129 protein-coding genes (1 of these 129 running past the window's edge) are annotated in these 106,424 nt (G+C 64.8%); 44 read left to right on the forward strand and 85 right to left on the reverse strand.

Translation table 11 applies throughout. The features are described from left to right. Positions 1–77: 77 nt before the first annotated feature. The gene (locus QW868_RS05240) at positions 78–1,133 is read right to left on the reverse strand and encodes a hypothetical protein (protein ID WP_316230078.1); all 1,056 of its coding nucleotides are present in this window, start codon (positions 1,131–1,133) and stop codon (positions 78–80) included. 231 nt (positions 1,134–1,364) lie between these two features. Here QW868_RS05240 and bamA point away from each other — a divergent pair, with 231 nt between their 5' ends. Next, positions 1,365–3,689: an outer membrane protein assembly factor BamA gene (gene bamA, locus QW868_RS05245; RefSeq protein ID WP_316230079.1), complete on the forward strand. Its 2,325-nt coding sequence runs from the start codon at positions 1,365–1,367 to the stop codon at positions 3,687–3,689. Positions 3,690–3,725: 36 nt separating this feature from the next. On the opposite strand, the gene QW868_RS05250 is transcribed toward bamA, so the two are convergent. Next, complete coding sequence (locus QW868_RS05250; RefSeq protein WP_316230080.1) at positions 3,726–4,142, reverse strand: hypothetical protein; 417 nt, start codon at positions 4,140–4,142, stop codon at positions 3,726–3,728. 249 nt (positions 4,143–4,391) lie between these two features. Here QW868_RS05250 and QW868_RS05255 point away from each other — a divergent pair, with 249 nt between their 5' ends. Beyond that, a complete protein-coding gene (locus QW868_RS05255) occupies positions 4,392–4,748 on the forward strand; it encodes a hypothetical protein (RefSeq protein ID WP_315739114.1) in 357 nt (118 codons plus the stop codon). Between the two features lie 68 nt (positions 4,749–4,816). On the opposite strand, the gene QW868_RS05260 is transcribed toward QW868_RS05255, so the two are convergent. Beyond that, positions 4,817–5,416 carry a DUF6456 domain-containing protein gene (locus QW868_RS05260; protein ID WP_316230081.1) on the reverse strand — a complete coding sequence of 200 codons (600 nt, stop codon included), beginning with the start codon at positions 5,414–5,416 and terminating at the stop codon, positions 4,817–4,819. Between the two features lie 52 nt (positions 5,417–5,468). Continuing rightward, on the reverse strand, positions 5,469–5,999 hold the full coding sequence (locus QW868_RS05265; protein WP_316230082.1) for a GcrA family cell cycle regulator: 531 nt from the start codon (positions 5,997–5,999) through the stop codon (positions 5,469–5,471). A 150-nt stretch (positions 6,000–6,149) separates the two neighbouring features. Here QW868_RS05265 and QW868_RS05270 point away from each other — a divergent pair, with 150 nt between their 5' ends. From QW868_RS05270 to QW868_RS05280, 3 genes are all read left to right on the forward strand, one after another. Next, positions 6,150–6,767, forward strand: coding sequence for a helix-turn-helix transcriptional regulator (locus QW868_RS05270; protein WP_315739119.1), 618 nt, complete (start codon positions 6,150–6,152; stop codon positions 6,765–6,767). Positions 6,768–7,845: 1,078 nt separating this feature from the next. Continuing rightward, a complete protein-coding gene (locus QW868_RS05275) occupies positions 7,846–8,712 on the forward strand; it encodes a hypothetical protein (RefSeq protein ID WP_315713006.1) in 867 nt (288 codons plus the stop codon). A 218-nt stretch (positions 8,713–8,930) separates the two neighbouring features. Then, the gene (locus QW868_RS05280; RefSeq protein WP_315741022.1) at positions 8,931–9,206 is read left to right on the forward strand and encodes a hypothetical protein; all 276 of its coding nucleotides are present in this window, start codon (positions 8,931–8,933) and stop codon (positions 9,204–9,206) included. Positions 9,207–9,299: 93 nt separating this feature from the next. Here the strand turns inward: QW868_RS05280 and QW868_RS05285 are convergent, their stop codons facing one another. After that, positions 9,300–10,274, reverse strand: a complete 975-nt coding sequence (locus tag QW868_RS05285) for a quinone oxidoreductase (RefSeq protein ID WP_315741021.1) — start codon at positions 10,272–10,274, stop codon at positions 9,300–9,302. 212 nt (positions 10,275–10,486) lie between these two features. On the opposite strand from QW868_RS05285, the gene QW868_RS05290 reads away from it, so the two are divergent. From QW868_RS05290 to QW868_RS05300, 3 genes are all read left to right on the forward strand, one after another. Beyond that, positions 10,487–10,747, forward strand: coding sequence for a hypothetical protein (locus tag QW868_RS05290; RefSeq protein ID WP_315741020.1), 261 nt, complete (start codon positions 10,487–10,489; stop codon positions 10,745–10,747). A 195-nt stretch (positions 10,748–10,942) separates the two neighbouring features. Next, entirely contained in the window at positions 10,943–11,266 is a 324-nt protein-coding gene (locus tag QW868_RS05295) for a multidrug efflux SMR transporter (RefSeq protein WP_315741019.1), read from the forward strand. Between the two features lie 1,291 nt (positions 11,267–12,557). Beyond that, complete coding sequence (locus tag QW868_RS05300) at positions 12,558–12,779, forward strand: hypothetical protein (protein WP_315741029.1); 222 nt, start codon at positions 12,558–12,560, stop codon at positions 12,777–12,779. Positions 12,780–12,825: 46 nt separating this feature from the next. Here QW868_RS05300 and QW868_RS05305 read toward each other — a convergent pair whose 3' ends face one another. Genes QW868_RS05305 through phnG form a run of 9 tightly spaced genes read right to left on the reverse strand, consistent with a single transcriptional unit; the run spans position 12,826 to position 19,784 of the window. Next, positions 12,826–13,437 (reverse strand): pyridoxamine 5'-phosphate oxidase family protein, encoded by a 612-nt coding sequence (locus QW868_RS05305; protein WP_315785889.1) that lies wholly within the window; start codon positions 13,435–13,437, stop codon positions 12,826–12,828. Further along, positions 13,415–14,056, reverse strand: coding sequence for a phosphonate metabolism protein/1,5-bisphosphokinase (PRPP-forming) PhnN (phnN, locus tag QW868_RS05310; protein WP_316182320.1), 642 nt, complete (start codon positions 14,054–14,056; stop codon positions 13,415–13,417). Before phnN ends, QW868_RS05305 begins: the two co-directional genes overlap by 23 nt. Continuing rightward, positions 14,053–15,210 (reverse strand): alpha-D-ribose 1-methylphosphonate 5-triphosphate diphosphatase, encoded by a 1,158-nt coding sequence (locus QW868_RS05315; RefSeq protein WP_316230083.1) that lies wholly within the window; start codon positions 15,208–15,210, stop codon positions 14,053–14,055. The genes phnN and QW868_RS05315 overlap by 4 nt, the downstream gene beginning before the upstream one ends. A 15-nt stretch (positions 15,211–15,225) precedes the next feature. After that, positions 15,226–15,924 (reverse strand): phosphonate C-P lyase system protein PhnL, encoded by a 699-nt coding sequence (phnL, locus tag QW868_RS05320; RefSeq protein WP_316230084.1) that lies wholly within the window; start codon positions 15,922–15,924, stop codon positions 15,226–15,228. Between the two features lie 18 nt (positions 15,925–15,942). Then, a complete protein-coding gene (phnK, locus tag QW868_RS05325; protein ID WP_315756180.1) occupies positions 15,943–16,737 on the reverse strand; it encodes a phosphonate C-P lyase system protein PhnK in 795 nt (264 codons plus the stop codon). Beyond that, a complete protein-coding gene (locus QW868_RS05330; protein ID WP_316230085.1) occupies positions 16,730–17,614 on the reverse strand; it encodes an alpha-D-ribose 1-methylphosphonate 5-phosphate C-P-lyase PhnJ in 885 nt (294 codons plus the stop codon). Before QW868_RS05330 ends, phnK begins: the two co-directional genes overlap by 8 nt. Further along, complete coding sequence (locus tag QW868_RS05335) at positions 17,611–18,714, reverse strand: carbon-phosphorus lyase complex subunit PhnI (protein ID WP_316230086.1); 1,104 nt, start codon at positions 18,712–18,714, stop codon at positions 17,611–17,613. The genes QW868_RS05330 and QW868_RS05335 overlap by 4 nt, the downstream gene beginning before the upstream one ends. A 3-nt stretch (positions 18,715–18,717) precedes the next feature. Beyond that, positions 18,718–19,329 carry a phosphonate C-P lyase system protein PhnH gene (gene phnH / locus QW868_RS05340; RefSeq protein WP_315796510.1) on the reverse strand — a complete coding sequence of 204 codons (612 nt, stop codon included), beginning with the start codon at positions 19,327–19,329 and terminating at the stop codon, positions 18,718–18,720. Next, on the reverse strand, positions 19,329–19,784 hold the full coding sequence (phnG, locus tag QW868_RS05345) for a phosphonate C-P lyase system protein PhnG (protein WP_316230204.1): 456 nt from the start codon (positions 19,782–19,784) through the stop codon (positions 19,329–19,331). The genes phnH and phnG overlap by 1 nt, the downstream gene beginning before the upstream one ends. 118 nt (positions 19,785–19,902) lie before the next feature. Between phnG and phnF the strand changes: the two genes are divergently transcribed. Beyond that, the gene (phnF, locus tag QW868_RS05350) at positions 19,903–20,628 is read left to right on the forward strand and encodes a phosphonate metabolism transcriptional regulator PhnF (RefSeq protein WP_316230087.1); all 726 of its coding nucleotides are present in this window, start codon (positions 19,903–19,905) and stop codon (positions 20,626–20,628) included. Positions 20,629–20,663: 35 nt separating this feature from the next. Here the strand turns inward: phnF and QW868_RS05355 are convergent, their stop codons facing one another. The 9 genes from QW868_RS05355 to phnC all read right to left on the reverse strand — a co-directional run bounded on the left by QW868_RS05355 (position 20,664) and on the right by phnC (position 29,041). After that, the gene (locus QW868_RS05355; RefSeq protein ID WP_316230088.1) at positions 20,664–21,506 is read right to left on the reverse strand and encodes a phosphodiesterase; all 843 of its coding nucleotides are present in this window, start codon (positions 21,504–21,506) and stop codon (positions 20,664–20,666) included. Continuing rightward, positions 21,503–22,564 (reverse strand): ABC transporter ATP-binding protein, encoded by a 1,062-nt coding sequence (locus tag QW868_RS05360; RefSeq protein WP_316230205.1) that lies wholly within the window; start codon positions 22,562–22,564, stop codon positions 21,503–21,505. Before QW868_RS05360 ends, QW868_RS05355 begins: the two co-directional genes overlap by 4 nt. Before the next feature lie 5 nt (positions 22,565–22,569). Next, positions 22,570–23,355, reverse strand: a complete 786-nt coding sequence (locus tag QW868_RS05365) for an ABC transporter permease (protein ID WP_316230089.1) — start codon at positions 23,353–23,355, stop codon at positions 22,570–22,572. A gap of 4 nt (positions 23,356–23,359) precedes the next feature. Continuing rightward, on the reverse strand, positions 23,360–24,175 hold the full coding sequence (locus QW868_RS05370; protein ID WP_315796507.1) for an ABC transporter permease: 816 nt from the start codon (positions 24,173–24,175) through the stop codon (positions 23,360–23,362). A gap of 52 nt (positions 24,176–24,227) precedes the next feature. Further along, positions 24,228–25,235 carry an ABC transporter substrate-binding protein gene (locus QW868_RS05375; RefSeq protein ID WP_315796505.1) on the reverse strand — a complete coding sequence of 336 codons (1,008 nt, stop codon included), beginning with the start codon at positions 25,233–25,235 and terminating at the stop codon, positions 24,228–24,230. Between the two features lie 159 nt (positions 25,236–25,394). Next, positions 25,395–26,243 (reverse strand): phosphonate ABC transporter, permease protein PhnE, encoded by an 849-nt coding sequence (phnE, locus tag QW868_RS05380; RefSeq protein ID WP_315756190.1) that lies wholly within the window; start codon positions 26,241–26,243, stop codon positions 25,395–25,397. Beyond that, the gene (gene phnE, locus QW868_RS05385; protein WP_315741003.1) at positions 26,240–27,124 is read right to left on the reverse strand and encodes a phosphonate ABC transporter, permease protein PhnE; all 885 of its coding nucleotides are present in this window, start codon (positions 27,122–27,124) and stop codon (positions 26,240–26,242) included. The genes phnE (QW868_RS05380) and phnE (QW868_RS05385) overlap by 4 nt, the downstream gene beginning before the upstream one ends. Before the next feature lie 95 nt (positions 27,125–27,219). Next, entirely contained in the window at positions 27,220–28,152 is a 933-nt protein-coding gene (phnD, locus tag QW868_RS05390) for a phosphonate ABC transporter substrate-binding protein (protein WP_315741002.1), read from the reverse strand. A 79-nt stretch (positions 28,153–28,231) separates the two neighbouring features. Next, positions 28,232–29,041, reverse strand: coding sequence for a phosphonate ABC transporter ATP-binding protein (gene phnC, locus QW868_RS05395; protein ID WP_315741001.1), 810 nt, complete (start codon positions 29,039–29,041; stop codon positions 28,232–28,234). 181 nt (positions 29,042–29,222) lie between these two features. Here phnC and QW868_RS05400 point away from each other — a divergent pair, with 181 nt between their 5' ends. Genes QW868_RS05400 through QW868_RS05410 form a run of 3 tightly spaced genes read left to right on the forward strand, consistent with a single transcriptional unit; the run spans position 29,223 to position 31,783 of the window. Continuing rightward, positions 29,223–29,885 (forward strand): chloramphenicol acetyltransferase, encoded by a 663-nt coding sequence (locus QW868_RS05400; RefSeq protein WP_315741000.1) that lies wholly within the window; start codon positions 29,223–29,225, stop codon positions 29,883–29,885. Further along, positions 29,882–31,066 carry an alpha-D-ribose 1-methylphosphonate 5-triphosphate diphosphatase gene (locus QW868_RS05405; protein WP_316230090.1) on the forward strand — a complete coding sequence of 395 codons (1,185 nt, stop codon included), beginning with the start codon at positions 29,882–29,884 and terminating at the stop codon, positions 31,064–31,066. Before QW868_RS05400 ends, QW868_RS05405 begins: the two co-directional genes overlap by 4 nt. Before the next feature lie 6 nt (positions 31,067–31,072). Then, on the forward strand, positions 31,073–31,783 hold the full coding sequence (locus QW868_RS05410) for a DUF1045 domain-containing protein (RefSeq protein ID WP_315811399.1): 711 nt from the start codon (positions 31,073–31,075) through the stop codon (positions 31,781–31,783). A 5-nt stretch (positions 31,784–31,788) separates the two neighbouring features. Here QW868_RS05410 and QW868_RS05415 read toward each other — a convergent pair whose 3' ends face one another. Beyond that, entirely contained in the window at positions 31,789–31,923 is a 135-nt protein-coding gene (locus QW868_RS05415; RefSeq protein WP_409999314.1) for a hypothetical protein, read from the reverse strand. A 551-nt stretch (positions 31,924–32,474) separates the two neighbouring features. Between QW868_RS05415 and QW868_RS05420 the strand changes: the two genes are divergently transcribed. The 4 genes from QW868_RS05420 to QW868_RS05435 all read left to right on the forward strand — a co-directional run bounded on the left by QW868_RS05420 (position 32,475) and on the right by QW868_RS05435 (position 37,447). Further along, positions 32,475–33,029, forward strand: a complete 555-nt coding sequence (locus tag QW868_RS05420; RefSeq protein WP_315713058.1) for a peroxiredoxin — start codon at positions 32,475–32,477, stop codon at positions 33,027–33,029. 2 nt (positions 33,030–33,031) lie between these two features. Next, positions 33,032–33,577 (forward strand): carboxymuconolactone decarboxylase family protein, encoded by a 546-nt coding sequence (locus QW868_RS05425; protein WP_316230091.1) that lies wholly within the window; start codon positions 33,032–33,034, stop codon positions 33,575–33,577. 503 nt (positions 33,578–34,080) lie between these two features. Continuing rightward, positions 34,081–34,998 carry a sel1 repeat family protein gene (locus QW868_RS05430; protein ID WP_315740996.1) on the forward strand — a complete coding sequence of 306 codons (918 nt, stop codon included), beginning with the start codon at positions 34,081–34,083 and terminating at the stop codon, positions 34,996–34,998. Positions 34,999–35,101: 103 nt separating this feature from the next. Further along, on the forward strand, positions 35,102–37,447 hold the full coding sequence (locus tag QW868_RS05435; RefSeq protein WP_316230092.1) for an ABC transporter substrate-binding protein: 2,346 nt from the start codon (positions 35,102–35,104) through the stop codon (positions 37,445–37,447). 13 nt (positions 37,448–37,460) lie between these two features. Here the strand turns inward: QW868_RS05435 and modD are convergent, their stop codons facing one another. Further along, positions 37,461–38,336 carry a ModD protein gene (modD, locus tag QW868_RS05440; protein ID WP_316230093.1) on the reverse strand — a complete coding sequence of 292 codons (876 nt, stop codon included), beginning with the start codon at positions 38,334–38,336 and terminating at the stop codon, positions 37,461–37,463. Between the two features lie 73 nt (positions 38,337–38,409). Here modD and QW868_RS05445 point away from each other — a divergent pair, with 73 nt between their 5' ends. Beyond that, on the forward strand, positions 38,410–38,973 hold the full coding sequence (locus tag QW868_RS05445; protein ID WP_315756197.1) for a DUF2478 domain-containing protein: 564 nt from the start codon (positions 38,410–38,412) through the stop codon (positions 38,971–38,973). A gap of 27 nt (positions 38,974–39,000) precedes the next feature. On the opposite strand, the gene QW868_RS05450 is transcribed toward QW868_RS05445, so the two are convergent. The 11 genes from QW868_RS05450 to nifH (QW868_RS05500) all read right to left on the reverse strand — a co-directional run bounded on the left by QW868_RS05450 (position 39,001) and on the right by nifH (QW868_RS05500) (position 48,096). Beyond that, positions 39,001–39,207 (reverse strand): molybdopterin-binding protein, encoded by a 207-nt coding sequence (locus QW868_RS05450; RefSeq protein WP_315741026.1) that lies wholly within the window; start codon positions 39,205–39,207, stop codon positions 39,001–39,003. A gap of 169 nt (positions 39,208–39,376) precedes the next feature. Continuing rightward, positions 39,377–39,673: a ferredoxin family protein gene (locus QW868_RS05455; protein ID WP_172112536.1), complete on the reverse strand. Its 297-nt coding sequence runs from the start codon at positions 39,671–39,673 to the stop codon at positions 39,377–39,379. Positions 39,674–39,714: 41 nt separating this feature from the next. Next, entirely contained in the window at positions 39,715–41,022 is a 1,308-nt protein-coding gene (locus QW868_RS05460) for an FAD-dependent monooxygenase (protein ID WP_315740993.1), read from the reverse strand. Positions 41,023–41,044: 22 nt separating this feature from the next. Next, positions 41,045–42,151: an electron transfer flavoprotein subunit alpha/FixB family protein gene (locus tag QW868_RS05465; protein WP_315756198.1), complete on the reverse strand. Its 1,107-nt coding sequence runs from the start codon at positions 42,149–42,151 to the stop codon at positions 41,045–41,047. 36 nt (positions 42,152–42,187) lie between these two features. Next, on the reverse strand, positions 42,188–43,033 hold the full coding sequence (locus QW868_RS05470; protein WP_315740991.1) for an electron transfer flavoprotein subunit beta/FixA family protein: 846 nt from the start codon (positions 43,031–43,033) through the stop codon (positions 42,188–42,190). 260 nt (positions 43,034–43,293) lie between these two features. Continuing rightward, the gene (gene nifW / locus QW868_RS05475; protein WP_315740990.1) at positions 43,294–43,632 is read right to left on the reverse strand and encodes a nitrogenase stabilizing/protective protein NifW; all 339 of its coding nucleotides are present in this window, start codon (positions 43,630–43,632) and stop codon (positions 43,294–43,296) included. Next, positions 43,629–44,420 (reverse strand): serine O-acetyltransferase, encoded by a 792-nt coding sequence (cysE, locus tag QW868_RS05480; RefSeq protein WP_316182346.1) that lies wholly within the window; start codon positions 44,418–44,420, stop codon positions 43,629–43,631. The genes nifW and cysE overlap by 4 nt, the downstream gene beginning before the upstream one ends. A gap of 2 nt (positions 44,421–44,422) precedes the next feature. Then, positions 44,423–45,562: a homocitrate synthase gene (nifV, locus tag QW868_RS05485; protein WP_315740988.1), complete on the reverse strand. Its 1,140-nt coding sequence runs from the start codon at positions 45,560–45,562 to the stop codon at positions 44,423–44,425. A 316-nt stretch (positions 45,563–45,878) separates the two neighbouring features. Then, positions 45,879–46,373 carry a Fur family transcriptional regulator Irr gene (irr, locus tag QW868_RS05490; RefSeq protein WP_315756201.1) on the reverse strand — a complete coding sequence of 165 codons (495 nt, stop codon included), beginning with the start codon at positions 46,371–46,373 and terminating at the stop codon, positions 45,879–45,881. A 17-nt stretch (positions 46,374–46,390) separates the two neighbouring features. Further along, the gene (locus QW868_RS05495) at positions 46,391–47,125 is read right to left on the reverse strand and encodes a nitrogen fixation protein NifQ (RefSeq protein ID WP_316230094.1); all 735 of its coding nucleotides are present in this window, start codon (positions 47,123–47,125) and stop codon (positions 46,391–46,393) included. Positions 47,126–47,208: 83 nt separating this feature from the next. Further along, on the reverse strand, positions 47,209–48,096 hold the full coding sequence (nifH, locus tag QW868_RS05500; protein ID WP_315756203.1) for a nitrogenase iron protein: 888 nt from the start codon (positions 48,094–48,096) through the stop codon (positions 47,209–47,211). 417 nt (positions 48,097–48,513) lie between these two features. Between nifH (QW868_RS05500) and QW868_RS05505 the strand changes: the two genes are divergently transcribed. Beyond that, positions 48,514–48,945, forward strand: coding sequence for a response regulator transcription factor (locus tag QW868_RS05505; RefSeq protein WP_315741025.1), 432 nt, complete (start codon positions 48,514–48,516; stop codon positions 48,943–48,945). Continuing rightward, positions 48,839–49,366, forward strand: a complete 528-nt coding sequence (locus tag QW868_RS05510; protein ID WP_409997657.1) for an ArsC/Spx/MgsR family protein — start codon at positions 48,839–48,841, stop codon at positions 49,364–49,366. Before QW868_RS05505 ends, QW868_RS05510 begins: the two co-directional genes overlap by 107 nt. A gap of 19 nt (positions 49,367–49,385) precedes the next feature. Here QW868_RS05510 and QW868_RS05515 read toward each other — a convergent pair whose 3' ends face one another. Genes QW868_RS05515 through QW868_RS05525 form a run of 3 tightly spaced genes read right to left on the reverse strand, consistent with a single transcriptional unit; the run spans position 49,386 to position 50,356 of the window. Further along, positions 49,386–49,748: a (2Fe-2S) ferredoxin domain-containing protein gene (locus tag QW868_RS05515; protein WP_315785926.1), complete on the reverse strand. Its 363-nt coding sequence runs from the start codon at positions 49,746–49,748 to the stop codon at positions 49,386–49,388. Further along, positions 49,745–50,074: a Grx4 family monothiol glutaredoxin gene (grxD, locus tag QW868_RS05520; protein WP_315756206.1), complete on the reverse strand. Its 330-nt coding sequence runs from the start codon at positions 50,072–50,074 to the stop codon at positions 49,745–49,747. Before grxD ends, QW868_RS05515 begins: the two co-directional genes overlap by 4 nt. A gap of 48 nt (positions 50,075–50,122) precedes the next feature. Further along, positions 50,123–50,356, reverse strand: a complete 234-nt coding sequence (locus QW868_RS05525) for a BolA family transcriptional regulator (RefSeq protein ID WP_315740981.1) — start codon at positions 50,354–50,356, stop codon at positions 50,123–50,125. A gap of 271 nt (positions 50,357–50,627) precedes the next feature. Here QW868_RS05525 and QW868_RS05530 point away from each other — a divergent pair, with 271 nt between their 5' ends. From QW868_RS05530 to QW868_RS05545, 4 genes are all read left to right on the forward strand, one after another. Further along, the gene (locus QW868_RS05530) at positions 50,628–51,119 is read left to right on the forward strand and encodes a hypothetical protein (RefSeq protein ID WP_315740980.1); all 492 of its coding nucleotides are present in this window, start codon (positions 50,628–50,630) and stop codon (positions 51,117–51,119) included. A 92-nt stretch (positions 51,120–51,211) separates the two neighbouring features. Beyond that, on the forward strand, positions 51,212–51,574 hold the full coding sequence (locus tag QW868_RS05535; RefSeq protein ID WP_315796622.1) for an iron-sulfur cluster assembly protein: 363 nt from the start codon (positions 51,212–51,214) through the stop codon (positions 51,572–51,574). Between the two features lie 37 nt (positions 51,575–51,611). Continuing rightward, complete coding sequence (locus QW868_RS05540) at positions 51,612–52,370, forward strand: dienelactone hydrolase family protein (protein WP_315796485.1); 759 nt, start codon at positions 51,612–51,614, stop codon at positions 52,368–52,370. A 26-nt stretch (positions 52,371–52,396) separates the two neighbouring features. Continuing rightward, a complete protein-coding gene (locus QW868_RS05545; RefSeq protein ID WP_315752858.1) occupies positions 52,397–52,639 on the forward strand; it encodes a hypothetical protein in 243 nt (80 codons plus the stop codon). A gap of 253 nt (positions 52,640–52,892) precedes the next feature. Here QW868_RS05545 and QW868_RS05550 read toward each other — a convergent pair whose 3' ends face one another. From QW868_RS05550 to QW868_RS05645, 20 genes are all read right to left on the reverse strand, one after another. After that, positions 52,893–53,351 (reverse strand): group II truncated hemoglobin, encoded by a 459-nt coding sequence (locus tag QW868_RS05550; RefSeq protein ID WP_315796484.1) that lies wholly within the window; start codon positions 53,349–53,351, stop codon positions 52,893–52,895. A 16-nt stretch (positions 53,352–53,367) separates the two neighbouring features. Further along, a complete protein-coding gene (locus tag QW868_RS05555; RefSeq protein ID WP_315796482.1) occupies positions 53,368–53,535 on the reverse strand; it encodes a hypothetical protein in 168 nt (55 codons plus the stop codon). A 12-nt stretch (positions 53,536–53,547) separates the two neighbouring features. Further along, on the reverse strand, positions 53,548–53,862 hold the full coding sequence (locus tag QW868_RS05560) for a DUF6156 family protein (protein WP_315796480.1): 315 nt from the start codon (positions 53,860–53,862) through the stop codon (positions 53,548–53,550). A gap of 38 nt (positions 53,863–53,900) precedes the next feature. Further along, positions 53,901–54,113, reverse strand: a complete 213-nt coding sequence (locus QW868_RS05565; RefSeq protein WP_284423618.1) for a hypothetical protein — start codon at positions 54,111–54,113, stop codon at positions 53,901–53,903. Between the two features lie 12 nt (positions 54,114–54,125). Further along, a complete protein-coding gene (locus tag QW868_RS05570) occupies positions 54,126–54,434 on the reverse strand; it encodes a 2Fe-2S iron-sulfur cluster-binding protein (RefSeq protein WP_315740974.1) in 309 nt (102 codons plus the stop codon). Positions 54,435–54,470: 36 nt separating this feature from the next. Next, complete coding sequence (locus QW868_RS05575) at positions 54,471–55,685, reverse strand: DegT/DnrJ/EryC1/StrS family aminotransferase (protein ID WP_316227256.1); 1,215 nt, start codon at positions 55,683–55,685, stop codon at positions 54,471–54,473. Positions 55,686–55,687: 2 nt separating this feature from the next. After that, positions 55,688–55,948 carry a hypothetical protein gene (locus tag QW868_RS05580; RefSeq protein ID WP_315740972.1) on the reverse strand — a complete coding sequence of 87 codons (261 nt, stop codon included), beginning with the start codon at positions 55,946–55,948 and terminating at the stop codon, positions 55,688–55,690. A gap of 19 nt (positions 55,949–55,967) precedes the next feature. Next, a complete protein-coding gene (locus tag QW868_RS05585) occupies positions 55,968–56,324 on the reverse strand; it encodes a DUF3024 domain-containing protein (RefSeq protein WP_315740971.1) in 357 nt (118 codons plus the stop codon). Positions 56,325–56,339: 15 nt separating this feature from the next. Continuing rightward, positions 56,340–56,579 (reverse strand): nitrogen fixation protein NifZ, encoded by a 240-nt coding sequence (locus QW868_RS05590; protein WP_315740970.1) that lies wholly within the window; start codon positions 56,577–56,579, stop codon positions 56,340–56,342. Further along, the gene (locus QW868_RS05595) at positions 56,576–56,899 is read right to left on the reverse strand and encodes a nitrogen fixation protein NifZ (protein ID WP_315740969.1); all 324 of its coding nucleotides are present in this window, start codon (positions 56,897–56,899) and stop codon (positions 56,576–56,578) included. The genes QW868_RS05590 and QW868_RS05595 overlap by 4 nt, the downstream gene beginning before the upstream one ends. Continuing rightward, on the reverse strand, positions 56,896–57,669 hold the full coding sequence (locus tag QW868_RS05600; RefSeq protein ID WP_315740968.1) for a 4Fe4S-binding leucine-rich repeat protein: 774 nt from the start codon (positions 57,667–57,669) through the stop codon (positions 56,896–56,898). Before QW868_RS05600 ends, QW868_RS05595 begins: the two co-directional genes overlap by 4 nt. Further along, the gene (locus QW868_RS05605) at positions 57,662–58,195 is read right to left on the reverse strand and encodes a hypothetical protein (RefSeq protein ID WP_315771545.1); all 534 of its coding nucleotides are present in this window, start codon (positions 58,193–58,195) and stop codon (positions 57,662–57,664) included. The genes QW868_RS05600 and QW868_RS05605 overlap by 8 nt, the downstream gene beginning before the upstream one ends. An 11-nt stretch (positions 58,196–58,206) precedes the next feature. Continuing rightward, positions 58,207–58,536, reverse strand: coding sequence for an iron-sulfur cluster assembly accessory protein (locus tag QW868_RS05610; protein ID WP_315740966.1), 330 nt, complete (start codon positions 58,534–58,536; stop codon positions 58,207–58,209). An 11-nt stretch (positions 58,537–58,547) separates the two neighbouring features. Beyond that, the gene (locus QW868_RS05615) at positions 58,548–58,772 is read right to left on the reverse strand and encodes a YfhL family 4Fe-4S dicluster ferredoxin (protein ID WP_006609676.1); all 225 of its coding nucleotides are present in this window, start codon (positions 58,770–58,772) and stop codon (positions 58,548–58,550) included. A 55-nt stretch (positions 58,773–58,827) separates the two neighbouring features. Further along, positions 58,828–60,390 (reverse strand): nitrogenase cofactor biosynthesis protein NifB, encoded by a 1,563-nt coding sequence (nifB, locus tag QW868_RS05620; RefSeq protein WP_315756221.1) that lies wholly within the window; start codon positions 60,388–60,390, stop codon positions 58,828–58,830. Positions 60,391–60,654: 264 nt separating this feature from the next. After that, positions 60,655–61,521 (reverse strand): SIR2 family protein, encoded by an 867-nt coding sequence (locus tag QW868_RS05625; protein WP_315740964.1) that lies wholly within the window; start codon positions 61,519–61,521, stop codon positions 60,655–60,657. After that, the gene (gene nifT / locus QW868_RS05630; protein ID WP_315713133.1) at positions 61,521–61,742 is read right to left on the reverse strand and encodes a putative nitrogen fixation protein NifT; all 222 of its coding nucleotides are present in this window, start codon (positions 61,740–61,742) and stop codon (positions 61,521–61,523) included. The genes QW868_RS05625 and nifT overlap by 1 nt, the downstream gene beginning before the upstream one ends. Then, complete coding sequence (gene nifS, locus QW868_RS05635) at positions 61,742–62,953, reverse strand: cysteine desulfurase NifS (RefSeq protein WP_316230095.1); 1,212 nt, start codon at positions 62,951–62,953, stop codon at positions 61,742–61,744. Before nifS ends, nifT begins: the two co-directional genes overlap by 1 nt. A gap of 9 nt (positions 62,954–62,962) precedes the next feature. Further along, a complete protein-coding gene (locus QW868_RS05640; RefSeq protein ID WP_315713137.1) occupies positions 62,963–63,253 on the reverse strand; it encodes a NifU family protein in 291 nt (96 codons plus the stop codon). A gap of 38 nt (positions 63,254–63,291) precedes the next feature. Next, positions 63,292–63,612: a HesB/IscA family protein gene (locus tag QW868_RS05645; protein ID WP_257170758.1), complete on the reverse strand. Its 321-nt coding sequence runs from the start codon at positions 63,610–63,612 to the stop codon at positions 63,292–63,294. Positions 63,613–63,936: 324 nt separating this feature from the next. Between QW868_RS05645 and QW868_RS05650 the strand changes: the two genes are divergently transcribed. After that, positions 63,937–64,545 (forward strand): hypothetical protein, encoded by a 609-nt coding sequence (locus QW868_RS05650; protein WP_315740961.1) that lies wholly within the window; start codon positions 63,937–63,939, stop codon positions 64,543–64,545. A gap of 71 nt (positions 64,546–64,616) precedes the next feature. Here the strand turns inward: QW868_RS05650 and QW868_RS05655 are convergent, their stop codons facing one another. After that, positions 64,617–65,036, reverse strand: coding sequence for a Rieske (2Fe-2S) protein (locus tag QW868_RS05655; protein WP_315756225.1), 420 nt, complete (start codon positions 65,034–65,036; stop codon positions 64,617–64,619). A gap of 197 nt (positions 65,037–65,233) precedes the next feature. On the opposite strand from QW868_RS05655, the gene QW868_RS05660 reads away from it, so the two are divergent. From QW868_RS05660 to QW868_RS05670, 3 genes are all read left to right on the forward strand, one after another. Next, on the forward strand, positions 65,234–65,692 hold the full coding sequence (locus QW868_RS05660; protein ID WP_316227259.1) for a hypothetical protein: 459 nt from the start codon (positions 65,234–65,236) through the stop codon (positions 65,690–65,692). A 66-nt stretch (positions 65,693–65,758) separates the two neighbouring features. After that, the gene (locus QW868_RS05665; RefSeq protein ID WP_316227260.1) at positions 65,759–66,601 is read left to right on the forward strand and encodes a sulfurtransferase; all 843 of its coding nucleotides are present in this window, start codon (positions 65,759–65,761) and stop codon (positions 66,599–66,601) included. 30 nt (positions 66,602–66,631) lie between these two features. Beyond that, entirely contained in the window at positions 66,632–66,949 is a 318-nt protein-coding gene (locus QW868_RS05670; RefSeq protein ID WP_315740957.1) for a hypothetical protein, read from the forward strand. A gap of 273 nt (positions 66,950–67,222) precedes the next feature. Here QW868_RS05670 and hspQ read toward each other — a convergent pair whose 3' ends face one another. From hspQ to nifH (QW868_RS05720), 10 genes are all read right to left on the reverse strand, one after another. Then, positions 67,223–67,549 (reverse strand): heat shock protein HspQ, encoded by a 327-nt coding sequence (gene hspQ, locus QW868_RS05675; RefSeq protein ID WP_315785954.1) that lies wholly within the window; start codon positions 67,547–67,549, stop codon positions 67,223–67,225. 19 nt (positions 67,550–67,568) lie between these two features. Beyond that, positions 67,569–67,856: a ferredoxin III, nif-specific gene (gene fdxB / locus QW868_RS05680; RefSeq protein WP_015665404.1), complete on the reverse strand. Its 288-nt coding sequence runs from the start codon at positions 67,854–67,856 to the stop codon at positions 67,569–67,571. A 23-nt stretch (positions 67,857–67,879) separates the two neighbouring features. Next, entirely contained in the window at positions 67,880–68,080 is a 201-nt protein-coding gene (locus tag QW868_RS05685; protein ID WP_012045814.1) for a CCE_0567 family metalloprotein, read from the reverse strand. Between the two features lie 17 nt (positions 68,081–68,097). Then, complete coding sequence (locus QW868_RS05690; protein ID WP_315756229.1) at positions 68,098–68,568, reverse strand: NifX-associated nitrogen fixation protein; 471 nt, start codon at positions 68,566–68,568, stop codon at positions 68,098–68,100. A 10-nt stretch (positions 68,569–68,578) separates the two neighbouring features. Beyond that, positions 68,579–68,974 carry a nitrogen fixation protein NifX gene (nifX, locus tag QW868_RS05695; RefSeq protein ID WP_315756230.1) on the reverse strand — a complete coding sequence of 132 codons (396 nt, stop codon included), beginning with the start codon at positions 68,972–68,974 and terminating at the stop codon, positions 68,579–68,581. Between the two features lie 25 nt (positions 68,975–68,999). Next, positions 69,000–70,397, reverse strand: coding sequence for a nitrogenase iron-molybdenum cofactor biosynthesis protein NifN (gene nifN / locus QW868_RS05700; protein ID WP_316230096.1), 1,398 nt, complete (start codon positions 70,395–70,397; stop codon positions 69,000–69,002). 9 nt (positions 70,398–70,406) lie between these two features. Beyond that, a complete protein-coding gene (nifE, locus tag QW868_RS05705) occupies positions 70,407–72,080 on the reverse strand; it encodes a nitrogenase iron-molybdenum cofactor biosynthesis protein NifE (protein WP_316230097.1) in 1,674 nt (557 codons plus the stop codon). Between the two features lie 127 nt (positions 72,081–72,207). Beyond that, on the reverse strand, positions 72,208–73,767 hold the full coding sequence (gene nifK, locus QW868_RS05710) for a nitrogenase molybdenum-iron protein subunit beta (protein WP_315740951.1): 1,560 nt from the start codon (positions 73,765–73,767) through the stop codon (positions 72,208–72,210). Positions 73,768–73,849: 82 nt separating this feature from the next. Further along, complete coding sequence (gene nifD / locus QW868_RS05715) at positions 73,850–75,352, reverse strand: nitrogenase molybdenum-iron protein alpha chain (RefSeq protein WP_315740950.1); 1,503 nt, start codon at positions 75,350–75,352, stop codon at positions 73,850–73,852. Between the two features lie 74 nt (positions 75,353–75,426). Next, a complete protein-coding gene (gene nifH / locus QW868_RS05720) occupies positions 75,427–76,314 on the reverse strand; it encodes a nitrogenase iron protein (protein ID WP_315740949.1) in 888 nt (295 codons plus the stop codon). Between the two features lie 449 nt (positions 76,315–76,763). Between nifH (QW868_RS05720) and QW868_RS05725 the strand changes: the two genes are divergently transcribed. Together QW868_RS05725 and QW868_RS05730 are read left to right on the forward strand one after the other, a co-directional pair. After that, a complete protein-coding gene (locus tag QW868_RS05725) occupies positions 76,764–77,156 on the forward strand; it encodes a response regulator (RefSeq protein ID WP_315740948.1) in 393 nt (130 codons plus the stop codon). A 46-nt stretch (positions 77,157–77,202) separates the two neighbouring features. Next, positions 77,203–77,664, forward strand: a complete 462-nt coding sequence (locus QW868_RS05730; RefSeq protein ID WP_315771562.1) for a SufE family protein — start codon at positions 77,203–77,205, stop codon at positions 77,662–77,664. 265 nt (positions 77,665–77,929) lie between these two features. On the opposite strand, the gene QW868_RS05735 is transcribed toward QW868_RS05730, so the two are convergent. The 5 genes from QW868_RS05735 to QW868_RS05755 are packed head-to-tail and all read right to left on the reverse strand — an operon-like array spanning position 77,930 to position 83,069. After that, positions 77,930–79,171: a cysteine desulfurase gene (locus QW868_RS05735; RefSeq protein ID WP_315771564.1), complete on the reverse strand. Its 1,242-nt coding sequence runs from the start codon at positions 79,169–79,171 to the stop codon at positions 77,930–77,932. Between the two features lie 3 nt (positions 79,172–79,174). Then, entirely contained in the window at positions 79,175–80,500 is a 1,326-nt protein-coding gene (gene sufD, locus QW868_RS05740; protein ID WP_315811379.1) for a Fe-S cluster assembly protein SufD, read from the reverse strand. A 19-nt stretch (positions 80,501–80,519) separates the two neighbouring features. Next, a complete protein-coding gene (sufC, locus tag QW868_RS05745; RefSeq protein ID WP_315740944.1) occupies positions 80,520–81,281 on the reverse strand; it encodes a Fe-S cluster assembly ATPase SufC in 762 nt (253 codons plus the stop codon). A 37-nt stretch (positions 81,282–81,318) separates the two neighbouring features. Next, positions 81,319–82,836 (reverse strand): Fe-S cluster assembly protein SufB, encoded by a 1,518-nt coding sequence (gene sufB, locus QW868_RS05750; protein ID WP_316230098.1) that lies wholly within the window; start codon positions 82,834–82,836, stop codon positions 81,319–81,321. 38 nt (positions 82,837–82,874) lie between these two features. Next, positions 82,875–83,069, reverse strand: coding sequence for a 4Fe-4S dicluster domain-containing protein (locus tag QW868_RS05755; RefSeq protein ID WP_006609648.1), 195 nt, complete (start codon positions 83,067–83,069; stop codon positions 82,875–82,877). A gap of 348 nt (positions 83,070–83,417) precedes the next feature. Between QW868_RS05755 and QW868_RS05760 the strand changes: the two genes are divergently transcribed. Further along, positions 83,418–84,620: an integrase core domain-containing protein gene (locus QW868_RS05760; protein WP_315774330.1), complete on the forward strand. Its 1,203-nt coding sequence runs from the start codon at positions 83,418–83,420 to the stop codon at positions 84,618–84,620. Positions 84,621–84,954: 334 nt separating this feature from the next. On the opposite strand, the gene nifA is transcribed toward QW868_RS05760, so the two are convergent. Both nifA and QW868_RS05770 read right to left on the reverse strand, forming a co-directional pair. After that, a complete protein-coding gene (gene nifA / locus QW868_RS05765) occupies positions 84,955–86,694 on the reverse strand; it encodes a nif-specific transcriptional activator NifA (protein ID WP_316230099.1) in 1,740 nt (579 codons plus the stop codon). Between the two features lie 425 nt (positions 86,695–87,119). After that, positions 87,120–87,968, reverse strand: coding sequence for an SDR family oxidoreductase (locus QW868_RS05770; RefSeq protein WP_315771573.1), 849 nt, complete (start codon positions 87,966–87,968; stop codon positions 87,120–87,122). A gap of 396 nt (positions 87,969–88,364) precedes the next feature. On the opposite strand from QW868_RS05770, the gene QW868_RS05775 reads away from it, so the two are divergent. After that, complete coding sequence (locus tag QW868_RS05775; protein ID WP_315811376.1) at positions 88,365–89,219, forward strand: xanthine dehydrogenase; 855 nt, start codon at positions 88,365–88,367, stop codon at positions 89,217–89,219. Positions 89,220–89,284: 65 nt separating this feature from the next. After that, positions 89,285–89,527: a bacterioferritin-associated ferredoxin gene (locus tag QW868_RS05780; RefSeq protein ID WP_315740939.1), complete on the forward strand. Its 243-nt coding sequence runs from the start codon at positions 89,285–89,287 to the stop codon at positions 89,525–89,527. Positions 89,528–89,609: 82 nt separating this feature from the next. On the opposite strand, the gene QW868_RS05785 is transcribed toward QW868_RS05780, so the two are convergent. The 4 genes from QW868_RS05785 to QW868_RS05800 all read right to left on the reverse strand — a co-directional run bounded on the left by QW868_RS05785 (position 89,610) and on the right by QW868_RS05800 (position 92,697). Continuing rightward, entirely contained in the window at positions 89,610–90,470 is an 861-nt protein-coding gene (locus tag QW868_RS05785; RefSeq protein WP_316230100.1) for an SDR family oxidoreductase, read from the reverse strand. Positions 90,471–90,741: 271 nt separating this feature from the next. Then, positions 90,742–90,897 (reverse strand): hypothetical protein, encoded by a 156-nt coding sequence (locus QW868_RS05790; protein WP_315740937.1) that lies wholly within the window; start codon positions 90,895–90,897, stop codon positions 90,742–90,744. A 59-nt stretch (positions 90,898–90,956) separates the two neighbouring features. Beyond that, the gene (locus QW868_RS05795) at positions 90,957–91,145 is read right to left on the reverse strand and encodes a DUF2934 domain-containing protein (protein ID WP_316230101.1); all 189 of its coding nucleotides are present in this window, start codon (positions 91,143–91,145) and stop codon (positions 90,957–90,959) included. 205 nt (positions 91,146–91,350) lie between these two features. Then, the gene (locus tag QW868_RS05800; protein ID WP_316230102.1) at positions 91,351–92,697 is read right to left on the reverse strand and encodes an ATP-binding protein; all 1,347 of its coding nucleotides are present in this window, start codon (positions 92,695–92,697) and stop codon (positions 91,351–91,353) included. Positions 92,698–92,851: 154 nt separating this feature from the next. Between QW868_RS05800 and QW868_RS05805 the strand changes: the two genes are divergently transcribed. Next, positions 92,852–93,472, forward strand: coding sequence for a response regulator transcription factor (locus QW868_RS05805; RefSeq protein ID WP_315713180.1), 621 nt, complete (start codon positions 92,852–92,854; stop codon positions 93,470–93,472). An 85-nt stretch (positions 93,473–93,557) separates the two neighbouring features. Continuing rightward, a complete protein-coding gene (fghA, locus tag QW868_RS05810) occupies positions 93,558–94,403 on the forward strand; it encodes an S-formylglutathione hydrolase (protein ID WP_315811373.1) in 846 nt (281 codons plus the stop codon). Between the two features lie 648 nt (positions 94,404–95,051). On the opposite strand, the gene QW868_RS05815 is transcribed toward fghA, so the two are convergent. Further along, on the reverse strand, positions 95,052–95,531 hold the full coding sequence (locus QW868_RS05815; RefSeq protein ID WP_315741287.1) for a DUF3280 domain-containing protein: 480 nt from the start codon (positions 95,529–95,531) through the stop codon (positions 95,052–95,054). A 142-nt stretch (positions 95,532–95,673) separates the two neighbouring features. Here QW868_RS05815 and QW868_RS05820 point away from each other — a divergent pair, with 142 nt between their 5' ends. The 5 genes from QW868_RS05820 (at position 95,674) to QW868_RS05840 (ending at position 100,244) form a co-directional block, all read left to right on the forward strand. Beyond that, on the forward strand, positions 95,674–96,882 hold the full coding sequence (locus QW868_RS05820; RefSeq protein WP_315811372.1) for an ABC transporter substrate-binding protein: 1,209 nt from the start codon (positions 95,674–95,676) through the stop codon (positions 96,880–96,882). Positions 96,883–97,040: 158 nt separating this feature from the next. After that, entirely contained in the window at positions 97,041–97,973 is a 933-nt protein-coding gene (locus QW868_RS05825) for a YVTN family beta-propeller repeat protein (RefSeq protein WP_315811371.1), read from the forward strand. Next, positions 97,970–98,785 (forward strand): ABC transporter ATP-binding protein, encoded by an 816-nt coding sequence (locus QW868_RS05830; protein WP_315811370.1) that lies wholly within the window; start codon positions 97,970–97,972, stop codon positions 98,783–98,785. The genes QW868_RS05825 and QW868_RS05830 overlap by 4 nt, the downstream gene beginning before the upstream one ends. Continuing rightward, positions 98,782–99,636, forward strand: coding sequence for an ABC transporter permease (locus QW868_RS05835; protein ID WP_316230103.1), 855 nt, complete (start codon positions 98,782–98,784; stop codon positions 99,634–99,636). The genes QW868_RS05830 and QW868_RS05835 overlap by 4 nt, the downstream gene beginning before the upstream one ends. Beyond that, positions 99,633–100,244 (forward strand): hypothetical protein, encoded by a 612-nt coding sequence (locus tag QW868_RS05840; RefSeq protein WP_315778567.1) that lies wholly within the window; start codon positions 99,633–99,635, stop codon positions 100,242–100,244. The genes QW868_RS05835 and QW868_RS05840 overlap by 4 nt, the downstream gene beginning before the upstream one ends. 23 nt (positions 100,245–100,267) lie before the next feature. Here the strand turns inward: QW868_RS05840 and QW868_RS05845 are convergent, their stop codons facing one another. Then, positions 100,268–100,828: a PQQ-dependent catabolism-associated CXXCW motif protein gene (locus QW868_RS05845; protein ID WP_316230104.1), complete on the reverse strand. Its 561-nt coding sequence runs from the start codon at positions 100,826–100,828 to the stop codon at positions 100,268–100,270. Then, complete coding sequence (locus QW868_RS05850; protein ID WP_316230105.1) at positions 100,825–101,706, reverse strand: substrate-binding domain-containing protein; 882 nt, start codon at positions 101,704–101,706, stop codon at positions 100,825–100,827. Before QW868_RS05850 ends, QW868_RS05845 begins: the two co-directional genes overlap by 4 nt. Before the next feature lie 161 nt (positions 101,707–101,867). Here QW868_RS05850 and QW868_RS05855 point away from each other — a divergent pair, with 161 nt between their 5' ends. Both QW868_RS05855 and QW868_RS05860 read left to right on the forward strand, forming a co-directional pair. Beyond that, positions 101,868–102,794 (forward strand): quinoprotein relay system zinc metallohydrolase 2, encoded by a 927-nt coding sequence (locus tag QW868_RS05855; RefSeq protein ID WP_316230106.1) that lies wholly within the window; start codon positions 101,868–101,870, stop codon positions 102,792–102,794. A 56-nt stretch (positions 102,795–102,850) separates the two neighbouring features. After that, positions 102,851–103,672 (forward strand): quinoprotein dehydrogenase-associated SoxYZ-like carrier, encoded by an 822-nt coding sequence (locus tag QW868_RS05860; protein ID WP_316230107.1) that lies wholly within the window; start codon positions 102,851–102,853, stop codon positions 103,670–103,672. A gap of 20 nt (positions 103,673–103,692) precedes the next feature. Here QW868_RS05860 and QW868_RS05865 read toward each other — a convergent pair whose 3' ends face one another. Further along, positions 103,693–104,052: a hypothetical protein gene (locus tag QW868_RS05865; RefSeq protein WP_315771594.1), complete on the reverse strand. Its 360-nt coding sequence runs from the start codon at positions 104,050–104,052 to the stop codon at positions 103,693–103,695. 86 nt (positions 104,053–104,138) lie between these two features. Between QW868_RS05865 and QW868_RS05870 the strand changes: the two genes are divergently transcribed. The 3 genes in view from QW868_RS05870 to QW868_RS05880 are tightly spaced (each overlapping or abutting the next) and all read left to right on the forward strand, a layout consistent with a single transcriptional unit that may run on beyond the window. Beyond that, complete coding sequence (locus QW868_RS05870) at positions 104,139–105,119, forward strand: ABC transporter substrate-binding protein (RefSeq protein ID WP_316163580.1); 981 nt, start codon at positions 104,139–104,141, stop codon at positions 105,117–105,119. Beyond that, positions 105,119–105,856, forward strand: a complete 738-nt coding sequence (locus QW868_RS05875) for an ABC transporter permease (protein ID WP_315811363.1) — start codon at positions 105,119–105,121, stop codon at positions 105,854–105,856. Before QW868_RS05870 ends, QW868_RS05875 begins: the two co-directional genes overlap by 1 nt. Beyond that, positions 105,846–106,424 carry the 5' portion of an ABC transporter ATP-binding protein gene (locus QW868_RS05880; protein ID WP_315741272.1) on the forward strand. Its footprint extends 132 nt past the window's final position, so 579 of the gene's 711 nt are visible here — the first part of the coding sequence; the start codon lies at positions 105,846–105,848; the stop codon falls past the right edge of the window. The genes QW868_RS05875 and QW868_RS05880 overlap by 11 nt, the downstream gene beginning before the upstream one ends.

Below are 106,424 nucleotides of genomic sequence, written 5' to 3' on the forward strand. Positions count from 1 at the left end.
GATTGCTACCGGCTGGAACGACATTTGCCGGAAGGGACTTTCACCCTCTCAAGAACCGCGCCTTTCCACGGCGCACCCTATTGCTGCTTCTCCCAGAACGAGAGCAGGCCCTGCGAGGCCGAGCCGCCGATCACGCAGGGGATGCCGACGGCGACCTGCCCCAGCGCCGCAGCCGAGACGCAGCCGAGCGCAAGGGCACCGACGCCGAGCTGTCCCCAGAAATCCATGTTGCGCCGGGCGTCAGAGCCCTTGGTCTTCAGCTCCTCGACCGCGGCGACGGCATCCTTGCGGACGGCGCCGAGCTGCACCGTATCGGCGGCCTCAACCACCTCCCTGAGCGGCTCCTTGACCGGTCCCGACTGCCGCGCCAGCTCCTCCCGGAGATAGTCGCGCAGGCTGGCATCGCGCACCGAGTAGCTGGCAAGCGTATAGCGCGCCATGCTACCGACGGTCAGCTTGTCGACCGTGTCGCGGCTCTTCGACCATGGCAGCATCTGCACGATGCGCTGGATCGGCACGCGCGAGCCGGTCGCGAAGTAATAACCCCAGAGGATGTCGAGCAGATCCTGGTGGGTCGCGTAGCTGAGCCGCGTGTCGAGCTTGCGCTCCTCCTTCTTGAACGGATTCTGCGTCAATGCGCCACGCAGCTTGTCCATCACGCCAGGCTTCGATTCCTCCAATGGGATGTCCATCAAGGTCGGCTGTGCGCCGCTGAGATAACCGTCGATCATCACGCGGCGGCCCGGCATCTTCGGCGCGACCTTGCGCATGAGATTGCGCCAGTCCGGCAGACCCGAATAGGCGATGGCCCGCACGACCACCCACTCCTCCTCGGGAGGCACGGGAAAGAAGCTGTTGACGAGCTGTTCGGCCTTGGCGGGATTGGAGCCGATCGCCCCCGCAATGAAGCCGAGATAGATGCCCGCGTTCTCCGGCTCCTTGAACGTCTGCGAGTGAAACAGCACCCGCACCGCCGCCGGCACATGGGCGTAGTCGGGTTTGGTGCGATAGTTGTAGATCCAATTCTGGACGACACCGAGCGACGCGCGTGGGTCGATCTCTGGGACGACCGCAGCAGCAAGGGCTGATTGAACGAAAGTGCAAGCGATGAGGGCCAAGGCGATCGCGCGCATGGTCTGCTCCCGACAAACGTTCGCCGCATCAGCATCTGCTGGCGCGTACGGATGAGGACGATGCTGCACGCCGTTTGAATCGACTCTGCGTCAATTCTGCGGCCGCGCTCGATTCCCCGCCGGTCACCCTTCGCAGGCGTGATCGCAGACCGCCAAGTCTCCACGGCTTCGACATGATTTGGCCGCCCACCGGCTCTTGCATCCCGGCATGACGAGCAGGCAGATGCGCGCATGTTGACCGCCCGAGACAGCCGTCACCGTGGAGACAGCAGATCGCGACATGTCGCATTGATCGTTGCGACGCTGTTGGTGGTGACGTCCGCGCCGCCGGCAGTGGCGGCCGAAGCCCTTGCAGTACAGGGCAATCGGCGCGTCGATGCCGACACCGTGCGATCCTATTTCCACACTGACGCCAACGGGCGCTACGACGCCGCCGCGCTCGACGCCGGCCTGAAGGCGCTGGTTGCGACCGGGCTGTTCGACGACGTGAAGATCAGCCGCGCCGACGGACGGACGGTGGTCCGCGTCTCCGAAGCAAAAGTGCTCGATCGCGTCGCCTTCGAAGGTAACAAGAAGGTGAAGGATGCGGAGCTCACGGGCGCGGTGCTATCAAAGCCGCGAGCCGGCCTGCAGCGCGCAACCGTCCAGGGCGACGTCGCCCGCATCATCCAGGCGTACCATCGCGCTGGACGCGACGACATCCGCGTCGTCCCGGAGATCATCGATCGCGGCAACGACCGCGTCGATCTCGTCTTCACCATCACCGAAGGCAAGAAGACGCCGGTCAGGGCGATCAACTTCACAGGCAATCGCGCCTATGGCGCCCGACAATTGCACGCGGTGATCAAGACCTCGGCCACCAACGTGCTGAGCTTCGTGACCGGCGGCAACGTCTACGACGCAGATCGCGTCAACGAGGACCGCGAGCTGCTGCGACAATATTATCGTAACCACGGCTACGCCGATGCCGAGGTTTCCAATGTGAGCGTCGACTATGACGCGACAAATAGCGGCTACAACCTCATCTTTGCGATCGAGGAAGGCGGACTTTATGAATTCGCTGCAGTCGACGTCTCCTGCAACGTGCAGGGGCTGGCGTGCGACCGCCTGCGCACATCCTTGCTGGTGCAGCAGGGCGACACGTTCGACCAGAGCAAGATCGACAAGACCTCCGAAGTCCTGGCGGCTGAACTTGGCAAGCTCGGCTTTCCGTTTGCGCAGGTCGAGCCCAGGATCAATCGGCATGCGCAGGATCGGCTGGCCGACGTCACCTTCCAGATCGAGCAGGGACGACGCAGCTATGTCGAGCGCATCGAGATCCACGGCAACACGCGCACGCGCGACGACGTGATCCGGCGCGAGTTCGACGTCAGCGAAGGCGACGCCTACAACAGGACGCTGATCGACCGCGCCGAACGTCGCCTGCGCAACCTCAACTACTTCAAGACCGTCAAGATCTCGACGCGGCCGGGCTCGGCCAGGGATCGCGTGGTGCTGGATGTCGAGGCAGTCGATCAGGCGACCGGCGACTTCAACGTCTCGGGCGGCTATTCGTCCACGGACGGATTGCTCGCCGAGGTGAAGATCGGTGACCGCAACGTGCTCGGCACCGGCAACACTGCGCAGGCCACCTTCACCTACGGCCAGTTCGCGCGCGGCGCCAGCCTGTCCTTCACCTCGCCCTACGCCCTCGGTCGAACGACACCTGGCATGGAGCTGTTCGCGCGACAGAGCATGGTCAGCACGTTCCAATCCTTCGGCAGCAATACCTATGGCGGTGCCCTCACCCTGGGCATGCCGGTCAGCGAGCAGACTGCCATGCTGTGGCGCTATTCGCTCTACGACCAAAGGGTGGTGCTCGCGCCGGGGATCTCGCCGGCGGCGGTGTCCCTCCCGGTCCGCCAGGCGGTCGCGGCCGGACGGCAGACGGTGTCCTCGCTCGGCAATACCGTCACCTACAGCACCCTCGACAACAACAAGACGCCGACCAGCGGCATTCGCTCACAGTTGACGCAGGATCTCGCCGGCCTCGGCGGCGACGTTCGCTTTTTGCGGACCACGGGCGACGTCCGCTACTATCGGTCCATCAACAGCGACCTGACCGGCATGGTGCGCGCGCAAGGCGGCTATATCACCGGATGGGGCGGCCAGCAGGCGCCGCTGCTCAACAGCTTCTTCGGCGGTCCCACCATGGTGCGCGGCTTCGCGCCGGGCGGCTTTGGGCCGCGCGATCTGACGCCGGGATCGACGATGGACAATGTCGGCGGCAGCCTGTTTTGGGCGACCACGGCGGAGCTGCAGGGCAACATTCCTGGATTGCCGCAGGAATACGGCCTGCGTGCATCGGCCTTCGTCGACGCAGGAACCGTGTTCGGCTATCGCGGCCCGACCCAGAATGTCCAGGTGGCAAACAGGAACGTGCTGCGCTCCTCGGTCGGCGTCGGCATGACCTGGGCATCGCCATTCGGACCGCTCACGGTCGACTATGCGGTCCCGATCAGCAAGGCGGCGTACGACGTCGTGCAGCCGCTCCGTTTCAGCGCCGGCGGCTTCTGAGCCGACACCGCAACATGGACGGAGCGCCGCGTCACGTCAGTACGGACTGTAGTAGTAACCGGGCGGGCCGTAATACGGGCGAACATAATATGGCCGCGGTGCGTAGTACACCCGCGGCGGCCCGTAATAGCCGGGTCCGGGATAATAGCCGGGCCCATAGTAATAGTAGTCGTCGTGCTGATGCGCGGCGATTGCGCCGATGGTGCCGATCATTGCCCCCATGATGGCCAAGCCGGCGGCTGGATTGCCCCTGTAGACGCGGCGATAGCGCCGGCGAGCGCTGAGATCGGTCAAATCGCCGGTTGTCGCCGTCGCGACCGCCGACTTGTTGGCCGGACCCGCCGGCCGCGCATGGGCTGGCGCCGGCGCGCTCGCCACCACGGCGATGGCCGCGACGGCCGCAATCGCGATTTTTCCACCGGCCGAAGGAGATCGATATTTCCCGCTGAACATGGCATCACCCTTCACTTCACTCGTTCCCAGATACAACATGCCCGGGCGTGCAGCTTGACCTGTGTCAACTCAGGACCAACCCGGCCATCAGGCGGCACGTACGCATCCCGCAATCGCGCTTAGACGCGACGTCACGCCCCCTGGTTCAACCCACCGCCGCATCGATTTCTGCGAACCGATGGCCGCCCGTCGGGAACCAATGGCTGCACACCGACGCCGTCCATCATGCCATCGGCAACAGGAGTCCTCATGCCTTCCAGACTGACACGCCCGATCTTCATCGCCGTCGCCACACTGTCGCTCGCTGCCTCGATGGCGAAGGCCGGCGACAGCGCGACCTCGCTGTTCAAGGTGGTGACCGTCAAGGACGAGATCGTCATCGGTCTCAATAGCGACGAGTTGGCGACGATCGGCGGCAGCGATGCCAGCGCCGTTGCGCGCGCACTGGCGCAGAAAGGCGACCTCGCGGCCTGGCAGTACAACGTTCATCGCGGCCCGAACGGCGAGCTGCAGATGACGCCTTCGGCCAAGATCGGTTTGCTGTCGCATGCCTCGCTGCGCGTCGAGCCCTACAGCACCACTTATGTCGTGACGCCGCATCCCTGAGGGAAAACGATTGTCCGACCGGCGCTCGTACCCGTCGACGACGGCACGAGCGCCGGTCGTGCCGGCCGTTAGCTCTCGCCCCGACGGTCCGATCGCACGGCCCCATCGCATTTCCTGGCGATCCTGTCGGTGGAAAACCCGTAGACCACGGCCAGCCGGTCCAGGCACTCCTTGAAGCGCCGGGCGAAATAATCATTCCAGCGCTGGCTGGCGAGCCCCCGCTTGTGTCCGATCTGCTCCATGGTCAGGCCGTGCACCAGGACGTCATGGGTGATCGCCGCCCCGTCGGCGCCGAGCTCGCGCTCGGCGCGGTTGAGCCGCAGCACCGCCTGCCTCTGGCCTTCGGTGACCGGCTCGCGCCCACGGGCGCCGTCGACGTGCTCGCGCGAGGGATCGATCGCCTGCGGGCCCCGCTCGGCCCGCTCCCAATCATTCTGGAACGCCCGTCCGGCCCGGTATTGGGCGTCATCCAGCTGCTTGTGCGCGTGCAGCCGGCCGAGCGGGTCGCTGCGGACCGATCGCAACGCGACGATCTTTTCGCCGGGCTCGAGCGCCAGCGGATCGTCGATCTCTACGGGAATCACGTCTGCATTTCGCGGCAGGTCGTGAGCTCTCCGGTCGTGGGTCTTGGACATGCGATGGGGCTTGCTGCGTCTGGGGCGCGCCATGTCTCGTCTCCGGAAAATGGATGGGGTCAGTTCGGGTCGGGTTTGCCGCGCTCTACGCGGCGGCGACCAGCCGCAGGATCAAAGGGCCGGCGGAGCGCACGGCGGTCTCCTCGGGCGGAAGCCGCGTGAGATGGTAATGCGGCGTGCAGTAGCAGGAGCCGGGCTGGCGCGGATGACCGCAGAAGGTGATGGGATCGTCGTCCCGGTCGCCTCCATAGGGGTAGCGGCAATCGTTGCGTTCGAGCTGGTCGAGGGACAGCAGGCGCGGGCTGAGGCCGACGCAGCGCAGCCTGACCGGCGCGGCAGGCTTCGGCGGGGACGGCATCGGCCACGCCGCCGCGTCCGGGCTTCGCCGCCGGGTTCGGGTCGCCGCGGACATCGGCCGGGGCTCGGATCGAGCGGCTTTCGGCCTGCCCGGCGCCACCAGCCCGATCCGCTTGCCGCGGCCAAGCGTCGCGTTCCGCGTATAGGCGGTTCCGAACTGCGCATTGAGGGCGCGCGCGATCTCGGCATAGGACCGCCCCTGGGCATGAAGCTCGCACAGCATTTTGGAATGTTGGTCTGGCCAATCGGTGGATTGCATTCTCGCCTCTTCCTTCTGGGTCGGGGCCGCCGGACCCGCCGGCTCACCCGACGGCCAAATCTTCCGATATTCCGAACAAAAAGTCAAGCTTGAGTTCTGATTATTCGAAACATATAATCCCTTCCGAGATTCGCAAAAGAGGTCAAAGCCATGTTGGACGTCGCCATGATCGAGCGTGCACTCGAGAAGCCAGGAAAGACGAAAGGAGGGTTGGCCCGCGCCATGGGCGTGCGGCCGGGCGCGGTCTCCGAGATCCTCGGCGGCCAGCGCCTGATCAAGGCGGCCGAGATTCCGCTCATTACGGAGTATCTCGAGCTCAATTCGGTCCCCGTCATGGGACGGGTCGGCGCCGGCTCGGTGATCGAGCCGGATTACGAGCAGGTGCCGGTCGAGGGCCTCGGCGAGGTCGCCCTGCCCTTCCCGATCTCCGAGGAGACCATCGCCTTCGAGGTCTCCGGTGATTCGATGCTGCCGAAATATGAGAATGGCGACGTGATCGTGGTCTACCGCGAGCAGCGCCACCCGCTGTCGAGCTTCTACGGCGAGGAGGCGGTGGTACGCCTCAAGTCCGGCGAGCGTTACCTGAAGACGATCGAACGCGGCAAATCGCCGTCCGTGGTCAATCTGAAGAGCTTCAACGCCAAGCCGATCGTGGGGGTCAAGCTGGACTGGATCGGCGAGATCTTCGTCACCCTGCCACGCGGCCAGATCTCGCGGATCCGCGCCAAGGCGGCCGCCAAGTCGCGCGCCCGCGCGGCGAACAAGTAAGACTCGAGACCGGATGCGGGGGACGCCGAGGCGCTCCCCCTGCATCCCCCCTCCAGGCCCCCTCCAGGGAAGGGTGGGCACCGCGCCTGTGGCGCCGTCGTGATCAACAATTCTGAGCGACATATGGGGATGTGCGTCCTTAGCCTCGCGGCGCCCAGGCGTCCGAGTGATACAGTGGTCTCACCCTCTTCAAACGAGAGGGTGCAGGGAAGGCCGGACCTCGACTGAGGCCCGTGGCCCGCCTGCTCAAAAAACGCAGGCGGCAGGTACCACAGGTCCAGCCGGAACGATCCGGCCCTCCCTGCGCGATGGTTTTCACGGCTGCTTCGCGTTCTCCCCGGTGCGCCGGGCTTGTTGGTCACCGTCACCCACGCGGCGCTGTCAGCGCCGGCGCAGGCTTGATACCGGCATCGGAGTATCAGGACCACGCGACTTGACCGTACGAGCCGGTGTTGTTCGTCGGCGCGAATGACCACGCTGCAAACCGGCTCGCCCATCACTCCCCGCCTCCACGTGTCGTGACGACCGCGATACGCCCCTCTCCATGAGGCGGGATGCGCGTAGACAATCATGAATTCTGAAAAAGAGAAAGAAGAATTTTTCGGCCCGGCGGGCCAGACCGGGGCAATGCGTTGAAGCCTCGCCCAAAACAAGCGTTTCCGCACACATCGTCTGCAGGCGATCGAATGCCATGAACGGACCATCGTGCGGGCGCATCGACCCTGATTTGCCCGACGGGCATGACGCCTTGCCACCAGCCGCGCCCGGCGCCCGGATCAGTCCTCGACCCGCAGCTCATCGCCATGGACGTAGCAGTCGGCATTCGGAGGCGGCGGTGGGACAGGCTGGTCTTCCGCTATCTCGGCTCCAAGCGGGGACCCGCCCCGACGATACACGCGCCCGCCAGCGAGCCGGACCTGCTGCGCCGTCGCCTCATCGCCGATATCCGGCCGACGTTGCCGACGTCGCGCAAGCGGATTGATCCCGATCAAGGACCAGGCGCCGCGCCGGAGCAAACTCATCGTCAACCTGTGGCTGCACAGGCGGGACATGGGGAAACGCCATCATGGGAAACGCCATGCGGAGATATCTTCTTGCCTTTACCTTGGTGATCGCCGCACTCGGCTTTACGTCGTCGGCGCGTGCGGGATGCTGGCCGAACGAAAACTTCCACCTCGTGTGCTGGCTGGATACCTATGGAACGGCGTGCGAAGCGCACCACGCGCTGACCAGCGTCAGAGCCGTGCTGTATCCAGAGCCGCGCTACTCGTACTATGAATTCGAGGTTTCGCACTGGTGGACGGCCCACAAGACCGTGGCCTGTCCGCCGAATCAAAAGACGACGTTCAGCGGTGTCTGGGACCGGGAAACCGGAAAGGCGGAGGAAACGGCGACCACCGGCATTTCGTCGGTGACGAGGCGAGTCTATTGCAGCAACAATCCCTGGACGGGCCAGGGGCCGCCGACGGTGCCGATCTGCTCATATCCGGCCGATGATCCGAACGTGGGACTGCCCGTCACCTCGGCGATGCTCACGCAAAGCCAGCGAGACGATCTGCTTCGCGTTCAGGAGCCGTTGCATACCCGTTGCCAGCAGATCAAGCCACTCGAGGACGAGGTGTCGTGGCTGAACGGCCGCCCCATCGTCGAGGTGGTCGCGTCCCATCATGAATATCAGAAGCTCGAATGGCATCTGTGGTTCATGGACTTCGGCGAGTTCGGACCGTGGCATGAGGTCGCGGCACCGAAGCCGAAGGGCCCCTTGATCTGGAAGGGCACGACCTATACCGAGCGCCGCATTGCGACATCGAGGCACAGATATTGGCTGAACAAGCCCGGCCGCTGGAAGGTGGTTGCGAAGCCGAAGCCGACCGCGGCGGCGGCGCAGGGGATCCCCATCAGCGTGACCACCGAATGTCCCGGCGCGACGTTCAACGTGCAGTGATGGGCGATCACGCGGTCCTCATGGCGTGCGGGAACATGCTTCCGCACGCCACGTCACATCGCCTGGACTATTTCTGCGGCCGATGCCGGTGTGGTCATGGCCGCGCAGGCGGAGGATGGAGTCGGCTGAGGCGAGGGTGGACCGAATCAGCCTTGACAAAATTCTGATTTAAAGAAATAATGGAGCATCACAGTCAGCCGAAGGCGAACCGGCGCTCCATGCAGTATTTCGTCGTGATGATCGACTACGGCCGGCGCGGACGCGAGGCCGTGGTCGATCCTGAAATGACCCGGCGCGACGTCGTTGCGCGTATCGCGTCGGGGGAATATTCGAACGTCAGCTTCATCCACGAGATCGTCGACCGGTCGGTTGCGGACGTCACGGCCGATATCATGTCCGAAGCCGCCCTGCCCGAGATCGATGGGCGGGACGCCGACCTGCAGGCGGTCCAGTTCGATCACCTTCGCGATCTGCGCAAGCACGAGCAGGTTTGACCGGACTGCGCCGGCCCGTGCCACATGGTGCGGCGACGACGAAACAGGTGAGCCGGCACCTGCAGCAGGCCCCCCCCGGAAGGGCACGTCGGATCAGACCAGAAAGACGGTCGAGCCGGTCGTCTTGCGCGCCGCGAGATCGGCGTGTGCCCGGGCCGCGTCCTTGAGCGGATAGGTCTGATTGACCTCGATCTTCACCGCGCCCGACTTGACCACGTCGAACAGCTCGTTGGCCATCGCGACCAGGCTCTCACGCTTGGCCGCGTAGGTGAACAGCGTCGGCCGGGTCACGAACAGCGAGCCCTTTTGCGCGAGCAGCCCGAGATTGAGCGGATCGACGGCGCCCGAGGACTGGCCAAACAGCACGGCGTAGCCGAGGGGCGCGAGGCAATCGAGCGACTTCAGGAAGGTGTCCTTGCCGACGGAGTCATAGACGACAGGCACCTTCTTGCCGCCGGTGATCTCGCCGACGCGCGCGACGAAGTCCTCGCGCGTATAGATGATGGTATGCTCGCAGCCATGCGCCCTGGCCAGCTGCGCCTTGTCATCGCTGGATACGGTGCCGATGACGTGAACGCCGAGATGCTTGGCCCACTGGCCGAGGATGAGGCCCACACCGCCGGCGGCGGCATGCAGCAGGATGGTCTCGCCCGCCTTGACGCGGTAGGTCTGCCGGATCAGGTACTGGGCGGTCAGGCCCTTGAGCATCATCGCCGCGGCGGTCTTGTCATCGATGTCATCGGGCAGCTTCAGCAGCAGCGCGGCCGGCATCAGCCGCGCCTCTGAATAGGCGCCGAGCGGCGACGAGCCGTAGGCGACGCGGTCGCCCACCTTCAGGTCCGTCACCCCTTCGCCCAGCTCCTCGATCACACCGGCGCCCTCGCTGCCCAGTCCGCTCGGAAGCTGGACCGGATAGAGCCCGGAGCGATTGTAGATGTCGATGAAGTTGAGCCCGACCGCCGTATGGCGGATGCGCGCCTCGCCGGGGCCGGGCTTGCCGACCTCGATCTGCTCCCAAGCGAGGACCTCGGGACCGCCGGTCTTGTGGAAACGAATGGCGTTCGTCATGGGTTGTCATCCTCCCTGTCGGATTGCGCGACGCCGCGCCGCCCGGCCGCGCCGGCGCCGTTGCGGGCCGTTCGAGCCCTTGTTCTTCCGCGGCCGAACCTCGGTCATCCGTAGCCGCTGTCGGCTCGGTTTGGCAATCGGCTTTGCCAGCCGGCACAGGAACAACGTTTGCCGTTCCAGCGTTCATGGCCATAGGCATGGAGTCCGAGCCCATGGCGCCCAAACGACGCAGCGCAGCGGTCAATCTGGCCATGCTGATCGAGCTGGCCTCCCACACCTTCATGGGCATCGCCATGGGGCTCGGCTTCGCCTTCGCGCTGATCCAACTGGATGCGTTCGGCGTCTCGACCCTGATCGCCCACAGTCTCGATCCGCATGTGACGTTCGTGATCTTCGTCGGTGTGTTGACGCTGTCCTTTGCTGTCGGCGCAACGCTGACGGGATTCGTATTCACGATGATGGAGGAGAGATAGACCCGACGCACGCCGATGACTGCGTGGCGCTCGCAGCTGTCATATGCGCGTCGCGCAAACCATGCAGATGGACGGCAGGTTCGACCGGCGCGGAGATGACGAAATGGCCGGACTGCTGGATGCAGGCGATCCGCGGCTTCGCGAGGTCGGCCTCGGATCCGTGGGTGATGCCACGCCATTGGGTGCGCGGCCCTCATGAACGGCTGGCTTGCTCTGTTCGCGGCGGGAGCTCTCGAGATCATCTGGGCGCTCGGCCTGAAGCATTCCGACGGCCTGACGCGCTTCTGGCCCAGCGTCGCCACCGTGATCGCCATTCTGCTCAGCTTCGCGATGATGTCGCTCGCGCTGCGCTCACTGCCGTTTGGCACCGCCTATGCGGTATGGACCGGGATCGGCGCGGCCGGGAGCATTCTCGCCGGCATGATCCTCTACAGCGAGCCGGCGGATCCGACGCGGCTGTTCTGCCTCACGCTGATCATCACCGGCATGATCGGGCTGAAGCTGAACTCGCCGGTCTGACACGGGCGACGATCTCCGGCAGGATCGCGAGAGTTCGACGCTGCCGAACACGGCGAGGGCGAGCACGAACGGCAGCAGATGATAGAGCGCACGGAAGATCAGCAGCGCCGCCAGCAGGCGCTCCTGGTCAACGCCGCCCAGGCCGAGCAGGATCGTCGCATCGAACAGGCCGATGCCCGCCGGGGCATGGCTGGCAAATCCAAGCAAGGTCGCGGCAATGAAGACCGCCATCAGCCGCGCGAGGTCGATGCCGAGTTCCGCCGGCATGAGGACGTACATTGCCAGCGCCGCGGCGCCGAGCTCGAACAGGCCGACCACGATCTGCAGCAGTACAGCGGGCCCGGACGGCAGTCGAACGGGCCAGCGCGCACTTCGCCGCCCGGGCCAGCTCCACACGACGAAGGCGGCAACGGCGCAAAGCAGTGCCGCGGCAACGAGACGGTTGATCGCCGGCGGCCAATACTGCACCCAGCCGAAGGCGTCCGGATCGATCATCAAGCTAAGGCCGAGCGCGGTGAGATTTCCGAGCCAGAAGGTCAGCCCGGTGAGGAAGCTGATATTGGCGATGTCGATCGCACCGAGCCGGTACGGCGCGTAGATCCGATATCGAACCAGCGGTGAGATCAACGCGACCGCGCCGATGCCGTGCGCAATCGGGTAGCTCGTGAAGCTGCCGAGCGCGGCCGCGCGATAGGGAATGTCCCGCCGGCCAATCGTCCGCAACGCGAACACGTCGTAGAGCGTGAGGCTGGCGTAGGAGAGGACGATGAACGCCAGCGCCATCGCGATCAGATGAAGGTCCGTGGCCTCGACGATCGACAGAACATGAGCGAAGTCGAGCTTCTTGACGGCGCGTGCCAGGACATACACGGCCACAGCCGCAATCGAGAGGCTCAGGGCCAGTCCGCCCAGGCTGCGCAACCAGATTCTGCGGTTCGACTGCAGCGGCGAAACGTCGGTCAGGTCAGCCATTCAACGTGTTTCGTTTCAAACATGCGCCGGCCGATTCGAGCAGGACGATGGCGCCGTTTGACACACCGATGTGACAGAGGCGTTACCGTTGTGCGCCGCCCACACACCTTAATTATCTGTTAACGCCGGACGATCGTTCACCGCTACCAACACGGCGAGCTGCAATGCAGCACCACATTCGCGATCATTCAAATTTGAATTAATCGCCGGCGGGTTCGAGCGTAATGACGTGAACCGTATCAGTACGGATGCATGAAGGTCGCATCTTCGTCACGCGGACTTTCTAAGACGGGTGCGGGACGTCAACATTCGAGGCAGCATGAACGCGGAAATCGAACACGAGCTCACGCCGGACCAATGGGAAACGCTGAAGGCGCTTCGCATTCCCGCGCGTGAACGCCGCAGGCTGAACGGCGTGATTGTCGACGAGCTCACTGCATTTGGACTCGTCGCAATCGACAATGGCGCCGCGACGCTCACCGTCGCCGGGCGCAAGGTTCTCATCAGAGGATCCTCACGCCTGCTCGACGTCGCAGCCTGATCTTTCGGAGCCCGGCCTTCCCTTTTTGAAGAGCCGCGCGCCGAATTCACCACAAGGATTTCCGCGCGCGCTCGGGCCACTCGCGATCGTACGCCGCGCCGTCGATATCGTTGGCCGTCATCGCCGCAAGAATCTGTCCCGGCGTCGGCAGTTGCTGTGGGTCGACGCGCTTGTCCGGGTTCCAGAGATCGGCACGAACGATCGCGCGGGCGCATTGGAAGTAGATCTCTTCCACCGTCATGACCAGGACGGAGCGCGGCAGCTTGCCTTCCATCCGGAACGACTCCAACAGATCGGGAGCGGTCGACAGGTGACCATGCCCGTTCACACGCAGCGTATTGCCCGATCCCGGAATCAGGAACAGCAGCGCGATCCGCGGATCGCGCACAACGTTGCGCAAGGAATCCACGCGATTATTGCCGCGGCGATCCGGCATCATCAGCGTCTTGTCGTCATGGATGCGGATGAAGCCGGGAAGATCGCCGCGCGGCGAACAGTCGAGACCTTCGGGACCACACGTCGCCAGCGCCACGAAAGGCGACTTCTCGATCATGATCCGGTAGTGCGGCGTCACGCGATCAGCCACCTTCGCCGTCGATGCGAGCCCCGTCTCGCCATAGATCGCCTCGAGCTGCTCAATCGTGGTGATGATCGACATGGCCGCTTCCTCCCTCGGATCCGATCGGTTCTGCGTCGATCGGCCGCTTGATGATTTCCGCCAGCCTGCGACCGTGCGGCTCGGGATCGCCGACATTGACGATCGTTATGTCCGCCACGGCGTCTTCGCTCACCGCCCGGTGAAGACGCTCGCCGATATCGCCGTCGCTCGGACGGTGCCGCTTGCCGAGCCGTTCGGCGAGAACATCCGCCGGCGCAGTGATGGCGACGACGATGACGTCGGCATAGTCCCGGCGCGCGGCGGGAATAATCGTTCTCGAGACGTTCACGACCACGGTGCGGCCGGCCAGGATGTCATCCTTGATCGCGCGCGGCACGCCGTAGTCATGTCCGTGGGCCTCCCAATGCAGCGCGAACTCACCGGCGCCGAGCGCCTCACGAAAGGCGGACGCGCTCATCTCGAGATTATCCTCGAAAGCCGAGGCCTCGCGCGTGACGATCCGCCGCGGAAAAACGATCCGGTCATCGCTGGCGCATTCGCGGCGCGCCACGTTGAGCAAGGTGTCCTTGCCCGCGCCGCTCGGCCCGACCACCAGGATCAGGCGGCCGGGACCGAGCTTCTCGGATGTCTTCGCCGATGCAACCTCGGTTCCGCTCATGCCACCCGCTGCCCTTCCCGCCAGACGCTGCGCACGACCGACAACTGGCCCGCGACATGAACACGGATCAAGTCCGCACGCTTGCCTGCGGCGATCTCACCGCGATCATGCAGGCCGACGGCATCGGCGGGCGCCTTGGTGACGGTGCGGACGGCTGCGGCAAGATCGATGGAGGGCACCCGCTGCGGCAATTGCAGCGCGCCCATCAGCAGGCTCGACGGTACGTAGTCCGACGACAGAATGTCGAGCAGGCCCTCGCGAGCGAGGTCCACGGCGGCGATATTGCCGGAGTGAGACCCGCCGCGCACGACGTTGGGAGCGCCCATCAGAATGCTGATGCCCGCCTGGTGAAGGCCCCGCGCGGCTTCGATCGTGGTTGGAAACTCCGCGACCGCGATGCCGTCCTTGATCGCGTCCGCGACGTTCTCCTCAGTGGTGTCGTCATGACTGGCCAGGGGCACGTCATGGGTCTTCGCCAGCGCAACGATGTCGCGCATGTTCGGCGCCGCATAGGCCTGTTGATAGGCGAATCGCCGCGCGAACATCACGTCGAGCTCTGCATCCGTCTTGCCGCCGCTTTTGCCGCGATAGTAGTCGCGCAGCTTGCCTTCGTCGCGAAACTGGCGCTGCCCGGGCGTATGATCCATCAGCGACATCAGCCGCACATCCGGGCGCCCGGCCAGCTGCCGCGCCTCCTCGACTACGGTCGGCATCGGCACCTCGCAGCGCAGATGCAGAAAGTGATCGGACCGCAGCAACCCGCCGTCGCGCGCCGTCGCGATCGCATCCGCGAGCACATTGGCCTGGCCGTCGACGCCCTCGGCGCCCTCTTCGCTCCACACCCGCAGCGAATCCAGCACCGTCGTGATGCCCGCGGTCGCAAGCTGCCCGTCATAGGAAATGACGGCAGCAACGGGATCCCAGTAGACTTTCGGGCGCGGCACGAAATGCGCTTCAAGGTGATCAGTGTGCAGTTCGACCAGGCCGGGCATCAACAGGTCGCCGCCGGCATCCAGGCTGCCAACCGGCGCTGCCCCCTCGCCCAGTTCGGCGATCCGGCCTCCCGCGATCGCCACCCAGCCCTGCTCGACGACGCGGTCGGCGAGGACCAGCCTGGCATTTCCTATCACGAGATCGGACATGTTCGCGCTCATCTGCAATTTGTCCCTTTACGCCGCCGCGGCGAATGTCATGACGTCGACCATGCGATCCGCAATCTGGGCGCGGATCTCGTCATCATGCACGATCGCGAGCATCGCCACTCCGTCCTTCTTCTTGGCTGCGATCAGGTCGACCACGACCGCGCGGTTCGCCGCATCGAGCGACGCGGTCGGCTCGTCGAGCAACAGCACCGGAACTTCGGAGATGAAGCCGCGTGCGATGTTGACCCGCTGCTGCTCGCCGCCCGAGAAGGTCGACGGCGGCAGCGACCACAGCCGCTCGGGAATGTTCAGCCGTCGCAGCAGCCCACCTGCCCGCACCCGCGCATCGTCGCGCGGCAAGCCGGCCGCGAGCAGCGGTTCGGCAACGACATCGAGTGCAGGGACGCGCGGCACCGCGCGCAGGAACTGGCTGACATAGCCGATGGTCTGCCGCCTCGCATTCAGGACCAGGCGCGGCTCGGCGCCGGCGAGATTGGTCATCTCGCCCTGGTGCCGGACGCCGATGCGGCCGCCATCGCAACGGTAATTGCCGAAGATCATCTTCAGGATCGACGACTTGCCCGCGCCCGACGGTCCCGACAACACGACGCATTCGCCCGCCTTGACCTGGAACGACACGCCGCGCACCACGGGCAGCGATATGCCGCCCTGCAGATGCATGGTGAAGGTCTTCTCTGCACTTTCGACATCGATCATCACGGTCATCGCATTGGGCTCATTGCATCATGGCGGCAGGATCGAGGATACGAGGAGCTGCGTGTAAGGCTCGCGCGGATCGTCGAGCACCTGGTCGGTGAGACCGGTCTCGATCACCCGCCCCTCCTTCATGACCATCACACGATGAGACAGCAACCGCGCCACGGCCAGATCGTGGGTCACGACGATGGCGGCGAGCCCAAGCTCGTTGACGAGGCTGCGCATCAGATCGAGCAGGCGCGCCTGCACGGACACGTCGAGTCCTCCGGTCGGCTCGTCCATGAACACGAGCCTGGGCTCGGTCACGAGATTGCGCGCGATCTGCAGCCGCTGCCGCATGCCACCGGAATAGGTCCGCGGCGCATCGTCGATGCGGGCGACGTCGATCTCCACGCGCGCGAGCCATGACGAGGCGGTCTGCCTGATCCGACCATAGTTATTCCAGCCGACCGCCATCAGCCGCTCGCCAACATTGGCGCCCGCCGAAACCGCCATGCGCAGGCCTTGCGCCGGGTCCTGATGGACATAGCCCCAATCGGTGCGGAACAGAAAGCGGCGTTCGGCCTCGCCAAGCCCGGCAAGATCGCGCAGCACCCCGTCGCGCATCCGATAGGAGACGCGGCCCGCTGTCGGCGCCAGTTGCGCCGACAACATCTGCAAGAGCGTCGATTTGCCCGAGCCGGACTCCCCGACGATGGCGAGCACCTCGCCGGGATAGAGCACGAAGGAGACATCGCGGCACGCCGCCAACCGGCCATAGCTCTTTGCAAGCCCTTCGGCGACGAGCAGCGGCTGATCGGAGGCTCTGATCATCTCAGCCATGGGCGCTCTCCCTGTGCGGGGCGGCGCTCTGCGCGCCACGATGTCCGGACGCCTGGCGGCCCTCGCAGTAATCGGTATCGGAGCACACGAACATGCGGCTGCCCTTGTCGTCGGTCACGATCTCGTCCAGATAGGAATCCTCCGCGCCGCACAGCGCGCAGGGCGCGTCGAACTTGTAACGCGTGAACGGATGGTCCTCGAAGTCCAGCGAGACGACCGACGTATAGGGCGGAATGGCGTAGATTCGCTTCTCGCGTCCCGCGCCGAACAATTGCAGCGCCGGGCAATTGTCCATCTTGGGATTGTCGAACTTCGGCGTCGGCGACGGATCCATCACGTAGCGCGCATTGACCTTGACCGGATAGGCGTAGGACGTCGCGATGTGACCGAAGCGTGCGATGTCCTCATAGAGCTTCACGTGCATCAGGCCATATTCGGCCAGCGCATGCATGCGGCGGGTCTCGGTCTCGCGCGGCTCGAGAAAACGCAGCGGCTCCGGGATCGGCACCTGATAGACCAGCACCTGCCCCTCGTGAAGCGGCGCCTCGGGAATGCGATGCCGGGTCTGGATCACGCTCGCCTCTTCCGTCGACGTCGTGGTCGCGACGCCCGCGGTCTTGGCGAAGAACTTGCGAATCGAGATCGCATTGGTCGTATCGTCCGAGCCCTGGTCGATGACCTTGAGCACGTCGTCGGGACCGAGAATGGCGGCGGTGACCTGCACGCCGCCGGTGCCCCAGCCATAGGGCATCGGCATCTCGCGGCTCGCGAACGGCACCTGATAGCCCGGAATCGCGATCGCCTTCAGGATCGCGCGGCGGATCATCCGCTTGGTCTGCTCGTCGAGATAAGCGAAGTTGTACGTCGGCGCGTTCATTCCGCAGCTTCCTTCAATTCAGGAGCGGCATTGGCCTCGGCGAATTCCAGGCGCAGCTTGCGCAGCAGGCCGAGCTCGGACTGGAAGTCGACATAGTGCGGCAGCTTCAGATGCTCGACGAACCCGGTCGCCTGCACATTGTCGGAGTGCGACATCACGAACTCCTCATCCTGCGCCGGTGCAACCATATCCTCGCCGAGCTCGCGCGCGCGCAAGGCTCGGTCGACGAGGGCCATCGACATCGTCTTGCGCTCGCTCTGCCCGAAGGCGAGACCGTAACCGCGCGTAAAGCACGGCGGCTCGGTGGCCGACCCCTTGAACTGGTTCACCATCTGGCATTCGGTCAGCTCGACCGATCCGAGCGGCACCGCAAAGCCGATCTCCTCGGCCAAGAACTCGACCTCGACTTCGCCGAAGCGGATTTCGCCGGCAAAGGGATGGTTGCGGCCATAGCCGCGCTGGGTCGAGTAGCCGAGCGCGAGCAGAAATCCCTCATCACCGCGTGCGAGATTCTGCAACCGCAGATCACGATCGGCGGGAAAGCCTAGGGGATCGCGGGTGAGATCGCCGACCGGCGCGCCAACCTCGGCTTGCGGCGACGGCTCGATCAAGCCGTCCTGGCCGAGAATGTCGGTGACACGTGGCGTCGGCGCATTCGGCGCCTCGGCACGGGCCGGCGGCTCCGGCTCGGCGCCTGCCGCCAACTGCGGATCGAGCAGCCGATGCGTATAGTCGAAGGTCGGCCCGAGCACCTGGCCGCCGGGAATGTCCTTGAAGGTCGACGAGACGCGCCGCTGCACCCGCATCGCACCGGTGTCGACCGGCTCGGTCGCACCGAAGCGCGGCAGGGTCGCGCGGAAGGCGCGCACCAGGAAGATCGCCTCGATCAGATCACCCCGCGCCTGCTTGATTGCGAGCGCCGCGAGCTCGCGGTCGTACAGCGAGCCTTCGCTCATCACGCGATCGACGGCAAGCCCCAACTGCTCGGAGATCTGCACCAGCGACAGCTCCGGCACGTCGCGATCACCCCGGCGCTCATGCGCCAGCAGCCGGTGCGCGTTCTCGATGGCGCGCTCGCCACCTTTCACGGCGACATACATGCCTTACTCTCCTGCGGAAACGAGTCGTGTCGTCCGCGGGATGGCGACGATGGACGAGCCATCGACCAGCACCACATCGACACCACGCGGAAACAGCTTCTCATTGATCGACAGCCGCTCGAACAGGTCGGCGGGCGCGACCGTTGCACGGAACAATGTCGTCCCGTCGATGCCCGGACCGCGCAGCTTGAACGCCGGCCCTCCGGACAAGCTCGGCACCTGCAGGATCAGCGTCGTCGAGCGATCGGGGTACTCAGCACTGCCGAGCGCGAATGAATTCAGATCAGGCAGCGCTTCGGGGTCTGCCGCCACTGCAAAGCAGGCGAGCGCGGCATTGGCGACGATCGGCGCCCCGGTGTGAAACTTGAGCCAGGCGCCGACCTCGGGCGTGCCGGCGAGCGGCGCATCGAGCCAGATCGGCGTATCGTGATCGAACAGAGTCAACGCGATCGCGGCGGCACCAGGCATCAAGGACGAGGGCCGGCCGACATTGACCTCGACCTGCCGCACATTTCCCGGACGCGCCATGGCCTCCATGACGGTACGGAAGGTCGATTGCGCGGACAGGACATTGTCGGCGAAACCAGGCTGCAGATCGGAAGCGGCGGCAGCCATCAGCCTTCTCCTCGCACCATCGTATAGAAATCGACACGCGTGGCCGCAGCCTCCTCTGCGCGGTGCTCGCGCGAAGTGCGCATCTGCGCCTGCAGCGGCGCAACCACCTGCGTCTCGATCGATCGCGTGTGGCTTGATGACTGGATCATCGCGTCACACAGCGCCATCAGACGCGCCTTGGCGGCGTCGCGTCCCAGCACATAGCCGAACCCGACCTCGCCGCTCTCCAGCCGTACCGCAGCGCGCGACACCGTCGCCTCGCCGACATTGAAGGGCGCACCATCACCGCCGATCCGGCCCCGCAGCATCACAAGGCCATTCTCCGCCGGACGCAGGTCGCGATGCTCAGGCAGCGCGAGTCCATCGAGCCTGGCACGAATGTCTGCATGCGACGCATGCGCCAACACCCGCATCGCCGTCCTGCGCCGGTCCTGGATCGTGGTCTCGCCGTCCATCTTCATCCCGATCTTGCCGTTACGAAGTTGTCTATGCTAATAGACAACTTCGTAACGAAGCGCCATGACTGTTTGATGACATGGGCGTGATCTTCAGGCGGGACAGCGGAGAGCCGCGATGAGCATGCAGGGCGCCGATTCGGGCGTGGCGCTGTGGCGGCGGGTGGCCGACGGCATCGAGCGCGACATCGCCGACGGCCGCTTCGCCGCCGGCACGCGCCTGCCCGGCGAGACCGAGATCGCCGAAACCTACCGCGTCAACCGTCATACGGTACGACGCGCGCTCGCGACCTTGGCGCAGCGCGGCCTCGTGCGCGCCGAGCGCGGCAGCGGCACCTATGTCGAAGCGCCTCGTCTGTCATATCCCCTGAGATCGCGAACCAGGTTCTCCGAGATCGTGGGCGCCGGCGGGCGTGAGCCTCGCGGGCAGTTGATCGCAGCGTCCGAAGAGCCCGCAACGCGCGAACTCGCGCGCGAGCTGCGATTGAAGACGGGTGCTCCGCTGGTCCGAATCGATGCACTGCGTCTTGCCGACAAGACCCCGATCTGCGTCAGCACGTCCTGGCTGTCGTCCGAGCGATTTCCCGAGGCCGGTCACATCTTCGCGTCGGTCCGCTCGATGACGGCGCTGCTCGCGCATTACGGCATTCGCGACTATCGCCGCGGCACGACCAGGATCACGGCAGCCATCGCCGACGCAAGCGACGCCGCACGGCTCGACCTCGCGATTGGGCGCCCGGTGCTGGTCGTCGACAGCACCGACATCGATGCCGATGGGACGCCGCTGGTCAGCAAGCGCTCGCGTTTCGCGGCGGAGCGCGTGACGTTCGAGGTCGAGAGCTAGACCAGACCCCGCCGCCTCGTTTCGTTCTTGCGCCCTCAGTCGATGAGCGTGCCGTCCTGATTGAAGAACGGATGCGGCCCGTCGAAATCCCCGATCGGCACCTGATGCGTGACGACCGTTCCAAATCCCGGTCCTGGAAACCAGGCATGAAGGTGAAAGGCCGGTGGCTCGATCCGGAAGGATGGCGGGCGAAGCTCGGCCAGGTCGAGCGCGACGGCATGGTTCGGTGCCGGGCAGATCGTGCAGGGGATGCCCGCAAACCGGGTCAGCGTCGCGCGATGAACGTGACCGCATCCGATCAGTTGCACCCGCCGATGGCGCGTGAGGATGGCCGCGAGATCGTCGGCGTTGCGCAGGTTCTGCCGGTCCATGTGCCAGATGCCGGTGGCGAACGGCGGATGATGCAGAAACAGCAGGGCCGGCCTGTTGCTGGATCCGGACAGCGCGGCGTCGAGCCATTGCAGACTCGCCTCATCGAGCTCGCCATGCGGATGGCCGGGCACGCTGGAATCGAGCAGAAGCAGATCGAGATCGGCCAACTCCACGCACCGGTTCAGCGGACCGGTGGGTTGACCATGCAGAGCGTCCGGAAACGCTGCGCGCATCAGCTCGCGTGAATCGTGATTGCCGGGCACGGCGACGAATGGAGTTTCGAGCTCGGCGAGAAGATCCTTGAGATGATCGTACTCGGCCGACGACGGCGTATCGGCGAGATCGCCCGAGATCACCACCAGATCGAGCTTCGGCTCGAACCGGTTGAGCTCCGTGATGCAACGGGCCAGCGCACGCGCCGTATCGACGCGGCGGTAGGCGAGCCGGCCGGGCGCCTTGATGTGCAGGTCGGATATCTGGGCGATGGTGACAGGACGCCTGCTCATGCTGATCCACCTTGCTCCGGCAGCAGACGAATGGCGCTCGGCTCAATCGACAGGCCGATCCGCTCACCCGCGCTGACCCTGATCGTATTCGGTGCGTCCACCGTCAGTGGAACGGTGGCGGCGTCGCGGACGATGATCCGCTGGCGATCACCGGCGAAGCGAACGCTGTCGACGAGGCCGGTCAGGCACGATGCCGCCGCGTCGACGATCCCGATCGTTTCCGGCCGAACCATCGCCATCGCCCTGCTGCACGAGCCAGCCTCTGCGATCCGCTGTCTCCCTCCGGGCAAGACGAGGTGAGCGCCGTCGATCGGAGCTTCGATGATGTTGGCCGCGCCGACGAACTCCGCGACGAAGCGGTCGGCTGGCGTGAAATAGATCTCGCGCGGCGTCCCGACTTGGGCGATGGCGCCCTTGCGCATCACGACGATGCGGTCGCCGAGCTCCATGGCTTCGGCCTGGTCATGCGTGACGTAGATTGCCGTGATTCCGAGCGTACGCAACAGGCCGTTGAGCTCGCCGCGCAGGCGCTCTCGCAAGGCCGCATCGAGCGCGGTGAGCGGCTCGTCGAGCAGCAGCACGCTCGGCCGGATGGCGACCGCGCGCGCGAGCGCGACGCGCTGGCGCTGACCGCCCGAGAGCTGATCGATGCGCCGATCTTCGAGGCCGGCGAGGTTGGTCAGCGCGACCAGCTCGGCGACCCGCGCGGCGCGCTCCGGCTTGGGCACGCCGCGGATCTTGAGCCCGTAGCCGATATTGTCCGCGACGGTCATGTTGGGGAACAGCGCGTAGGATTGAAATACCATGCCGACATTGCGTTTCTCGATCGGCTGCCTCGTCAGATCCTTGCCGCCGAACAGCACGCGCCCGCCCGCATCGGGTGTTTCGAGCCCGGCCACGATCCGCAGCAGCGTGGTCTTGCCGCAGCCGGACGGCCCAAGCAGCACCAGCGTCTCGCTCTGCGCGATGTCGAGCGTGGCGCGCGCGAGCGCGCAGGTCCCGTCGGCAAAGGTCTTGCCGCAATTCTCCACCTTCAGGGCGGCTCCATGCCGGGTCATCGTGCTCACCGCAACCTTCCTCTCTCGCCGATCCACTGCATCGCCACGAGCAGCGGAATGATCATCACGAAGAAGATCAGCGTGTAGGCGGACGCGACCTCGAGCCGCATCGATGCGTAGCTGTCGGCGAGGCCGACGGGCAATGTCTTGGTCAGCGGCGTATGCAACATCCAGGTCAGGTTGAACTCTCCGAGAGATAGTGTCACCACCATGAGGCTGCCCGCCAGGATGCCGGGCGCGGCGTTGGGAACGATGACGTCGATGAAGCGGCGCCATGGCGCGGCTCCGACCGATGCGGCACCTTCGTCGAGCGACTTCACGTCGATCGTCGAGAACACCGCCATGACGGACCGCACCATGAATGGCATCGTGAAGATCACATGACCGGCGAGGATGAACAGCCATGAGCGGCGGAAGCTGCCGAAGCCACCATAGGTGAGTAGCAGCGCCAGCGCGATGGCGAGCCCGGGAATCGCGAGCGGCAAGGTGATGATCTCCTCGACCAGCCGCGCCAGCCGTCCGCCGCGAACGTAGAGCGCGTAGGCAGCGGGAACACCGACCACGAGCGTGACCGCCAGCGTGCCCAGCGCGATCAGGATCGATGCCATGATCGTGCCCGCGTAGAGCTCCCAGACCTGGGCCACCCACTGCAGCGTCACGCCGGATTGAATGCCGCGGAAGTAGTTGACGGTCACGCCCGCGGCGATCGAAAGGCCGGCCGGCACGGCCAGGAAGGCGGCGACCAGAAGTGTGAACAGTAGTTGAAGGATGAAGATGACTCTGTCGCGCACGTGCCTACCCTGCCGCTGCCACCGAGCTGCCGGCGAAGGAGCGCGCCAATGCGAGCATCAGCCAGGTCATCAGGCCAAGGCCGACCGAGAGCGCCGCCGAGGTGGCCAGGTTTCCGGCCAGCGTGAACTCCGTGTAGATCAGCATCGGCAACACGTCGATGTTCGTGGCCAAGGTGAATGCCGTTCCGAACGCGCCCATCGCCGTCGCGAACGCGATCGCGCCGGACGCGATCAGCGCCGGGGTCAGCGCCGGCAGGATCACGTCGCGCAGCACGGCCCAGGGGCTCGCGCCGAGCGATCGGGCCGCCTCCTCCAAACCGGGGTCCAGCTTCTGCGCGGCAGCCATAATCGTGAGGATCACCCGCGGAATCGAGAAATAGAGATAACCGAGGAACAGCCCGTAGATCGAATAAGCGAATACGAGCTTGTCACCGGTGAGCCGAGACGAGACCTCCCCGATCATCCCCTGGCGGCCAGCCAGAAGGATGATCATGAAGCCGACCACGACGCCCGGGAACGCGAGCGGAAACGTCAGGATCGCGACCAGGACCGCGCGGCCCGGAAACCGGTGACGCTGCAGGAACAGGCCGGCGATCGTCGCAATGACCAGGGTTGCAATCGTGGTGGCCGCCGCCAGCGTCAGCGTGTTGAGAAGTGTCGTGCGGTAGCGCGGCTCGAGGATGATCGCGAGATATTCGGCCAGACCGTGCGGTCCCTCGGCGCCGGTGACGAGCAGCCTCGCCATCGGCAACAGAAAGAATGCCGAGGTGACGGCTCCCAGGGGCAGCAAACAGAGCCGGACGAAGGATTTGTGCGACATATGATCAAGTGCACCTCCACCGGATCGTCTCCGGCGGAGGCGCGGTGCTCCTTCAACGGACTTCGGACAGATAGCGATCGACGAAGCCCTTTTGCGCGGCTTCCATATCGCCCCAGTTCACGCTCTTGGCGCGAGCGTAGTCGCTGTCCGGCAGGAACTTGTTCTTCACCGAGCCCGGCAGCTCGATCGGACGCGCTGGACGCAGATAGGCATTGGTCCAGATCGCCTGGCCCTTGTCGGAGAGCAGATAGTCGATGACCTTCTTCGCTTTGTCCTTGTCGGGCGCGTTCTTCACCAGGCCGACCACATAGGGGAAGACCACCGAGCCCTCGCAGGGAATGACGAACTCGAAATTGCCCTTCTCGGTATACTTCGCGCGGTAGGCGTTGAAGTCGTAGTCGAACAGGATCGGGATCTCGCCCGAGACGACGCGCGCATAGGACGTCTGCTTCGGCACGATCGGATCATTCTTGCGCAGATCCTTGAAGAACGTAAGGGCCGGCTCGAAATCGGCCTGCGAACCGCCGAGCGCGAGGTTGACGGCAACGGCGCCGACATAGCCGACGGCCGCCGAGCTCGGATCGAGATAGCCCACCATGCCCTTGTAGTCGGGCTTGAGCAGATCCTTCCAGCAGGCCGGAACAGGCTTGCCACCGAGCGCGTCCTTGTTCACGAACAGGCCGAGCGTGCCGGAGTGGATCGTAGTCCAGTAGCCATCCGCATCCTTCAAGCCGGCGGGGACCTGATCCCAGTTCGCGGGCTTGTAAGCCTCAAGCGCGTCCTGCGCCTTCGCCTTCATGCCGAAGGTGACGCCGAAATAGCCGATGTCGCCGACGGGGTTGCTCTTTTCGGCGAGGATCTGCGCCAGCGCCTGGCCGGAGTTCTTATTGTCGTGTGGAATGTCGTAGCCGAGATCGGTCTTGATCGCCTTGAGCATCGAGGCCCAGTCGGCCCATTCCGGCGGGCAGTTGTAGCAGATGACGTCCGCGGCCTTGGCCGGCTGCCACAACGCGGCAACACACAGCGCGAGAAGAGCGAGAACGAGGCGGGTGACCTTCATGAAGACAGACTCCGTATTCCCTGGCACGGCGGCCAGTTCCGGAGCTTCCCCTAACGGCCGCACATGAAGGATTTGCGACAGAAAGTGCAGTGCACACAGCCAAAGCCGCACCTTGATCGTTCGTCAACGAACGATCGCAACCTTCAGATGCCGCGACGTTCAAGCGACGGCGCGGCGACCGATGATCGCAAAGCGCAGCTTGCCCGAGATCCAGTCGATCGCGGCCACCGCCACCAGGATCATCAGGATCAGGAACGACACCTTCTGCCATTCCAGCACGCGGATCTGCTCGGCCAGTTGTAGCCCGATGCCGCCCGCGCCGACGATGCCGATGATCGTCGCCGAGCGCGTGTTGGATTCGATGAAGTAGAGCACCTGGCCGGCAATCACCGGAAGAACCTGCGGCAGCAGGCCGAAGCGGATCTCGTGCAACGCGCTGCCGCCGGCCGCACGCACGCCCTCAACCTGCTTCCGGTCGGCGCTCTCCATCGCCTCCGAGAACAGCTTGCCGAGCGCACCGAAATCCGAAACCGCAATCGCCAGCACGCCGGCGAAGGGCCCGAGGCCGACGACGTTGATCCAGACCAGCGCCCAGATCAGCGTGTCGACGCCGCGAATGGTGTCGAACAGGCGACGCACCGGAAAGCGGAAGACGGCCGACGGGACGATATTCCTGGCCGCAAGCAGGCTGACCGGAAGCGCGAAGACGGCCGCCAAGGTGGTGCCGAGCACCGCGATCGAGAGCGTCTCGCCGAGCGCCTTGAGATAGATCGGAAGCGACGAGCCAGGATCTGGCGGCAGCATCATTCGCGCGATCCAGCCGAGCTGGCCGAGGCCGGACAGCATCCGCGACGGCGAGAAGTCGAGATCGACGAGACCAAAGACGAAGATGGCCAGAGCCAGCAGCAGCACGACCGGCGTTGCGAAACGTGCGGACAGGGACCGATTGAAAATATGCGGGTAGCGCTCGGCAAGCTGCTTCGCGTCCGGTGAGCCGGAGATGCTCATGTGCGGGCCTCCGAGCCGAACAGGCGGCCGCGTAGCCAGCCGGTGCCGATATCGATCAGGAACACCGTGACCACGATCATGACGAGGATGGCGCTGACGTCGGAATAGTAGAACTTGCGGATCGCGACCACGAGCTCCTGGCCGATGCCGCCGGCGCCGACGAAGCCCATCACGGAAGCCTCGCGCACGTTGATCTCGAAGCGCAGCAAGGTGTAGCTGGAGAAACCCGCAATAACCTGAGGGAGCACGGCAAATCGCATGCAAGACAGCCAGCTCGCGCCGGTGGCGCGCACGCCCTCGACCGGCTTCATGTCGGCATTCTCAACGACCTCGGAGAACAGCTTGCCGAGCGCACCGCTCGAATGAAGGGCGATGGCGAGCACGCCCGGGATCGGCCCAAGCCCGAAAGCAATGACGAAGATCAGGGCGAACACGACGCTCGGAACGGTGCGGGCGAATTCCAGGAGCCGGCGCACCGTGAAGCGGATCCACGGCGCGGGCGAGGTGTTCTCGGCGGCGAGGAAGTTGAGACCGAATGCGACGAGCATTCCGGCCATCGTGCCGACGTAGCTGATCAGCAGCGTCTCTGCCAGCAGCTTGATCCACTTCTTGAAGCCCCAGAACCATTCGGGCAGATTGGTCCAGACCCGCTGCCCGTCGTCGAGCGTGAAGATGCGATCGAAGTAGCTGATGAAGTTGCCGAAGTAGGTATAGAACGTCCGCAGATTGACCTCGGCACCGATGGCCGCGGCGAAGAGCACCGCCAGGAATACCATGGCGGACAGGGCAAGACGCAATCGACGGCGCGAAACGGCCCGCCGATAGGTCTCGTTCAGAGCCGCAAGCTGCTGGCTCGGAAGGATCGAAACGGCAACAGCCATCGGCTTCGTGCTGCTCTTGGTTCGGACGTGTGAGGGATTCTTCAACGGACGAGCCGGGCCCCACGGGACCCGGCTCACCATCGATGGATCGTCGATCAGGACGCCTTCTTGCGCAGGCTGTCGACGAATTTGATCAGGTCGATCGTGCCGTCCCAGTCCTTCGTCGTGGCAGGGTGGAAGCCCTTCTTCTGGCCGTCGGAGAGACGGTCGAAGGCGGCCTTGTCCTTGATCGGCGCATCGAAGAAGGCCTTGGCGATCGCCGATTTCAGATCGTCCGGCAGGTCCGTGTTGTAGGCGTAGGGGCCGTTGATGATCGGCGCCGACTTGTGAATGATGCGGAAGTCGTCCTTCTTCATCGGCGAACCGTCAGCGTTCTTCAGCATGCCCTTGGTCAGCATCTGGGCCAACGTCGAATCGTTGTCGCTCGTCCATTGGTTGGCCGCGATGTCGACAGTCCCCTGAGACAGGGCCAGCACCGCGTTCTCGTGGCTGCCGGTGAAGACAACCTTGCCAAAATACGTCTCGGCGTCGGTCACGCCCATCTTGTTGAGCTCGAAGCGGGGCACGTTGTTGCCCGACGTTGAGTTCGGATCGACGAGGCCGAGATTCTTGCCCTTGAGGTCTTCGACCTTCCGGTACGGGCTGCTCGCCTTGACGAAGAACACCGAATAGTAGCCGGTGCTGCCGTCGGAGTTGATGTCGTTGGCGAAGGCATCGGTCTTGACGCCGGTGAGCCGGGCGCGGGCAAACGACGCCGAGCCATAGCTCGCGATGTGGATGTTGCCGGCGCGCTGGCCTTCGATCACGGCCGCGTAATCGTTGGCGATACGCAGCGTCACCTTCACGCCCAGCTCTTTCGAGAGATAGTTCACGAAAGGCGTCCAGCGCTCGGTGACACCCGAGGCGTTCTCTGCCGGGACCACGGCGAAGGTCAGCTCAGGATACTTCGCCTTCCAGTCCTCGGCTGACGCCGAGGCCGTGAAAGCCAGCGCAGCGACGCCCGCCAGAACGATGCGACGATTGATCATAACATGCCCTCTTGTTGCAGTAAGTAACAGGTCTCGCCCCCGCGCCATGCGGAAGCTCGAGCTTGCAGAAATCCGCGTCTCAGGCTACGGCGGCTTCGCCGAGTGCCGGCACCGTTGCCGCCGGTGCCGGATGGATCGAACCCATCACCTCGTCCGCCTCGAGATCGTAGAGCTCACGTGCGATCTGCGCCGTCAGCGCCGACGGCACGTCGTCGAACACGATCCGTCCGGTCGCCATGCCGATCAGGCGATCGCAATAGCTGCGCGCCAGATCGAGCGAATGCAGGTTGCAGACGACGGTGATGCCGAAATGCTTGTTGATGCGCAGCAGCGCGTCCATCACGATCTTGGTATTACGGGGATCGAGCGAGGCGATCGGCTCGTCTGCGAGAATGATCTCGGGGTTCTGCACCATCGCGCGCGCGATCGCGACGCGCTGCTGCTGCCCGCCCGAGAGCTGATCGGCGCGCTGCGCTGCGAGGGAGGCCATGTCGAACTGCTCGAGCGCGGACAGCGCCATGGCGACATCCTCCGCCGGCCAGAGCTGCGCCAGCGAGCGCCACGACGGGATTTCGGCGAGTCGCCCCATCAGCACGTTCGTCAGCACGTCCAATCGGCCGACCAGATTGAACTGCTGGAAGATCATCGCCGAGCGCGCACGCCACTGCCGCAGATCGCGGCCGCGCAGCGCCGTCACATCGAGATCCTTGAAGAGGATGCGGCCGCCGCTCACCGGGCTCAGACGATTGATGGACCGCAGCAGGGTCGACTTGCCGGCTCCGGAACGCCCGATCACGCCGACGAAGCTGCCGGGTGCAACTGAGAAGGATGCATTGTCGACTGCGGCTTTCATGCCAAAACGGCACGTCAGGCCATCCACCACCAGCATTGAATTCTCCAGACGCCTCGCTCTGGCCTATCGCTAGCGTCTGGATTCTACAGTTATGTGACAGCGACACCGCAGCGCCGCACTCGTCCACACGCCGGTCGCAGTCATGCAGATGTCACGCGCCTGTCATAGGGGAGATCCGACACCTTCACAGATGTAGAGAGTAGAGTCAGGACGTGAGATGGCCGGCAAGTCGCTTTCAATTGAACCAACCGTTGACCCTTCGGCCAAGCTCCAGGACGTGACGCTTGGCGCCTATTGTGAGGTCGGCGCCCGCACCATCCTGCAGGAGGTGACGATGGGCGACTACTCCTATGTGGTCAACGATTCCCAGATCACCTACACGACGATCGGGAAGTTCTGTTCGATCGCGGCGATGACCCGGATCAATCCGGGCAACCACCCGATGCAGCGGGCGACGCAGGCCCATTTCACCTATCGCGCCAGCGCCTATTTTCCAGGAGAGCCCGACGATGTGGAGTTCTTCGCCTGGCGGAGAGAGCATCATGTCCAGATCGGACACGATGTCTGGATCGGCCATGGCGCGATCGTGCTGCCGGGCCGCAATATCGGCACCGGCGCGGTCGTGGCGGCCGGAGCCATCGTGACCAAGGACGTTCCGGCCTATACCATCGTCGCCGGCAATCCGGCGCGGCCGATCAAGCGCCGGTTTCCGCGCGAGGTCGAGCAGCGGCTGCTGGATCTGGCGTGGTGGGATTGGAATCACGAGGCGCTGCGCGCGGCGCTGCCGGATTTCCGCAAGCTCGCGATCACTGCGTTTCTCGACAAATACGAGGCTGCCCTCGACGCGCGCGTCGCGGTGCGGCAGAGTGCCGCCCCATGACCGATATCTCCATCTCGCGGGGCCGCTGCCTCGTCGATACCGACCTCGTAGACACTTCCTTGATCATATCCGGCGGCGTGATCGCTGGCATCGGGACACCGGGACGCCGGTCGGGTCTCGAACTCGATGCGGAGGGGCTCACCGTGCTCCCCGGCATCGTCGACATCCACGGCGATGCGTTCGAGCGCCAGATGATGCCGCGCGCCGGGGTCGATTTCCCGACAGACGTTGCGCTGATCGACAGCGACCGCCAGGCCATCAGCAATGGCATCACCACGGTCTTTCACGCGACGACCTGGTCATGGGAGCCGGGCCTGCGCAGCGCCGACAATGCGCGGCGCCTACTCGAATCGATCGAAGCGCTGCGCCCGCGGCTCGCGGCCGACACGCGCTTCCATCTGCGCCACGAGACCTTCAATCTCGACGACGAGGAGGAGGTCGGGCGGTGGCTCGCCGACCGGCGCGTCGACCTGTTCGCCTTCAACGACCACATGGATTCGACGGTGGCGAGTCTGGACAAGCCGCACAAGCGCCAGCGCATGGTCGACCGCACCGGCTTGCCCGGCGCGGAGTTCGACCGGTTGGTTGCGCGCATCGCCTCTCGCGCCGATGCCGTTCCGGCTTCAATCGCGCGGCTGGCCGACATCGCACGCAAGGCTGGTGTCCGCATGCTGTCGCATGACGACGACAGCCCGGCCATGCGCAAGGCGTTTCGCAGCCAGGGGGTGACCATCGCAGAGTTTCCGGTCAACGAGGAGACCGCGCGCGAGGCCGCTCAAGGGGGCGACGCGATCGTATTCGGCGCGCCCAACGTCGTCCGTGGCGGCAGCCATACCGGGTGGACGAAGGCCAGCGACATGATCGCCAAGGGCCTCTGCTCGGTGCTGGCCTCCGACTACTACTATCCCGCGCCGCTGCTGGCAGCGTACCGGCTTGCGGCCGACGGCGTTCTTCCGCTGGCGCGCGCCTGGGATCTGATCTCGGGCGGCCCTGCACGCGCAGCCGGGCTGGCGGACCGCGGCATGCTCGCCGAGGGCCGCCGCGCCGATATCATTCTGGTCGACGACCGCGTACCGTTGCGCCCCCGCGTCGTCGCTGTGATCGCGTCCGGCCGGCTGGTCTATCTCACCGAGACGGACCGGCTGAATGCCCGGCCGGCGCGTGCCATGGCGGCGGAGTAGCGAACCATGGCCAAATTTCCGCGCTATGCGATCTACTATGCTCCACCAGCAACAGCCGACCTGGCGGAATTCGGCGCGCGCCTGCTCGGTTACGACGCGTGGAGCGGCGATGACCGCAGCTTTCCGAGCGAGATCGTCCGCACGGTTCCAGACTGGGCTGAGCTGACCGCAGACCCGCGCAAATACGGCTTTCACGCGACCTTGAAGGCTCCGTTCGAGCTGGCGGATGCGGAGAGCGAAGCCGCGCTCTGCGCCGCTTGTGCTGAGTTCGCGGCCACGCCGCGAGCCGTCCCGGCCATCCGTCCGATCGTGGACGCGATCAGCGGATTCATCGCGATGATCCCTGGCGAGCCGTCCCCCATCCTGCAGCAGTTCGCGGCCGATTGTGTCCAGGCCTTCGAGCCGTTTCGCGCACCGATGACCGCCGACGACCGTGCTCGGCGCAAGCCGGATCTGCTGACACCACGGCAGCGCGATCATCTCGATCGTTGGGGTTATCCCTATGTCATGGAGGATTTCCGCTTCCACATGACGCTGACCTGCCGGCTGTCCGACGAACGGCGCCGGCCGATCCTGACGATGCTGCAGGAGAGATTCGCGGTACTGTTACTGACAGAGCTCCGGATCGACAGGATTGTGTTGTTCCGCCAGCCCAGTGCCCACCAGCGTTTCCGCATCATCGGAGACTGGCCGCTCACGGCCGTCCAAGGCAGCTAGCGGCGTCAGTTCGGCATGGCTGCATGGTGCGGCGGCGCCTCGCGGCCGAACACCGAGAGCGGCGGGGCGATGTCGGCCCGCTCGCGCGGCAAGGCTTCGCGCATCTCCCGCTGCAGGAATGCAATCAGCTTCTCGCGCACCTCGCAGCGCAGATCCAGGCCTGCGGCGCATCCAGGCCGATGAAAATCTGCGAGGAGACTATGGTCAGGTCATCGCGCAGCAAGGCGAAATAACAGACGCGATCTGCTGAAAAGCTGACAACACTGTGCGCTGTGCAACACCTTGCATCGTGCCGCGCCGCCGTGGTCAAACGTGCATCTCTACTAAGGCGATAATGTCAATTTTGCCACTTCGGCCGCACAGAGAAATTGCACATCGGTCGCAGTCGAGACCGTCAACACGAGGTCGCACGGCACTCCGACCCAGCGGGATATCAACTTCCTTTTGCCGTGGCGACGACGCGCACGCTCCGGCTGTCGTCGCTCGATGCCCGATCGCAATGTCACGAAGCCGACGGTCTAAGCCAGCTCCATCCACAAGCTCCCCATCGCCACGACCTTGCACTTGCAGCATGTTGCCGCCAAGTGTCGGGTTTTCGACAATCCACTGCTACTAAAAACGAATGGCATATCGCTTGCAATGCACAATGAGCCTCGCTATTGCAGCGCAATAATTTTCTTGGAGTGCCCCAATGCTCGGAATCGGAAGCAAGCTGCCATCGTTTGAAATCGTCGGCGTGAAACCCGGCTTTCATCTTCAGGAAGAGAAGGGCGAGAGCGCCTTCGAGACCCTGACCGAGACCAGCTTCCCCGGAAAATGGAAGATCATCTTCTTCTATCCGAAGGACTTCACCTTCGTCTGCCCGACCGAGATCGCCGAGTTCGCGCGCCTTGCGAAGGATTTCGCGGATCGTGACGCCGTCGTGCTCGGCGGCTCGACCGACAACGAGTTCTGCAAGCTGGCTTGGCGGCGCGACCACAAGGATCTGCACAAGCTGCCGATCTGGCAATTCGCCGACACCAAGGGCGCATTGGTCGACGGCCTCGGCGTCCGCTCGCCCGACGGCGTCGCCTACCGCTACACCTTCATCGTCGATCCCGACAACACGATCCAGCACGTCTATGCGACCAACCTGAATGTCGGCCGCGCTCCGAAGGACACGCTGCGCGTGCTCGACGCGCTGCAGACCGACGAGCTCTGCCCGTGCAACCGCGAAGTCGGCGGCGAGACCCTGAAGGTCGCCTGATCATGTCGATCGAGCAGCTGAAGGACCAGATCCCGGACTTCGCCAAGGACGTCAGGCTCAACCTGTCGTCCATGGCCTCCGACGAGACGCTGTCGCCGCAGGCCAAATATGGCCTGTTCGTCGCGTGCGCGATTGCGACTCGCAATCCGAGCGTCGTGGCGGCGTTGGAATCGGTTGCGGCCGCGCAGCTGTCGCCCGCCGCTTTGGCGGCGGCGAAATCGGCCGCCGCGATCATGGCCATGAACAACGTCTACTACCGCTTCGTGCACCTTGCCTCGAACAAGGAGTACGCGACGATGCCGGCCCGGCTGCGGATGAACGTCATCGCCAACCCCGGCATCGACAAGGCCGATTTCGAGCTGTGGTCGCTCGCGGTGTCCGCCATCAACGGCTGCGGCACCTGCATCGATTCGCACGAGAAGGTCCTGCAGGACGCGGGCGTGCCCACGGCCACGATCCAGACCGCCGTACGCTTTGCCGCCATCATCCAGTCGGTTGCCGTTGCGATCGAAGCCGCTTGTGTGTCCGTCGCGTTGGCGGCGGAATAAAAATCGATCGGATATGTGAATGCGGCCGGCATTGTCCGGCCGCATTTGTTTTTCGCCCTTTCTCGCCTGAGTTGCAGAGTTTCGCGGCGCGCCTGCAACTCCTCGGTCCGCTAAGCCCCTGACCTCGCGGCAAAGTCGAGATGACTGCGGCATCCTGATACTCCAGCCGATCTTTCCGCAAAGCGCAGAACTCAGCCTCGGTCTCGCGCATCGCGAGCAATCACCGATGCGGCGCGCCGGGAAATTTCCATCAAATAGCCTTACCTACTCACCCTTCCCGACAAGAACATTGATCAGCTTAGGGACCAAGCAACATCGATTGTGACCAGGGCGCGCGAAAACGATGGCGTGCATGTCGGAAGGAAACCGGACCTGTCGGTCTCGACGGAAGCGTTGATGCAATGTCCCCGATGTCGCATCATGCGCGCTTCGGTTGGACCGCGCGCGCCCGACGTCCTGAAGCTATCTCCCACGACACGTTCGTCGGAGACAGGAGGCTAGTGATGAGTGCTCCAGATCAGAACGATCCGGCGAAACCAGCGCCGCCCTGGGCGAACGAAGAGCTCCGCAGATATGCGCCGCGCCGCCGGCAGACGGAGGCCGGCCCGACGGCATTCGATCCGCCCGCCGACGGCGTCCCCCTGCCGCATCATCTGGTGTCCCGGCCAAGCTTCCTGCCGGCGCGGCCAGCGGCCCTTGACCTCGACGATGAGGAGGTGCACCGCGCCTGGAGCGCGAAGCTCGATCCCGTGGTGATGCCCCTGCCGCCGGAGGATCCGGACAAATCGTTGCGGCTGGGCAGCATCATCAAGATCGGCGCCGCCGTCGGCATCGCGGCCTCCATTGCCCTGATGGTGGTCAACATGGTCTCCTTCGAGAACGGCGGGCCGACGCCGGGCGGCAAGAGCCCGATCATGCCGACCGCGGTGCTGGAAAGCCTGGCCCAGATCGATCCCGCGGAAGCCAAGGTCGCCCAGGAAGACCCGCCGCAGACGGTCGCCGCGCTCGCGGCTCCCAGCAGTACAGAACTGACGATGCGGCCATGGCCCTCGGCGCCCACGTCGCCTGCGCCGGCCGCGGCAGCACCGACGGTCTCGCCCCCCTCCCCTGCGCTCCCGATGGCCTCGCCTCGCCCGACCGTTCCGTTGCCGCGAGACGAGGTCGATGCGCTGATGAAGCGCGGACGCGACCTGCTCGCCGCGGGCGACGTCGCCAGCGCGCGCCTGATCCTGACGCGGCTTTCCGACGCCGGGATTGCGGACGCCTCCCTCCTGCTCGCGCGCACCTATGACCCGGCCGAACTGACGAAATCGCGGTTGCTCGGTGCCGTTCCCGACGCAGCCAAGGCGCGCGCCTGGTATCTCAGGGCTGCGGAGCAAGGATCGCCGGAAGCCAGCCGACGCATCTCGGCTGCGCGCTAACGCATAAATCTCGAAGCGCTCGAGACGCGACCCGGACCGCTCCCTGCGAGACGGTCGGCCGCGATCTGCTGCGCCTGAGAACCAAATATCGATGGGAGGACTGATGATGCACGGCATCCATGCTGCAGTTCGCGCCTGCTTGGCCGCCAGATGGAGCCGACGTCGCAGACCACGGGATGCAAAGAACAGCCCCCCTCGAGCAGCCGCATGCCTCGCGCTGGCTCTGTCCGCTCCGCTGGCGCTGACCGGACATCAGGCGGTCGCCGCGGACAACGAGATCCGCATCGGCAACACCATGCCCTACAGCGGCCCGGCTCTCGCCTATGGCGTCATCGGCAAGACGATCGCGGCCTACTTCAACAAGATCAATGCCGAGGGCGGCATCAACGGCCGGCGCGTCAACTTCATTTCCTACGACGACGGCTATGCGCCGCAGAAGACGGTCGAGATGACACGCAAGCTCGTCGAGGAGGACAACGTCCTCCTGATGTTCGCCAGCCTGGGCACGGCTCCCAACCTGGCGGTCCGCCCTTATCTCAACGCCAACAAAGTTCCGCAATTGTTCGTGGCATCCGGCTCCTCGCAATGGGACCAGCCCCACGACTTTCCGTGGACCATGGGCTTTCAGCCGAGCTACCAGGCCGAGGCGCACGTCTATGCCCAGTACCTGCTGGAGACCCACAGCCGCGGCAAGATCGCGCTTCTCTATCAGGACGATGATTTCGGCAAGGATTACGTCAAGGGATTGAAGGACGGCCTGGGTGGCAAGCTTCCGATCGTCGCGGAAGCCACCTACAAGGTGACGGACGCCAACGTCAATCAGCAGATCGCCACGTTGAAGGCATCCGGCGCCGACATCTTCTTCGACGTGACCACGCCCAAGTTCGCCGTGATGGCGATCCGCCGCGCAGCCGAGCTCGGCTGGCGTCCGGACCACATCATCTCGACGGTCTCGGAATCGGTCTCCGCCGTGATGCAGCCGGCCGGCCTGCAGAATGCTGAAGGCATCTTGTCCGCGGGCTATTACTACGAGGGCGAGGAGGCCGCGGCTGCAGGCGATCCATCCTACCGCGAATGGTCCACCTTCATGGACCGCTATTTGCCCGACGTACCGAGAAGCAATGGTCTTGCGACCTTCGGCTACCTCGCGGCAAACGCGATGGTCGCAGTGCTGCGGAGTTGCGGCGACGACCTGTCGCGCGACAATATCATGAAGCAGGCGGCATCCCTGAAGAGCCTCAAATTGCCGATGCTGACGCCCGGCATCACCGTCAACACCAGCACCCATGATCACGCGCCGCTGGAGCAGATGCAGATGATGCAGTTCACCGGCGGCAAGTGGCAGCGCTTCGGTCCGGTCCGGAGCGGTATCGATCCCGGCAGCGTCAGCGATTCCTTCAAGACCATCTTCCGTTACGGCACGGCGAAGCGCGATCTGGCCAACCAGCTGAATGCCAATACCGTCACGCTGATGACCGGCTCGTTCGGCAGCACCTACGCCAACATGGGCGCGGACCTCGCATCCGCGCTCGACAAGGGGACGGAGCTGCGCATCCTTCCCGTGATCGGCCGCGGCTCGGTGCAATCGGTCGCCGATATCCTGCTGCTGCGCGGCGTCGACGCCGGCATCATCCGCAAGGACACCCTGGCCTTTCTCGAGCGCAAGGACTTCGCCAACAACATCCGCGAACAACTGGTCTATGTCGCCAAGCTGTTCAACGAGGAGATGCACGTGCTGGCGCCGAGATCGATCACCAGCCTGAACGAGCTCGACGGCAAGACCATCGCCGTCGACCTGCCCGACGGCGGCACCTTCGTCACCTCGATCAACGTGTTCGAGCGCCTCGGGATCAGGCCGCATCTGCTCTATATCGAGCCGCGGCTGGCGCTGGACATGCTGCGCAAGGGCGACATCGACGCGATCATCACGGTCGAGGGCAAGCCGGTGCAATGGCTGAGCCAGGTCAGCGATCCCAATCTGCATCTCGTGCCTGTCGACTACGACAAGGCTCTGCACGACGACTATCTGCCGGCGCAATTGTCCGCCGAGGACTATCCGAACCTCGTCGGCGCCTCGGCGCCGGTGAACACGATCGCGGCCGAGGCCGTGCTGGCGTCGTTCAACTGGCCGGCCGGCAGCGACCGTCACCGCCGGCTGTCTCTGCTCGTCGAGGCCTTCTTCAGCAACATGCAGGCGCTGCAACGGCCGCCATACCACCCGAAATGGCAGGAGGTGGCGCCGCTGGCTCCGATCGCGGGCTGGACAAGATTCAAGACGGCACAGGACTGGCTCGATCGCAATACACCGCCCGCCCAGATGCTGGGGGCGAATGCACAGGCCAACGATCTGCAGGCGAGCGGCGTTTCGGCCGATCCCCGGCTGTTCCGTGAATTCATGGAATGGCGAGCCAACCGCCAGAAGCGCGCCGCTCCGCGGCACCCACAGTAGGCGGGTCGTGCGGTCAAGCCGTGGGCGAGGCAGGGCTGATCCGCACCTGCACGTCGCAGGGACGCGCGAGATAGGGCGCTGAGGTGACCAGCACGTCTGCCCCCGCCGCAGCATAGGCAGCGGCGTTCTGCGCATTCACGCCACCCGCGGCCGCAATGATCGGCCGCCGCGGCAGCGCCGCGCTGATGGCGATACGCTCCGTCAGCGCAGCGATGTCGGCAGGCGAAAATTTCTCGGCCTGGATGACGTCGAAGCCGGCCACGGCGGCGGCGACGGCCTGCTCGACCGTGGTGATCTCGATCACGAGCCGCTTCTCCGGCGCACTCCTCCGCAACCGCTCAGCGACATCGGCAAGCGGCGCATCGCCGAGAAACGCCCGGTGTTCCGGAAACACCAGCACCGTCTCCGACAGGCCGAGCCGATGCATCACCGCGCCACCCGCCTTCACCGCGGCAACGGCGAACGGCTTGGTTCCGGGGACGCTCTTGCGCGTGCAGGCGACCGCAATGCCAGGCTTGATCGCGCGCGCCGCGCCGACGATCGCAGCCGCCCCGGTGGCGACGCCGGACCAGATCTCGATGAGCGTCTGCGCCACCTTCCAGCTCCGCAACAGGCCAGCCGCCGCGCCCTCTGCACGGAGGATCGGGGCCCCCTCCTCCAGCACCGTTCCGCTGCCGGCAAACAGTTCGACATGGCAGCCCGTGAGCTCGATCAAGGCCGCTGCATCCTCGGCCAGGGCCAATACCATGCGGTCGCGCGCAGCGAAGTGCATCAGGCCCGGCTCGACGCCGATCCCGAGCGTCTCCGTCGTCAGGTCGCCATAGGGGACATCGTCGCGGAGCAGCGCTTCCAGATCATGGTGCGTAGCGGTGGTCGGCGCGCGCGACATCTGCTCTTTCTCCACAGGCTGCATTCTCTATATAAACCCTGGTCGCCGCCCGCCCCCGATCGCCAGGCCCCGTATGATCCCGCACGATCTTCCTGCTTCCGCTGAGCCCAATCAGCCCCGTCTCGCCGCCATTCTCTACGGACCGGGCGATGATGCCGATGCCTTGCTGGACGCCTTTGCCCAGGAGCTGCTGCAACGGGGCGTCCGCGTCGGCGGCATCGTTCAGCGCAATACGAGAGACGAAGTCGGCAAGAAAAGCGGAATGGACGTGATCGATCTCGCCAATGGCGACACGATCTCGATCTGTCAGGACCTCGGCACCGGATCGACCGCCTGCAAGCTCGACACTGCGGGCCTTGCCGAAGCCGGCATGGCCGTTCACCGCGCCATCGCGGCCCACGCCGACCTCATCGTGATCAACAAGTTCTCCAAGCAGGAGGCCTCGGGAAGCGGGTTGCGTGGCGAGCTGGCCGACGCAATCACGTCGGGGATTCCGGTGCTGACGGCCGTGCCGCAGAAATGCATCGACGACTGGCGGACCTTTGCGGGCGACTTCGGCACGCTGCTGCAGCCGTCACGTTCCGCGATGGAAACCTGGTGGCTCGACCTGCGCGCGCGCCACGCGTCGACCGGCTGATCGGCGCAGCGATTCGGCACCACGTTCCTATTTTCCGATCATCACATCCGACGACTTGATGACGGCGGAGACGCTGTCGCCGACGGCAAGCGCGAGCTCCTCCACCGCCTCGTTGGTGATCGCCGAGAAGACCGTGAGTCCGGGAGCGAGCTCCACCTTGACGTGGGCCGTGGTCGCGCCCTTCTCAACAGAGATGATTTTTCCCGGCAAGACGTTTCGTGCACTCAGCTTCACGTGCTGTTCCTCATCCATTGCAGCGTCGTTGCTGCAACGAGATGTAAACAGAAAGCTCGACCGAACTCAATGATCTATATCAGTCACGATATAGCATTGACGACCGGCGGCACGTTTGTCGCATTTGCGACAGCACGCCGCCCCGGGGGCGCTCTCAGGCGGCCGGACATCAGCCGAACTTGAACAGCACCCCGTAGCCACCGCGCGGATAGCTCCACTCGATATCGCCGCTGGCCTCGCCGATGACCCGGCAGGTGCCGCATTCGATGCAGCCGTCCACCGTGATCTCGACCTGGCCCTTGTCGTTGAGCTCGTAGCAACGTGCCGGGCAGGCCTTGAGAAGCGCCTTTAGCTGCGGCGTCGGCGTCGTATGCGGACGGACCTTGATATGGGCCCGGCCGGGATCGACCTGATAGCGATTGTAGAACAGCTTGTCTTCGACCCTGACTGCGACGTCCGTGCTCATGTCTGATCTCCCTCGCCTAAGCTGTTTCGTTCATTCACCAATCATCGCCACGCCCGAGCAAATCTGAAGGCGTCGCCGAACAGGCCGGTCCATGACCTTGCATTCACGAAGGAGCGCACGGTGCTGCTCTCCTTCTCCTTCTTCGGTGTCCCGTCGACGCGCACGAAGTTCTGCATCGCCTTGGAGACGAGCTGCGGATAGGTCAGGAAGAAGTTCTGCGACTGGTTGTGCAGCAGCGCCGGCATGTCCTTGTATTTCTTCAGATCCTTGATGACGAAGGAGTCCTCCAGCATCTTCTTGTAAAGTGAGAGGTTCTCCTTGGTCATCGGATCGCGGCGCGACTTGACCTGGAAGATCGCCTCAGCGGCGATGCGTCCGGAAGTCATCGCGAGATTGGAGCCCTCGCGGTGAACAGCATTGTTGAGCTGGGCGGCATCGCCGACCACGACCCAGCCATCGCCGCAGAGCTGCGGGATCGCATTATAGCCGCCCTCGGGAATCAGGTGCGCCGAGTACTCCTTGACCTCAGACCCCTCGATCAGCGGCGCCACCGACGGATGCTGCTTGAACCGCTCGAGCAGGCCGTATGGCGTCTCGCCGGTCTTCTGGAAGTCGGAGACGAGGCAGCCGATGCCGAGCGAAATGCACTCCTTGTTGGAATAGATGAAGCCCATGCCGGTCATGCCGCGGGAAATCGTGCCGACGGCCTCGATGACGGCGCCTTCGTCGCCCTTCAGGTTGAAGCGCGCCTCGATCGTCTCGCGCGGCAGGAAGTGCATCTCCTTTACAGCCAGCGCGACGTTCTCCGGCTTCGGCCGCTCACGCAGGCCGGCGCGAGTCCCGAGCAGGCCGTTGACCCCTTCCGCGAGCACGACCACGTCGGCATGGATCTCGCCATCGCGCCGGTCGGTCTTGACGCCGATCACCTTGCCATAGGCATCCTGCGCCAGCTCGGTCACGGTCGTCTCGCACAGCACGGTGGCGCCGGCTTCCTTGACCTTGGACGAGAACCATTTGTCGAACTGGGCACGGATGATCGTGTAACGGTTCGGCTTCTCCTCATTGAAGTCGTCCGACTTGTAGTGCAGGCCGACATGCGACTTGTCGTCGAGCATCCAGAAGCGCTGCTCGACCAGATGCCGCTCCAGCGGTGCTTCCTCGCGGAAGTCCGGAATCAGCTTCTCCAGCATGTCGGCGTAGAGGATCGCGCCCTGCACGTTCTTCGAGCCGGAATACTCGCCGCGCTCGAGTTGCAGCACCTTCATGCCGCGCTTGGCCATGGTCAGCGCAGCAGCATTGCCGGCCATGCCGGCCCCCACGACGATCGCGTCGAACCGTTCCTCGATCATTGCCCTGCTCCCTCTCTGGTGCCTAGCTCGCGATGCGGTCGCGCGAATGCGGCGACAGACGTGCGCGGAATGCCTCGGTGAGCGCCGGCAGCAGCCGGATCGCATCGGTGACGATGCCGACATGCGCGAAGTCGAAGATCGGCGCGTTCTTGTCGGTGTTGATGGCAACGATCAGGTCGGCGCCCTCGACACCGACCCGATGCTGGATCGCGCCGGAGATGCCTGCGGCGATGTAGAGCTTGGGCCGGATGGTCTTGCCGGTCTGGCCTATCTGCCGATCGGAGGTCACCCAACCCTTCTGCACCAGCGGCCGCGAGCAGCCGAATTCGGCGCCGAGCACCGAAGCGAGCCCCTTGACGAGCTGGAAGTTCTCCGGCGAGCCAAGCCCGAGCCCGCCGGCCACGACGATGTCGGCATAGGCAAGATTGGACTTGGCCGAATCGCGATCCGGAATGAAGGACAGCACCTTGGTGACGATATCCTCTTCCACGAGACCGAGCTTGTGCTCGATGATACGGCTCGCGGGCTTCTCGACGCGGTCCGGCATCGGCATCACGCGCGGGCGGACGGTCGCCATCTGTGGCCGATAGTTCAGCGTGTAGATCGTGCAGAGCAGCGAGCCGCCGAAGGTCGGCCGCGTTGCGGCCAGGGAGCCGTCGGCATCGACGTCGAGCTCGGTGCAGTCGGCGGTCAGACCGGTGAGCAGCGTCGTCGCAACGGAGCCTGCGAGGTCGCGGCCGAGCGTGGTGGCGCCGAGCAGCAGGATCTCAGGCTTGAAGGTGTTGACGACGTCGGTCAGCGCCTTGGTGTAGGCTTCGTTGCGATAGTCGGTGAGAACGCTGTCCGCGACGATGTAGGCGAGATCGGCGCCATAGCAGAACGACTCCGCGGCAGCGTGCTGCACGGCTTCTCCGGGAGGCCCGATCACGACGGCCGCGAGATCGACCTTCAGCTTGTCGGCAAGCTTGCGTCCGGCGCCCATCAGTTCCCAGGACACCGGGTGAACCTGCCCGCGCTCCTGCTCGATGAATACCCAGACGTGCTTGTAGGCCTTGAAATGCTCCGGCAGCTCCTTCTTGGTCGCGGCGCGACCGGCTGCGGCGGGCGGTGCTTTGGTGGGTTCGCTCATGATCGTCGTCCCTTGGTCCGTCAAAAGCCGTATGGATCAGAAGCCGTGCGCTGACGTCGTCAGTTCGGCTTCGAGCTTCGGCTGCCGCTTGAACAATTCCTCGATCAGGGCGTCGGCCGGCGCGCGACTCGAGAAGTCGACCATGGTTGCCTTCTCCGCCCGGGCCGACGGCGCGAATACCCGCTTCACGATGGTCGGCGAGCCCTTCAGGCCGCACTTCGAGATGTCCTCGACGCCGGCGTCCTTGGCGCTCCAGGTGACGATCTGCGCGCGCGCTGCACGGAGCGCATCGGCCATGGCGCCGCGGCGGATCTCGTTGGTCGCCTCCAGCATCGTCACCAGGCACGGCAGCTTGGTCTTCAGCACCTGAACACCACCCTCGGAGCGACGCTCGGCTTCGATCGTGCGCGCCACCGGATCGACCTCGCTGATCTTCGCCACATAGGTGAGTTGCAGCAGGCCCAGCCGCTTGGCGATGCCCGGGCCGACCTGCGCGGTGTCGCCGTCGATCGTCTGCTTGCCGGTGAACACGATGTCGGGCGCGCCAAAGGTCTCGCTGACCTTGCGAATGGCTGTCGCCAGCGCATAGGTGGTCGCCAGCGTATCGGCGCCGGCGAAGAAGCGATCGGTCAGCAGCACGGCGCGGTCGGCCCCGTAGGTCAGCGCTCTGCGCAGCGAGTCCTCGGCGGACGGCGGTCCCATGGTCAGCACGGTCACTTCACCGCCGAACTTGTCGCGCAGCTGCAGCGCGGCCTCGAGCGCGAACAGGTCGTAGGGGTTGATGATGGTCGGCACACCCTGGCGCATGATGGTGTTGGTCACCGGATGAACGCGGATCTGCGCGGAGTCCGGAACCTGCTTGATGCAGACGACGATATGCATGCGATCACTCCGGTGTGTAGGTCTGCGATCAGGACAGCAATTGTCGTACCAGTTTCGGCCGCAATGATTATCGGCACGGATTCAACACCTTGGCGCATGAACCTGATCTGTTGCCGAGAACTCGCCGCCAAGGCCCGACACGTCGCAAGCAACACGCGTCGGGAATGCGACAGGAGCTTGAAAGCGCACGGCTCGCCTGAAAGCGGAAACGCCGCCAGTCGTGCTGGCGGCGCTCGTAGGAGTGATCGTCAGTTCGTCCGCTACTTGAGCGTCGTCAGTGACACGAACGGCTTTGGAGCCGGTTTCGGCGGCGCCACCGCCTCCTTGAGCACCTTGAACACCCGCTGATCGAGCGGCGTGGAGACGAGGAAGTCCTGATAGGCCTGCTCCAGGAACGACTTGCAGCGAGCTGCGACATCCTCGTTGGAAACGTCCGAGAAATCCTCGCTGACGAGATACTGGCCCATTCGCCGGAGGATATGCAGCCGGCAGACGTTGAGCACCTTGGGATCGTAGTCGACACCGAGCAGCTTGAAGAACTCCTCGGCAGCGGAGGTCTTCTTCAGTTCGTCCAGAACGTTCGGCGATGCCGCAGTCATTGCTTTGCTCCTTGGCTCAAAATCGGATCAACCTCGCAGAAAGAGGTCGGCGCCGGAAGCGGCGGTCCCTGGCGCATCTTTTGCCTGATGTGAGCGAGCTGCGCTTCGAGGAATTCGATCCGGTCCAGCATCACGGAAAGTGCCTCACCGACCGGATCCGGCATCAAATGATGATCCAGGTCGATGCGTCCGACGGTTCGACGATGGGTGAACTCCGGCCGCACCACCTTGGCGGGGATGCCGACCACGGTGACATCGGGCGGCGTGCTCTGAATGACGACAGAGTTGGCACCGACGCGGGTGCGCGGTCCGATCGTGATCGGTCCGAGGATCTTGGCGCCGGCGCCGACGACGACGCCGCTTTCCAGCGTCGGATGCCGCTTGCCCGGCGACCACGACGTGCCGCCCAGGGTGACGCCGTGATAGAGCGTGACGTCGTCGCCGACCTCTGCCGTCTCGCCGATCACGACGCAGGCGCCGTGGTCGATGAAGAAACGGCGCCCGATCTCCGCGCCCGGGTGGATATCGACGTTCGACAGGAAACGTCCGAGCCACGACAACAAGCGTGCCGGAAAACGCCAGCCGCGAATCCACAGCCGATGCGCCAGGCGGTGCCAGATCAGCGCGTGAATGCCGGGATAGGTCAGCAGCGTCTCGATTTCGCTGCGCGCCGCCGGATCGCGCGAGCGGACACACGCAATGTCCTCGCGGATCAGGCGGAGCAGCGAAGGCCGGCTCGCCTCTGCGACGATCGGCTTTGCAATGGGTGTGTCGACGATGTCGCTCATGATCAGGCAAAGCTCGCCAGCGGGTGATCGCAGACTTCGCGCCAGATGGCCGCAACGGCCTCTTTCGGCACTGGCCCCTTGTGAGTGACGGCATGCCTGCGCACGCGCGCCAGGATGCGCTGGGCCTGGTCGACGCTCGCCGGCAGGCGTAGATCCGACAGCAGCGAGGTGATCGCCGACAGCCCGGAATGCTTCCCGATCACGATCCGGTTGGAGCGGCCGAACAGTCCCGGATCGAGCGCCTGATAGGTGCGCTGATCCTTCAGCAGCCCGTCGACGTGAATGCCGGATTCATGGGTGAAGACGTGCTCGCCGACAATGGCCTTGTTGAGTGGAATGGCGCGCGCCGCGGCGGCCGCCACGACATTGGCGACGTGATCGAGTTCGGCCAGCACGATGCCGGTCTCGCGCCGGTAGAGCTGCCGCAGCGCGACCGCGACCTCCTCCAGCGGAGCATTTCCGGCGCGCTCGCCGAGGCCGATCACGGTGACCGATGCATGGGTCGCGCCCGCCTTGACCGCCGCCAGCGTGTTGGCGGTGGCAAGACCGAGATCATCATGGCCGTGAAACTCGATCTCCAGGTCCGTGGTCGCTCGCAAGGCGCCGACCAGCGCTGACGTCGCGTCGGGATCGAGCACGCTCAGGGTATCGGCGACGCGGAAGCGCCGGGCGCCGAGCGACTTCGCGGTCGCGATCACCTCGGCGAGAAAGCCGACATCGGCGCGCGACGAATCCTCACCGCCGACGGCAACGGCCAGTCCGCGGCTCCGCGCATAGCCGACCACGCGCTTGACCAGCTCCAACGCGGCGCTGCGGCTGCCGCCGAGCTTGGCGGCGATCTGCACATCGGATGTCGGGACGGAGACATTCACCATCGAGACGCCCGCCGCGATCGCCGCATCGACATCCGCCTCGCGCATCCGGCACCAGCCGATGATGGTCGCCGGCAGACCGGCCTCGACGATCGCCCTGATCGCAGCGATCTCGTCGGCCCCCATCGCCGGGGTGCCGGCCTCGATCTCGGGAACGCCGGCACGGGCAAGCGCACGGGCGATCGCGACCTTCTCTCCGAGGGCGAAGGCGACGCCCGGCGCCTGCTCGCCGTCGCGGAGCGTGGTATCGTTCAGGATGACCCGGGGCATCGGGCTCCCCGAGACCGTGCCCCCGTGGGCAGAGCCGGCCTCTCGGGCATTCCTGGGCCCGCGCTGTCCGGAGACGTCTGGCATTCACTCGCTCCGCCGCAACCTGTGTGCGGCCGCCAGAAGCACGACGCTCCATCACGGCCAGCAATTCACTCAGCAACGGCCATGCCACCGCCGGACCCGAATCTAATCAATTGAATTTACTTCACTTTTTGCGCGAAAACGGATTGTCGGATTCGTAACAGGGTCGGGAATCAGACGTCGAGGTGAAGTGACTCGGTCGCCCAGCGCCAAGCCGCGGCGACCTGCGCTGCCGTCAGGCGTGGCGTCTGCGGCGCAGATGGATGACGATGTCAATCCGCTCCATGCGATAGCCCGGCAGCGGCTCCGGCAGCTGCTCGAACGCGACATGCTCGGGCACATCGACGAGCTCGCCTTCGTCCTCATAGAAGAAGTGCGGATGCACGGTCGTATTAGTGTCGAAGAACGATTTCGAGCCGTCCACGCCGATCTGCCGCAGTAGCCCGAGCTCCACGAACTGATTGAGCGTGTTGTAGATGGTGGCCTGCGAGATCTTCATGCCGGTGGCGACGGCGGCGCCATAGAGCGCATCGGCGGTGATGTGGCGGTCACCGCTGCCGAACAGAATCCGGCTCAGTTGCTGACGCTGCTGGGTGGGACGCAACCCGGCCCGACGCAGCGCATCCTCGCATCGACGCATCAGGATCTCGCCAGCTTCGCAGGTCTCTGCCTGGGGACAAGGTCCGCCGTCGGAGTTGCACGGGGATCGAAGCTGGCTGTCCATCAACATCGTCACGGTCCTCGAACTCACATCGCGGCGCCCGCCGCCTCCTGCAGCGCCACATCGCGTCGCCGCTCGGCCATCCGGCTCTCGCCGCTCTCCTCGCCGAAACAGAGCGCGAAATCGTTGCATTGGGTGCAGACCGGCGTCGTGCACATCACGAAGCCATCGTCCTCGCACAGCATGCGGTAGAAGAAGCGCTTCCAGCGCATGTTCTTGGTGTTGCGGTTCGCCAGCGGCGCGAAATGACGCGTCAGGAGCCGCGACAGCTCGGAGCGCTCGCGCAGGCCCAGGTCTTCCCAGAGATGGTTGGGCTCCATCGCGCGACGCGCCACCATGGCTGCGAGCCAGCGGCCGACCTCGCCGTCCGTGGAGCGCTGCGCGGCGAGCAGATCGCGCACCATCGCGATTTCGTCGTCGTCCGGCGCGGCCACGGCCCCGGTGATCGGCAGCCATGAGGAGTCGATCGAGGCTGCAGGAAACAGCTGCGCCAGCAGTGCGATCAGCTCGACGGTCGAAAGCCCGGCTCGCTCCGCCAGCGCGCCATGCTCCATCGCGGAAACGGCGAGGATCGATGCGATGACGTGACGGTCGAAACCGATGTCACTGTCGATCAGCGCGTCGTCGGGATCGACGCCGGTCAGCAGGCGGTAGATCTGGCGGCCGTGGTGCCGCCTGTCCTCTTCGAAGGAGCCGTTGCGCGGCGACGGTTGCAGGCCAGCGGCAACGGACTCCGAGACGCCCACGATTGCGATGGTCATAGCGTGATCCCCTGCCGCCTGCCGGCGGGACATGCGATGAGGTACCGGCCTTCCGACGGGAGGAAGGCCGGTACCAAGACTGCTTAAGCCGTTGCGGCGAGATCGGCGGCAGTCTTTCCGATTTGGCTCTCGTCGACGGCCTTCATGATGCCGTGCTCCATCAGCATGTCTTCGAGCTCGTCCATCGTGATCGGGGTCGGGATGATGCCCTTGCCGGCGTTGACGTGGATCTTCTGGGCCAGCGAGCGGTAGTGGCCGGCCTGAACCGAGTCCGGCGCATATTCCAGCACGGTCATGCGGCGCAGCTCGGCGTGCTGCACGATGTTGTCGCGCGGCACGAAGTAGATCAGCTGGGTGCCGAGCTTCTTCGCCAGCGCCTCCGCCAGCTCCAGCTCCTTGTCGGTCTGGCGCTCGTTGCAGACCAGGCCGCCCAGGCGCACGCCGCCGGAATTCGCATATTTCAGAATGCCCTTGGAGATGTTGTTGGCGGCATACATCGCCATCATCTCGCCGGACATCACGATGTAGATCTCCTGCGCCTTGTTCTCGCGGATCGGCATCGCGAAGCCACCGCACACGACGTCGCCGAGCACGTCGTAGGACACGTAGTCGATGTCCTCATAGGCGCCATTCTCTTCCAGGAAGTTGATCGAGGTGATGACGCCGCGGCCGGCGCAGCCGACGCCCGGCTCCGGACCGCCGGACTCGACGCAACGGATGTCGCGATAGCCGACCTTCATGACCTCTTCGATCTCGAGGTCCTCGACGCTGCCGGCGGCAGCGGCCAGGCTCAGGATGGTGTCCTGCGCCTTGGCGTGCAGGATCAGGCGGGTCGAATCCGCTTTCGGATCGCAGCCGACGATCAGGATCCGGTGACCCATCTCGGCCAGCGCGGCCAGGGTATTTTGCGACGTCGTCGACTTGCCGATGCCGCCTTTGCCGTAGAATGCGATTTGTCGCAGTGATGACATTCTGCTCTCCATCAACCGATTGCCTATGTCGCGCCCGCTTGCAGCAGAGCGTGACCGCGTCCTCTTTGTGTCCGAACCGGCAGACGGGTTGTTGGGAAGGAGAGCATCGCTCGTCCGAAGCGTCGGCGTGCACTCAGCCCTCAACCATTGCCTGAACGCAGTTTTGCAACCGCTGTGCCAGCACGCGCACAGCGCCAAAACGATCATGTTTCAAAGGAGATGCCGAGCAATCCGGACGCGATTGCGGGTTGTTGCAAACCCGACATCGGAATGCTTCGCAAGATGCGACGACACGCAGCCCTGTCTGAAACGACACAACGGCTGCGCCGTTTCAGCCGTGCAGGACCCGGAACGAGATTTGCTAGATCCCCTCCGCAGCCCTGCGGCACAGACGCTGACAACGTTGAGGAGGATGCAATGCAGATCGGAGTGGAAACGGCCAAGGCGGTGGACCAGCGGCGCGTGTTCGTGATCGATGACGACGAGATCACGCGCGCGGCCCTGCAGTTCATGTTGCACGATGAAATCGAGACACATGAATTGGCGACGCCAGAGGAGGCGTATGAGAAGGGTGTCGATTGGCTGGCACCGAACGTGGTGCTGCTCGGGGTTTCCTTCTTGAAGCAACGCGGCCCCGAGCTCGTCCGCGAGATCCTGGCGAAGTTCAAAGGCGTGCGGATTCTGATCGTGACCGCCAAGGCCGACGAGGCGATCGCGATCGAAGGTCTCAAGGCCGGCGCGCATGGCGCCGTGGTCAAGCCGCTCACGATCGAGTCGGTGCGCAAGAAGGTCGACACCATTCTCGGCCGCGCCGGCGGCGCGCAGCTGGTCCAGCTCGGCGGCGCCTGACGTGACGACCGTCGTCTTCTATGAGAAGCCGGGCTGCGGCACCAACGCCCGGCAGAAGCTGATGCTGGCGCGCGCCGGCCACGATGTCGTCGCCAGGAATCTCTTGACCGAGCCCTGGACCGGCGAGCGGCTGCGGGCGTATTTCGCCGGGACGCCCGTCTGGAGCTGGTTCAATCCAGCCTCGCCGCGCGTGAAATCGGGAGAGATCGAGCCAGAGACAATCGAAGCCGTCGCAGCGATCGACCTGATGCTCGAGGATCCGCTGCTAATCCGTCGGCCATTGATCGAAGCCGGCGGCCGGTGCTGCGCCGGCTTCGATCGTGAACCCGTGATCTCGCTGCTCCGGCAGGGCGACGATCTGGACGATGTCCAGGGCTGCACGCGTCCGGAGGGGTCGACACCTTGTCCGGAGCCGCGTTGAGCGGCTCCGTTCTGCAAGCTCAGCGCTTCAACACCATGACCAGGCGATCGACGCGCTTGCCCTGCTTGAAGTGGGATTCGACGATCTCGTCGATATCCTCGGGCCTGGTCGGCCGATACCAGACGCCGTCTGGATAGACCACCATCATCGGTCCCGCGCTGCAGAAGCCGAAGCAGCCGGCCGCGGTGACGCCGATGTCCGTCAGCCGCTGCGCCTCGATGGTCTTGGTCAGCCGATCCCACAGCGGCTGTACGCCGAGCGCGCCGCAGCTTCCGCGCGGATGTCCGGGCGGACGCTGCGTCAGGCAGACGAAGGCGTGGTATTTGTAGAGCTGAGGAATCTCGAATGAATCATCCGCCTCGGCAACATCAGAATCGCTCATGACGCAGGCGCCTTGATACCCTTGTCGGCGAGCAGCGTCGCGAGCTCACCGGCCTGGAACATCTCGCGCACGATGTCGCAGCCGCCGACGAATTCGCCCTTCACATAAAGCTGCGGAATGGTCGGCCAGTTGGAGAACTCCTTGATGCCCTCGCGAATGAAGGGATCGGCGAGCACGTTGACGCTCTCGTAAGCCACGTCCAGCTTGGCCAGGATCTGCGCCACCGCGGCGGAGAAGCCGCATTGCGGCGCGGCCGGCACGCCCTTCATGAACAGCACGACATCATTGCTGTCGATCAGCTTCTGAATGCGTTCGGATGTCGACATAGACTGGATCCTTTCCCTGAATGCGACCGATCAGCCGGATCGCAACGATCACTTCGGCAATGACGTCTCGAGCGCCAGCGCATGCAGCACGCCGCCCATCTGGCCCTTGAGAGCCGAATAGACCATCTGATGCTGTTGCACCCGGCTCTTTCCAACGAAAGCCTGTGAGGTGACGCGCGCCGAATAATGGTCGCCATCGCCTGCCAGATCCTCGATCAGGACGACGGCATCCGGGAACGCCTCCTTGATCAGACGCTCGATATCCGTTGCTGCCATCGCCATCGCTGCCACTCCCGCTGGATTGATGAAGGCCTCATGCAAGCTCCGAACCAGTCATTTGCGGGCGGCAATCGCCGGCTCGTCGGCATCTGACGACTTGTCCAGGCCAAACCGCCCGCGTTGCGTCGTCTTTGCTACATCAGCCACGGCGCAGCGAAGAGGCCGCGTTCAAAATCCAACATCGGCCCGTTCTTCCACCCGCCTTGTACCGACTCTGGCGCCGCTGCACCCGCTCGAAAACGGTCCGCGTCTTGCAGTGATTTGATCGAGGTCAATGCAGATGCTCGAACTCGTCAGCGAACCCGACACGATCAACTTCGGCGATCTGCCGCAAGAGATCGATGCGCTGCTGCAACAGGGCGTGGCGGCGTACCGCCGCGACCACGCGCAGGCGGATCGGCTGTTTCGCCAGGCGCTGGCGACCGCTCCGCAGCAGCTGCCGACCTACTTCTGTCTGTATAAGATTCACACCTATCAAGGCCATCTCGACGAGGCAGAGGCGGTCGCCGAGCTGGGCCTTGCGGAAGCGGCGCGCCAAGCCGGCTGGCCACGTGATTGGCGGCACTGGACGCCGCATGATCCGCTGCCGGATGGCGCCGGCCGCTTCGCGCTCTACACGCTGAAGGCACTCGCCTTCATTCATCTGCGCAAGACTGATTCCGAGGGTGCTGCCGAAATGCTCGCGGCGCTGCGGCGACTGGATCCCGCCGGCGCCGTCGGATGGCCGGTCGTCGCCGCGCTGGCCGAGGGGCTCGGTTCGGATTGAGGCAACGCCAAGCATGAGCAAAGCGAACATGACACGAATTCCAACGACCATCCCCCGGTGCGAACCAGGATCATGAGAGGAACCAACGCATGATGACGATGCACGCCCCGCTCTCTCCTTCCCCGGCACAGAACGCCGTAGCGAGCGGCTCCCGGAATGCCGCCGAGAGCGTGATTGCCGCGTTGCGGACGGTCTACGACCCGGAAATTCCGGTGAACGTCTACGATCTCGGTCTGGTCTATCGAATCGCGCACGAGGGCGGCGGCGTCGTCGAGATCGACATGACCCTGACGGCGCCTGGCTGCCCGGTCGCGAGCGAGATCGTCCGCATGGTGGAGGACGCCGTACAGGCCGTCGACGGCGTCGCGTCGGTGAAAGTCGCGCTCGTGTTCGAGCCGCCATGGGACAAGTCGCGCATGTCCGAAGAGACCGCGCTGGAGTTGGGTTTGTTGTAACGCGCGCGAGCCGCGCCAACAGGAGCAGGAGCATCACATGCCTACGGAGAGCACGATCAAGCTGACCGCCAGCGACGGCCATACCTTCCAGGCGTTTCGTGCCGATCCAGCCGATGCGCCGAAGGGGGCGATCGTCGTCCTGCCGGATGGCACCGGCGCTGCCGGCAAGCTGCGCAAGGTCGCCGATGCCTTTGCAGCCAGCGGATATGTCGTGATTGCGCCGGAGCTGTCGCCTCCTGCGGCGATCGACGCGGCAACGGAGGGCGAGCCGGCCAAGACCGTGCCGGACCCGGCAGCGCCGCTGCTCGCCGAGATCCAGTCAACGGTCGACAGCGTCAAGGAATGCGGCAAGGTGGCGGTGGTCGGCTTCGGCGCCGGGGGCGGTCTCGCCTATGACGCGGCCAACCGCGTCTCCGGCGTGGCCTGCGCAGTGAGCTACTACGCGACCGGTGTCGTCAACGCGGCCGGCGCCAAGCGCAAGATTCCGACGCTGCTCCATTTCGGCGAGGCCGACATCGTCGTGCCGTTCGCGGAGGTGACCATGTTCCGCGCCTATCATCCCGAGGTCAGCGCGTTCTCCTATCCGAATGCCGCGCATGCGTTCGACGGTGACGGCGAGACCTATGATGAATCTGCAGCTGCGCTGGCACATGACCGGACCCTGGCGTGGATCTCGCAATATGTCGTCGGGCAGCCGCCGATCACGCTGAAGAACGCCGGCGCCTATGCGCTCGCCAAGACCGACAAGAAAAAGAAGAAGAAAGCCGACGACGACATGGGACCGCTGGCCGATTGACAATCCGATGGAGTGAGAGCACCGCGATGCTGCCGACCACCATCCTGATCGACGAGCGGCCACGTTGCGTCGTGCGCCCCAACGACACCAAGGATCTCAACCGCTTCATCCGCAACGGCAAGCCTTTTCTGCTTGCCGAGGTGCCGGACGGCAGAATCACGCATCGCAATGCCAGCGAGGTCGAGATGATGCAATGGCAGAACGCCCTGGCGCTGCACCGCGCCTGGGGCGGCGACGACGAGACCTTCTTCGGCGTGCCATTGTATTAGCTCGGCCCTTCCAGAGCCGTAGGGTGGGCAAAGGCGCCACCGGCGGCAATTGCTAGGCTTGCCCGAAGCTCGCCGTGCCCACCATTCCATCGGCTATCATCGGCTGATGGAGTCGCGGTGGGCACGCTTCGCTTTGCCTACCCTACGCGCCGCGCAGTCTCCGTCATTGCGAGCGCAGCGAAGCAATCTAGCGCAACACGACGATTCTGGATTGCTTCGTCGCCTTGCTCCTCGCAATGACGCAACCGCAGGCCTATGGCCGCGCGGCGCGAGCATCGTGCGGGTTGCCGGCCTGGTTGCGCATCCAGTCGGCGAGCTTCGTCATGGCGGCGTCGACGTCGTGCCGCGCCTGGACGTCGGTCACCGTCTCCTCGAGCGCGCCGCGCATGCACAGCAGCCAGGCGTCGCGCTCGGCATTGCCGATGGCGAAGCCCATGTGACGCTGGCGCAGCCGCGGATGGCCTTTCTCGGGCGAGTACAGCTTGGGGCCGCCAAGCCATTCGGAGAGATAGCGCTTCAGGATGTGCTTGATAGGCCCGAGATTGCTGCCGTGCATGGCGCGGATGCCCTTGGCATCGGGCAAAGTATCCATTCGATGGTAGAAGGATTCGACGAGACGGTCGACCACGACGGCACCGCCGATCCGCTCATAGGGGGTCGCGACCGGCCCTGCGCCCGGAGTTCCAGTCTCTGAAGTCCCAGCGTCCGCCATCCGGCCGTTCCTGTCTCTACTCGTCCAAGCTCGGCTGCAGGATGACCTCAGCCGGGGCGCCGGGTCCCTGCTCGTCCACAAGCTCCAACGTATCGACACGCGACAATCCGCCGCCGTTGTCCATCAACACGATAGCGTCCTTCGGCATGCTGGCAAGAGCCTCGATCAGCTTGGCGACGGTCACGATCCCTCCTCCTCACGCAGCGGCCTGTCCAGCGACAGGGACGCCGTTCTCGTCGAAATTGAGCGTCACCGGATCCTCGTCGAGCATCACGATCTCGGCCCGGCTCAGCGCCCCATTGGCATGGTAGCTGTAGCGATGCGTGAGCTCGATCTCACCATAGACGATCTTTTCGAATCCGGTGAGCGCACCCGCGGCATCGAAATAGCCGCGGATGAAGGTGTTGCGGTTCGACAGCTGCTCCGGCGCGATCGCCGTGACCAGCCGCAGCGGCAGCTTGATGCCCGTATACGAGACGAAGAACCGGCAATCCCGCCCTGTATCCGTCATTACGCAGCCGCTTCAAGCATGAGTCCGCAGTGCAGCCGTCACGACACGGCTGCGGTCTTCAAGGCCTCGATCTGGTCGCGCGCCACCTTAAACACGCCGCGACCGCCGGCGAAGGTCTGATAGGCCTTCATTCCGATCGCCTCACTCAACTTGTCGAACCATTGCTGCGGCGTCAGGCCGACCGGCCGCTCGCTGATTTCAGCCACCGTGCCGTCATTGGCAAAGCGGACATGGAGCGTCACATTGTCCATCTGATCCTCCTGTTACAGACCCGAGCCAAAGCCGAGCAACTCGATCTTGACGTTCTCGGTGCCCAGGATGGTCGCCTGGCACGCGAGCCGGGATTTCGAGCCGACGCCGACGATGGTGTCGAGCTTCTCGTTCTCCAGCTTGGAGACCTTCGACACGCCCTTGCGTCCCTCCTGCAGAAAGATGTGACAGGAGCCGCACTTCGCCTGGCCCTCGCATTTGTGCTGGATGTCGACCTCGGCGCCGAGCAGCGCCGCGAGAATGGTGGTGCCCTCGCCCACCTCGATCGTCTTGCCTGATGGCATTACCGTCAATGTCGCCACTTGGATTCTCCTCTTCCAGTTTGAGATCAGAACTCGTCAGTAGATCGCCGCGCCCGCTCCGACATTGACCGATGCGTCCTTCATGGTCGCCACGATGAAGGCGATCTGGTCCGTGGTCAGGTGGACGTGGAACGGCAGGGCTACGACGCGATCGGCGACCTTCTCGGTCACGAGATAGTCGCCCCGCCGATAGCCCATGTTGAAATAGTGTCGTTGCAGATGCAGCGGATTGGAATAAGCGATCGCCTCGACCTGTTCGACCCTGAGATCCTCGACGATCGAATCCCGGCTCGACTTCGAGAACCGCGTGCCCAGATGCACCTGATACAGGAACCAGTTCACCTCGGTGACATCAGGCCCGACATAGGGATCCTTGATTCCCTCGAACGATTGCACTTGGCTATAATAGATTTGCTCGATCAGCTTGCGGCGTTCGAGGATCTCGTCGACTCGCCTCAGCTGTGCGAGGCCCAGCGCCGCCGTCACGTCGCTCATGACAGCCTGGTGGGACGGGCTGCTGCTGACCACGACCGAACCGCGCTCGTCCAGCCGGTGCAAGCGGTGGCGACGTACGGCGACCGCAATGTCGACGTCATCCGTGACGACCATGCCGCCCTCACCGCAGGTCAATGCAAAAGGCTGCGAGAAGTCGAACACCGACGCGACGCCGAAGGTGCCGACCAGCGCGCCCTGATATTTCGAGCCGATCGCTTCGGTCGAATCCTCGATCAGGGGCAGATTGTGCGCCTTGGCGATCGCCTGCAGCTCCGACCATTTGGCCGGATGCCCGTTGGTGTTGCCGGCCAGGATTGCCTTGGTCTTCTCAGTGAGGCGCGCCTCGATCTTGCTTGGCGCCAGCGTGCCCGAATAGTAGTCGATATCGACGAAGACCGGCTTAGCGCCGACGATACTGATCGCGTGCGCGACCTCGCGGAACGAATAGGACGACGCGATCACCTCGTCGCCGGGGCCGATCCCCATAGCCTTGAGGACGAGCACCAGGCCCAGCGTCCCGCTCGGCACCGCGATGGCATATTTGCGGCCGAGATAGGCCGCGAATGCCGCTTCGAATTCCTCGACGAGCGGACCGCAGGACAGCCGCGGCGACCGCAAAGTCGCCTCCACGGCGGCGATCTCCGCCGTCGTGATGTCAGGATCGGACAACGGGATGAAGTCGGAACCGACCGGCGTCAACTCAGCCTCGTCCTGCTCCTGTCGATCGGCGTCATGCACCAGATAGGGCTTGGTCATGATCAGCTCCGCCTGGCCAGGATCAGGCCGGTGGCCTTCGCGGGATCGTCGGTCACGCCGGCGCAATGGTCGCTGGCATCGAGCAGATGCAGGTCGAACGCCGCGTAGCTGCGGAACGGCTGTTCGGTTACGTCGGAGGCATCGCAACGCGTCAGGACCAGCTTGGGGAAGCGACGGCGCAATTCGCCGAACGCCGCGCTGCCGGCATCGGGTCCAGTGAGGACCTGCTCGATCTCATTCAGTTCCTGCTCGGCAAGTGCCATGTCACCCGTCCTCTTCGTCCTACTGCCAGAATATCCGCTCAGGGTCGGCGTTCAGCTCGTCGACCGCCGCGGTCAACCGCTTGTGCACGCTGTGCAGCTCCCATGTTCCCTGGCCGTGATCTCTCCAGAACAGCTTCCACATCGCATTCGCCGGATCGTGACGCAGCAAAGCGACGTCGATCACCCCGCCGTCCTTGTCGATGTTGCGTGAGCAGCACGGGCTCCTGACGTGATACCCCTCGTTGACCGGCAAGACCGTCGGCTCGACATAGCGATAGCGCTTGCGCGACTTCAGCGCGCGCTCGATCCGCCTGCGATCCAGCTCGTTGGGATGTGCGGGCAGAATGACCCTGGGCTTGAGCGCGGTTGCGGCCATGGCTGATCATCTCCCTTAGACCGGGACGATCTCCTCTTCGAGACAGCCCACCACCAGCTGCTCGCCGAACTCGACGAGATAGATCGGCATATTCGCTTCCGTATGGGTGCCGACCTGGACGATCTCGCCCAAGTCGCCAACGCCGACGAGCTTGGCCTCGGCCGGCGCATTCGGGAACGAACCGTCGTTGACGAGATCGATCAGCGCCTTCACGCGCTGACCCCATTGATATTTCGGCAGGCGCGGCTCGATCATGACTTGTATGCTCCCGGCAGCGGCAGCTCGTCCTCGGCCTCCCCGCGGGGAACGGTGGACTCGAGCTCCTTGCGTTTCATGCCGACGCGGTTCCCGCTTTCGAGAAACTCGACGCCGTAGATGTAGAACTGCTGCAGGAAGGTCCCGATCGACACGACGTAACCGATCTCGCCCTTCTTCGCGAGGACCTCGCCGATCTCCTTGCCTGCATAGGTGCCGTCGTTTCGGATCGTGCGCTTCGCCTTGACCTTCTCGCCAAACGTGAAATACGGCGGCGCTGACAACTCCACGACCTCGCTGTCACGAACGATGTTGCTCATGCCGGTTTCTCCATCGCAGCTCCGAAGCGGCTCGCGAGCCGGCCGCGCGCCATCTCCTGCACCAGCGGGTCCTCGTCGCGCACCAGCTCCGCGAGCTCACTGAGCGCGATCCGGCTCGCAACTTCGTGACGCACCCGCCAGTCGGCGTCCTTGCGCATCGCGGTGAGGAGATCCGGCGCGAGGCGCTCGGCGATCTCGAGCCGCACTCGCGGATCGGGGTCGCTGATCATGCCGAGCAGCCAGTCGCTCGGGATGCGCCGCGCGACGACGCGGCGGACCTCGGCCTCCGGGTCTCCCATCATGCGGCCCAGCACGGACGGCACGATGCGGCGCGCCACGACGAGACGGACGTAATAGTCGTCGTCCATCATCATCGGCATCAGATCTTCCGGATCGAGCACCGTCGCGATCCGGATGCGGACCTCGCGATGCGGATCATGGCGCAGCCGCAGCACCAGCCGCTTCGGCAGCCGCCGCGCAGCGTTCCAGCGCACCGTCTCCTCGGGATCATCGAGCAGCGGAGGCAGAAAGAACGGGCTGGCATGCTTGGCCGCGATAGCACGCACCTCGAAATGCGGATGCTTGACGTAGCCGTTGGCGAGCGCCGGATTCCAGTTGAAGAAGCGGTCGATGCGGCGGGCGTAGCGGTCGTGCACGCAGGCGTGCCGAAGGCGACAGCCGCCGGATGCGTTGAGCTGCGCGTGTTCGCAGCCTGCACAACTGATCTCGTTACCCTGCCAGTCGATGGCCTCGTCGATGTCGTCATTCATCGTCGAGCTCCACCCGGTCGACCACCTCGAGCAGGACGCGTGCGCCGATCTTGTCGCTGGGATCGAGCTCGAGCAGCTTTTGCACCGCGAGCCGTCCCTCGACGAGATTGCCGAGGCGCATCTGCAAATAGGCGTATCCCTTCAAGGTGAACATGAAGAAGCGCGGCAGCATGTTGTCATAGCTGCCGAACTCGGCATGACTGGCGCGAACGTCGCGCCAATGCGGCGGCAAGCGGTTCTCGACGGCCGCCTTGGCGAGGCACCGCTTGGCGATGCGCAACGCGTCAGCGAGCCGTCCCTTGTAGAAATAGAACCGGTAGAAGCCGATCAGGACCGCCGCATGCCCAGGCGCCAGCGCTTCCGCCTTTTTCAGATGCGTCTCCGCGACATCGTCGAGATGATAGCTCTGGCCCGCCTGCCACAGATGATACTCGGCCTCCTCCGGTAGGCCGCCGCCGAGCAGCGCGTCGGCAAGCAGCGCGTCCTCGATGGCGGTCTGAGAGCTGGGCCGGGCGTCGGTGGGCATGGCGAGCTGTCCTAGTGCTCCAGCGCCTTCAAGGCATGGGTCGAGCACGAGACCTGCTTCGGATCATGAAACACGAGGCCGGTCTGCGTCGCCGTATCCGCGAAGTCGATGGTGACGCCGTCGAGCAGCAAACGGCTCTCCGCCGGCAGGAACAGCCTGACGCCATCGCGTTCAACCACCGCATCGCCGGGCTGCGGCGTCGCGAGGACGGTGATATCGGCGGCAAGTCCCGAGCAACCGCCGGGCGACACCGCGAGACGGAAACCAGAGCCCGCAGTGCCGTCAGCCCGCAGCATCATGCGCATGAACTTCTGCGCGGCTGGCGTGAGCGTGAAGTTCATCTCGGTCTCCCTCAAGCCGGCGGCTGATAGCGCGGGAACGAATTGTCGATCACGCAGGTGTTGTCGACCGGGCAGACCGCCGCGCATTGCGGCTCGTCGAAATGGCCGATGCATTCCGTGCACTTCTTCGGATCGATCACGAAGGTGCCGTTCTTCTCCGAGATCGCCACGTTCGGACATTCGGGTTCACAGGCCGAGCAGCTCGTGCACTGCGAGGCAATGATCTTCAAGGTCATCAAAGGCTCCTGTCGAAGGGGCCCGGCGACGCGACGGCGCCGCCGGGGTCTGATGTCACGCTGCCGAGATCAGGGCGCCCTGGCGAATTTCGGCGTCACCGCGCACGACGTGCTGGATCTCGCCACTGTTCACCTTGTCGAGGTAGCTCTTGAACCAGGCGATCGCGGACTTCTCGATGAACTCATGGGCGAACTGATCGACCGGCTCGATGCCCGCGGCCTGCAGGTCGCTCTTCGGGCAGCCGCCGATCTTGGCCACGAACACCGCATGGCAGTCGTTGATGGCGCGGATGACGGTCTCCAGGCTGTCCTCGTCGCCATAGCCGCCCTGGCAGTACAGGTCGACGCGGCGGTGACCGACGAACTTGGCTCCGGCCGTGGAAAGCTCGTAGACTTGGAACTCCTTGGCGTGTCCGAAATGCTCGTTGATCAGGCCCGAGCCCTTGGTCGCGACCGCGATCAGCAGCTTGATGTCGCTGGACTGGCCGGCGAGCGAGGCGAGCTCCTCCTGCTTCGCCACGACCTTGGCGACACGCTCCTGCTCGACCGCCTCCTGATAGGCCTTGCGGCTGTCGATGTCGTAGTTCACCTCCATCGCCATGATCTTGTCGGTAGTGAATTCGGCGGAGCGATCCTCGCCGAGCAGGCCCACGGCGTCGGCGCGGCACTGGCGGCAATGCCGCATCATGTTCATCTCGCCTTCGCACTCGTCCTGCAGCGCCTTCAGCTCCTGCGCGGTCGGGCCGCGCTGGCCGGTCAGGCCGAACACGGTGCCGTGCTCCGGCGAGGAGATCAGCGGCATGATGTTGTGCAGGAAGGCGCCACGCGACTTCACCGCCTTGTTGACCTCGACGAGGTGCTTGTCGTTGACGCCGGGGATCATCACCGAATTGACCTTGCAGAGGATGCCGCGCTCCGTCAGCATCTCCAGGCCCTGCAACTGGCGATCGGTCAGCAGTTTGGCAGCCTCGACGCCGGTATAGCGCTTGTGCTTCCAGAACACCCAGGGATAGATCTTGGCGCCGATCTCGGGATCAACCATGTTGATGGTGATCGTGACGTGATCGACGTTGAAGCCGGCGATGGTGTCGACGTGATCGGGCAGCGCGAGGCCGTTGGTCGACAGGCAGAGCTTGATGTCGGGGGCGGTGCGAGCGATCAGCTCGAAGGTCTTGAACGTCTTCTCCGGATTGGCGAGCGGATCGCCCGGACCGGCAATGCCCAGCACGGTCATCTGCGGAATGGTCGAGGCGACAGCGAGCACTTTCTTGGCGGCCTGTTCCGGCGACAGCTTCTCGCTGACCACGCCCGGACGCGACTCGTTGGCGCAGTCATACTTTCGGTTGCAGTAGTTGCACTGGATGTTGCAGGCGGGCGCGACGGCGACGTGCATGCGCGCGTAGTGATGATGCGCCTCCTCGCTGTAGCAGGGATGGTTCTTCACCTTCTCCCAGATCTCCGGCGGCAGGTCGTTCTCGCCGGCGCCCGAGCCGCAGCTCGCCTTGCCGCTGCCGCCCGAGGTGCCGCAGCCCTTGTGTTCCGCGATGGTCTGCATCACCGAGCTCAGCTTGTCGCCGTCCGGTATCGTCGCCTGTTCGTGCTGCACTGACGCGTCCATGTCCGCTCCTTACGTTGCTGGCGAGCCGCAAACCGCCTTGGGCTAGGGTTCAGCAACTCGCGTGCCACGCCGCGGACAAGATCATTTCGTCAGACTATCAACGCCTTAGCCAGATCATCGCGCCTGTCGCCTTGCCAACATGCGAAAGGCTCTCGTTTCGGGCGTTGTTAGAAACGTTACAGACTCGAATTGGGACACAGGAACGAACGGCAAAACAGCGCAGCTTGCGGCCGCGCTGTTCGATTTCCGGTGTCGTGGTTTCGCTCAGCCGCCGATGATGATCTCGGTCGCGCGGGCCAGCGGAATCGCGATCGGCGTCAGCCGCTCGGCGATGAAGAACTTCAACTCGTTCTTCGACAATGAGTCAGGCTCGACCAGGACGTAATGCTCGGCGCCGGAGCGCTTGATCACCTGACGGCCATAGGTGCGCAGCAACTGGTCGTTGAAGCGGCAGCCGATGAACAGGAAGCTTCGGTCGGTGCGCCGGTCCTTGACCGTGTCGGGTATCGGCGTCTGGATGTCGATGTCGGTCAGGACCTCGACATAGTCGGCGTCGGTGATCAGGAAGTTCTTGGCTGGCGTGGTCCCGCCATGCGGCTTGTAGAGCAGCGTGGTCCAGCTTCCGGCCTTCTCGCGATCGCTCTCGGCGCCCGCAGCGTCGTAGAAGCGATACCAGCGGTCCTCGCCGATTCCGGCCCGCGTGATGCCCTGCACCTCGCCCCAATCGCCGCGCCCGGCGAGCGCCGTCCGCATCGCGCCGTCATACCAGCTGTCGACGACCATCGGCAGCGGCAGCGACGCCAGATACTGCTGCAGCGGTGTCGGCGCGACGGGCGCGGCAAAGGCTTCAGCCATCAGCGCCGTCACCGTCGAGCGGTGGCGCGTGCTCTCGATGTGCTGCGCGGAAGCCCACGCATTGCCCTTGGCGCGGCGCGGCAGCGCCACCTTGGTGCCGAAGAACGCGGCCAGCGCTTCGGGATTCATCGGCACCGCCGCGCCGGATTGCTCCGAGACGCCGGGACCGAGATACGGAACGACCTTGCCGGCCTTCAGCCGGGCCACGACGTCCTTGAGCAGGGCTTCGGCATCAGCCTGTCTGACGATGTCGATATGAGGAAGCGGCGCATTCATCACTCGTCCCCTTCGCCACCGCGCTTGCGCGCATTGATCGTGATCGGCAGCCGCGTGTCGGCGGCCATCTGCGGCAGTTCGAGCACCCAGCCATTGGCGATGCGAATCCAGCCACCCCACAAGGACTCGTGCTCGGACTCGACGATGGGCTCCTCGAGGTCCTTCTTGGGGACGTAGATCGACAGGCCCGTTTCCGGCGAGCGGCGGATCATGACTTTCATTACGTGAGCTCCGTGGATCGAAGGGGGTCCGCCGATTGTGAAGGATGATGCTGCAGCCAGGCCGGCGAGGTCTCACGCAGCCTGGCGACGATGTCGGGCAGGACCTGCAGCACGCGCGTGATGTCGTCGTCGGTGGTGTCGCGCGATAGCGAGAAGCGGACGGCGCCGCGGAGCAGATCCGACGGCACGTTCATCGCGCGCAGCACATGCGACGGCTCCATCGAGCCGGACGCGCAGGCCGAGCCGAGCGAAGCCGCGATGCCCGCCTGATTCAGGCGCATCACGATCGGCTCACCTTCGAGATGCTGGAAGGCGATGTTCAACGTGTTGGGCAGCCGGTGCTCGATATCGCCCAGCACGGCGCAATGGCCGACGCCCTCGATGATGCCCTGCTCCAGCCGGTCGCGCAGCGCGCGCACCCGGCCCTGCTCGTCAGCGAGATGTTGTCCGGCGAGGTCGGCCGCCTTGCCGAGACCGATGATGGCGGGAACGTTTTCGGTGCCGCCGCGGCGGCGGCGCTCCTGCGGGCCGCCGCGCAGCAGCGGCGCGAACGGCGTGCCCTTTCTGACATACAGCGCACCGATACCCTTGGGGCCGTGCAGCTTGTGGCCCGACAACGACAGCATGTCGACGCCGGCAGCTTTCAAATCGATCGCGACCTTGCCGACAGCCTGAACGGCATCGGTATGAAACAGCGCACCGGCGTCATGTGCGAGCTTCGCCAGCTCCGGAATCGGGAACAGCGTGCCGGTCTCGTTGTTGGCCCACATCACCGAGGCGATCGCAGTGCGGGGCCCGAGCGCGCGCTTGTAGGCCTCGAGATCGAGGCAACCGGCCGCATCGACGCCGATCAGGTGCACCGTGAGGCCGCGCTTGCCGCTGAGATACTCGACCAGCGACAGGATTGCGGGATGCTCCACCGCCGTCGTGACGACCTCGTCGCGGCCGCTCTGGGTTTGCAGCGCCGACAGGATCGCGCTGTTGTCGGATTCCGTGCCGCCCGACGTGAAGACGATCTCGTGGTCGAAGGCGGCCCCTAACAGCGCCTGCAGGCCCTTGCGCGCCTGTCTCACGGCGCTGGCCACCTCGCTGCCGAACGCGTGCGAGGACGACGCATTGCCGAACTGCTCCGAGAAGAACGGCAACATCGCGGCGACGACCTCAGGATCCGCACGGGTCGTCGCGTTGTTGTCGAGATAGACCGGACGCAAGGCCGCTCCTTAATGCCGCGCCTTGGCTGCGCCGGCCACTGGAACGAGGCGAACGAACTCGCCGAGCTTTTCGATCATGCGCGCCTGGATGCCCTCGAGCGTCGCGCTGGCGAGCTTGCAGAAGATGCAGGCGCCGGCGAGCTTGACCATGATCTTGTTGCCATCAATCTCGACGAGCTCGCAATCGCCGCCGTCGCGCTTGAGGTTCGGACGGACCTCCTCGATCACGGCCCGGATGATCCGCTCGCGCTCGCTCATCTGCGACGGCGCTTCGACGATGCCCTGGGATTCGACCAGCATGGTTTCACTTCTCGCGTGTTGAATGATCGAGCGAAGAATCAAGCGAACGACTTGCCGCAGCCGCAGCTTGACTTGGCATTCGGATTCTCGAAGGTGAAGCCGGAGCCCTCCAGCGCGATGACGAAATCGATCGTCGTGCCTTCGAGATATTCGAGGCTCTTGTGATCGACGAGCACGCGCACGCCCTCGCGCTCGATCACGGTGTCCTCCGGCTCGCTGCCGCTGACGAGGCCCATATTGTATTTGAGCCCGGCGCAGCCGCCGGCTTCGACCATGATCCTGAGGCCGTCGACCGGCTTGTCGGAGGTCGTGATCGCGTTGCGAACCGCGTTGATGGCGCTGTCGGTCAGGTTGATCATCATCGTCTTGCCTTTCCCATTCGGCTGTTGCGAACAGGAATGGCAAGTCTCATGCCATGCAGCAATTAACTGAAACGACACGGCTTTTCGCAAAGTCGCTGTGGCGTTTCCGACGCATGTCGGGTTTCCGACACGGATGATTTACGCCGGCCTCGGACGTGCCGAAAGGATGTCGCGGCGGAAACCCGACAATGCTCTGAGGTCGCGGGCGAAAGACCAAGTAAATCAAGACGCAGCACACATCGGCAGACAATTTGCATTCCAGCCCTTTTCGACCGCGCCGTGCGGCGAGACGGCTCACCAGGACATGCGAGGGGATTGCTGATGACGACATTGGAGAAGACGGTTGCGATCGAGACCACCGCGCTCGCGCAACTCGACAAGGAAGGACGACTGCTCAACGCCGTCCTCAAGGCGCCGACCACCAAGCCGGGACGGTTCGGTTTCCGCGGCGACATCGCGCTGAAATTCCAGACCCAGGTCGCCGACGAGAAGCGGCCGCCGGACTTCTCGATCGAGCAGGTGCTGACGATCGTCAACGACGGCGAGGCGACCATTCCGGTGCTGGTCGGCTACATCCACTCGCTGGCCTATCTCGAGACGGCGGTCGAGGTGCTCAAGAACCTGCTGCAGCCGAACGGCAAGTACTTCATGTTCTGCAACAACATCGACCTCCTGGCGAAGTATCGCATCAAGATGGGCGACGTGACGTTCTATGTCCTGCCTTGCGACGAATCCACAGTGTGGAAGGAGATGCTGGACCTGCTGTCGATCGACAAGAACGACATCAAGAAGCTCGATACCGCAGGCAAGCTCGACTACGTGCTCGACACCGCCAAGGACTTCAGTGAGAATTACGATCTCGTGCCTTACGCGGATGCACTGGCCAGGATGGAGCCGGTCAAGAACCGCAACGAGAACCGACCGGTCTGACATCGTCCTTTTCTTCATATGCAAGATGAAGTCCCGGCAGTTGCCGTCGGGACTTCGCCGGGATCGCAGCCTCAGCCTTCCTCGCATTGCAGGCCGGTCTCGTCCTCATCCTCTTCATCCTCGACCAAGGTCACGCCGGTCACACAGATGTCGCCATCGAGGACGCTCAACGCCACCGGCGTCAGGCTCTCGCCCTTGCACGGGCCGTCGACGCAGAGCCCGGTGCCGATCTCGAACAGCGAGCCGTGCTTGCCGCACAGGATGCGCAGGCCGTTGCCGTCCAGGAACTGATTTCGCTCCCAGTCGAGATTGACCTTATCGTGCGGGCACATGTTCAGATATCCGAACACCTGCTTGCCCCAGCGGATCACGAAGATCGGCCACGGACGTTGCGTTCCGTCCTCGGCCACGATCATGAGCTGAAAGCCCATGGCGCGGCGGCTCGGGATGTCGTTGAAGCTGCAGATGGCGTAGGCGACGTCGGTCGTCATGTCGGGCCTCATCGATGTCTGGCGCATCTCCGACACGGCCGCTTCAGCGCAGCGGGAGCGGCGGTCGGCTCGCCTGCGGAACGCGTTGCAAGATTCGCGCAACTCCGCCCGTCCGCCTGGCTTTCTTCGCTGCTGCGAGAGACTGGCACAGAACTTGAAAATTTCTCCTGCAGATGCGGCTTTGTAAGGAGATCGACATGAACGTGGCACTGGAATTCGTCGAGAGCTCGCTCGACGACATCAAGACGGCATTGGAGGGCGGCACGCTGACGGTCTACTCGGTGGCGCGTCCGATTACCGCGGACAAGCCGGTCGACCGCAGCGGCGTGCTCGCGACCTTCACGTTCGGCTCGCCCGCCTTCGGCCCCGCGGTGGATGGCCTCGAGCAGCCGAACTTCGTCGCGACGTCCGTGCCGGCGGCCACCGTCGGCACGCCCGGCTTTGCGCGGGCGCGCAAGGCGGACGGCACCACCGTCGCCGATTTCTCCGCCGGCCCAGGCGAGCGCGAGATCAAGTTCACCGAAGTGTCGTGCTCGCCCGGCGCGCCGGTTACGGTCGCGACCTTCAAGATCATCGCCGAAGGCGGCTGGCCGGAGCGTCCGGAATACTACGACACGCATCCACGCCCGGGCTATCCGATGCCGAAGACGCTGTGAGGGCGGACGCCGTCACGCCTTGGACCAGGTCCCTCCTGTTGGTTTAACGACATCGCGAGCGAATGCATGAGCACAGACTTCTCTGACGCCCTGGTCAGCTCCGAATGGCTGGCGCAACATCTCACCGATCCCGCCACCAAGATCCTCGACTGCACCTGGCATCATCCGAGCACCAATCTCGATGGCCGTACGCAATATCGCGGCCGGCATCTGCCGGGCTCGGTGCATTTCGACATCGACCAGGTCGCCGACAAGTCGAGCCCGCTGCCGCACATGCTGCCGTCAGCGGAGGATTTCGCCCACAAGGTCGGGCTGCTCGGCATCAGCAATTCTGACCGCGTCATCATCTATGACCGCCACTATGGCGGCTCCGCCGCGGGCCGCGTGTGGTGGATGTTCCGCGTGTTCGGGCACGACAACGTCGCCCTGCTCGACGGCGGCTTCGGCAAATGGACCAAGGAGAAGAGGCCGGCCGAGATGACGCCGGTGCGCCCGGTGCCGGCGAGTTTCAGCGCAAGCTTCAGGCCGGAGCTTGTGACCACCTCGGCCGCCGTGCAGAGTGGCGGCGCGCAGCTGGTCGACGCCCGTGGGCCCGGCAAGTTCGATGGCACCCAAGCGGACGTGTTCACGTTCAAGCGCCAGGGCCACATCCCCGGCGCGATCAATCTGCCCTGGGCCGATCTGGTCGACCCGGACACGGGCGTGCTCATGGCGCCCGACGCGCTCGCAGCCCGATTCGCGAGTGCCGGCGTCGATCTGGAGAAGCCGATCGTCACCACCTGCGCCTCGGGCATCACGTCATGCATGCTGGCGCTGGCGCTCTATCGGCTGGGACGTCCGGATGTTGCCGTCTACGACGGGTCCTGGGCGGAATGGAGCCAGCTCGACGACACGGCGGTGGCGGCGTGATGTGCACAGACGAATGACGGGAGCACGAGCATGGCAAGAACCCTGGTCAAGACCACGCAGGACGGCCGCAAGGTCGAGGTGATTGGGCTGGCAATCTGTCTCGAAGGCGAGCTCGAGGCGTTCGAGCTGGTCGAAGTCAAGCTGCATCCGAACCGACGCAAGATCTGGGAGGCCGCGCCCGACGCGACCCACATGGCCGGCCGCATCACTTTGACCAAGGACGAGGCCGCGACCGTCGAGGGTGCGTTCGCTGCGGCCCAGGCCGAAATCCTCGCCAACCCCGCCGCGATCAACGAGCGCTTCCGGATCGCCGCGATGTGGAAGGCGCGGGAACAGGGGATCGAGTAGGCATTGATTCGTAGGGTGGGCAAAGCCAGCGGGCGACGCGCAGCGGCGATCGATGGCGTGCCCACCATCTTCGTCCCGCACGCCGAAAAATGGTGGGCACGGCGCATTGGCTGAATCGGCGTGGAAAAACCGCCCAGGCGCCTTTGCCCACCCTACCAATCCATCGCCGTCATCGCGAGCGCAGCGACGCGATCCAGGTCCACGCGAGGACTCTGGATTGCTTCGTCGCCTGCGGCTCCTCGCAATGACGGCCGCTCTCGGCTTTCCAATACGTTATTGAAAAACCCGCCCGCGGTAGCGGTAGCTGCCGGCGTCGTCGACATCGAACAGCTCGCCGATATCGGGATGCTTGACCGGCTCACCCGTGACGTCCGCCACCAAGTTCTGCTCCGGAACATAGGCGATGTAGCTGCTGTCGCCGCATTCGGCGAGCAGGTAGTAGAACGGCTGCTCCTTGTCGAGCCTGGTGTCCATGGTGATGGCGCGCCAGCCTTCCTCCTCGGAGAATGACAGGTCGACGTCGAACACGACACCGCGCAGATCGTAGACGCGGTGCCGTATCACCTGGCCGATCGTGAACTTTGCCTCCATCCGCACCATGACAGCACGCTCGATGATCTCACGCCGCCGGCGAATGGGTCTGGCAATTGGTTGGGCAGACGCGGGCGCAGGCGCCGCAGCCGATGCAGGCGCCGGTGTCGTGCATGACCATGATCTTCTTCTCGACCTCGTCATCCTCGTCGTCGTCGAGCTCGACGAACTCGCCCTCGTCGTTGATGCCCTTCAAGGTCATGACCTCGCGACCGCAGACCTTGTAGCAGCGGCCGCAGCCGATACACTTTCCGGCGTCGATGGCGACCAGATAGTCCGGCCGCCAATCGCGGCCGTCACGGGTTGAATTGGACATGATGACGGGTCCTCAAATCGGGCTTAGGCGGTCTCGAGCTTCTTCAGCTCGGCTCGCTTCTTCTCCAACTCGGCAAAGGCTTCATGCGCCTTCTGCGCCGTCGGCAGGATCTGGTCCCAGTTGATGGGCAGCTCCTCCGACAAGTCGTGCAGGTTCATCTTGGCATCCATGGCACGTGCCGACAGCTTCTTGATCTCGGCCTTCAGGGTGTCCAGGTCGCTCATTGTCTCCATCCTCGCCGTTAGTAGTTTGCGACGTCCTTGAACTTCTCGATCATCTCAACGCCGGCGTTGACGAACTTGTCGCCCTCGTCGGCCAGCTTGCCGAGGTTGTCGAAGCCGAAGCGGTGCACGTCGCGCAGCTGCTTGTTGACCACGATCAGCCGGCCACCGATCAGCACCATGCGGCCAAAGCCCTCGTGGCTCATCTTCAGCATCGGCGAGATCATCACGCCGGTGGCCTTCTCGATCGACAACGCGATCGCGTTGAAGAACAGTTCAAGCCGCCAGATCGTCTCCGGATCGGGATCGCCGATGATCGGCAGCGCCCGCCGCTTCTCCTTGTCCAGGATGTAGGGCTCGAGCAGGTCGATGTCCTTTTTGCCCTCCCAGGCGCCGTGGGTGTCCTGGGCGCGCCAGACCTTGATGAGTTCCTTGACGAAGGGCCGCTGCTCGGCGGGTACCGTTTCGACTGCTACGGCGGTATCGGACATGTTGGTTTCCTCATTCCTCGAAATCGAGAACGCGTTCCTGGCCCTTGGCGAGCGCCTTGCGCAGCCAGGGCGGTGGCGTGCCAGCCAGAACGGCCTGCAGCTTGCCCAGGAGATCGCTGATCTCCTCGGGCTGATTGACCTTCATCGGATGGATGTTGTTGGCGACGACACGCGCGGCGCCGGAGCCGCCGATCGCGGCGACATAGAGGATCGCGCAATCCTTGATTGCCTCGATCTTCGGCGCCAGCTTGTCCTCGTTGCCGTCCTCCTTGAGATCGCCGTCGAACTCGACGGTCTCGACGAAGCGATGCCCCGCAGTGTCGACGTCGTAGATCGCGATGTTCTTGGCCCAGCCGAAATGGGCGTCGACGCGTTTCAGATCCTGGGTAGCGAATGCGACTTTCATGTCGTCGGTCCTTTCTCCTGAAACGTCAATGCAGTGGCGCCACGACGGCGGAGTCGATCGATACCTGCTGGACGTCCTTCCACGGATCGAGCCAGGTGTCAGGCGTCGGCTGATGGTTGTCCTCGCGATCGGCGATGATGAGATTGGCCAGCGCGAAGACGAGGTCGCGGGTGCCGCGATAGCCGACCGTCAGCAAATGCCCTGCCCCGAGCCGGTCGAACATCGGGAAGCCGATCCGATAGAACGGGATTTTGAGACGCGCCGCAGCCTGGCGGCCGTGCGAATGCGTCATCATGAGACCGCAGTCGCGCGCCTTGGCGAGCGTCTCCAGGTCCTCGAGATCGCCGATCAGCACCTCCTCGCACGGCATGCGTTCGAGCACCGGCGACTGGGTCGTGGTGACGGCCACGGCAATTTGTGCACCCATGTCATGCAGCATGCTGGCAACGTCAAACAGCAGGTCCGGCTCGGCGCCGATGGCAAGCTTGCGGCCGCCGATGTGGAAATGGGCATCCAGCATGGCATCCGCGAGCTGGCCGCGCTGGCGGCGATATTTTGCCGGCACCGGACGCCCCGAGATATCGCTCAGGAACGCCATGAACTCGTCGTTCGGCAACAGCCCGCAGAGCCGCTCGAACAGCCGGTACGGCACGCCGGTTCTCGCCTGCATCGCCTCCGCCGCACGCTTCATCTGCGCGCCGATCGCGATCGTCCAGGACGCGCTGCCCATGGTCGCGATCTCTTCCAGCCCGATGCCGCCGATCGTGGTCGGCGTGAACTCGTCGGGAATGTGACCGTCGAGCGAGCCACCGATATCCGGCAGGAACGACGGCTCCAGGCCGAAATCCTCGAAGATCGTCCTGAGCTCCTCGATGTCGCCCGGCGTCAAATGGCAGCCCGGCAGCACGTTGACGCGGGTCGGATCGCGCCGCGTCGAGGTCGGCTTGTCGACCAGCACCTCGACCATCTTGGCGACTGTCTTGTCCCAGCCATCCTGGAACGCGTCCTTGAAATCCGGCGTCGAGACATAGACCAGCGGGTAGGTCGCGAGCTCCGGATGCTTCTCGCGGATCAGCCTGATGTAGCCGTCGACGTCGTCCCCCTTGGTCTCGGTCACCCCGGTCGAGCAGATGCCGATGATCTCCGGCTTCTGCCTCTTATGGATGTTGAGGATCGCCTGCTCCACGTTCTCATAGCCGCCGAGCACGGTGGCGACCTCGCTCATCGCCGTCGTCTGCATCGGCACCGCTTCCTTGAAGTGGCGCACGAACAGCGTCAGCCCGAACGAGGTGCAGCCCTGCGAGCCGTGCAGCAGCGGCATCGCCCCGCGCAGGCCGAGGAAGGCGAACGCGCCGCCGATCGGCTGGCTCATCTTGAGCGGGTTGACCGCGCACGCCTTCTTCCCAATGGTGACCTTGGCCATGAGCGTCGCCTACTCCGCCGCCTGCAGCAGCTCGGCCGGCGCCTTCTGCGCCGCCAGGATGTCCTCGACCCGGCCGGCGCATGCCCCGCAACCGCCGGAGGCGTTGGTGTGAGTGCGGACGCCGGCGACGTCGGTCAGGCAATGCGCTTTGATCGCATCCTCGATGGTGCCGAGATCGACCGACTTGCAGTGGCAGATCTTCTTGGCGCGGCGCGCGGCTTCCGCGGCAACCGGATCGGCGGCGAGCGCCGCTGCTTCCGCATTGGCCTGCGCAATCGCCCTGGCCTGCCAGTTGTTGTTGGCGGTCTCCCACGGCGCGCGCTTGCGCAGCTGCGCCCACATCGGGTTGTAGATCGCCTTATCGATCTCCGCGACCAGCTTCACCATGCCGATATAGCCCATAAAGGCGTGCGAGCGCTCCTGGTTGATGTCGAGCCAGGGCATCGCGGCCTTGAGTGCCACGAACTGCGACTTGCCGCCGGACAGCATGATGTCGGCCTTGGCGTCCTTGAGCATCTTGTACATTTCGCGCGGCGCCATATCGTCGATCATGTGCGCGTCCTGGCCCATCAGCTCCTTGATGCGCTCCTTGTCCTCCTTGGTGGACTTCTTCACCGAGGTGCCGACCAGCTCCATGCCGGCCTCCTGCAGCGCCGCGACGACCGACCACGACTTCACGCCGCCGGTGATCAAGAGCACCTTCTTGCCGGTCAGCCGCTGCTTGAACGGCTCGATCGCGGCCCACGCCTTGGCCTCCTCACGGGCGATGACGGCCTCGGTGCGATCCAGCAGATCGGCCGGCGCGCCGCGCTCGACCAGCAGGCGCGCGATCTCGCGCAGCGAGTCCGAGGAGTCCTGGATGCCGTAGAACGAGCCCTCGAAGAACGGAATGCCGTAACGCTCCTCCATCTTGCGGGCGACGTTGATCATCGCCTTGGAGCACACCATCATCGCCGCACGGGCGCGGTGCGACGACGCCACATCCTTGTAGCGACCGTCGCCGGAGATGCAGGCGGAGATGCGAATGCCGAGCTCGTCGAACAGCGGCTTCACCTGCCAGAGCTCGCCGGACAGATTGTATTCGCCGATGATGTTGAGGTCGTAGGGCGTGGTGACCTCAGGCTCGACAGTGCCGATGACGTGATCGAGCAGCGCCTCGCCGGCGAGCTTGTTGCCGAGATTTTTCGGGCCGACGAAGCCGGGCGAATTGACGGGAATGCAGGGCTTGCCGAACTTCGCCGAGGCCGCCTTGCAGACCGCGTTGATGTCATCGCCGGTCATGGCGGGCACGCAGGTCTGGTAGACGAAGACCGCCGGCGGATCGTATTTCTCGATGATTTCCTTGATCGCCTTGTACAGCCGCTTCTCGCCACCGAACACGACGTCGGTCTCGTTGATGTCGGTGGTGAAGCCGGTGCGCCAGATCTGGGATCCAGAGGAGGCCGCGCCGCGGTTGTCCCAGGAATTTCCTTCGCAGGCGATCGGTCCGTGCACGAGATGCGCGACGTCGGTCAGCGGCTGCAATGCGACCTTGGCGCCGTCGAAGGCGCAGCCACCGGCCGCGCCGCCCGGCTGCAGTTGCTTGGTGCAACCCTTCTTGCGCTCGGCCTCGGACTTGTTGGCGTTCTTGCCGCAACCCGGCTCGTTGAAGACGTTCTGGATCGTGGCCGAAAGCGAGCTCATTGGCTTCTCCTGTTGACGACCGATTGCGCGTCTTTCGAAAGACAAGGCTCAGGCACGACATGCCTCCCCTTGAGCCCTGCTCCCAACATCGAAACGCGGCGGCCCCGGAAGGCCGCCGCGCCGTCACTCAGCGAATGATGTCGAAGCTGTAGTCCGACTTGGCCGGCACGTTGGTGTTGCGGTCGATCTCGTCGAAGATCTTGTCCAGGATCGTGACCAGCACGTTGAGGCCGCCCTGATAGCCCCACACCGGATAGCGGTGCTTGTGGTGGCGATCGAAGATCGGGAAGCCGATGCGGATCAGCGGGGTGCCGGTGTCGCGCTCCAGATACTTGCCGTAGGTGTTGCCGATCAGGAAGTCGACCGGCTCGGTGAACAGCAGCGAGCGCATGTGCCACAGATCCTTGCCGGGATACACGTGGCAGTTCTTGCCGAACGGCGAGCTATCGAACACGGCCTGCACCTTCTCGGCCCACTCCTTGTTGCCGTTGGTGGCGAGCACATGGGTCGGCTCGGCGCCGAGCTCGAGCAGGAACGCGGCGAGGCCGAGGCAGAGATCCGGGTCGCCGTAGATCGCGAACTTCTTGCCATGGATGTGCGCGCTGGAGTCGGCGATCGCGTCGACCAGGCGGCCGCGCTCGAGGGCGATCGATTCCGGGATCTCCTTGCCGGTGATGCGCGACAGCGCCATCACGAAGGCATCGGTGCCGGTGACGCCGACCGGATGGTGGAACGAGACCACTTCCTGGCCGTGGTTCTTGATCAGCGGCAGGGTCTTCTCGGTGCAATAGTGCTGCATCGAGATGGTCGCCTTGGCGTGGACGGCGTTGGCCGCGTCCTCCAAGGTCGTGCCGCCATCATACATGCGGAACTCGCCGTCGGTCGGGGTGTCGAACACGTTCGAGTTGTCGCCGAGGATCGTGTATTCGATCCCCATTTCCTCGAAGATGTGCTTGACCTCGCGGATGTTGCCGACGGTGTAGCCGTCGAAGCCGCCGATGAAGTTGATCTTCTCGTTCGGAACGCGCTCGAGCTTCGGCGCGGTGCCGGCTTTGCCGTCCCAAAAGTGCTCCAGGATTCCTTTCATCGCGTTGTCGTAGCCGGTGACGTGGCTGCCGACGAAGGCGGGCGTGTGGGCGAAGGGCACGTCGAACTCGGCCGGAACCGAGCCTTTTTCCTTCGAGGTCTTGATGAAGGCGTTGAGGTCGTCACCAATGACTTCCGCCATGCAGGTGGTGGAGACCGCGATCATCGACGGCTTGTACATGTTGTAGGCGTTGGCGAGGCCGTCGATCATGTTGTTGAGGCCGCCGAACACCGCTGCGTCCTCGGTCATCGACGACGACACGCAGGAGCTTGGCTCCTTGAAGTGGCGCGACAGATGGCTGCGGTAGTAGGCCACGCAACCCTGCGAGCCGTGCACGAACGGCAGCGTCTTCTCGAAGCCGACGGCGACGAACACGGCGCCGAGCGGCTGGCAGGCCTTGGCCGGATTGACCGTCAGCGCCTCACGGGCAAAATTCTTCTCGCGATATTCGGGCGTCTTGGCCCATTCGCGGATGCGCTCGACCTCGGCGGGATCGCGCGGATTCTCGAACATCTTCTTCTTGTTCGCCAGCATCTGCTGGTATTCGGGACCACGGAAAAGCTCGAAGTGATCGAGCACATGTTCGGCACTCTGCGTCATGGGATAACCCTCTCTATTTTCCTGTGTCGATCAGGGAGCGCTGGCTCTCCGCCGAAGGAGAGCCAGGCCGTGGGTGGTGGTGTTACTCGGCAGCCTGGAGCAACGGCTTGGGCACCTGCTTCCAGGGCGCCTTTGCCATCTTCCAGACCGGCGAGTTGATGGCCATGTCCATGTCGCGGGCGAAGATCGCAAACCCGTCGTAGCCATGGTAGGGACCCGAGTAGTCCCAGGAGTGCATCTGGCGGAACGGCACGCCCATCTTCTGGAACACGTACTTTTCCTTGATGCCCGAGCCGACCAGGTCCGGCTGGACCTTCTCGACGAACTTCTCGAACTCGTAGCCGGTCACGTCGTCATAGATCAACGTGCCATCCTTGACGTAGTGCTGGGCGGTGCGCTGATAGTCGTCGTTGTGGCCGAACTCGTAGCCGGTGCCGACGACCTCCATGCCGAGGTCTTCATAGGCGCCGATCACGTGGCGCGGACGCAGACCGCCGACGAACAGCATCACGGTCTTGCCTTCGAGGCGCGGCCGGTACTTGGCGATCACGGCGTCCATCAGGGGCTGGTACTTCGCGATGACGCGCTCGGCACCCTCCTTGATCTTGTCGTCGAAATAGCTGGCGATCTTGCGCAGCGATTCGGCGATCTTGCTCGGCCCGAAGAAATTGTATTCGCACCACGGAATATTGTACTTCTCTTCCATGTGACGCGAGATGTAGTTCATCGAGCGGTAGCAGTGCAGCACGTTCAGCTTCGCCTTCGGCGTCGCCTCGAGCTCGGCCAGCGAGCCGTCGCCCGACCACTGGGCAATCACGCGCAGACCCATCTCCTCGAGCAGGATGCGCGACGACCAGGCGTCGCCACCGATGTTGTAGTCGCCGATGATCGCGACGTCGTAGTCCGACGGCTCAAAGCGCGGCGCAGCGTCGGCCGGGATCTTGTCGAACACCCAGTCCCGGATCGCGTCGTTGGCGATGTGGTGGCCGAGCGACTGCGACACGCCGCGGAAGCCTTCGCAGCGGACGGGAACGATGGTCTTGCCGTCATACTCCTTCGACTTGACCTTGGAGACCGCCTCGATGTCGTCGCCGATCAGACCGATCGGGCATTCCGACTGCACGGTGATGCCGTTGTTGAGCGGGAACAGCTCCTGGATCTCGTCCATGATCTTGGCGAGCTTCTTGTCGCCGCCGAACACGATGTCCTTCTCCTGGAAGTCGGAGGTGAACTGCATCGTCACGAAGGTGTCGATGCCGGTCGTGCCGATGTAGTAGTTGCGGCGCGCCGCCCAGGAGTACTGGCCGCAGCCGACCGGGCCGTGGCTGATGTGGATCATGTCCTTGATCGGGCCCCACACCACGCCCTTCGAGCCGGCATAGGCGCAGCCGCGAATGGTCATGACGCCCGGGATCGACTTGATGTTCGACTTGACGCCGCAGTCGGACTTGCCGTTCTCATGCACGTTGAGGTGCTTGGCGCGACGCTTGGCAGTCTTCTCCGGATAGACCTTCAAGACCTCGGCGATCAGTTCCTTGTTGCGTGCCTTGATCTCGGCCACGCTTTGTTTCTCGATGACGCTCATCTGGCTTTTCCTCGATGATCGGTTGCGGGGGTCATCCGGCCCTTAGAGATCATGGGCCGGATGACCGGTGGCGGTTACGCCGTGGCGGCGAGCTCGGAGGCGGTCTTGCCGATCTGGCTCTCGTCGACCGCCTTCATGATGCCGTGCTCCATCAGCATGTCCTCGAGCTCGTCCATCGTGATCGGGGTCGGGATGATGCCCTTGCCGCCGTTGGCGTGGATCTTCTGCGCCAGCGAGCGGTAGTGGCCGGCCTGGACCGAGTCCGGCGCATATTCCAGAACGGTCATGCGGCGCAGCTCGGCGTGCTGCACGATGTTGTCGCGCGGCACGAAGTAGATCAGCTGGGTGCCGAGCTTCTTCGCCAGCGCCTCCGCCAGCTCCAGCTCCTTGTCGGTCTGGCGCTCGTTGCAGACCAGGCCGCCCAGGCGCACGCCGCCGGAATTCGCATATTTCAGAATGCCCTTGGAGATGTTGTTGGCGGCATACATCGCCATCATCTCGCCGGACATCACGATGTAGATTTCCTGCGCCTTGTTCTCGCGGATCGGCATCGCGAAGCCGCCGCAGACCACGTCGCCGAGCACGTCGTAGGACACGTAGTCGATGTCCTCATAGGCGCCGTTCTCTTCCAGGAAGTTGATCGAGGTGATGACGCCCCGGCCGGCGCAGCCGACGCCCGGCTCCGGACCACCGGACTCGACGCAGCGGATGTCGCGATAGCCGACCTTCATGACCTCTTCGATCTCGAGGTCCTCGACGCTGCCCGCAGCAGCGGCCAGACTCAGGATTGTGTCCTGCGCCTTGGCGTGCAGGATCAGGCGGGTCGAATCCGCCTTCGGATCGCAGCCGACGATCAGGATCCGGTGGCCCATCTCGGCGAGTGCCGCGAGGGTGTTTTGTGACGTCGTCGACTTGCCGATGCCGCCTTTGCCGTAGAATGCGATTTGTCGCAGCGCTGCCATGATGCTCTCCATCAACCGATTGCCAATGTCTCGCATGCACCTTGCATCGCGAGACCGCGTCCTCTCTCCAGAACCGGCAGACGGGTTATTGGGAAGGAGAGCATCGCTCGTCCGAAGCGTCGGCGTGCACTCAGCCCTCAACCTTTGCCTGAGCCCAGTTTTGCAACGGCTGTGCCAGAGCTTTGGAATCGTTAAAAAGGCCATGTTTTGAAAGAGATGCGGCCAAGCTCGGCGCTAGGATGTACTTGTTGCAAATCCGACATCGGGGGTTTTCACCCGACGCTGCCGCGCCGTGCTGTCCGAAACGACACATGCCGCCGCGGCTCCGAGCGGCGCTTCCGTAGAGAACACCGGGGAGCGCTCGCGTGAGGCCGGCCAGGAGCGGCGGTACGGAGTTTGCTTGATGTAGATCAAACCCGCTTTCGAACGGGCCAGCAGGAGTACTATTGATGGCGAGCAAGACGCGCGTCTTTGTCATTGAAGCCGATCAGGTGATCCGCTCGGCGCTCGGCTACATTCTCAGTGAGCGTCACGAGACCTTCACCTTCGCGGAGACCGCCGACGCATTGACCAAGGCCGCACGGACCACGCCCCATGCCGTCCTCATCGGGATGAGCATCCTGGAGGACGACGGCGCCGAGACGGTCGGCATGCTCGCCAGGACGATGCATCAGGCCGGCATCATCGTGGTCGCAGGATCGACCAAGTCGCCGCTCGCGCTGGCCGGCCTGCGGCAGGGCGCGGAAGCCATCATCGCCAAGCCGATCACCTTCGACGGCGTCACGCACGCGGTCGATTCCGTGCTGGCGCGGCGCGGTAGCGAGCCGGGCCTGACGGCATAGCTGGCCCTGGTATCCACGGAGATCAGCCGATGACGAGGAGGGGATGATGTTGAAGATGACCCAGACCGCGACGCCGGGGACACCGGACATCGAGGACATCGTCGAGAATTTCGCGCTGCTCGACGACTGGGACGACCGCTACCGTTACGTGATCGAGTTGGGGCGCGGCCTGCCGCCGCTACCCGATACCGACCGTAATGATGGCAACAAGGTGCAGGGCTGCACCAGCCAGGTCTGGCTTGCCACCACAGTGCGGCACGACGCCGCAGTGCCGGCGCTCGACTTCATCGGCGACAGTGACGCCCACATCGTCCGCGGCCTGGTCGCGATCCTGCTCGCGATGGTGTCCGGCCGCACCGCATCCGAGATCCTGGCCGCCGATCCGATCGCGCTGTTCGAGAAACTCGGCCTGCGCGAGCATTTAACCCCGCAGCGCTCCAACGGTTTCCGCTCGATGGTGAGCCGCATCAGAGCCGACGCCCAGGCGGCGCTCGCGGCGGCGGCGTAGGTTTGGTTGCTTGATTGCTGCTTTGATTGGTCGCGCGTATCGCGGCGAACTCGGTGCACCCCTCTCCCCTTGTGGGAGAGGGTGGCGGCCGAAGGCCACCGGGTGAGGGGTCTCTCGGCGCACTCAGAAGGTCATGGCTCGCGGAGACAACCCCTCACCCGAGCGATTCCAGGGCTGGTAGCGGTGCTGCCCTCTCCCACAAGGGGAGAGGGCGCATCAACGAGCAGCGCTCCTTCGCGATCACTGCGTGTAGGAAAAGGCGCCTCTACGAAAAGAATTCCTGCGCTTTCTTCAGCGCCCGCACCAGCACGTCGACCTCTTCCCGCGTGTTGTACATCGCGAACGACGCCCGGCACGTCGCTGTGACGCCGAAGCGCTCCAGCAGCGGCATGGCGCAATGGGTGCCGGCGCGGACCGCGACGCCGGAGCGGTCGATGACGGTGGCGAAGTCGTGGGCGTGGGCGCCCTGCATCTCGAACGAGACGATCGCCCCCTTGTCGGCGGCATTGCCGATGATGCGCAGCGAGTTGATCTCGCGCAACTGCTCGGTCGCATAGGCGACGAGATCATGCTCATGCGCGGCGATGCGCTGCTTGCCGATGGAGGCGACGTAGTCGATCGCAGCCCCCAGCCCGGCGGCTTCCACGATCGGCGGCGTGCCGGCCTCGAAGCGGTGCGGCGGATCGCCATAGGTCACCCAGTCGCGCGAAACCTCGCGGATCATCTCGCCGCCGCCGTTGAACGGCGGCATCGACGCCAGGAGCTCGCGCTTGCCATAGAGCGCGCCGATGCCGGTCGGGCCGTAGATCTTGTGGCCGGTGATGCAATAGAAATCCGCATCGAGATCGCGGACGTCGACCTCCATGTGCACGGCGGCCTGCGAGCCGTCGATCAGCACCGGGATGCCGCGCGCATGCGCGATGCGGATGACCTCCTTGACCGGCACGACCGTGCCGAGCACGTTCGACATCTGCGTCATCGCCACCATCTTGGTGCGCGGCGTCAGCAGCTTTTCGAATTCGTCGAGCAGGAAATTTCCGTCGTCGTCGACAGGAGCCCATTTGAGCACCGCGCCCTGGCGCTCCCGGAGGAAATGCCAGGGGATGATGTTGGCGTGGTGCTCCATGATCGAGAGCACGATCTCATCGCCCGGCCCGATCCGCTCGCGGCCGAAGGTCTGCGCGACCAGGTTCACGGCTTCCGTGGCGCCGCGCGTGAAGATGATCTGCTCAGGGCTTTCGGCATTCAGGAACGACGCCACCTTGGCGCGGGCGCCCTCATAGGCCTCGGTGGCGGCGTTGGCGAGATAATGCAGCCCCCGATGCACGTTGGCGTATTCGGACGTATAGACCTGGTTCATCCGGTCCAGTACGGCCTGCGGCTTCTGCGCCGACGCCGCGTTGTCGAGATAGACCAGCGGCTTGCCGTGCACCTGCATGCCGAGGATCGGAAAGTCCGCACGGATGCGGCCAACGTCGTAGCCGCTTCCGTTCACCGCTGCATGCATCACCTACTCCCGTTGTCCGAGCCAGCCCAGCATCGCTTCGGTCAACGCCGCCCGCACGCTCTCATCGGCGGCGCCTTCGATGATCTCGCCAACGAAGGCCTGGATCAGCAGCGCCTTGGCTTCCTTGGGCGGAATGCCGCGCGCCATCAGATAGAACAGCAGCTCGTCGTCGATCGCGCCGGTCGTGGTGCCGTGGCCGCACTGCACGTCGTCGGCGAAGATCTCGAGCTCCGGCTTGCTGTCGGCCTCGGCCTCGTCGGACAATAGCAGCGCCCGCGACATCATCTTGGCGTCGGTCTTCTGCGCGCCGGGACTGACCGTGATCTTGCCCTGGAAAACCGCGCGCGCGGTGTCGCCGACGACCGCCTTGAAGGTCTCGCGGCTCTGGCAGTTCTCAGCTGCGTGCTCGATCGCCAAGGTCGTGTCCGCATGCTGGGTGCCCGACAGCAGCGATCCGCCGCGGATGTCGGCAACAGTGCCCTCACCCGCGATATGCACGAACAGCTGGTTGCGCACCAGGCTGCCGCCGGCGACGAAGCCAAGCTGATTGAAGGTCGCACGCGCGCCGATATTGGCGAGCAGCGAGGAGATGTGCAGCGCGCTGTTGCCCTCCCGGGTCACCTTGACATGGTCGATCCGCGCCTCGTCGCCGACGACGAGCTGCATCGCGGTGTTGACTTGATATTCGCTTCCGTCGGGCCCCTGATGCGACTCGACGATGGTGGCGCTGGCCCCAGTTCCGATATTGACCAGCGACCGCGTGTACATCGAGGTTGCGACCCAGTTCGTCGTGACGAACGCGACGTGGATTGGTCGGCTCAGTGCCGTGCCCGGCGCGACCAGGATCACGACGCCATTGGCAGCCAGCGCGGTGTTGAGCGCCAACGCCGGATCGTCGTCAGGCACGACGGGGCCGAGACGCTGCGACAGCAGCGGCTTGTCGGCGGCGAGCGCGTCGGCCATCGGCTGGATGGTGAGGCCCGGCTCGAGATCGGCGAGGTCGGACAGCTCGGGCACGAAGGCACCGTCAACGATCATCAGCTTGCGGAAGCCAGCGCCCGCGAACAAGTCGCTCGCCTCGCGCGCCTTGGTTTTTGCCGCGTCGTCGGGCAGCGAGGCGAGCCGCTTGGCCTCCTTCATCTGCGTGCGCAAATCGGTGTAGCGCCACGCCTCGACGCGCCGGTGCGGCAGGCCGACCGCATTGAAACGGTCGAACGCAGCAGCGCGCACCGCGGTGATCTCCTCGCCGCCCGGCAGATAGCGGCGGGCGCCCTGATACAGATCGGCCAGTCCGAGTTCGGCCTTGGTCTTGCGGATCACGACGCCCATGTTCGTCCTCCCCGGCGCCTTAAGCCGCTTCGCTCTGGTACTGGGCGTAGCCGGTCGCCTCGAGCTCGCGCGCGAGGTCTTTGCCGCCGGTGCGGACGATGCGGCCCGCCGCGAACACATGGACGATGTCGGGCACGATGTAGTCGAGGAGCCGCTGATAGTGGGTGATCACGATCATGCCTCGCTCGGCGGAGCGCAGCGCGTTGACGCCGTTGGCGACGACCTTCAGCGCGTCGATGTCGAGGCCGGAATCGGTCTCGTCGAGGACGCAGAGCGACGGCTGCAGCAGCGCCATCTGCAGGGTCTCGTTGCGCTTCTTCTCGCCGCCGGAGAAGCCGACATTGAGCGGCCGCTTCAGCATGTCGGCATCGATGTTCAGCGTCTTGGCGATCTCGCGCACGCGCTTGATCAGGTCCGGCGAGGACAGCTCCTCCTCGCCGCGCGCCTTGCGCTGGGCGTTGAAGGCGGCCCGCAGGAAGGTGAGCGTCGCGACGCCGGGGATCTCCAACGGATATTGGAACGCGAGGAACACGCCCTTGGCGGCGCGCTCGTCGGCGGACATCGCCAAGAGGTCCTCGCCATTGAGATAGACCTCGCCGGCCGTGACCTCGTAGCCGGGCTTGCCGGCCAGCACGTAGGACAGCGTCGACTTGCCGGCGCCGTTCGGGCCCATGATGGCGTGGATCTCGCCCTTGTTCACGGTCAGGTCCAGACCCTGGATGATCTTCCGTCCGCCTGCGATCTCGGCATGGAGCCCCTTGATTTCGAGCAAGGCCGTCATCGAACACTCCTTCTGATGCTGTCGCGGCGCGACGCCGTCATCCAACCGATCCTTCGAGGCTGATCGAGATCAGCTTCTGCGCCTCGACCGCGAACTCCATCGGCAATTGCTGCAGCACATCCTTGACGAAGCCGTTGACGACCAGGCCGACCGCTTCCTCCTGGGAGAGCCCGCGCTGGATGCAGTAGAACAGCACGTCCTCGGAGATCTTCGACGTCGTGGCCTCGTGCTCGAACACCGCGGAGGAGTTCTTGGCCTCGATGTAGGGCACGGTGTGCGCGCCGCATTTGTCGCCGATCAAGAGCGAGTCGCAGGCGGTGAAATTGCGCGCGCCGGAGGCCTTGCGATGGGCGCTGACCAGGCCGCGATAGGTGTTCTGCGACTTGCCGGCGGCGATGCCCTTGGAGATGATCCGGCTCGACGTGTTCTTGCCGAGATGGATCATCTTAGTGCCGCTATCGACCTGCTGGAAGCCGTTCGAGATCGCGATCGAATAGAACTCGCCGCTGGAATTGTCGCCGCGCAGGATGCAGCTCGGATATTTCCAGGTGATCGCCGATCCCGTCTCGACCTGGGTCCAGGAGATCTTCGAATTTGTGCCGCGGCAGTCACCACGCTTGGTGACGAAATTATAGATGCCGCCGACGCCTTCGGAATTGCCGGGATACCAGTTCTGCACCGTCGAATATTTGATCTCGGCATCATCCAGCGCGACCAGCTCGACCACGGCGGCATGCAGCTGGTTCTCGTCGCGCTGCGGGGCCGTGCAGCCTTCGAGATAGGAGACGTAGGCGCCCTTGTCGGCGATGATCAGGGTGCGCTCGAACTGGCCGGTGTTGCGCTCGTTGATGCGGAAGTAGGTCGACAGCTCCATCGGGCAGCGCACGCCCGGCGGGATGTAGACGAACGAGCCGTCGGAAAACACCGCCGAATTCAGCGTCGCGAAATAGTTGTCGGTGGTGGGCACCACCGTGCCAAGATATTTTTGGACGAGGTCGGGATGCTCGCGTAGCGCTTCGGAGATCGGCATGAAGATCACGCCGGCCTTCTTCAGTTCCTCCTTGAACGTCGTCGCCACCGACACCGAGTCGAACACGGCATCGACGGCGATCTTGCTGCGCGGCGCCGCGGCCTCGCCGTCGACATCCGCTGCCGCCGCCGCAGGCCGCTCGACGCCTTCGAGGATCTCGACCTCGCGCAGGGGAATGCCGAGCTTCTCGTAAGTCTTGAGGATCTCCGGATCGATCTCGTCGAGCGAGGCGACCTTCTTCTTCGGCTTCGGCGCGGCGTAGTAATAGAGATCTTGATAGTCGATCTTCGGGTATCCGACGCGCGCCCAGGTCGGCTCGGTCATCGTCAGCCAGCGGCGGTACGCCTCCAGCCGCCACTCCAGCATCCAGGCCGGCTCGTTCTTCTTGGCCGAGATGAAGCGGATCGTGTCTTCCGACAGCCCCTTCGGAGCCTTCTCGGACTCGATGACGGTCTCGAATCCGTAGCGATATTGATCGACGTCGATGCCCTTGACCCGATCAATGGTCTCCTGAACCGCTGCCATCTCTCACTCCGCTTGCAATGTTTCCGTCGTGGCCCGCGTCAGGCGGGCACGCAGGTGTCCGGCACCGGACAGACGGCAGCGCATTGCGGCGCGTCGAAGTGGCCCTCGCACTCCGTGCACTTCTTCGGATCGATGATGTACATGTCGTTCTTCAGCCGGATGGCCGCATTCGGACATTCGAACTCGCAAGCCCCGCAGACCGTGCATTGTGAGGCGATGATCTTGTAGGTCATGTGCAGCTCCCCGCGATCCCTGCGACATCGGACGACGTCATTCACGGGGTATCTTTCAAGCCGCGTGCCAGAGAGCATTTGGTTGATTTCTAAGGAGGATTCTAAAGATCGCCACGCCGGTCAGCTGTCGCTCTCCCGACAGCATGTCGCAAGTGCGACAGGGCGCATGAAGTCGCGTGCGCGTTTGGGTCGAGCCCCCGCCACGAAGGCAGTGAGCTCCCCTCCCCCCTGCGGGGAGGGGTCGGGGGTGGGGGTCCACGAGGGTATGAACCGGGCTGAGTCCTGACAATTCAGACCGGGTTGATTCCTGACAGGCAAGCTTCGTCCGATTCGAAGGAGGATCGGTCGATGCCTTTCAGGGAGAGCAGTCCTGTGGAGCAGCGTATCGGGTTGTTTCGGGAGTACGACACGGGAGCTTTTTCGGTGACGGAGCTGTGCGCGCGGCACGGCATCAGCCGGGAGACGTTCTACGTTTGGGAGCGCCGCCGCGCGAGCGGGGATCCGCAGTGGTTCGAGGAGAAGAGCCACGCCGTGCAGAACTGCCCGCACGCCACAGCGGACCGGCTGGCACGGCGCATCATCGCAACACGACGACGGTTTCCGCATTTTGGCCCCAAGAAGATCAAGGCCTGGCTCGCGCGCGAGCGGCCGGAGGTCGACTGGCCGGCGGCCTCGACGATCGGCGACCTCCTGAAGCGTGAAGGCCTGGTCGAAGCGCGGCCACGCCGACGTCGGGCGATCGCGCAAGGCGAGCTGATCACGCCGGCGGAGGGCCCCAATGACGAGTGGGCGATCGACTTCAAAGGCTGGTTCCGCACTGGCGATGGCACGCGCTGCGATCCGCTCACCATCACCGATGCGGCGAGCCGCTATCTCATCGAGGTGCGCATTGTCGATCCGACCTGGGCTGGCGTGAAGGGCGCTCTGGAGCGCGTTTTCAAGGATATCGGCCTTCCCGACGCGATCCGCTCCGACAATGGAGTACCGTTCGGATCGACGGGAGCTGGCGGCCTTTCGGCGCTCTCGGTGTGGTGGCTCAAGCTCGGCATCGAGCCACGCTACATCCCACCAGCGAGCCCGCAGGACAACGGCCGGCACGAGCGCATGCACCGCACGCTGAAGGCCGAGACGTCGAAGCCACCGGCAGACACGGCCGCCGAGCAGCAGCGACGCTTCGACGCCTTTCGCCGCCACTTCAACGAGGAGCGGCCGCACGAGGCGCTCGACCAGGTGGCCCCCGTCAAGCTCTGGCGCAGGCCGGTGCGCTTCATGCCAGACCGTCTCGATGATCCCTGGTACGACGCCGATCACGAGGTCCGCCGCGTGCGTCCCACCGGGGACATCAAATGGCAAGGCGAGCACGTCTTCGTTGGCGAAGCGCTCGCCGGCGAACTCATCGGCCTCGCCAAGCACGATACCGGCGGCCACATCGTCCGCTTCTGGGGCCGAGACCTCGGGCTGATCGACCGCGACCGCCGTTTCCTGCGCTTTGCTCCGCCGCGTGCGCGGCTCCGCGTCGCGCAGGAAACGGCGGAGACAACACAGCAGTGATCGAATAGTGTCAGGGATCAGCCCGGTCCAAAATGTCAGGGATCAACCCGGTCGGTCAGAGCACGCTGCACGTGATGCGCGCTAATGCTGTCACCAGCGGAGTGACGACGTGTGATGTAACGAGCAGCTCAGCGGACGTGAGTACAGCGAGCGAACTCACGACGATCAGCGCCCGGAGACCCCCACCCCCGACCCCTCCCCGCAAGGGGGAGGGGAGCCGACCGTCGCCGGGGCGCGATCTCGAGTTTCACGACTATCGTTACGCGGGCGACAGCATGCACGTGAAATAAAAAAGGGCGCGCCATCTGCGCGCCCCTCATGAGACCCAACCCGTTCAGAACCGCTTCACCTCGATATTGTGCTTCTTCAGCGCGTAGCCGATCTGGCGCGGCGTGAGGCCGAGCAGGCGCGCGGCCTTGGCCTGGACCCAGCCGGAGCGCTCCATCGCCTGCACGATGCGGTCGCGCTCCGGCACCGCGCCGCCCTCCGTACTCTCGGAATACTCGCCGTCATCGGCATCGATGGCCGGCAACTCGACGGGAGCCTCGATCGGCGCCGACGTCCGCGGCAGGATCGGCAGCGGCACCATGGGCTGGCCGCGCGGCGGTGGCGGGGTTACCGTGTTACCCTTCCACAGGATCGCCGACATGCACTCGTTGCGGCTGCAGGCGAAGTCGTCCATGCTGATCGCCGAGCCCGTTGCCATGGTCGCGGTCCGTTGCACGCAGTTCTCCAGCTCGCGCACATTGCCGGGGAAGCCGCAATGCATCAGCACCTCGATCGCGCTGACGTCGAACGTCAGGTCGCGCTCGTTCTCGCAATTGAAGCGGCGCAGGAACTCGCGCGCCAGCTGCGGAATGTCGCTGCGACGCTCGCGCAACGGCGGCAATTTGATCGGCACCACGCTGATCCGGTAGTAGAGGTCGGCGCGGAACTCGTTGCGCGACACCGCCTCCTCGAGGTTGCGGTTGGTGGCGGTGACGATGCGGACATCGACCTTGATGGTCTGATTGCCGCCGACGCGCTCGAACTCCTGCTCCTGCAACACGCGCAGGAGCTTGGCCTGGAACGCCGGTGAGATCTCGCCGATCTCGTCGAGGAACAAGGTGCCCTTGTCGGCCAGTTCGAAGCGGCCCTTGCGCGCGTTGATCGCGCCGGTGAAGGCGCCCTTCTCATGGCCGAACAGCTCCGATTCCAGCACCGTCTCTGGCAATGCGGCGCAGTTGATCTTGATGAACGGCCGCTTGGCGCGATTGGACAGTTCATGGATCGCCTTCGCCACAAGCTCCTTGCCGGTGCCGGATTCGCCGCGCAGCAGCACCGGCGCATTCGACTTGGCGACGACGTTGATCTTCTCCAACAATGCGCGCAGCGCCGGGCTGTCGCCGACGATGCCGTCGACCAGCACCTTCTTGCGATCCTTCGGCGCCGGCTTCAGCTCCGACAGCTCCTTCTGCAGCCGGTGGCTTTCCGCCATCAGCCGCTCGCGGTCACGCGCGACGACCCGATGAAGCTTGATGGTCTGGCCGATCAGGTTGGCGACCATGGTCAGGAAGCGAACGTCGGAATCGAGCCGGAACACGGCGCGGCCGTCCCAGACACGGTCGATCGTCAGCGTGCCGACGACGCGCTGGTCGATGCGGATGGGAACGCCAAGGAAGGACACGCGGGTGTCGGCACCGACGCCGAGCGTCACCGCGTCGACGGCGCTGAAGGCGGGATGATCGGCGACGTTCTCCGCGATCAGCGGCACGGCGGTGGCGACGATCTGGTCGATCGCCTTCTGCGGCAGACGTTCGCGATAGCGCCGATCGCTGCCTTCGCTCCACCCGGCCCCCACCGCAAGATCGGGAATGCCGTCATCGGCGAGCAGCGACACCACGCCGTGGCGCATCTGCATGAAGGACTGCAGCAGGTTGACGACATTGGCGAGGGTGATCTCCAACCGCGTCGGCGCCGCCAGGATCTTCGAGATTTCGAAAATGCCCGTCAGGGCGATCTCGCTGAGCGGGATCGGAGCGGCGTTGGACCTGACGTCCTGAGCTTCGACCTGACGTGTTTCCGTTTGGACCATGGCCGCTTCTCTGATCGTCACGAACGCCTCGGTGAAGCCGCCCGTGATTGTAGATGTTCTAACATCCTCCCCCAACTGCAGATGATTGTCGTGCCTAACTTTGCTGCATTGCCGCAGAAGTAGTGTGCAACGGACAGAACAGAAAAGCTGCAGGCTTTCATGATGTTAACAAATGAGTTTGCACCCGTCACGATGCGTGCATTGCACGTCCGCGCGGGCGACAAAAACGGTGCGCCTAACGATTTCGCGTTGTCTTCTCGACACCTAATATCCGCGCATTCGTCGGCCTGTTTGCGACCGGATCGCAACGGACAACACTGAACACCAACTTTCCACCTTCGGCCCGCCGCTCGTCGCCTTCGGCTGCAAGCCATGGGTATGACGTGTTCACATCCGCGTGTCGGCCGCGCGCGGCTGTGATCAACCTAGAGGTGCTGCCCCCCGTTGATCTGGATCTCCTCGCCGGTCACGTAGCTCGCCGCATCCGAGCACAGGAAGAACAGCACCTTGGCGACCTCCTCCGGAGCGCCGATCCGGCGCATCGGGATCAGCGGCGAGAACCGCGCCTCGGTCTCCGGGGACACCATCTCGGTCTTGATCTCGCCGGGCGCGATGGCGTTGACGCGGATGCCATGCGGCGCGAAGTCGTGCGCCATCTCGCGGGTCAGGCAGGCGAGCGCCGCCTTCGAGGTCGCATAGGCGGTGCCCGCAAACGGATGGACGCGGGTGCCGACGATCGACGTCACGTTGACGACCGCGCCCTGCCCGCGCTTCAGCTCCTCGAACAGCCCGCGCGCGAGCAAGATCGGTCCGAGAAAGTTGACGTGAAAGACGGTCATCCAGGTCTCGACCGAAGTCGACAGCGAATCCAGCCGGCCGCCGTCGCCGGCCTTCGGAGAGATCGCGGCATTGTTGATCAAGGCATGCAGCGGCGCGCCGTCGAGCCGCTGCTTGATGTCGGCAATCGCGCGCGGAATCGCCTTGCGATCGCTGAGATCGACCTGGACGTGGTTGTCGGGACCGGCGTCCCACGGACAGCGAGCACCGTCGAACGGCTGGCGCGAGCAGGTGATGATGCGCCAGCCGGCGTCGGAGAACAGCTTTGCGGTCGCATGACCGATGCCGCGCGAGCCGCCGGTCAGCACGAGCGTTTTCTGCTCAGTGCGCGCGGGCCGCTCGGCGGCCGCCATGTCTCGATGGAACGGGCACGCCGCGATGGTCTCGGCCGCCGCCATGGCGGGCTCGCGGACGTCCTGGTCGAGAACGAGACTCACGTCATCCGTCCTGATCCTGCGCCGCAACGCCACCAGGACGCCGGCTGCCAAGCTTCGGCTGCTGCCTTTGCCTCAGACGTGGTCTGGGCGCAGGCTCCGCGACGATCGGAAATATCAGCGGTATTGCCATGCGTCGGTTGTGCAGATTCCGGGCCAGCGAAAACGGCGGGCAAAGCAGCCCTTTTCTGTCGGGTTCGCGACAGATTGGCGCGTTCTGGACACATCCAGCGTCGGCTTTGTGCTTCGTCCTTTGCAAGACCTTCAAAGAGCGATCGTTTTCAAAACGATGGCTGATGGTCCAACTCTTGCTCGACGGATTTGATCATTCGAACGGGAAGACGGCTTGCCAGCCGCACGACGACAGCCACGAGACGCCAACGCCGTATGAACCGGGACATGAGGACGAATGCAGTGCGCTTCGCCGTGGTCCTCGGGACCAACGACGTCGCGTCCGCGATCGGCGTGCATCTGCATCGTGCGGGCTTCTGCGTGGTGCTGTCGCATGATCCCAATCCGCCGGTCATGCGCCGCAAGATGGCGTTTCACGACGCTCTGTTCGGCGACACCGTCCGCATCGAGAACGTGACCGGCGAGCGCATCGAGAGCACGATGGAGGTGTTCAAGGCGCTCGGCGATCCCCGGCACGTCCTGGTCACCCCGCTCGGGTTGCTCGATCTCCTGCCGGTCCGTACCATCGACGTCCTGATCGACGCGCGGATGCAGCGGCGCGAGGTGACCCCGAATTTGCGCGGCATGACGCGGCTCTCGATCGGCATCGGTCCGGGCTTCTCGCCAACAGCCAATTGCGATATCGCGATCGAGACCCGGCCGGACCGGCTCGGCCAGATCGTGCGCGAGGGCTGGACGCTGGCAACGGATGATGTCGGCGCGCTCGTCGGCGTCGAGCGCCTGGTGCGTTCGCCGCACGAGGGCCGATGGCATACCCCGATCGAGATCGGCACGCGCATCTACAAGGGCTTCGTGATCGGCCATCTCTCCGGCGCACCGGTCACGGCCCCTTATGACGGCATCCTGCGCGGCATCGTCCGCGACGGCAGCGACGTGCCGGCCGGCATCGCGCTCGCCGAGATCGATCCACGCGGCCGCCATGCGCAGTGGACCGGGATCGATGCGCAGGGACAGGCGCTCGCCCAGGCGACGCTGGCCGCAATACGGCTGCACGCCGCAAACTGCATCAGGACGAGCGCGAGCGTGCCCGCCGATCAGATCGTTTCGAACGATTCTGATTAGCCCGTATCCGGCGCGCCGGCCTTGGCATCCCGGTTGCTTATCGTTTGCAGGAGCGAGCAACAGCCATGATCATCTGTTCCTGCAACGTCATCAGCGACACGGCCATTCGCAACATCGTCACGGCGGCCGACATCACCTTCGGCTCGCCGGCGCAAGTGTATGATTGTCTCGGCTGCACGGTCCAATGCGGCCTCTGCTCACGCTCGGTGAAGCGGATTCTCGACGAGCGGCAGGGTGATAGGGCCGCTGCGGCGGTGTGGCCGGTGCAGGCCGAGCCCGCGCCATGCGCGATGATGTCCGCCGCGTAGCGCCGGCACGGCTTATGACGTGCCGACGTCACGCACTTGTCGGATGTCGGACAAATGCGACAGCAGACGATGTGCATCGATCTCAGATGAACGGCTTGCCGCCGGTGACGGCAACCGTCGTCCCCGACATGTAGCTCGACAGTGGATCAGCGAGCATCACATAGGCGGTCGCCAACTCGGCCGGCTGACCGGCACGCTTCATCGGCACCTGCTGGCCAAAGCTCTTCACCTTCTCCTCCGGCATGGTCGAAGGGATCAGCGGCGTCCAGATCGGACCGGGGGCCACGGCGTTGACCCGGATGCCCTTCTCGGCCAGCAACTGCGCAAGTCCGCCGGTGAAGTTCTGAATGGCGCCTTTGGTGACAGCATAGGCCAGCAGACCGGGGTTGGGCATGTCGGCATTGATCGACGCGGTGTTGACGATCGCGCTGCCCGGCTTCATGTGCGGCACCGCCGCCTTGGTCAGGTAGAACATCGCATGGATGTTGGTGCGGAAGGTCAGCTCCCACTCCTCGTCGGAAATGTCGCCGATGTCGCTGAAGGATGCCTGATGCGCGGCGTTGTTGACGAGAATGTCGAGGCCGCCCAGTTCATCGACGGCGCGCTGGATGATGGCGCGGCAATGCCTGGCGTCCTGGATGTCGCCGGGCATCAGAATGACCTTCCGTCCCTCCTTTTCGATCAGCGTCTTCACCTCGCCGGCGTCATCATGCTCGCTGAGATAGGCGATGACCAGATCGGCGCCTTCGCGCGCATACGCGATCGCCACCGCGCGGCCGATGCCGCTGTCGCCGCCGGCAATGACGGCCTTCATGCCCGCGACCTTGCCTGATCCCTTGTAGCTGGTCTCGCCATGGTCGGGCCGCGGCTCCATCCGGGCTGTGGTGCCCGGCATCGGTTGCGACTGCGGCGGAAACGGCGGCTTCGGATAGTGATCGGACATCGCGGCTCTCCTGACGAATGCTGCAACGTCAATCGCAGCACGGCGTCAGCGTTCCTGCTGCCGAGCTCGGAGGCCTCAGCTCGGTCCGCGCGACGTGCCGGGCAAACCGGATTCGGCGAGGATAACGCCGCAGCAACGGAAGCAGATCCCTCACGACCCGACCCAGGTCACACTGCCTGACCTGGAAAATCGGATTCGTCTGGCGAACTATCGACGGGAGAACCATCGGCACGCGCGACGCAGCGCGTGCCAACGGGTCTTGCTTTAGTCGTTAGTGGGTCTTGGTCTCAGCCCACTTCTCCAGATCCTTCTTGGAATCGGAGCGCTGCTCCTTCTCCGGGTTTCCTGTCCATGGCTTGTCGGTCTGCTTGATCGATCCTTCATCGGTCCGCTGACGCGGATCGTCCTTCGGTGTTTCCTTGCTCATCAGTTCGTCCTTTGATCGTTTGAGGATCGCTAGCCGGACCCCCGCGCTACGCACGGCGTTCAACCCGGCAGCATCGTCGGCGGCGGCGGCGTCGCTTCGTCGTGCAACTGCTCGATCTCGCGGATCTCGTGCTCGGCCTGGTGCCAGAACTCATCCTCCCGGCCCTGCGGCTGCCCGGCCTGCTCCCACAGCGCGTGGGCGCGCTTGCGGATGCGGTCCTCGAGGCCCAATTCGTCGATTTGTCCCATGGCTCGTCCCTGATTGCAGCAAGCTGTGTTCTCCTCGGACGCGAGGAAGGCGAAGACGTGCATCCGGCGCACGTCCTGCTTGGGCAATGGAGAACGTGGGGCGATGTTCCACGGCAAGGCCGTGCTGACGATGATGCGCCGCAGGCGACGACAGTTCCGGTGTGGCACTGTCAACGGTGAGGACGGGCCGTCGTCTCGTTCCGGCCTAAGCCGCGTCGGCCGGCACCATGGCCTCGATCGTGACGCCCGTGCCGGTGGAGGCCACCGTCAGCGTGCCGCCGAGCGCCAGCAGCCGCTCGCGCATGCCGGTGAGGCCGAAGCCGAGCTTGTGCTCCGGGCTGAATCCGCGGCCGTCGTCGCGGACGCGCACCCGCGTGTAGCTGCGGCGGTGGCCGGCCGTCGTCTGCTGCAGCGGCTCGATGGTGACGTCGACCGCGGTGGCCTCGGCGTGGCGGAACACGTTGGTCAGCGCTTCCTGCACCACCCGGTAGATCGTCAGCTCCGCCGTCTCATTACTGCGCACGATCGTGTCGGTGAACCTGGTCTCGATCACGACCTCCGGCCTTGACTCCTGCCACAGCCGCACCAATGCGCCGAGCGCCTCGCGCAAGCCCAGCTCGGCGAGACCCACGGGCCGCAGCCGCTCGAGGATGCGGCGGTTGAACTGCTGCACGGCGTTGACCTGGTCGAGGATCGCCTGGCCGTGCCGGCGCATCGCCGCGACGTCGAGCGTCGCAGCCTCCGGCAGCCGCATCAGCGCACTGGCATGGGCGCGCAGCGCGAACAGATGCGGCCCGAACTCGTCATGCAGCTCGCGCGCGATCTCCTTGCGCTCGTGGTCCTGCAGCGACACCGTGCGCTCGGCCAGACGGCGCTTCTCCTCCACCGCCTCGCCGAGCGCGCCGGCGAGATGGTTGAGCTTGGCGCAGAGCGCCGCGAGCTCGGGCGCGCCGCCCGGCTTGACGCGGGTATCATAGGCGCCGGCCTCGATCCGGCTCATCGCCTCCGATAGATCCGCCAGCGGCGCCAGCGCGCGGCCGACCACGAGCATGGTGATCGCGAACAAGGCCAGCCCGACCAGCGAGCCGACGACGAGCTGGGTGACGATGCCGTCCCAGATTTCCGCGATCTCGTCGTCGGGATGCGACGTGATCACCAGCGTGTCGCTCCGGCCGGCGACGATGACCGGCATGCTGACCGAGGTCTTGTCGGGATGCACCAGTGCGATGAACCACGCCGGCGCCGCGCGGCCGACGCCCGGAGAGGGCGGAGTCTGCGCCGGCATTCCCTGCCGTCTCACGCTGACGTGACGAAGCTGTCGGAGATCGCCGACGATCCGATCGAGGCGCGCGTCCGGATCGGGCGCGTCATTGACCTCGTCCATGATGGTCTCGACGAAGGCCCGTGTCAGGCGGATGACGCTCTGGTCCTCGGCCAGCACGCGCGGCGCCGCCTCCAGCACGAGACGGCCGATGTTGATGGCGAGGCCCAGCGTCAGCAGCAGCGCCAGCAGCACGTTGATGCGGGTCCGCAACGACCAATTCTGCCACATTCTCTCCGCCTCAAAGCCACCGGGTTTCACGCGTCCTCACATTGACAGACAAATCCGCCGGCGATCTAATTGCAACATGATGCCAGACCGCGCAGCATGCATCCATGATGCATCGCAACAATGACGCGAGTTGGAAGTCCGGGACCCCAAGGCCATGCGCGTACTGATCGTCGATGACCATCCCATTGTGGCATCGGGCTGCCGGGCCCTGCTCTCGACCGATCCGGACCTCGAACTGCTCGAGGCCGCCGATGCCGAGAGCGGCGAAGCCAGCTTCATCGCGCGCCGGCCGGACGTCTGCGTCGTCGACATCAACCTGCCGACCGTCTCCGGCTTCGAGCTGGCGCGGCGCATCCTCGCCCACGATGCCAATGCCCGGCTGATCATGTTCAGCATGAACGACGATCCGGTGTTCGCGGCGCGCGCCATCGACATCGGCGCCAAGGGCTACGTCTCCAAGAGCGGCGACCCGAACGATCTCGCCGAGGCGATCCGCGAGGTCGCGCGCGGCGGCAGCTATCTGCCGCCGGCGATCGCCCGCAGCATCGCCTTCGCGGGCGCCGCGGTCGCGCAGAGCCCGCTGGCGAAGCTGACCTCGCGCGAGCTCGAGATCCTCCGCCTGCTCAGCGCCGGCAAGAGCCTGTCCGAGATTGCCTGGCTGATCCACTCGTCCTACAAGACCGTCGCCAACACCTCCTCGATCATCCGCCAGAAGCTCGGCGTGCGAACATCCGGCGAGTTGGTGCGTTTGGCGATCGAGAACGGCGTCGCTTGACTCGCCCCGATTGAACGACGCAGCTTGACACGCGTTGGCGGCACGCGCGCCAGCGGCCCGACATCATTGCCGAACAGGTGATCCCATGACCCTCACGACCGTCTCCCAGAACAAATCCCATGGCGGCGTCCAGGGCGTCTATCGCCACGCCAGCCAGGAGACCAAGACCGAGATGACGTTCTCGGTGTTCGTGCCGCCGCATGCCGACGGCGCGAAGCTGCCGGTCGTCTGGTATCTCTCCGGCCTGACCTGCACCCACGCCAACGTCACCGAAAAGGGCGAGTTTCGTGCCGCCTGCGCCGAGCTCGGCCTGGTCTTCGTGGCGCCCGACACCTCGCCGCGCGGCGACGGCGTGCCGGGCGATCCCAACAATGCCTATGATTTCGGCCTCGGCGCCGGCTTCTATGTCGACGCGACCGAGGCACCGTTCGCGAAGAACTACCGGATGTGGAGCTACGTCACCGAGGAGCTGCCGAGCGTGGTCGCGGCGAACTTCCCGGTCGACCCGCGCCGGCAGTCGGTGATGGGCCACTCGATGGGCGGCCATGGCGCGCTCACCGTGGCGCTGCGCAACCCGGACCGCTACCGCGCGGCCAGCGCGTTCTCGCCGATCGTCGCGCCCTCGCAGGTGCCGTGGGGCGAGAAGGCCCTGGGCGGCTATCTCGGCGCCGACAAGGCGGCGTGGCGCAAGCACGATGCGGTGGCGCTGATCGAGGACGGCGCGCGCGTCTCCGACCTGCTGGTCGATGTCGGCACCGCCGATCAGTTCCTGACGCAGCAGCTGCGCCCCGAGCTGCTCAAGGCGGCGTGCGAGAAAGCGAACATCCCGCTCTTGCTGCGCAAGCAGGAAGGCTACGACCACAGCTACTACTTCATCTCGACCTACATGGCCGATCACCTGCGCTGGCACGCGGCGCGGCTCGGCCGCTGATATCAGCCGCGGACGTGATTTGCCCGACGGGTGCGATGACGCGCCCGTCGAGGCGATTTTGTCTCCCCGGCGCCTGGATTCCACGTGCGCGACGAGGCGGATTTCGCTCGGCGCCACAAGGCGATCCCAGTGTCCAGCCCGGCGGCGACAAAAATTTCACTTTCGTTTTTCCGGAAATCGTGATTGTTTAGCCCCATCCCGCCTCGTCGAGAGGGCGTATCGCGGTCGTCACGAACGTGGAGGTGGGATGCGGTGGACGCCGGCGGCGCGCAGCATGCTCAGGGCATCACATGCCCCGTGAGAGCGTGCGGACGAACGCGTCACGGCGTACGGCCAAGTCGCGTGGTCCTGGCATCCCGATGCCGATGCCTCCGCGGCGGCGTGCTCACGGCGCGTCGTCGCGCACGGTGACCAGAAAGCCCGGCGCACCGGGGAGAACGCGAAGCAACCGTTAAGACCATCCGCGCAGGGAGGGCCGGGATGTCCCAGCCGAACCTGTGGTACCTGCCGCCTGCATTTCTTTCTGCAGGCGGGCCATGGGGGCGGCAGGCTCCCGGCCTTCCCTGCGCCTCTTGTTTTCCAAGGGGCGACCGGCACGCAAAGCTCGGGCGTCATCCGCCGCGAGAATGCACCGTCATATCTCGTCGGCTACTGCGCCTGCGGCGCACCGTAGTTCGGCGCCAGCAGGCGGTTGCGGACGAGCCAAGCCATGGTGCGCGTCCAGGATTCGTCGGTGTTGCCGCGCATATCCGCAGTCATCGCCGCGACCGGCTTGCCGGTGTGAACGTCGCGCAGATAGATGTTCATGTTGAGGATGAGATTGGAGACCTTCTGCACCGTCCCGGTGATGGCGAGATCGGCGCCGATGTCGCCCGCGAGCTTGACGTCGCAGCCGCCGCAGGCCTGCAGATTGCTGTGGTGCGCCGCATCGTTAATGGAAGCGATGTCGAGCACGCGAAAACGTCCGGAGTCCTGCAGCGCCGCGCGCAGTTGCTCGGCCGCATGCGCCAGCCTGTTCTGCTCGTCCTGGCGCGGGCCCTGCACCTCGCCCTGCAGGCTGGTGTCGATCAGCTCGAAGTCGAACACCGCCACCTTGGTCGGCTCGGCATGCACTGATGTCGCAGACATCAGGATCAGGAACGCGGGGAGAACGGCAGGTTTCAAGGTCGTGATCCGAAATGACGCGACAGCGGCCAAAAGTGGGGTTGAAAGCTAGGCCAATTCGTTCATCTTGCAAGACGAAACCTCGCCGGACAAGGACGAGGGAACAATGGGAGGACATGTGGTCCTGGGAGTTCTGGCCCGATCTCTGATGGGCGCGATCGGCCTCATCGCCGCCGCAACTGCCGCCAGCGCGGCGGATCCGGTTGACATCGCGATCGGCTATCTCGGCCGCGCCAACGTGCGGCAGACCTTGTCGCCGCTCGACCAGCCTGCGGCCGATGATGGCGTGGCCGGCGCGAAGCTCGCGATCGAGGACAACAACACCACCGGCAAGTTCCTCAACCAGCGCTTCACTTTGATCGACCGCCGCGTCAAGGATGACGAGGACGCCGCGCAGGCCGCCAATGAGCTCGCCGGCAAGACGGGATTCGTCCTCGTGGACCTGCCGGCAGATGCGCTGCTGAAGGTCGCAGATGCGTTGCGGGGCCGCGGCGTCACCCTGCTCAATGTCGGCGCCACCGACGACCGGCTGCGCGAGCAGGACTGCCGCGCCAACGTCATCCATGTCGCACCGACGCGCTCGATGCTGGCCGACGGCCTGGCGCAATATCTGGTCTGGAAGCAGTGGAAGCGCTGGCTGCTCGTCACCGGTTCGCACGACAACGACAGACTGTTCGCCGACGCGCTGCGCCGCGCCGCCACCCGCTTCGGCGCCAAGATCGTCGAGGAGCGCACCTTCGCGGACACCGGCGGCGCGCGCCGCACCGACAGCGGTGTGACCTTGATCCAGCGCCAGATGCCGGTGTTCACGCAGAAGGCGCCGGCCTATGACGTGCTGGTCACCGCCGACGAGAGCGAGGTGTTCGCCTCCTATTTGCCCTATCGCACCTGGGATGCGAGGCCCGTCGCCGGCTCCGCTGGCCTGCGTCCGACCAGTTGGGATCCTTCACAGGACCAATGGGGCGCCACCCAGCTGCAGAACCGCTTCATGAAGCTCGCCTCGCGCCGCATGGACGCCTTGGACATGCAGGCCTGGATGGCCGTGCGCATGGTCGGCGAGGTCGCCTCGCGCACCAACTCCGGCGACGCCAAGACGATGACCGACTACCTCAAGAGCCAGAACTTCACGATCGCCGCCTTCAAGGGCACCCGCCTCTCGCTGCGCGACTGGAACCTGCAGCTCCGCCAGCCGATCCTCTTAGCCGACGGCCGCATGATCGTCTCGGTCTCCCCGCAGGAGGGCTTCCTGCACCAGGTCTCCGAACTCGACACCCTCGGTATCGACCGCCCCGAAACCAAGTGCAAGCTGCAATGATGTCGGATCGAACCATGCTGATGAGAATGCCTAGTCCGACATGCCGGGCCGACATGCGTGCTGGTGTGGAGCCTTCCGCACACGCGCGTCCCGAAGGGCGATCGCAGCTTTGCAAGCGCTTCGGCACAGCAGTCAGCCTGCTCATCGCCGCACTCGTCATGGCCCATGCAGCCCCCGCCTCCGCCTACGTCGCCTTCGTCTCCAACGAAAAAGGCAACACCGTCTCCGTCATCGACACCGACACCTGGACGGTCACCAAGACCATCAAGGTCGGCCAGCGGCCGCGCGGCATCGCGTTCACGCGCGACGGCAAGTTCGTGATGGTCGCGGTCGGCGATGACGACACCATTCAGGTGATCGATGCCAAGAAGATGGAGGTGGTGGATACCCTGCCCTCCGGCCCCGATCCCGAGCTGTTCGCGCAGGACGCCGCCGGCAAGACGCTCTATGTCGCCAACGAGAACGACAACACCGTCACGGTGCTCGACCTCGAGAAGCGCGTCCGCATCGGCGACGTCCAGGTCGGCGTCGAGCCCGAGGGCATGATGCTCAGCCCGGACGGCAAGATCCTGATCTGCACCTCCGAAACCACCAACATGGCGCATTTCATCGACACGGCAACCCGCAAGATCGTCGCCAACGTGCTGGTCGATGCGCGGCCGCGCTTTGCCGAGTTCAAGAGTGACGGCTCGGAGCTGTGGGTCTCGGCCGAGATTGGCGGCACCGTCTCGATCATCGACCCGGCCAAGCGCGAGGTCACCGGCAAGATCAAGTTCGCCGTGCCCGGCCTGCGCAGCGAGGCGATCCAGCCGGTCGGCATCGCCCTGACCAAGGACGGCAAGACCGGCTTCGTCGCGCTCGGCCCGGCCAACCGTGTCGCCGTCGTCGACGGCGCCACCCACGAGGTGAAGAAGTATCTCCTGGTCGGCCAGCGCGTCTGGCACATGGAGTTCACACCGGACGAGAAATATCTGCTCGTCACCAACGGCGTCTCCAACGACGTCTCGGTGATCGACGTCGCCGCGCAGAAGGTGATCAAGACCATCCAGGTCGGCGAGCTGCCCTGGGGCATCACGATTGCACAGCCATGACGACGCAAAACGCACCCGCTCTCGACTCGACAGGCTCTGCATCGCAGCCGGCGCCCGAGCGGGTCCCCGCGCTGTCGGTCGCCGGCGTCAGCCATTCCTACGGCGCACGCAAGGCGCTCAACGACGTCAGCTTCGCCGTCCAGCCTGCGAGCTTCACCGCCCTGCTCGGCCTCAACGGCGCCGGCAAGAGCACGCTGTTCTCGCTCATCACGCGGCTGTTCGCGGTGCAGACCGGCCAGATCGGCATTTTCGGCCATGACATCGGCCGGACGCCGGGCGAGGCGCTGCGGCTACTCGGCGTCGTGTTCCAGCCGCGCACGCTCGATCTCGATCTGTCGCTGACCCAGAACCTGCTCTACCACGCAGCGCTGCACGGCATCGCCCGCCGCGAGGCCCGCGCGCGCAGCGAGGAGCTGCTGGCGCGGATCGGCCTCGCCGACCGCGCCGGCAACAAGGTGCGCGACCTCTCCGGCGGCCAGATGCGCCGGCTGGAGATTGCTCGCGCCCTGCTGCACCGGCCGCGCCTCTTGCTGCTCGACGAGGCCACCGTCGGCCTCGACGTCAAGGCGCGCGCCGACATCGTCGGCCATGTCCGCCAACTCGTCGCCGAGCAGGGCATCGGCGTGCTCTGGGCGACGCATCTGTTCGACGAGATCGCGGCGACCGACGATCTCGTGGTGCTGCATCAAGGCCGCGTGCTGGCGCGCGGGCCCGTCCCGCAGGTCATCGCCGAGGCCGGTGCGACCGACGTCAACGCGGCGTTCGCGCGGCTGACGACCCAGGCCAGTCCGGCGCGGAGCTCCGAGCCATGACCGTCACCACCGTGCACGCCCCCCCACCCACACGCAGCGGCTTCTCGGCCGGCGAATACATCACTTGCCTCACCGGCATCGTCTGGCGCGAGGGCCTGCGCTTCCTGCATCAGCGCGAGCGCTTTGTCTCGGCGCTGGTGCGGCCGCTGGTCTGGCTGTTCATCTTCGCCGCCGGCTTCCGCCAGGTGCTGGGTATCTCAATCATTCCGCCGTACGAGACCTACATCCTTTATGAGGTCTATATCGCACCCGGCCTGATGGCGATGATCCAGTTGTTCAACGGCATGCAGTCGTCGCTGTCGATGGTCTATGATCGCGAGATGGGCAACATGCGCACCTTGCTGGTGAGCCCGCTGCCGCGCGGCTATCTCCTGTTCTGCAAGCTGCTCGCCGGCACCGCCGTCTCGGTGCTGCAGGTCTATGCGTTTCTCGCCATCGCCTGGTTCTGGGACATCACCCTGCCGCCGATGGGCTATCTGACGGTGCTGCCGGCGCTGATCCTGTCCGGCCTGATGCTCGGCGCGCTGGGCATGCTGATTTCCTCCGGCATCAAGCAGCTCGAGAATTTCGCCGGCGTCATGAACTTCGTAATCTTCCCGATGTTCTTCGCCTCATCGGCGCTCTACCCGCTCTGGCGGGTCGAGGAAGGCAGTCCCTGGCTGGCTTATCTCTGCGAAGCCAACCCCTTCACCCACGCGGTCGAGCTCATCCGCTTTGCGCTGTACGGCAAGCTGAACTGGGTTTCGCTCGCGGTGGTCGGCGGCTGCACCGCCGTATTCATGATCGGCGCGATCCTGGCCTATGATCCGTCGCGGGGTTTTGTCAGGCGTGGTCCCGGAGGCGAGGCATGAGGTCGAGAACGATACTGGCGGCCGTCGCCATCGCTGCGTCAGCCAGTGCTGCGCAAGCCGCCGATCCGCGCTATCCGGATTGGCCCTGCCCGCAGGCCAAGGTGCCGGAAATCTCCATCGCGGCGGTGTGGTCCGGCCCGCCGATCGACGATATCGGCGCGAGCTGGAAGGACGATGCGAAGGTGGCCGAGCTCGTCGCCAAGCTTGCCGCGCGCCGTATCCCGCTGGAGCAGGCGCAGAAGGACGTGGCCGATTTCCTGACCGGAACGTCCGAGGAGAAGACACGCAAGGGCAAGCTGCTGTTCGTCGGGCTGTTCGACACGCTGAACGCGCAGCGGACATCGGTCATGAACGGCCTCGAGCGCGTCATGCGCAAGCAGCGCGAGGCCGTCGACAAAGTGCGCGGCGACACGATCAAGCTGCAGGAGATGCAGAGCAGCGCCGCGCCGGATCAGGCCAAGGTCGAGGAAATGACCAACCAGTTGAACTGGGAGACGCGCATCTTCGAGGATCGGCGTCGCGTGATGAAGTTCGTCTGCGAGGTGCCGACCGCAATCGACCAGCGCCTGTTCGCGCTGGCCCGGGAGATCCAGCAGGACATGGAGTAGCTGATTTGATGCGCTATCTCCGCTCACTCCTCAGGCCGCGGCTCGGGCTGCGTCTGCTGCAGCGGCAGGTCGGCGCGGCTCCAGCCGTCGGTCCCGTCCGGATACCAGGCGACATTGCGGTAGCCATAGGTCAGCGCGCGCTTGGCGGCATTCCACGACATCCAGCAGTCCTCGAGGCAGTAGAACACGAGCAGACGACTCAAATCGCCCTCGGAAGCGCGGGCAAGGCCGCGCTTCAGATAGTCCTCGGTCTGGGGCGCCAGCACCCCGTAGCCGGTGTCGGGCAGCCACATGCTGCCGGGAATGTCCAGGCGCGGCTGCTCGCGCCACACGGTCCCGGCCGGCAGGTTCTTCGGCTTGGGCGGGCGCGGCAGCACGTCGACGAAGGCGGCGGACTTCGCGCGCCAGATCGCCTCGGTCTCCCGCGTCGACAGCACGCGTGCACCGGCCAGGGTCGTCGGCACCGGCGCGCGGTAGTTCTCGGTCCGGTAGCTGTCCGGCTCCGGCACGAGATCATCGGCTCGGACCGCCGCGGCGATCAGCAGCACGCCTGCCAACGCCGCCGCGGCGAGCCGAACAATCATGGCGATGTCTTCGCCGCAGCCTCGGCGGTGATCAGATGATTGCTCTCGTCCAGCAGCGGCACGCCGAAGTCCAGCAGGATCTTGTTGATCTCACCCTGGTTCTCCTGGATCAGCCTGTTGAGCTGACGGCGCCAGTTCTGGTCCGCGCCACGGACACCCATGGCGATGCGATAGATCAGCTTCGGCCCGCTGGTCTCTTTCACCAGCGGCGTCACGTGCAGTTGCGGGCTCGCCTGCTTGGCGTAGTACCCGGCCATCGGGCCCCACAGCACGCCGGCATCGATATCGCCGGACTTCAGATCGTTGATCATCGCCTCCGCCGAGGAATCGACGCGGGTGTCGATCATCAGCGGATAGGGCTTTGCGGTCGGCATCAGCCCGGCCAGCGCCATGTTGGTCGCCGGCGGCGTGCCCGCCACGATGCCGATATGCTTGCCCTTGAGCTTGGCGTCCTCCAGCGTCGTCACGTCGGCGAGATCGGAGCCCGGCTTGGTCACGATCGCGTAGGAGGTCCGGTAATACGGGCTGGTGCTCTGCACCAGGTCGTCCCCTTGGGGAAAGCCCATGATCACGTCGCAGCGGTGCGAGCCCAGCGTCATGCGCACGAATCCGGTGGCCTGCGGGAAGAACGTGTAGTCGACCTTCTTCTGCAGCTTGGCGGCAAAGAGCTCGGCCAGCTTGTTCTCGAAGCCGTCGCCCTTCTCGTTCGAGAACGGCAGGTTGCGCGGATCGGCGCAGACCCTGAGCACCTTGGGATCGACCAGCTCGATCGACAGGTCCAGGCCGTCATTGCTCTGGGCGTAGGAGGCGGCCGGCCCGAGCAGAGTGAGCCCCGCGGCAACGGCCAGCGAGCAGGCAAGTTTGTGACGCTTCGTCATCCGTATTTCCATCCCTATCGAACGCATCGCGGTATTTTTGAAAATGCTAGGCCGCCGGCCGCTCCGGTGCAACAGCCGCCGTCATCGCGAAGAGTTGGCCCATTGTTGCACCGCAACGTCCATCGCCTGACGCACATCTCTCACGCGAGCAAGGCAAGCCGATGGTGAGACAATTGATCATCGCGATCACCGCCTGGGGGGCGCTGGCGCTCGGCAGCGCCGCTCTTGCCATGCCGCCGGAACTCGAGGTCAGCGAGATCGCGCCCGGCGTGTTCGTTCACGTCGGCCAGACCGCGCTGATGAACGCGGCGAACGAGGGCGCCATCGCCAATGTCGGTTTCATCGTCGGCAACGACGCGGTCGCCGTGATCGACACCGGCGGCAGCGTCCGCGAAGGTCGCGCGCTGCTGGCAGCGATCCGCGCCCGTACCGCCAAGCCGGTGCGCTACGTCGTCAACACTCACGCCCATCCGGATCACGCATTCGGCAACGCGGCATTCGAGGGCGACGGCACGCGCTTCGTCGGCGCCAAGAACCTGCCGCGCGCGCTTGCATTGCGCGGACCGCACTACATCGAGGCGTTCCGGCGCCTGATGGGCGCCGAGCTGATCGACGAGGTCCGTCTCGTCGCCCCGTCGATCCTGGTGGACGACGAGATGATGCTCGACCTCGGCGGCCGCACCCTCACGCTCAAGGCCTGGAACACCGCGCATAGCGACTGCGACCTGTCCGTCTATGATGACCGGAGCCGGACCTTGTTCGCCGGCGATCTCGTATTCCTGCGTCACATCCCGGTGATGGATGGCAGCCTGCGTGGCTGGATCGCCGACATGGCCGCGCTCGCGACCATCCCGGCCGAGCGCGTCGTCCCGGGCCATGGCCCTGTCAGCCCGTGGCCACTGGCGCTCAGCGACGAGCGTCGCTACCTCGACATATTGGCCCACGACGTTCGCGGGCTGATCAAGGCAGGCAGGCCGATCGCGGACGCCGCTGGGGCCGCGGGATCGGAGCGCGGCAAATGGGAGCTGTTCGACGACTACAATGCCCGCAACGCAACGGCGGCATTCTCGGAAATGGAATGGGAATGAGGGCGGCGACGCGCTATGATCGTTAATTCACCCGACTGCCCGAGGAGGATTGCGCCATGATCCGGCTCCACCTGCCGTCCACCCTGCTTCTCGGGGCATGCCTCGCGCTTGCCTTCGCACCTGCGAAGGCCGCTGATGGTTACGATCCCTGGCCGGGACTCGTCCAGGACATCTTCAACAACAAGGCGATGCAGGACGGCACCAATGTGCTGTCGATCGAGATGCCGACGCGCGCCGAGGATGCCTCGGTGGTTCCGGTCACCCTGCGCAGCAAGCTGTCGCCCGCCGACGAGCGCCGCATCAAGACCATCACGCTGGTGATCGACCAGAATCCCGCGCCGATGGCGGCCAAGTTTACGCTCGGCGCGGACGCCAATGTGACCGCGATTTCGACGCGGGTCCGCGTCAACAACTACACGGATGTGCATGCGGTGGCCGAGCTCACCGACGGCCAGCTCTATGTGGTCAAGACCTTCGTCAAGGCTTCCGGAGGCTGCTCGGCCCCGGCGGCGAAGAATCCGGACGAGGCCAAGGCGCGCATCGGCCAGATGCGCTACCGGCAGTTCACGCAAAGCAGCGACGGCGCCGCGAGCGGCATCCGCGAAGCGCAGGTCATGGTCGGGCATCCCAACAATTCCGGGCTCCAGATGGACCAGGTGACGCAGCTCTACATTCCGGCCTTCTTCATCGACCGGCTGACGCTGTCGCAGGACGGCAGCCTGGTGCTGTCGGTCGAAGGCGGCATCTCGATCTCGGAGGATCCCAATATCCGCTTCACCTACGTGTCGAACGGCGCCAAGCAATTCCGTGCGGAAGCGAAGGATACGCAGGGCCACGTGTTCGAGCACGACTGGCCGGCCGACGGCTCAGGAACTTGATGCGGCAGAGCGGCAGCGCTTCAGAAGCATCTCACTTCGGCTTCGGCCTGCGCCCGACGGAGATCGTTCAGCGCGGTGGCGGCCTGCTCGGACGTGCGGAACTGGGTGCCGAGAGTGCTGTGCACCTGGGACATGCTGAGGACGGTCTCGGCCGTGACGTAGCGCTCATAGGGAAGGATCGAGGCGATCACGTCGATCGAGCAGGAGCACTGCGCGATCGCCTCCCGGGTCTCGCCATTGGCCTTCATGCAGCCGAACACATATTCGGCCCGCGCAGAGGTCGGATAGTCGTTGAGATCCTCGGCGTGAGCCGACCCGCGCAGCGCGATCATGGCAATGAGGGTGGCGACAATCGGTCCTACCGGAACAGCACTACGCATCACAGTCCTCCGCGGCATCGCAGCCGAAGCTATGCTAAGGGAATGAGGCTGAAAAGAACACATCTCGAGGAAATGCAGACGGGCTCATGACGCAGATCGGTCGTTTGTTGATGGCGATTGTCGCCTGCGCCCTGCTGCCGGTCACGGCATGCTGCGCCGCCGAGACCGTCAAGGTTGCAGTGCAGAAGACCGGCACCTTCGCCTGGGAGCTGGCCGTGATCCGCGCCCGCCAGCTGGACAAGCAGGCGGATATCGCGATCGATGCGGTCGAGCTTGCGAGCCCGGAGGCCGGCAAGATCGCGCTGCGTGCCGGCAATGCCGACATCATGGTATCGGACTGGCTGTGGGTGTCGCGCGAGCGTGCGCTCGGCGCCAAGCTGACCTTCTATCCCTATTCGAGCGCGCTCGGCGCCGTGATGGTGCCGGCGACCTCACCGATCAAGACGCTTGCCGATCTGAAGGGACGCAAGCTCGCGGTGGCCGGCGGCCCGCTCGACAAGAGCTGGCTGCTGCTGCAGGCCACGCTCAAGCGCGACGGCGTCGATCTGAAATCGCAGGCAACCATCACCTATGGGGCACCGCCGCTGCTGGCCGCCAAACTGGCCGACGGCGAGATGGATGCGGGCTTGAACTACTGGAATTTCTGCGCGGCGCTGGAAGCCAAGGGCTTCCGCCGGCTCGCCGGGGTCGAGGACCTGCTGCCGCCATTCGGCGCCAAGGGCCGCACCGCGATGATCGGCTATGTCTTCGACGAGGACTGGGCCGCCAAGCATCGCGATCTCGTCGCACGCTTCCTAACCGTCACGGCCAAGGCCAAGGAGATCCTGGCGACTTCCGACGCCGACTGGCAAACGATCGCCCCGCTGACCGGCGCACAGGACGACGCCACCTTGCGCGCCTATCGCGACCGCTATCGCGAAGGTATTCCGCGCCGGCCGGTGGCCGAGGAAGAGGCCGACGCCCGCGTTCTCTACGGCGTGCTCGCCTCGATCGGCGGCCGCGATCTGGTCGGCCCCGCGGCTGAGCTCAGTCCCGGCACCTACTACAGGGCGGATGCGAGGGATTAGTGCTGCGGCTGTTGTCCTTTGCGCTTCTGCTCGCCACTTGGTGGATTGCCGCGGCTGTCGCCGGCAGCGCCAAGCTGCCATTGCCATCGGCCGTGCTTGCGGTTGCGGTGGCGGAGGCGCGGTCCGGCGCGCTGTTTCTGCATCTCGGCGCAACGCTCGCCCGCGTCGCCCTCGCCTTCACTCTGTCGATGGCACTCGGCTCGGCAATCGGCTTTTTGATGGGGCGCAGCCAGCTCGCCAACCGCCTCGGCGATCCCTGGCTGATCCTGCTGCTCAATCTGCCGGCGCTGGTGGTGATCGTGCTCGCCTATATCTGGGCCGGTCTCACCGAGGTCGCTGCGATCGCGGCGATCGCGATCAACAAGCTGCCGACGGCCGTCGTCACCCTGCGTGAAGGCGCCCGCGCGCTCGATCCATCGCTCGACGAGATGGCCAAGGTGTTTTCCTTTTCGCGCGGACGCATCCTCCGCCACGTCCTGCTGCCGCAGCTCGCACCTTATATTGCGGCTGCCGCGCGCTCCGGCCTTTCATTGGTCTGGAAGATCGTGCTGGTGGCCGAACTGCTCGGACGGCCCAACGGCATCGGCTTCGAGATCGGCGTCGCCTTCCAGCTGTTCGACATTCCGCTGCTGCTCGCCTACTCGCTCAGCTTTGCTGCCGTGGTGCTGGTGATCGAGGCCGTCATCGTCCAGCCGTTCGAGCAGCGCGCATCGAGGTGGCGGCTCCGTGCGGCTTGAGGTCGATATCAGGTCCAAGAGCTACACCAGCGCCAATGGCAAGCGCCAGGAGGTGATTGCGGGCATTGCTTTTGCGCTGCAGCGGGGCGAGGTCGGCGTCGTCGTCGGCCCCTCCGGGTGCGGCAAGAGCACGATGCTGCGGATCCTCGCCGGTCTGGACAACGACTATCAGGGCCAGGTATCGCGGCCTGAGGGAGCCCGGCTGGCGATGGTGTTCCAGGAGCCGCGGCTGCTGCCGTGGCGATCGGTGGAGGACAACGTCCGGCTGGCAGCGCCCGGTGTCGCCGAGGACAGGCTGGCCGCGATCTTCGGCGTGCTCGAGCTCGAGGGACATCGCAGCCATTTTCCAGGCGAGTTGTCGCTCGGCCTGGCCCGCCGCGTCGCGCTGGCGCGCGCCTTTGCGGTCGAGCCGGATTTCCTCATCCTGGATGAGCCGCTGGCTTCGCTCGACGACGCGCTCGCCGCGCGGCTGCGCGAGGAGATTGCGACGCTGGTGGCCAACAGGCCGATGATCACGCTCCTGGTCACGCACAGCATGGACGACGCGGCGCGGCTCGGCGACCGGATC

Source organism: Bradyrhizobium sp. SZCCHNR1051 (genome assembly GCF_032489615.1).
In the GTDB taxonomy this organism is placed as follows: Bacteria; Pseudomonadota; Alphaproteobacteria; order Rhizobiales; family Xanthobacteraceae; genus Bradyrhizobium.

Bases quoted from the DNA above. Each gene is read 5' to 3' on its own strand.
- QW868_RS05240 (WP_316230078.1), bottom strand. From the start codon at position 1,133: ATGCGCGCGATCGCCTTGGCCCTCATCGCTTGCACTTTCGTTCAATCA.
- bamA (WP_316230079.1), top strand. From the start codon at position 1,365: ATGTTGACCGCCCGAGACAGCCGTCACCGTGGAGACAGCAGATCGCGA.
- QW868_RS05250 (WP_316230080.1), bottom strand. From the start codon at position 4,142: ATGTTCAGCGGGAAATATCGATCTCCTTCGGCCGGTGGAAAAATCGCG.
- QW868_RS05255 (WP_315739114.1), top strand. From the start codon at position 4,392: ATGCCTTCCAGACTGACACGCCCGATCTTCATCGCCGTCGCCACACTG.
- QW868_RS05260 (WP_316230081.1), bottom strand. From the start codon at position 5,416: ATGGCGCGCCCCAGACGCAGCAAGCCCCATCGCATGTCCAAGACCCAC.
- QW868_RS05265 (WP_316230082.1), bottom strand. From the start codon at position 5,999: ATGCAATCCACCGATTGGCCAGACCAACATTCCAAAATGCTGTGCGAG.
- QW868_RS05270 (WP_315739119.1), top strand. From the start codon at position 6,150: ATGTTGGACGTCGCCATGATCGAGCGTGCACTCGAGAAGCCAGGAAAG.
- QW868_RS05275 (WP_315713006.1), top strand. From the start codon at position 7,846: ATGCGGAGATATCTTCTTGCCTTTACCTTGGTGATCGCCGCACTCGGC.
- QW868_RS05280 (WP_315741022.1), top strand. From the start codon at position 8,931: ATGCAGTATTTCGTCGTGATGATCGACTACGGCCGGCGCGGACGCGAG.
- QW868_RS05285 (WP_315741021.1), bottom strand. From the start codon at position 10,274: ATGACGAACGCCATTCGTTTCCACAAGACCGGCGGTCCCGAGGTCCTC.
- QW868_RS05290 (WP_315741020.1), top strand. From the start codon at position 10,487: ATGGCGCCCAAACGACGCAGCGCAGCGGTCAATCTGGCCATGCTGATC.
- QW868_RS05295 (WP_315741019.1), top strand. From the start codon at position 10,943: ATGAACGGCTGGCTTGCTCTGTTCGCGGCGGGAGCTCTCGAGATCATC.
- QW868_RS05300 (WP_315741029.1), top strand. From the start codon at position 12,558: ATGAACGCGGAAATCGAACACGAGCTCACGCCGGACCAATGGGAAACG.
- QW868_RS05305 (WP_315785889.1), bottom strand. From the start codon at position 13,437: ATGTCGATCATCACCACGATTGAGCAGCTCGAGGCGATCTATGGCGAG.
- phnN (WP_316182320.1), bottom strand. From the start codon at position 14,056: ATGAGCGGAACCGAGGTTGCATCGGCGAAGACATCCGAGAAGCTCGGT.
- QW868_RS05315 (WP_316230083.1), bottom strand. From the start codon at position 15,210: ATGAGCGCGAACATGTCCGATCTCGTGATAGGAAATGCCAGGCTGGTC.
- phnL (WP_316230084.1), bottom strand. From the start codon at position 15,924: ATGACCGTGATGATCGATGTCGAAAGTGCAGAGAAGACCTTCACCATG.
- phnK (WP_315756180.1), bottom strand. From the start codon at position 16,737: ATGGCTGAGATGATCAGAGCCTCCGATCAGCCGCTGCTCGTCGCCGAA.
- QW868_RS05330 (WP_316230085.1), bottom strand. From the start codon at position 17,614: ATGAACGCGCCGACGTACAACTTCGCTTATCTCGACGAGCAGACCAAG.
- QW868_RS05335 (WP_316230086.1), bottom strand. From the start codon at position 18,714: ATGTATGTCGCCGTGAAAGGTGGCGAGCGCGCCATCGAGAACGCGCAC.
- phnH (WP_315796510.1), bottom strand. From the start codon at position 19,329: ATGGCTGCCGCCGCTTCCGATCTGCAGCCTGGTTTCGCCGACAATGTC.
- phnG (WP_316230204.1), bottom strand. From the start codon at position 19,784: ATGGACGGCGAGACCACGATCCAGGACCGGCGCAGGACGGCGATGCGG.
- phnF (WP_316230087.1), top strand. From the start codon at position 19,903: ATGAGCATGCAGGGCGCCGATTCGGGCGTGGCGCTGTGGCGGCGGGTG.
- QW868_RS05355 (WP_316230088.1), bottom strand. From the start codon at position 21,506: ATGAGCAGGCGTCCTGTCACCATCGCCCAGATATCCGACCTGCACATC.
- QW868_RS05360 (WP_316230205.1), bottom strand. From the start codon at position 22,564: ATGACCCGGCATGGAGCCGCCCTGAAGGTGGAGAATTGCGGCAAGACC.
- QW868_RS05370 (WP_315796507.1), bottom strand. From the start codon at position 24,175: ATGTCGCACAAATCCTTCGTCCGGCTCTGTTTGCTGCCCCTGGGAGCC.
- QW868_RS05375 (WP_315796505.1), bottom strand. From the start codon at position 25,235: ATGAAGGTCACCCGCCTCGTTCTCGCTCTTCTCGCGCTGTGTGTTGCC.
- phnE (WP_315756190.1), bottom strand. From the start codon at position 26,243: ATGAGCATCTCCGGCTCACCGGACGCGAAGCAGCTTGCCGAGCGCTAC.
- phnE (WP_315741003.1), bottom strand. From the start codon at position 27,124: ATGGCTGTTGCCGTTTCGATCCTTCCGAGCCAGCAGCTTGCGGCTCTG.
- phnD (WP_315741002.1), bottom strand. From the start codon at position 28,152: ATGATCAATCGTCGCATCGTTCTGGCGGGCGTCGCTGCGCTGGCTTTC.
- phnC (WP_315741001.1), bottom strand. From the start codon at position 29,041: ATGCTGGTGGTGGATGGCCTGACGTGCCGTTTTGGCATGAAAGCCGCA.
- QW868_RS05400 (WP_315741000.1), top strand. From the start codon at position 29,223: ATGGCCGGCAAGTCGCTTTCAATTGAACCAACCGTTGACCCTTCGGCC.
- QW868_RS05405 (WP_316230090.1), top strand. From the start codon at position 29,882: ATGACCGATATCTCCATCTCGCGGGGCCGCTGCCTCGTCGATACCGAC.
- QW868_RS05410 (WP_315811399.1), top strand. From the start codon at position 31,073: ATGGCCAAATTTCCGCGCTATGCGATCTACTATGCTCCACCAGCAACA.
- QW868_RS05420 (WP_315713058.1), top strand. From the start codon at position 32,475: ATGCTCGGAATCGGAAGCAAGCTGCCATCGTTTGAAATCGTCGGCGTG.
- QW868_RS05425 (WP_316230091.1), top strand. From the start codon at position 33,032: ATGTCGATCGAGCAGCTGAAGGACCAGATCCCGGACTTCGCCAAGGAC.
- QW868_RS05430 (WP_315740996.1), top strand. From the start codon at position 34,081: ATGAGTGCTCCAGATCAGAACGATCCGGCGAAACCAGCGCCGCCCTGG.
- QW868_RS05435 (WP_316230092.1), top strand. From the start codon at position 35,102: ATGATGCACGGCATCCATGCTGCAGTTCGCGCCTGCTTGGCCGCCAGA.
- modD (WP_316230093.1), bottom strand. From the start codon at position 38,336: ATGTCGCGCGCGCCGACCACCGCTACGCACCATGATCTGGAAGCGCTG.
- QW868_RS05445 (WP_315756197.1), top strand. From the start codon at position 38,410: ATGATCCCGCACGATCTTCCTGCTTCCGCTGAGCCCAATCAGCCCCGT.
- QW868_RS05455 (WP_172112536.1), bottom strand. From the start codon at position 39,673: ATGAGCACGGACGTCGCAGTCAGGGTCGAAGACAAGCTGTTCTACAAT.
- QW868_RS05460 (WP_315740993.1), bottom strand. From the start codon at position 41,022: ATGATCGAGGAACGGTTCGACGCGATCGTCGTGGGGGCCGGCATGGCC.
- QW868_RS05465 (WP_315756198.1), bottom strand. From the start codon at position 42,151: ATGAGCGAACCCACCAAAGCACCGCCCGCCGCAGCCGGTCGCGCCGCG.
- QW868_RS05470 (WP_315740991.1), bottom strand. From the start codon at position 43,033: ATGCATATCGTCGTCTGCATCAAGCAGGTTCCGGACTCCGCGCAGATC.
- nifW (WP_315740990.1), bottom strand. From the start codon at position 43,632: ATGACTGCGGCATCGCCGAACGTTCTGGACGAACTGAAGAAGACCTCC.
- cysE (WP_316182346.1), bottom strand. From the start codon at position 44,420: ATGAGCGACATCGTCGACACACCCATTGCAAAGCCGATCGTCGCAGAG.
- nifV (WP_315740988.1), bottom strand. From the start codon at position 45,562: ATGCCCCGGGTCATCCTGAACGATACCACGCTCCGCGACGGCGAGCAG.
- irr (WP_315756201.1), bottom strand. From the start codon at position 46,373: ATGTTGATGGACAGCCAGCTTCGATCCCCGTGCAACTCCGACGGCGGA.
- QW868_RS05495 (WP_316230094.1), bottom strand. From the start codon at position 47,125: ATGACCATCGCAATCGTGGGCGTCTCGGAGTCCGTTGCCGCTGGCCTG.
- nifH (WP_315756203.1), bottom strand. From the start codon at position 48,096: ATGTCATCACTGCGACAAATCGCATTCTACGGCAAAGGCGGCATCGGC.
- QW868_RS05505 (WP_315741025.1), top strand. From the start codon at position 48,514: ATGCAGATCGGAGTGGAAACGGCCAAGGCGGTGGACCAGCGGCGCGTG.
- QW868_RS05510 (WP_409997657.1), top strand. From the start codon at position 48,839: ATGGCGCCGTGGTCAAGCCGCTCACGATCGAGTCGGTGCGCAAGAAGG.
- QW868_RS05515 (WP_315785926.1), bottom strand. From the start codon at position 49,748: ATGAGCGATTCTGATGTTGCCGAGGCGGATGATTCATTCGAGATTCCT.
- grxD (WP_315756206.1), bottom strand. From the start codon at position 50,074: ATGTCGACATCCGAACGCATTCAGAAGCTGATCGACAGCAATGATGTC.
- QW868_RS05525 (WP_315740981.1), bottom strand. From the start codon at position 50,356: ATGGCGATGGCAGCAACGGATATCGAGCGTCTGATCAAGGAGGCGTTC.
- QW868_RS05530 (WP_315740980.1), top strand. From the start codon at position 50,628: ATGCAGATGCTCGAACTCGTCAGCGAACCCGACACGATCAACTTCGGC.
- QW868_RS05535 (WP_315796622.1), top strand. From the start codon at position 51,212: ATGACGATGCACGCCCCGCTCTCTCCTTCCCCGGCACAGAACGCCGTA.
- QW868_RS05540 (WP_315796485.1), top strand. From the start codon at position 51,612: ATGCCTACGGAGAGCACGATCAAGCTGACCGCCAGCGACGGCCATACC.
- QW868_RS05545 (WP_315752858.1), top strand. From the start codon at position 52,397: ATGCTGCCGACCACCATCCTGATCGACGAGCGGCCACGTTGCGTCGTG.
- QW868_RS05550 (WP_315796484.1), bottom strand. From the start codon at position 53,351: ATGGCGGACGCTGGGACTTCAGAGACTGGAACTCCGGGCGCAGGGCCG.
- QW868_RS05560 (WP_315796480.1), bottom strand. From the start codon at position 53,862: ATGACGGATACAGGGCGGGATTGCCGGTTCTTCGTCTCGTATACGGGC.
- QW868_RS05565 (WP_284423618.1), bottom strand. From the start codon at position 54,113: ATGGACAATGTGACGCTCCATGTCCGCTTTGCCAATGACGGCACGGTG.
- QW868_RS05575 (WP_316227256.1), bottom strand. From the start codon at position 55,685: ATGACCAAGCCCTATCTGGTGCATGACGCCGATCGACAGGAGCAGGAC.
- QW868_RS05580 (WP_315740972.1), bottom strand. From the start codon at position 55,948: ATGGCACTTGCCGAGCAGGAACTGAATGAGATCGAGCAGGTCCTCACT.
- QW868_RS05585 (WP_315740971.1), bottom strand. From the start codon at position 56,324: ATGGCCGCAACCGCGCTCAAGCCCAGGGTCATTCTGCCCGCACATCCC.
- QW868_RS05590 (WP_315740970.1), bottom strand. From the start codon at position 56,579: ATGATCGAGCCGCGCCTGCCGAAATATCAATGGGGTCAGCGCGTGAAG.
- QW868_RS05595 (WP_315740969.1), bottom strand. From the start codon at position 56,899: ATGAGCAACATCGTTCGTGACAGCGAGGTCGTGGAGTTGTCAGCGCCG.
- QW868_RS05600 (WP_315740968.1), bottom strand. From the start codon at position 57,669: ATGAATGACGACATCGACGAGGCCATCGACTGGCAGGGTAACGAGATC.
- QW868_RS05605 (WP_315771545.1), bottom strand. From the start codon at position 58,195: ATGCCCACCGACGCCCGGCCCAGCTCTCAGACCGCCATCGAGGACGCG.
- QW868_RS05610 (WP_315740966.1), bottom strand. From the start codon at position 58,536: ATGAACTTCACGCTCACGCCAGCCGCGCAGAAGTTCATGCGCATGATG.
- QW868_RS05615 (WP_006609676.1), bottom strand. From the start codon at position 58,772: ATGACCTTGAAGATCATTGCCTCGCAGTGCACGAGCTGCTCGGCCTGT.
- nifB (WP_315756221.1), bottom strand. From the start codon at position 60,390: ATGGACGCGTCAGTGCAGCACGAACAGGCGACGATACCGGACGGCGAC.
- QW868_RS05625 (WP_315740964.1), bottom strand. From the start codon at position 61,521: ATGAATGCGCCGCTTCCTCATATCGACATCGTCAGACAGGCTGATGCC.
- nifT (WP_315713133.1), bottom strand. From the start codon at position 61,742: ATGAAAGTCATGATCCGCCGCTCGCCGGAAACGGGCCTGTCGATCTAC.
- QW868_RS05640 (WP_315713137.1), bottom strand. From the start codon at position 63,253: ATGCTGGTCGAATCCCAGGGCATCGTCGAAGCGCCGTCGCAGATGAGC.
- QW868_RS05645 (WP_257170758.1), bottom strand. From the start codon at position 63,612: ATGATCAACCTGACCGACAGCGCCATCAACGCGGTTCGCAACGCGATC.
- QW868_RS05650 (WP_315740961.1), top strand. From the start codon at position 63,937: ATGACGACATTGGAGAAGACGGTTGCGATCGAGACCACCGCGCTCGCG.
- QW868_RS05655 (WP_315756225.1), bottom strand. From the start codon at position 65,036: ATGACGACCGACGTCGCCTACGCCATCTGCAGCTTCAACGACATCCCG.
- QW868_RS05660 (WP_316227259.1), top strand. From the start codon at position 65,234: ATGAACGTGGCACTGGAATTCGTCGAGAGCTCGCTCGACGACATCAAG.
- QW868_RS05665 (WP_316227260.1), top strand. From the start codon at position 65,759: ATGAGCACAGACTTCTCTGACGCCCTGGTCAGCTCCGAATGGCTGGCG.
- QW868_RS05670 (WP_315740957.1), top strand. From the start codon at position 66,632: ATGGCAAGAACCCTGGTCAAGACCACGCAGGACGGCCGCAAGGTCGAG.
- hspQ (WP_315785954.1), bottom strand. From the start codon at position 67,549: ATGGTGCGGATGGAGGCAAAGTTCACGATCGGCCAGGTGATACGGCAC.
- fdxB (WP_015665404.1), bottom strand. From the start codon at position 67,856: ATGTCCAATTCAACCCGTGACGGCCGCGATTGGCGGCCGGACTATCTG.
- QW868_RS05685 (WP_012045814.1), bottom strand. From the start codon at position 68,080: ATGAGCGACCTGGACACCCTGAAGGCCGAGATCAAGAAGCTGTCGGCA.
- QW868_RS05690 (WP_315756229.1), bottom strand. From the start codon at position 68,568: ATGTCCGATACCGCCGTAGCAGTCGAAACGGTACCCGCCGAGCAGCGG.
- nifX (WP_315756230.1), bottom strand. From the start codon at position 68,974: ATGAAAGTCGCATTCGCTACCCAGGATCTGAAACGCGTCGACGCCCAT.
- nifN (WP_316230096.1), bottom strand. From the start codon at position 70,397: ATGGCCAAGGTCACCATTGGGAAGAAGGCGTGCGCGGTCAACCCGCTC.
- nifE (WP_316230097.1), bottom strand. From the start codon at position 72,080: ATGAGCTCGCTTTCGGCCACGATCCAGAACGTCTTCAACGAGCCGGGT.
- nifK (WP_315740951.1), bottom strand. From the start codon at position 73,767: ATGACGCAGAGTGCCGAACATGTGCTCGATCACTTCGAGCTTTTCCGT.
- nifD (WP_315740950.1), bottom strand. From the start codon at position 75,352: ATGAGCGTCATCGAGAAACAAAGCGTGGCCGAGATCAAGGCACGCAAC.
- nifH (WP_315740949.1), bottom strand. From the start codon at position 76,314: ATGGCAGCGCTGCGACAAATCGCATTCTACGGCAAAGGCGGCATCGGC.
- QW868_RS05725 (WP_315740948.1), top strand. From the start codon at position 76,764: ATGGCGAGCAAGACGCGCGTCTTTGTCATTGAAGCCGATCAGGTGATC.
- QW868_RS05730 (WP_315771562.1), top strand. From the start codon at position 77,203: ATGTTGAAGATGACCCAGACCGCGACGCCGGGGACACCGGACATCGAG.
- QW868_RS05735 (WP_315771564.1), bottom strand. From the start codon at position 79,171: ATGCATGCAGCGGTGAACGGAAGCGGCTACGACGTTGGCCGCATCCGT.
- sufD (WP_315811379.1), bottom strand. From the start codon at position 80,500: ATGGGCGTCGTGATCCGCAAGACCAAGGCCGAACTCGGACTGGCCGAT.
- sufC (WP_315740944.1), bottom strand. From the start codon at position 81,281: ATGACGGCCTTGCTCGAAATCAAGGGGCTCCATGCCGAGATCGCAGGC.
- sufB (WP_316230098.1), bottom strand. From the start codon at position 82,836: ATGGCAGCGGTTCAGGAGACCATTGATCGGGTCAAGGGCATCGACGTC.
- QW868_RS05755 (WP_006609648.1), bottom strand. From the start codon at position 83,069: ATGACCTACAAGATCATCGCCTCACAATGCACGGTCTGCGGGGCTTGC.
- QW868_RS05760 (WP_315774330.1), top strand. From the start codon at position 83,418: ATGCCTTTCAGGGAGAGCAGTCCTGTGGAGCAGCGTATCGGGTTGTTT.
- nifA (WP_316230099.1), bottom strand. From the start codon at position 86,694: ATGGTCCAAACGGAAACACGTCAGGTCGAAGCTCAGGACGTCAGGTCC.
- QW868_RS05775 (WP_315811376.1), top strand. From the start codon at position 88,365: ATGAGGACGAATGCAGTGCGCTTCGCCGTGGTCCTCGGGACCAACGAC.
- QW868_RS05780 (WP_315740939.1), top strand. From the start codon at position 89,285: ATGATCATCTGTTCCTGCAACGTCATCAGCGACACGGCCATTCGCAAC.
- QW868_RS05785 (WP_316230100.1), bottom strand. From the start codon at position 90,470: ATGTCCGATCACTATCCGAAGCCGCCGTTTCCGCCGCAGTCGCAACCG.
- QW868_RS05790 (WP_315740937.1), bottom strand. From the start codon at position 90,897: ATGAGCAAGGAAACACCGAAGGACGATCCGCGTCAGCGGACCGATGAA.
- QW868_RS05795 (WP_316230101.1), bottom strand. From the start codon at position 91,145: ATGGGACAAATCGACGAATTGGGCCTCGAGGACCGCATCCGCAAGCGC.
- QW868_RS05800 (WP_316230102.1), bottom strand. From the start codon at position 92,697: ATGTGGCAGAATTGGTCGTTGCGGACCCGCATCAACGTGCTGCTGGCG.
- QW868_RS05805 (WP_315713180.1), top strand. From the start codon at position 92,852: ATGCGCGTACTGATCGTCGATGACCATCCCATTGTGGCATCGGGCTGC.
- fghA (WP_315811373.1), top strand. From the start codon at position 93,558: ATGACCCTCACGACCGTCTCCCAGAACAAATCCCATGGCGGCGTCCAG.
- QW868_RS05815 (WP_315741287.1), bottom strand. From the start codon at position 95,531: ATGTCTGCGACATCAGTGCATGCCGAGCCGACCAAGGTGGCGGTGTTC.
- QW868_RS05820 (WP_315811372.1), top strand. From the start codon at position 95,674: ATGGGAGGACATGTGGTCCTGGGAGTTCTGGCCCGATCTCTGATGGGC.
- QW868_RS05825 (WP_315811371.1), top strand. From the start codon at position 97,041: ATGGCCCATGCAGCCCCCGCCTCCGCCTACGTCGCCTTCGTCTCCAAC.
- QW868_RS05830 (WP_315811370.1), top strand. From the start codon at position 97,970: ATGACGACGCAAAACGCACCCGCTCTCGACTCGACAGGCTCTGCATCG.
- QW868_RS05835 (WP_316230103.1), top strand. From the start codon at position 98,782: ATGACCGTCACCACCGTGCACGCCCCCCCACCCACACGCAGCGGCTTC.
- QW868_RS05840 (WP_315778567.1), top strand. From the start codon at position 99,633: ATGAGGTCGAGAACGATACTGGCGGCCGTCGCCATCGCTGCGTCAGCC.
- QW868_RS05845 (WP_316230104.1), bottom strand. From the start codon at position 100,828: ATGATTGTTCGGCTCGCCGCGGCGGCGTTGGCAGGCGTGCTGCTGATC.
- QW868_RS05850 (WP_316230105.1), bottom strand. From the start codon at position 101,706: ATGACGAAGCGTCACAAACTTGCCTGCTCGCTGGCCGTTGCCGCGGGG.
- QW868_RS05855 (WP_316230106.1), top strand. From the start codon at position 101,868: ATGGTGAGACAATTGATCATCGCGATCACCGCCTGGGGGGCGCTGGCG.
- QW868_RS05860 (WP_316230107.1), top strand. From the start codon at position 102,851: ATGATCCGGCTCCACCTGCCGTCCACCCTGCTTCTCGGGGCATGCCTC.
- QW868_RS05865 (WP_315771594.1), bottom strand. From the start codon at position 104,052: ATGCGTAGTGCTGTTCCGGTAGGACCGATTGTCGCCACCCTCATTGCC.
- QW868_RS05870 (WP_316163580.1), top strand. From the start codon at position 104,139: ATGACGCAGATCGGTCGTTTGTTGATGGCGATTGTCGCCTGCGCCCTG.